Origin of the sequence: Comamonas terrae (assembly GCF_001544075.1) — a bacterium.
Classification (GTDB): domain Bacteria; phylum Pseudomonadota; class Gammaproteobacteria; order Burkholderiales; family Burkholderiaceae_C; genus Comamonas; species Comamonas terrae.
Genome location: NZ_BCNT01000018.1, coordinates 1 through 82,395 on the forward strand (window position 1 = coordinate 1; position 82,395 = coordinate 82,395).

The 82,395-nt window shown below is 63.0% G+C and carries 84 protein-coding genes, 3 tRNA genes, 1 other RNA gene and 1 pseudogene; 49 read left to right on the top strand and 40 right to left on the bottom strand.

Annotated elements, in window-relative coordinates:
- The 10 genes from Cte04_RS21900 to Cte04_RS18665 form a co-directional block, all read left to right on the top strand.
- A partial coding sequence (locus Cte04_RS21900) for a hypothetical protein (RefSeq protein WP_217997592.1) occupies window positions 1–270 on the top strand: 270 nt, incomplete at its 5' end.
- A gap of 3 nt (window positions 271–273) precedes the next feature.
- The gene (locus Cte04_RS18625; RefSeq protein ID WP_066482328.1) at window positions 274–687 is read left to right on the top strand and encodes a hypothetical protein; all 414 of its coding nucleotides are present in this window, start codon (window positions 274–276) and stop codon (window positions 685–687) included.
- A gap of 340 nt (window positions 688–1,027) precedes the next feature.
- Window positions 1,028–2,308: a TolC family protein gene (locus Cte04_RS18630; protein ID WP_066482338.1), complete on the top strand. Its 1,281-nt coding sequence runs from the start codon at window positions 1,028–1,030 to the stop codon at window positions 2,306–2,308.
- Between the two features lie 31 nt (window positions 2,309–2,339).
- On the top strand, window positions 2,340–3,524 hold the full coding sequence (locus Cte04_RS18635; RefSeq protein WP_066482342.1) for an efflux RND transporter periplasmic adaptor subunit: 1,185 nt from the start codon (window positions 2,340–2,342) through the stop codon (window positions 3,522–3,524).
- 4 nt (window positions 3,525–3,528) lie between these two features.
- Window positions 3,529–6,618, top strand: coding sequence for an efflux RND transporter permease subunit (locus Cte04_RS18640; RefSeq protein WP_066482344.1), 3,090 nt, complete (start codon window positions 3,529–3,531; stop codon window positions 6,616–6,618).
- A gap of 14 nt (window positions 6,619–6,632) precedes the next feature.
- Window positions 6,633–6,965, top strand: coding sequence for a P-II family nitrogen regulator (locus tag Cte04_RS18645; protein WP_066482348.1), 333 nt, complete (start codon window positions 6,633–6,635; stop codon window positions 6,963–6,965).
- Between the two features lie 146 nt (window positions 6,966–7,111).
- A tRNA-Ala gene (locus tag Cte04_RS18650) sits at window positions 7,112–7,187 on the top strand.
- Window positions 7,188–7,232: 45 nt separating this feature from the next.
- Window positions 7,233–7,308, top strand: a tRNA-Glu gene (locus Cte04_RS18655).
- Between the two features lie 48 nt (window positions 7,309–7,356).
- A tRNA-Asp gene (locus Cte04_RS18660) sits at window positions 7,357–7,433 on the top strand.
- Window positions 7,434–7,516: 83 nt separating this feature from the next.
- Window positions 7,517–8,134, top strand: coding sequence for a response regulator (locus tag Cte04_RS18665; protein WP_066482355.1), 618 nt, complete (start codon window positions 7,517–7,519; stop codon window positions 8,132–8,134).
- 25 nt (window positions 8,135–8,159) lie between these two features.
- Here the strand turns inward: Cte04_RS18665 and Cte04_RS18670 are convergent, their stop codons facing one another.
- The 5 genes from Cte04_RS18670 to Cte04_RS18690 form a co-directional block, all read right to left on the bottom strand.
- Window positions 8,160–10,496: an ATP-binding response regulator gene (locus Cte04_RS18670; RefSeq protein WP_066482362.1), complete on the bottom strand. Its 2,337-nt coding sequence runs from the start codon at window positions 10,494–10,496 to the stop codon at window positions 8,160–8,162.
- Between the two features lie 131 nt (window positions 10,497–10,627).
- Complete coding sequence (locus tag Cte04_RS18675; protein ID WP_066482371.1) at window positions 10,628–12,289, bottom strand: hypothetical protein; 1,662 nt, start codon at window positions 12,287–12,289, stop codon at window positions 10,628–10,630.
- A 131-nt stretch (window positions 12,290–12,420) separates the two neighbouring features.
- The gene (locus tag Cte04_RS18680; protein WP_066482376.1) at window positions 12,421–13,563 is read right to left on the bottom strand and encodes a GGDEF domain-containing protein; all 1,143 of its coding nucleotides are present in this window, start codon (window positions 13,561–13,563) and stop codon (window positions 12,421–12,423) included.
- A gap of 108 nt (window positions 13,564–13,671) precedes the next feature.
- Entirely contained in the window at window positions 13,672–14,430 is a 759-nt protein-coding gene (locus Cte04_RS18685; RefSeq protein ID WP_066482379.1) for a 3-hydroxyacyl-CoA dehydrogenase, read from the bottom strand.
- A gap of 260 nt (window positions 14,431–14,690) precedes the next feature.
- Window positions 14,691–15,239, bottom strand: coding sequence for a phasin family protein (locus Cte04_RS18690; protein ID WP_066482381.1), 549 nt, complete (start codon window positions 15,237–15,239; stop codon window positions 14,691–14,693).
- A 62-nt stretch (window positions 15,240–15,301) separates the two neighbouring features.
- On the opposite strand from Cte04_RS18690, the gene Cte04_RS21905 reads away from it, so the two are divergent.
- The 8 genes from Cte04_RS21905 to Cte04_RS18730 all read left to right on the top strand — a co-directional run bounded on the left by Cte04_RS21905 (window position 15,302) and on the right by Cte04_RS18730 (window position 23,986).
- On the top strand, window positions 15,302–15,442 hold the full coding sequence (locus Cte04_RS21905) for a hypothetical protein (protein ID WP_217997593.1): 141 nt from the start codon (window positions 15,302–15,304) through the stop codon (window positions 15,440–15,442).
- Window positions 15,443–15,711: 269 nt separating this feature from the next.
- Entirely contained in the window at window positions 15,712–16,185 is a 474-nt protein-coding gene (locus tag Cte04_RS18700) for an acyl-CoA thioesterase (protein ID WP_370671038.1), read from the top strand.
- 204 nt (window positions 16,186–16,389) lie between these two features.
- The gene (gene pncB, locus Cte04_RS18705; RefSeq protein ID WP_066482387.1) at window positions 16,390–17,622 is read left to right on the top strand and encodes a nicotinate phosphoribosyltransferase; all 1,233 of its coding nucleotides are present in this window, start codon (window positions 16,390–16,392) and stop codon (window positions 17,620–17,622) included.
- Between the two features lie 103 nt (window positions 17,623–17,725).
- Window positions 17,726–19,138, top strand: a complete 1,413-nt coding sequence (locus tag Cte04_RS18710; protein WP_066482618.1) for a sodium:proton antiporter — start codon at window positions 17,726–17,728, stop codon at window positions 19,136–19,138.
- Between the two features lie 91 nt (window positions 19,139–19,229).
- Window positions 19,230–20,210: a 2-hydroxyacid dehydrogenase gene (locus Cte04_RS18715; protein WP_066482397.1), complete on the top strand. Its 981-nt coding sequence runs from the start codon at window positions 19,230–19,232 to the stop codon at window positions 20,208–20,210.
- A 201-nt stretch (window positions 20,211–20,411) separates the two neighbouring features.
- A complete protein-coding gene (locus Cte04_RS18720) occupies window positions 20,412–20,819 on the top strand; it encodes a tautomerase family protein (RefSeq protein WP_066482403.1) in 408 nt (135 codons plus the stop codon).
- 522 nt (window positions 20,820–21,341) lie between these two features.
- A complete protein-coding gene (locus tag Cte04_RS18725) occupies window positions 21,342–22,781 on the top strand; it encodes a DNA recombination protein RmuC (RefSeq protein WP_083526756.1) in 1,440 nt (479 codons plus the stop codon).
- On the top strand, window positions 22,778–23,986 hold the full coding sequence (locus Cte04_RS18730) for an MFS transporter (RefSeq protein WP_066482412.1): 1,209 nt from the start codon (window positions 22,778–22,780) through the stop codon (window positions 23,984–23,986). Before Cte04_RS18725 ends, Cte04_RS18730 begins: the two co-directional genes overlap by 4 nt.
- A gap of 113 nt (window positions 23,987–24,099) precedes the next feature.
- Here Cte04_RS18730 and Cte04_RS18735 read toward each other — a convergent pair whose 3' ends face one another.
- The 17 genes from Cte04_RS18735 to gyrA form a co-directional block, all read right to left on the bottom strand.
- Window positions 24,100–24,984, bottom strand: a complete 885-nt coding sequence (locus Cte04_RS18735; RefSeq protein WP_066482416.1) for an LOG family protein — start codon at window positions 24,982–24,984, stop codon at window positions 24,100–24,102.
- Window positions 24,985–25,230: 246 nt separating this feature from the next.
- Window positions 25,231–25,608 carry a fluoride efflux transporter CrcB gene (gene crcB, locus Cte04_RS18740; protein ID WP_066482417.1) on the bottom strand — a complete coding sequence of 126 codons (378 nt, stop codon included), beginning with the start codon at window positions 25,606–25,608 and terminating at the stop codon, window positions 25,231–25,233.
- An 80-nt stretch (window positions 25,609–25,688) separates the two neighbouring features.
- Window positions 25,689–26,138, bottom strand: a complete 450-nt coding sequence (locus tag Cte04_RS18745; RefSeq protein WP_066482422.1) for a monovalent cation/H(+) antiporter subunit G — start codon at window positions 26,136–26,138, stop codon at window positions 25,689–25,691.
- Entirely contained in the window at window positions 26,135–26,413 is a 279-nt protein-coding gene (locus Cte04_RS18750; RefSeq protein ID WP_066482432.1) for a K+/H+ antiporter subunit F, read from the bottom strand. Before Cte04_RS18750 ends, Cte04_RS18745 begins: the two co-directional genes overlap by 4 nt.
- Window positions 26,410–26,901 carry a Na+/H+ antiporter subunit E gene (locus tag Cte04_RS18755; RefSeq protein WP_066482621.1) on the bottom strand — a complete coding sequence of 164 codons (492 nt, stop codon included), beginning with the start codon at window positions 26,899–26,901 and terminating at the stop codon, window positions 26,410–26,412. The genes Cte04_RS18750 and Cte04_RS18755 overlap by 4 nt, the downstream gene beginning before the upstream one ends.
- Window positions 26,902–26,906: 5 nt before the next feature.
- Entirely contained in the window at window positions 26,907–28,745 is a 1,839-nt protein-coding gene (locus tag Cte04_RS18760; RefSeq protein WP_066482438.1) for a monovalent cation/H+ antiporter subunit D, read from the bottom strand.
- Window positions 28,742–29,107, bottom strand: coding sequence for a Na+/H+ antiporter subunit C (locus tag Cte04_RS18765; RefSeq protein ID WP_066482443.1), 366 nt, complete (start codon window positions 29,105–29,107; stop codon window positions 28,742–28,744). Before Cte04_RS18765 ends, Cte04_RS18760 begins: the two co-directional genes overlap by 4 nt.
- On the bottom strand, window positions 29,107–32,085 hold the full coding sequence (locus Cte04_RS18770) for a monovalent cation/H+ antiporter subunit A (RefSeq protein ID WP_066482448.1): 2,979 nt from the start codon (window positions 32,083–32,085) through the stop codon (window positions 29,107–29,109). Before Cte04_RS18770 ends, Cte04_RS18765 begins: the two co-directional genes overlap by 1 nt.
- A gap of 604 nt (window positions 32,086–32,689) precedes the next feature.
- Complete coding sequence (gene lapB / locus Cte04_RS18775) at window positions 32,690–33,847, bottom strand: lipopolysaccharide assembly protein LapB (RefSeq protein WP_066482454.1); 1,158 nt, start codon at window positions 33,845–33,847, stop codon at window positions 32,690–32,692.
- Window positions 33,837–34,199, bottom strand: coding sequence for a LapA family protein (locus Cte04_RS18780; protein ID WP_066482460.1), 363 nt, complete (start codon window positions 34,197–34,199; stop codon window positions 33,837–33,839). Before Cte04_RS18780 ends, lapB begins: the two co-directional genes overlap by 11 nt.
- A 75-nt stretch (window positions 34,200–34,274) precedes the next feature.
- Window positions 34,275–34,598 carry an integration host factor subunit beta gene (locus tag Cte04_RS18785; RefSeq protein WP_066482462.1) on the bottom strand — a complete coding sequence of 108 codons (324 nt, stop codon included), beginning with the start codon at window positions 34,596–34,598 and terminating at the stop codon, window positions 34,275–34,277.
- Between the two features lie 104 nt (window positions 34,599–34,702).
- On the bottom strand, window positions 34,703–36,406 hold the full coding sequence (gene rpsA, locus Cte04_RS18790) for a 30S ribosomal protein S1 (protein ID WP_083526752.1): 1,704 nt from the start codon (window positions 36,404–36,406) through the stop codon (window positions 34,703–34,705).
- A gap of 178 nt (window positions 36,407–36,584) precedes the next feature.
- On the bottom strand, window positions 36,585–38,657 hold the full coding sequence (locus Cte04_RS18795; RefSeq protein ID WP_066482473.1) for a bifunctional 3-phosphoshikimate 1-carboxyvinyltransferase/cytidylate kinase: 2,073 nt from the start codon (window positions 38,655–38,657) through the stop codon (window positions 36,585–36,587).
- Window positions 38,658–38,759: 102 nt separating this feature from the next.
- Window positions 38,760–39,683 carry a prephenate dehydrogenase gene (locus tag Cte04_RS18800; protein WP_066482480.1) on the bottom strand — a complete coding sequence of 308 codons (924 nt, stop codon included), beginning with the start codon at window positions 39,681–39,683 and terminating at the stop codon, window positions 38,760–38,762.
- On the bottom strand, window positions 39,683–40,783 hold the full coding sequence (gene pheA / locus Cte04_RS18805) for a prephenate dehydratase (RefSeq protein WP_066482487.1): 1,101 nt from the start codon (window positions 40,781–40,783) through the stop codon (window positions 39,683–39,685). The genes Cte04_RS18800 and pheA overlap by 1 nt, the downstream gene beginning before the upstream one ends.
- Window positions 40,784–40,902: 119 nt before the next feature.
- Entirely contained in the window at window positions 40,903–42,012 is a 1,110-nt protein-coding gene (serC, locus tag Cte04_RS18810) for a 3-phosphoserine/phosphohydroxythreonine transaminase (RefSeq protein ID WP_066482622.1), read from the bottom strand.
- A 145-nt stretch (window positions 42,013–42,157) separates the two neighbouring features.
- Complete coding sequence (gene gyrA, locus Cte04_RS18815) at window positions 42,158–44,851, bottom strand: DNA gyrase subunit A (protein ID WP_066482494.1); 2,694 nt, start codon at window positions 44,849–44,851, stop codon at window positions 42,158–42,160.
- A gap of 229 nt (window positions 44,852–45,080) precedes the next feature.
- On the opposite strand from gyrA, the gene ompA reads away from it, so the two are divergent.
- The 4 genes from ompA to ssrA all read left to right on the top strand — a co-directional run bounded on the left by ompA (window position 45,081) and on the right by ssrA (window position 47,581).
- The gene (ompA, locus tag Cte04_RS18820) at window positions 45,081–45,722 is read left to right on the top strand and encodes an outer membrane protein OmpA (protein WP_066482498.1); all 642 of its coding nucleotides are present in this window, start codon (window positions 45,081–45,083) and stop codon (window positions 45,720–45,722) included.
- 84 nt (window positions 45,723–45,806) lie between these two features.
- Window positions 45,807–46,523, top strand: a complete 717-nt coding sequence (ubiG, locus tag Cte04_RS18825) for a bifunctional 2-polyprenyl-6-hydroxyphenol methylase/3-demethylubiquinol 3-O-methyltransferase UbiG (RefSeq protein ID WP_066482505.1) — start codon at window positions 45,807–45,809, stop codon at window positions 46,521–46,523.
- A 3-nt stretch (window positions 46,524–46,526) separates the two neighbouring features.
- Window positions 46,527–47,192, top strand: a complete 666-nt coding sequence (locus Cte04_RS18830) for an HAD family hydrolase (RefSeq protein ID WP_066482513.1) — start codon at window positions 46,527–46,529, stop codon at window positions 47,190–47,192.
- Between the two features lie 12 nt (window positions 47,193–47,204).
- Window positions 47,205–47,581, top strand: a transfer-messenger RNA (tmRNA) gene (ssrA, locus tag Cte04_RS18835).
- Between the two features lie 112 nt (window positions 47,582–47,693).
- On the opposite strand, the gene Cte04_RS18840 is transcribed toward ssrA, so the two are convergent.
- The 3 genes from Cte04_RS18840 to Cte04_RS18850 form a co-directional block, all read right to left on the bottom strand.
- Window positions 47,694–48,875 carry a site-specific integrase gene (locus Cte04_RS18840; protein WP_066482519.1) on the bottom strand — a complete coding sequence of 394 codons (1,182 nt, stop codon included), beginning with the start codon at window positions 48,873–48,875 and terminating at the stop codon, window positions 47,694–47,696.
- Window positions 48,836–49,090, bottom strand: a complete 255-nt coding sequence (locus tag Cte04_RS22070; protein WP_066482625.1) for an excisionase — start codon at window positions 49,088–49,090, stop codon at window positions 48,836–48,838. The genes Cte04_RS18840 and Cte04_RS22070 overlap by 40 nt, the downstream gene beginning before the upstream one ends.
- 120 nt (window positions 49,091–49,210) lie before the next feature.
- Complete coding sequence (locus tag Cte04_RS18850) at window positions 49,211–49,957, bottom strand: BRO-N domain-containing protein (protein ID WP_066482524.1); 747 nt, start codon at window positions 49,955–49,957, stop codon at window positions 49,211–49,213.
- Between the two features lie 338 nt (window positions 49,958–50,295).
- On the opposite strand from Cte04_RS18850, the gene Cte04_RS18855 reads away from it, so the two are divergent.
- A complete protein-coding gene (locus tag Cte04_RS18855) occupies window positions 50,296–50,940 on the top strand; it encodes a hypothetical protein (RefSeq protein WP_157082159.1) in 645 nt (214 codons plus the stop codon).
- Between the two features lie 129 nt (window positions 50,941–51,069).
- Window positions 51,070–51,783, top strand: coding sequence for a DUF4145 domain-containing protein (locus tag Cte04_RS22075; protein WP_245633440.1), 714 nt, complete (start codon window positions 51,070–51,072; stop codon window positions 51,781–51,783).
- A gap of 393 nt (window positions 51,784–52,176) precedes the next feature.
- Here the strand turns inward: Cte04_RS22075 and Cte04_RS18865 are convergent, their stop codons facing one another.
- From Cte04_RS18865 to Cte04_RS18895, 8 genes are all read right to left on the bottom strand, one after another.
- Entirely contained in the window at window positions 52,177–52,461 is a 285-nt protein-coding gene (locus Cte04_RS18865; protein ID WP_066482531.1) for a hypothetical protein, read from the bottom strand.
- 78 nt (window positions 52,462–52,539) lie between these two features.
- Window positions 52,540–53,811: a type II toxin-antitoxin system HipA family toxin gene (locus tag Cte04_RS18870; protein ID WP_066482539.1), complete on the bottom strand. Its 1,272-nt coding sequence runs from the start codon at window positions 53,809–53,811 to the stop codon at window positions 52,540–52,542.
- Complete coding sequence (locus Cte04_RS18875; RefSeq protein WP_066482550.1) at window positions 53,808–54,275, bottom strand: helix-turn-helix transcriptional regulator; 468 nt, start codon at window positions 54,273–54,275, stop codon at window positions 53,808–53,810. The genes Cte04_RS18870 and Cte04_RS18875 overlap by 4 nt, the downstream gene beginning before the upstream one ends.
- A gap of 148 nt (window positions 54,276–54,423) precedes the next feature.
- The gene (locus Cte04_RS18880; protein ID WP_066482555.1) at window positions 54,424–54,624 is read right to left on the bottom strand and encodes a hypothetical protein; all 201 of its coding nucleotides are present in this window, start codon (window positions 54,622–54,624) and stop codon (window positions 54,424–54,426) included.
- Window positions 54,621–54,743 (bottom strand): hypothetical protein, encoded by a 123-nt coding sequence (locus Cte04_RS22185; protein WP_281178789.1) that lies wholly within the window; start codon window positions 54,741–54,743, stop codon window positions 54,621–54,623. Before Cte04_RS22185 ends, Cte04_RS18880 begins: the two co-directional genes overlap by 4 nt.
- A complete protein-coding gene (locus tag Cte04_RS18885; protein WP_157082161.1) occupies window positions 54,734–54,880 on the bottom strand; it encodes a hypothetical protein in 147 nt (48 codons plus the stop codon). The genes Cte04_RS22185 and Cte04_RS18885 overlap by 10 nt, the downstream gene beginning before the upstream one ends.
- Before the next feature lie 12 nt (window positions 54,881–54,892).
- Window positions 54,893–55,129: a hypothetical protein gene (locus Cte04_RS18890; RefSeq protein WP_066482559.1), complete on the bottom strand. Its 237-nt coding sequence runs from the start codon at window positions 55,127–55,129 to the stop codon at window positions 54,893–54,895.
- 83 nt (window positions 55,130–55,212) lie between these two features.
- Window positions 55,213–55,449 carry a hypothetical protein gene (locus tag Cte04_RS18895; RefSeq protein WP_157082163.1) on the bottom strand — a complete coding sequence of 79 codons (237 nt, stop codon included), beginning with the start codon at window positions 55,447–55,449 and terminating at the stop codon, window positions 55,213–55,215.
- Here Cte04_RS18895 and Cte04_RS18900 point away from each other — a divergent pair.
- Window positions 55,448–55,639, top strand: a complete 192-nt coding sequence (locus tag Cte04_RS18900) for a hypothetical protein (protein ID WP_157082165.1) — start codon at window positions 55,448–55,450, stop codon at window positions 55,637–55,639. The genes Cte04_RS18895 and Cte04_RS18900 overlap by 2 nt on opposite strands.
- 835 nt (window positions 55,640–56,474) lie before the next feature.
- Here Cte04_RS18900 and Cte04_RS18905 read toward each other — a convergent pair.
- Both Cte04_RS18905 and Cte04_RS18910 read right to left on the bottom strand, forming a co-directional pair.
- The gene (locus tag Cte04_RS18905) at window positions 56,475–57,536 is read right to left on the bottom strand and encodes a hypothetical protein (protein WP_157082167.1); all 1,062 of its coding nucleotides are present in this window, start codon (window positions 57,534–57,536) and stop codon (window positions 56,475–56,477) included.
- 156 nt (window positions 57,537–57,692) lie between these two features.
- Window positions 57,693–58,418, bottom strand: coding sequence for a LexA family transcriptional regulator (locus Cte04_RS18910; protein WP_245633441.1), 726 nt, complete (start codon window positions 58,416–58,418; stop codon window positions 57,693–57,695).
- Between the two features lie 26 nt (window positions 58,419–58,444).
- Between Cte04_RS18910 and Cte04_RS18915 the strand changes: the two genes are divergently transcribed.
- Both Cte04_RS18915 and Cte04_RS18920 read left to right on the top strand, forming a co-directional pair.
- Complete coding sequence (locus Cte04_RS18915; protein ID WP_066482571.1) at window positions 58,445–58,678, top strand: helix-turn-helix domain-containing protein; 234 nt, start codon at window positions 58,445–58,447, stop codon at window positions 58,676–58,678.
- Window positions 58,671–58,952 carry a hypothetical protein gene (locus tag Cte04_RS18920; RefSeq protein ID WP_157082169.1) on the top strand — a complete coding sequence of 94 codons (282 nt, stop codon included), beginning with the start codon at window positions 58,671–58,673 and terminating at the stop codon, window positions 58,950–58,952. The genes Cte04_RS18915 and Cte04_RS18920 overlap by 8 nt, the downstream gene beginning before the upstream one ends.
- Window positions 58,953–58,964: 12 nt before the next feature.
- Here the strand turns inward: Cte04_RS18920 and Cte04_RS18925 are convergent, their stop codons facing one another.
- Window positions 58,965–59,273, bottom strand: coding sequence for a hypothetical protein (locus tag Cte04_RS18925; RefSeq protein WP_066482576.1), 309 nt, complete (start codon window positions 59,271–59,273; stop codon window positions 58,965–58,967).
- A gap of 154 nt (window positions 59,274–59,427) precedes the next feature.
- Between Cte04_RS18925 and Cte04_RS22190 the strand changes: the two genes are divergently transcribed.
- The gene (locus tag Cte04_RS22190) at window positions 59,428–59,562 is read left to right on the top strand and encodes a hypothetical protein (protein ID WP_281178790.1); all 135 of its coding nucleotides are present in this window, start codon (window positions 59,428–59,430) and stop codon (window positions 59,560–59,562) included.
- A 351-nt stretch (window positions 59,563–59,913) separates the two neighbouring features.
- On the opposite strand, the gene Cte04_RS18930 is transcribed toward Cte04_RS22190, so the two are convergent.
- Entirely contained in the window at window positions 59,914–60,240 is a 327-nt protein-coding gene (locus Cte04_RS18930; RefSeq protein ID WP_066482578.1) for a hypothetical protein, read from the bottom strand.
- Between the two features lie 57 nt (window positions 60,241–60,297).
- On the bottom strand, window positions 60,298–60,573 hold the full coding sequence (locus tag Cte04_RS18935; protein ID WP_066482582.1) for a hypothetical protein: 276 nt from the start codon (window positions 60,571–60,573) through the stop codon (window positions 60,298–60,300).
- Window positions 60,574–60,634: 61 nt separating this feature from the next.
- Between Cte04_RS18935 and Cte04_RS18940 the strand changes: the two genes are divergently transcribed.
- The 9 genes from Cte04_RS18940 to Cte04_RS18980 all read left to right on the top strand — a co-directional run bounded on the left by Cte04_RS18940 (window position 60,635) and on the right by Cte04_RS18980 (window position 67,570).
- The gene (locus tag Cte04_RS18940) at window positions 60,635–61,105 is read left to right on the top strand and encodes a phage regulatory CII family protein (RefSeq protein ID WP_087864709.1); all 471 of its coding nucleotides are present in this window, start codon (window positions 60,635–60,637) and stop codon (window positions 61,103–61,105) included.
- A 1-nt stretch (window position 61,106) separates the two neighbouring features.
- A complete protein-coding gene (locus tag Cte04_RS18945) occupies window positions 61,107–61,940 on the top strand; it encodes a hypothetical protein (protein ID WP_066482584.1) in 834 nt (277 codons plus the stop codon).
- Between the two features lie 71 nt (window positions 61,941–62,011).
- The gene (locus Cte04_RS18950; RefSeq protein ID WP_066482586.1) at window positions 62,012–62,353 is read left to right on the top strand and encodes a hypothetical protein; all 342 of its coding nucleotides are present in this window, start codon (window positions 62,012–62,014) and stop codon (window positions 62,351–62,353) included.
- Between the two features lie 13 nt (window positions 62,354–62,366).
- Window positions 62,367–63,155 (top strand): helix-turn-helix domain-containing protein, encoded by a 789-nt coding sequence (locus Cte04_RS18955; protein WP_083526753.1) that lies wholly within the window; start codon window positions 62,367–62,369, stop codon window positions 63,153–63,155.
- A complete protein-coding gene (locus tag Cte04_RS18960; RefSeq protein WP_066482594.1) occupies window positions 63,148–63,696 on the top strand; it encodes a hypothetical protein in 549 nt (182 codons plus the stop codon). Before Cte04_RS18955 ends, Cte04_RS18960 begins: the two co-directional genes overlap by 8 nt.
- Window positions 63,697–63,829: 133 nt before the next feature.
- Window positions 63,830–64,378: a hypothetical protein gene (locus Cte04_RS18965; RefSeq protein ID WP_245633442.1), complete on the top strand. Its 549-nt coding sequence runs from the start codon at window positions 63,830–63,832 to the stop codon at window positions 64,376–64,378.
- Entirely contained in the window at window positions 64,375–66,417 is a 2,043-nt protein-coding gene (locus tag Cte04_RS18970; RefSeq protein WP_066482596.1) for a phage terminase large subunit family protein, read from the top strand. The genes Cte04_RS18965 and Cte04_RS18970 overlap by 4 nt, the downstream gene beginning before the upstream one ends.
- A gap of 51 nt (window positions 66,418–66,468) precedes the next feature.
- On the top strand, window positions 66,469–66,810 hold the full coding sequence (locus Cte04_RS18975; protein WP_245633443.1) for a Mor transcription activator family protein: 342 nt from the start codon (window positions 66,469–66,471) through the stop codon (window positions 66,808–66,810).
- Between the two features lie 208 nt (window positions 66,811–67,018).
- Complete coding sequence (locus tag Cte04_RS18980; RefSeq protein ID WP_157082171.1) at window positions 67,019–67,570, top strand: sce7726 family protein; 552 nt, start codon at window positions 67,019–67,021, stop codon at window positions 67,568–67,570.
- Here the strand turns inward: Cte04_RS18980 and Cte04_RS18985 are convergent.
- On the bottom strand, window positions 67,567–68,673 hold the full coding sequence (locus Cte04_RS18985) for a beta family protein (protein ID WP_083526755.1): 1,107 nt from the start codon (window positions 68,671–68,673) through the stop codon (window positions 67,567–67,569). The genes Cte04_RS18980 and Cte04_RS18985 overlap by 4 nt on opposite strands.
- A gap of 421 nt (window positions 68,674–69,094) precedes the next feature.
- Here Cte04_RS18985 and Cte04_RS18990 point away from each other — a divergent pair, with 421 nt between their 5' ends.
- Entirely contained in the window at window positions 69,095–69,880 is a 786-nt protein-coding gene (locus Cte04_RS18990) for a Rha family transcriptional regulator (RefSeq protein WP_066482598.1), read from the top strand.
- A 127-nt stretch (window positions 69,881–70,007) separates the two neighbouring features.
- Here Cte04_RS18990 and Cte04_RS18995 read toward each other — a convergent pair whose 3' ends face one another.
- A complete protein-coding gene (locus Cte04_RS18995) occupies window positions 70,008–70,946 on the bottom strand; it encodes a hypothetical protein (protein WP_066482601.1) in 939 nt (312 codons plus the stop codon).
- Window positions 70,947–71,077: 131 nt separating this feature from the next.
- On the opposite strand from Cte04_RS18995, the gene Cte04_RS19000 reads away from it, so the two are divergent.
- From Cte04_RS19000 to Cte04_RS19050, 11 genes and pseudogenes are all read left to right on the top strand, one after another.
- Window positions 71,078–71,341 carry a hypothetical protein gene (locus Cte04_RS19000; protein ID WP_245633444.1) on the top strand — a complete coding sequence of 88 codons (264 nt, stop codon included), beginning with the start codon at window positions 71,078–71,080 and terminating at the stop codon, window positions 71,339–71,341.
- 2 nt (window positions 71,342–71,343) lie between these two features.
- Window positions 71,344–72,960 carry a phage portal protein gene (locus Cte04_RS22080; RefSeq protein ID WP_066482603.1) on the top strand — a complete coding sequence of 539 codons (1,617 nt, stop codon included), beginning with the start codon at window positions 71,344–71,346 and terminating at the stop codon, window positions 72,958–72,960.
- Window positions 72,957–74,366 carry a S49 family peptidase gene (locus Cte04_RS19010; RefSeq protein ID WP_245633445.1) on the top strand — a complete coding sequence of 470 codons (1,410 nt, stop codon included), beginning with the start codon at window positions 72,957–72,959 and terminating at the stop codon, window positions 74,364–74,366. The genes Cte04_RS22080 and Cte04_RS19010 overlap by 4 nt, the downstream gene beginning before the upstream one ends.
- Window positions 74,367–74,395: 29 nt before the next feature.
- On the top strand, window positions 74,396–74,782 hold the full coding sequence (locus Cte04_RS19015) for a head decoration protein (protein WP_066482606.1): 387 nt from the start codon (window positions 74,396–74,398) through the stop codon (window positions 74,780–74,782).
- Window positions 74,783–74,809: 27 nt separating this feature from the next.
- Window positions 74,810–75,853 (top strand): major capsid protein, encoded by a 1,044-nt coding sequence (locus Cte04_RS19020; RefSeq protein ID WP_066482608.1) that lies wholly within the window; start codon window positions 74,810–74,812, stop codon window positions 75,851–75,853.
- 2 nt (window positions 75,854–75,855) lie between these two features.
- Window positions 75,856–76,176 carry a hypothetical protein gene (locus tag Cte04_RS19025; RefSeq protein WP_066482609.1) on the top strand — a complete coding sequence of 107 codons (321 nt, stop codon included), beginning with the start codon at window positions 75,856–75,858 and terminating at the stop codon, window positions 76,174–76,176.
- 5 nt (window positions 76,177–76,181) lie between these two features.
- Window positions 76,182–76,595, top strand: a complete 414-nt coding sequence (locus Cte04_RS19030) for a hypothetical protein (protein ID WP_066482611.1) — start codon at window positions 76,182–76,184, stop codon at window positions 76,593–76,595.
- A gap of 36 nt (window positions 76,596–76,631) precedes the next feature.
- Window positions 76,632–77,429, top strand: a complete 798-nt coding sequence (locus Cte04_RS19035) for a phage tail tube protein (protein ID WP_066482613.1) — start codon at window positions 76,632–76,634, stop codon at window positions 77,427–77,429.
- A 31-nt stretch (window positions 77,430–77,460) separates the two neighbouring features.
- On the top strand, window positions 77,461–80,346 hold the full coding sequence (locus tag Cte04_RS19040) for a phage tail tape measure protein (protein WP_157082173.1): 2,886 nt from the start codon (window positions 77,461–77,463) through the stop codon (window positions 80,344–80,346).
- Window positions 80,346–80,729 carry a hypothetical protein gene (locus Cte04_RS19045; RefSeq protein ID WP_245633446.1) on the top strand — a complete coding sequence of 128 codons (384 nt, stop codon included), beginning with the start codon at window positions 80,346–80,348 and terminating at the stop codon, window positions 80,727–80,729. Before Cte04_RS19040 ends, Cte04_RS19045 begins: the two co-directional genes overlap by 1 nt.
- Before the next feature lie 12 nt (window positions 80,730–80,741).
- Window positions 80,742–82,395 (top strand): annotated as a pseudogene (locus Cte04_RS19050) (hypothetical protein); the annotation flags it as partial.

An 82,395-nucleotide genomic window follows, 5' to 3' on the forward strand; every position in this document is an offset into this window, starting at 1 on the left:
CCGCAAAGCCATCCGTTCACGGATGGCTTTTTTGTTTTGGCATGGCACATGCACGTGGGTACTGCTCTTGTCTTTCTAGCAGGAAACCCTTGCCATGCAAGCACTATGCCGATACGCTATCGTTCCGTTTTTCATGGACTGAATGACAAAGGCTGCACCTCACGGGAACTTTTGTCACAGATGGAGACACCATCCAGACTGGGCCGCCCGGGCTTTTGCTTGAGCGCATTCCTGTTTTCCTTTCCGAATCTGTTCCAACAACGCTTCTGATCCATGCGTCCGGCATCGTCCCTGCTGCTGTCGTTGCTGATGTTTGCCGCCATCGTGGGCGTGCAAATGGCTGTCTTGTGGCCGGCGGGCGCGCAGGATGCAGTGGCAATGGCCTATGTGCAGGACATGGAACCGCACGAATACGGCGTGGATGTGTTGCAGGAATTCGAGGAGGATGTGGAGGATGAAACGGTGGAGTTCTCCATCCACCGTCCGCACCGCACCGCCGAAGTGAATACGGTGCAGGATGATCGCAACGAGCTGTTCGGCCCGCCCGAAGCCGTGGCCGTCCTCGTGGCCGATGTCCGGGTGTCGCCACAGGCGCATGTGGCGCACCCCACTTTCCCCTGGCTTGACAGCATGCTGCGGCCACCCAATACGGGCCTGCGCCAGGCAGGCTCGCTCCAGCGCATCTGACGCACCTCTTTTGAAGTGCTCGGCCGGCTGCTGATCGCTCCCGACCTTTCCTGCCTTTGAAGATATTCCGGGCCTGACAAGCCCGGAATGCGCTTGCCATGGGCTGACGCCTTGCGGCAACTGGCGACAGCTTGCGGGTTGCGCCACTTCGTCCTGGCATGCCTGAACCGCTTCCGGCAGGCGGCCCCGGCCGCTGCGCCCGGTCGCCGAATCCACTCTTTCCTCACTTCCTCTGCCTTCAAGAAGGCAGCCGTGTTCTATGTCCAATAGATCGATAGCACCGGCTTTTCTGCCGGCCACAGCCTGTCCGTTCCGCGCGGACCCATCTTCATTGCCGCGCTTGGTCCGGCTTGCCGCACTCGGCATCTGCCTGGCCGGATGTTTCGCGGCCCAGGCCCGCGAAACCGGCGTTGCAGCCGCCCCGGCCAATGCGGTCAGCGCCGAGCCGCAGCAGCCCAGGCTGAGCCTGGAGCAGCTGGTGCAGACCGTGCTCGACAACAATCCCGAGCTGCGTGCGGTGCAGCAATCCGGCGTGACGGCACAGGCCGCGGTGCTCAGTGCCGGCGCCTTGCCCAATCCCAAGCTGGAGTGGAGCCGTGGCGACAACACGGCGCGTCTGGCATCGGCCACGCCCGGCAGCGTGCAAAGCATGGGTATCTCGGTTCCCATAGAGATGCCTTCGGTGCGCAGCGCACGCATCGAGGCGGCGCAGGCGGGCCAGCGTGCGTCGGTGCACCAGATTGCCGCATCGCGCAATGCGCTGGTGGCACAGGTCAAGCTCAAGGCCTATGAGGTGGTGCTGCGCCAGGCCCAGGCCCTGGCTGCTCGCGATGCCGTCCGGTTGCTCGAGCAGGTTCATGAGCGTGTGCGCGTGCGTGTCTCCAGTGGCGAGGCGGCCCGCTACGAGATCATCAAGGCCGATGCGGAGCTGATCAATGCACGCCAGCAGGAGCAGACGGCCCGGCTGATGGCCGAGCAGTCTCTGCTTTCGCTCAACCGCCTGGCCGCAGGCCATCTGCCGGCGCGCTTCGATCTGGCCCTGTCGCTGCAGGATCCGGTGGTGCCCGACCAGCTGCAGAACATCAACTGGCAGGCCCATCCGGAGCTGCTGCAGCTGCAGTCCGAAGTGGACAGGGCCGAAGCCCAGAAGCAGGGCGCCAGGGCCAGCCGATGGCCTGGCGTGGAGCTGCGCTATGCCCAGACCCGCGAGCCGGACATCCGCAACCATACCGTGGGTGTGAGCGTGCAGATCCCTTTGTTCGACCAGCGCCGTGGCCCGATGGAGGAAGCCGCTTCGGAAGCCGAGCGTGCCCGCGTGCGGATGGAAGGACGCCGGGCAGAGCTTGAGCAGCAGATGCAGCAGGCGTGGAAGGTGCTGGAGATGGCGCAGGTGCGTACCAAGGCCCTGAGCGAAGGCGCGGTGCGCGAAGCGGAGTCCGCCCTGCGCGTGGCCGAGGCCGCCTACCGCTTTGGCGAGCGGGGGATTCTCGATGTGCTCGATGCCCAGCGTGTGCTGCGCACCGTGCGCGCCGATCTGCTGGAGGCCCGCTACCAGCTGCAGTCCGCACGCATCGAACTGGATTTCCTGGCTGGCCGCTATGCCGATGCCTCTGCGTTCTGAGCGTCAGTTTTCTCACTTTTCAAACACGTCTATGTCTTCCCATCAAAACTCTCTCGCCATGGCCCTGGCGCTTGCCGGACTGCTGACCCTGAGTGCCTGCGGCAAGAATGAAAAGAGCGCCGCGGCGCCCGTTGCGGCGGCCGAGGCCAAAGCCGAACTGGACCCCATGGAGGTCGTGGTGCCTGCCGCGATGGCCGGCAACTTCAGGACGGCGCCGGTGGTGGCAGCCGATGTGGCGGCCGTGCAGGAAGTCGCAGGCCGCATCGAGGCCAACGAGCGCAAGGTCACCCGCATCGGTGCGGCAGTGACTGGTCGCGTGACCGAAGTGCTGGCCGAAACCGGCGACCGCGTCAGGCACGGCCAGGTATTGGCGCGCGTGGCCAGTCCGGAGCTGACCACCGCCCAGCTGGCCTATATGCGCGCCAGCGCCAATGCCACGCTGGCCGAGCGCTCGGTGGAGCGCGCGCGCCAGCTGATCGCGGCCGACGTGATCGGCTCCGCCGAGCTGCAGCGCCGCGAATCCGAGGTGCAGATAGCGCGTGCCGAGCTGCGCGCCGCAGGCGACCAGCTCAGGCTCATGGGGCTGTCCGGCGATGCGCTCGATCGCCTGCGCGGCCAGGGCCATGTCGCGCCCCATGCGGCCATCACCGCATCGTCCGCCGGCATCGTGATCGAGCGCCAGGTCAGCCAGGGCCAGGTGGCCCAGCCTGGCGATCCCCTGTTCACGGTGGCGGACCTGTCCAATGTCTGGGTCGTGGGCGCCTTGCCCGAGCAGATGGCACGCAGCGTGCAGACGGGCCAAAGCGTGCAGGTCGATGTGCCGGCGCTGGGCCTGACGGCCGAGGAGGGCCCCATCTCCGGCAAGATCATCTATGTGGGCGACACGGTGTCTGCCGACACGCGCACCGTGACCATCCGTACCCAGGTGGACAACAGGGACCTGGCGCTCAAGCCCCAGATGCTGGCCACCATGAAGATCCAGGGGGCCAGCCAGAAAACCCCGGCCGTTCCCGTCGCGGCCGTGGTGCGCGAGAACGACAAGGACCACGTCTATGTGAAAAAGTCCGAGAACCACTATCGCCTCACGCCCGTGGAGCTCGGAGTGGCCAGCAGCGGTCTGCGTCCGGTGCTCAAGGGCTTGGAGGAAGGCGTGCAGATCGTGGTGGAAGGCGCCTTTCACCTGAACAACGAGCGCAAGCGCGCCGAGCTGGAGTAAGCCCATGATTGCTTCCCTGATTCGCGCCGCGCTCACGCAGCGGCTGGTCGTGATCGTAATGTCCCTGGTGCTGTGCGGCTTTGGATTGCGCGCCGCCATGAACTTGTCGGTGGATGCCTTTCCCGACGTGACCAATGTGCAGGTGCAGATCGCCACCGAAGCCCCGGGGCGCTCGCCCGAAGAGATCGAGCGCTTCGTGACCGTGCCGCTGGAGATCGCCATGACGGGCCTGCCGGGTCTGGTCGAGATGCGCTCCCTCAACAAGAGCGGCCTGTCGATCATCACGCTGGTGTTCACCGACGCGACCGATGTCTATTTTGCACGCCAGCTCGTCACCGAGCGGCTGATCGAGGTCACGCCGCGCATGCCGCAGGGCATCGTGCCGGTGCTGGGGCCGGTGTCCACGGGCCTGGGCGAGGTGTACCAGTACACGCTGGAGCATCCCGACGACGGCCGGCGCGAGCTCACCCAGCAGGAGCTGACCGAGCGCCGCACCATCCAGGACTGGGTGGCGCGGCCGCTGCTGCGCTCGATTCCCGGCGTGGCCGAGATCAACTCGCAGGGCGGCTATGTCAAGCAGTACCAGGTGCTGGTGGATCCGAGCCGGCTGCGCCACTATGGGCTGACGGTCCGCCAGGTCGTGCAGGCCGTGGCGGACAACAACGCCAACGCCAGCGGCGGCATCCTGCCCCAGGTGACGGAGCAGTATCTGATCCGCGGCATGGGCATGATCCGCACGCTGGAAGACATCGGCAACATCGTGCTCAAGGAGCAGGGTGGTGTGCCGGTCTATGTGCGCGATGTGGCCACCGTGCAGATCGATGCCGAGGTGCGCCAGGGCGCCATCATCAAGGGCGGCTATACCGAAGGCGTTTCGGGCATCGTGCTGATGATGCGCGGCGGCAATGCCAAGGAAGTGGTGACGCGCGTGAAAGAGCGGGTTGCCGAAATCAATGCCAAGGGCATGCTGCCCGGCGGCCTGCAGATCGTGCCTTACTATGACCGTACCGACCTGGTGGATTCCGCGCTGTGGACGGTGGGCAAGGTGCTGATCGAGGGCATTTTCCTCGTCGTGGTGGTGCTGTTCATCTTTCTGGGCGATGTGCGCTCCAGCCTGATCGTGGTGGCCACGCTGATCATCACGCCGCTGACCACCTTCATCCTCATGAACCGCTACGGCATCTCGGCCAACCTGATGTCGCTCGGCGGCCTGGCCATTGCTATCGGCCTGATGGTGGACGCCACCGTGGTGGTGGTGGAAAACGTATTCCACAAGCTGGGCCAGGCTGGCAGCAGCAGGGGCGAACGTGTGCGCACGGTGCTTTCGGCCACGGCCGAAGTAGCCACGCCCACGATCTTCGGCATTGCCATCATCATTCTGGTATTTCTGCCGCTGATGACGCTGCAGGGCATCGAAGGCAAGATGTTCGGCCCGCTGGCGCTGACGATTGCCATTGCGCTGGCGGTGTCGCTGGCGGTATCGCTGTTCCTGTCGCCTGTGCTGTGCTCGTATTTCCTCAAGGGTGGTGCGGACCATGACACGCGGCTGATTGCATTCCTCAAGCGCCATTACCTCAAGCTTCTCGATGGCGCGACGGCGCGCAGCCGCCTCACGCTGGCCCTGGCAGTGGCCCTGCTGCTCGGTTCGCTGGGCCTGTTCCCGTTCCTGGGCAAGTCCTTCATGCCGACCATGAAGGAGGGCGCGCTGACGCCGCAGATCAACCGCGTGCCCAGCATTTCGCTCGACGAATCGATCCGCATGGAAATGGCGGCCATGAAGGAAGTGGCGCAGGTGCCGGGAGTGCTGTCCGTGGTGTCCAAGCTGGGCCGCGGCGAATCGCCGGCCGACCCCGCGGGCCCCAACGAGTCCGACCCCATCGTGCTGCTGGATCCCACGTCCGATCGCACGCAGGACGAAATCGACGAGGACATCCGCCAGCGCCTGTCCAGGATTCCGGGCGTGCAGATCGTGCTCTCGCAGCCGATCTCCGAGCGTGTGGACGAAATGGTGACAGGGGTGCGCTCGCAGCTGGCCATCAAGATCTTCGGCGACGAGCTGGAAGATCTCAAGGAAGTCTCCGAGCAGGTGGCCCGCATTCTCAAGAGCGTGCCGGGCAGCACCGACATCCGCATCGAGCGCCTCTCGGGCCAGCAGGCGCTGACCGTGGACATCGACCGGAAGGCCATTGCACGCCATGGCCTCAATGTGGCCGATGTGCAAAGCGTGCTGGAATCCGCCATTGGCGGCAAAGATGTGACCACGCTGTATGAAGGCGAGCGCCGCTATGCCGTGGTTGTGCGCTTTCCCGAAGCCTTCCGCGGTTCGCCCCAGGCCATTGGTGCCACCTTGCTGACCACGGCCACCGGCGGACAGGTGCCGCTCAACAATGTGGCCAGGATCGAGCTGGTCGACGGCCCCGCACAGATCAGCCGGGAAGGCGGCAAGCGCCGTGTGGTGGTGGGCGCCAATGTGGAAGGGCGCGACCTCGGAGGCTTCGTGGCGGAGGTGGAGCAGCGTCTGGAAAAGGAAGTGAAGCTGCCCGACGGCTACTACTTCAAGTTCGGCGGCCAGTTCGAGAACATGGAGCGTGCCATGGGTACGCTGCAGGTGATCGTGCCCCTGACCATTGCCGCGATCTTCTTCCTGCTGTTCCTGCTGTTCAATTCGGTCAAGCTGGCCGCGCTGATCATCCTGGTACTGCCCTTCGCATCCATCGGCGGCCTGATCGGCCTGTTCGTCACGGGCGAATATGTGAGCGTGCCGGCATCGGTGGGCTTCATCGCTCTGTGGGGCATTGCCGTGCTCAACGGGGTGGTGCTGGTGACCTGCATACGCAAGCTGCGCGAGGACGGCCTGGACGTGGTCCAGGCCGTGCGCGAAGGCTGCGTGCAGCGTTTCCGTCCCGTCATGATGACGGCGACGGTAGCGCTGCTGGGGCTGGTGCCTTTCCTGTTTGCCACAGGGCCCGGCTCCGAGGTGCAGCGTCCACTGGCCATCGTGGTGATCGGCGGCCTGATTTCCTCCACGCTGCTGACTCTGGTGGTGCTGCCCACGCTGTACCGCTGGTTTGACGAAACGCCCACCGAGGCTTGATATCCGCAAAGGAGATGACGATGAAAGAAATCCGTGCCATCGTGCGCCCCAGCCGCCTGGAGCGCTTGCGCGAATCGCTACGTGCCATTCCCAACTTTCCCGGCGTGACCCTCTTCAAGGCCGAAGGCTTTACTGCGCCTGCAGCCGTGGACAAGCGCACGGTCAAGGAAGAGCTGACCGACTTCTCGGACAAGCTCATGCTCTGCGTCATTGCGGACGACACCATGGTCGAGCCCATACGGCAGGCCATTTTTGCGGCCTGCCGTACCGGGCAGATAGGCGACGGCCTGGTCTGGACCGTGGACATCGCCGAAATGCACCGCATACGCGATGGCGGTGCTTTCTAGGACATGCCCGCCGTCCGGGCGAAGAAGAGTGCCCCGGCCTTTTCTTCGCCTGGCATGCAAAAAATGCAGTGCCTTGGAAAAAGCGCTCCAAAGCCTGTGCTACAATTTTTGTATTGCAGCAAACAAGCAGTGTTTTGGTTGCTCAAGGGGGTATAGCTCAGCTGGGAGAGCGCTTGCATGGCATGCAAGAGGTCATCGGTTCGATCCCGTTTACCTCCACCAAGATTGAAGACGGCGAGTTGCAAAACTCGAATCGTTCTAGGAATTGACCCTATCGTCTAGAGGCCTAGGACATCACCCTTTCACGGTGAGTACCGGGGTTCGAATCCCCGTAGGGTCGCCAAGTCTGAAGCGCTTGAAGCTCGAAGAGAGCTGGCAAAGCTTCCTGCCAGGAGTGGTAGTTCAGTTGGTTAGAATACCGGCCTGTCACGCCGGGGGTCGCGGGTTCGAGTCCCGTCCACTCCGCCAAAATCCATGAAAACCCGTTGAATTTTTCAACGGGTTTTCTTTTATCTTGTGCAGGCGCAGACATCAACAAGAAAGCTGGCCCGATGCGTGTTCTGCTGGTTGACGACCATATCGTGTTGCGCGATGCCCTGGTACTGCTGCTGACACAGCGCTTTGCGCATGCTCAGTTTCGCTGTGCCAGCACGCTCGCGCAGGCGTGCGATGTCCTGGCTGCCTATGCCCCTGACCTTTTGTTGATTGATCTGTCCCTGCCCGATTCCCAGGGGCTTGAGGCCTTGCTCCTGCTGCGCGACATGGTGCCGCAGGCTCGCGCCGTCGTGGTATCCGCAGATGATCGGGCCGAGACGATTTATGCTGCGCTGGATGCAGGGGCGGCAGGCTTTCTGCACAAGGCGACGGATAGCGTGGAGTTTGTCGAGGCGCTGCAAAGCGTCATGGAAGGCCATGTGGCGCTGCCATCCTCGTTTGTGGCGCGGCCTGCTGCAGTTTCGGCGTCCGATGCGCTGGGCCTGTCCCCGCGTCAATGGGAGGTCCTGAAGCTGGTGCTGCAGGGCAAGCCCAACAAGCTGATCTGCCGGGACCTGGATCTTTCTGCATCCACCGTCAAGACCCATCTGTCAGAGATCTATTTGCGGCTTGGTGTACGCTCCCGCTCGCAAGCTATCGTCGAAGTGGTTCGGCGAGGCATCAGGAGCGTCTGAAACTGGGTCTGCACTTCGGCGGGTGTCATAGCAAGGGGCGTAGTTCCTTGCTGAGCGCCAGCAGCAGTTCCTCGCTGCTGAAGGGCTTGTGGAGGACCGCGACGCCTGAATGTTCCTGACGCGCCAATTGATCGGGGGAGGTATTTCCCGTCACTAGCAAGGTGGCCATCGGCATGGGTGTGCTCGAGAGCAACTCTATGATCAGATCCAGTCCATTTCCGTCGGGCAGCAGGGCATCGCTGATGAAAAGGTCCGGCCAGTCTTGTGTGGCCAGCATGTGCGCCTGAAGATCGGCGGCGCAGGAAAAGCATTGCAGCCGCATGCCCCATTGCACTAGTTGCAGGGCGAGTGCTTCGCGTACCGTATCGTTGTCTTCGACCAGCCAAGCTGCGCGGCCGCGCAGAATGGCCGCGTCTACCCAGGGCTCCATGCCTTGTGCAAGGGGCATGCCTGTGGCATCGGTCAGGGCAAGGGTGAGGCGGAAACAGCTGCCACGCCCCGGATGGGAGCTCAGTTCCAGCGCATGCCCGAGCTGCATGGCAGCATGGCGGACAATGGCCAGGCCAAGCCCCAGCCCTTCGGAGGCGATGCGGCTGGGGTTATGCAACTGGACGAAGGGCTCGAAGATGGCTTCCTGGGCATCGGCCGCGATGCCGGATCCGGTGTCCCAGACACATAGCTGCACCTGTCCCTGCGATTTGCGGTTGCGCACCGCCACCAGAACGCCTCCCCTTTCCGTGTAGCGGATGGCGTTGTTCACCAGGTTGCGCAGAATCTGCTCAAGCAGCACCGGGTCCGACAGGACGGTGTGTGGCGTAGGGCGCATGCGCAGGTGCAGTCCCTTGCTTTGTGCATGCGACGACTCGTGGGCTTGCACGGCTTCGAAAATATCTTGCAGCTTGACCGGGCTGGACTTGGGGGGCGCCCGTCCCGTACTATCCAGCCGCGAGAAATCGAGTAGATGCCTGAGCAAATCTTCCATGGCCGACACGGCTCGACCCAGGCGGGCGAACAGGTCCTGTACTGCGGCGCTTGATGCGGTTTTCGCCATTTCCTGGCGCAGCAGGCCAAGCAGAAGGCTGACGCTGACCAGCGGCTGTCGCAGATCGTGGCTGGCATTGGCGATGAAGCGTGTCTTGGCTGCATTGGCGGCATCCAGATCGCGGGTGCGCAGGGCAACCCGCGTCTCCAGCGTACGGTTGAGCTGATCCACCTGCGCCATGGCATCGAATAGGCGCACCAGCAGCAGGCCGGAATAGCTAAAGAGCGCCAGTGGCAGCACGCGGGTCAGAGTTATGGAGTGCGTGATGGGGAGCCAGCCCAGCAGCTGGTAGGCAAAGTCATGAAGGGCTGCCACAAAAATGGCCAGCAGGCATGCGCAAAGCGCCCAGTGCATGAAATCCCGGGCAGAGCGAGCGGCGGCCACCACGAGCTGTATCGACCGCAGATTCATGGCGGCAAGCACCCCATATACGAGTACGCGCGTAGTCGGCAACCATGGAGCAGGCAGGCAGGCCGCCAGCAAGGGAATGCCGCACATCAGGCTCCAGAAAAACCGGGGCCGGAGCAGCGGGCGGCCGAAGCGCAGACTATGGGCATAGGCCTGGAGAAGAATTCCCATCCAGATGATGGCCGTGAAGAGAAATTTCTCTATCCACTCGTTGGGCCAGGCCAACAGGTTGCCGTAGAAGACATAGTTGCGCACGCTGCTGATCAGCTCCAGCGCTCCGAACAAGCCTATGGCCTGCTCGCGTGGCTGCCGCCAGGCCACAATGAGCAGCAGCACGGCAAGCACGGCGGCCGCCAGGTTCAAGTGCTGCGTGAGTTCGTGGTACCACCACAAGGCTTGGTTGTACGAGCGCTCCAACAGATGGGCGGGTCCGGCTTGCACGGTCGACAAGCCGCCGAGATGGCTGTAGTGCAGAACCATGCGCAGCTCGTTGTCGCCGGCCTGGAGCAGATGGGGAGGCAGTCGGATCAACCCTGGCGCCGGTACCATGCGGTTCTCCGGCGGATGTCTGTCGATCAGGGTTCCGTTCAGGTGAATCTCATGTGTCGGCGAGATGCGCTCCAGCTCCAGCACCCAGGGAACATCGGGAGCGGCGTCAAGCGGCAGGATCAGGCGGTATTCACCGCGGCCGCTGGCAGGTATGCCACGCAAGGCCCAGGTGTCGGGCAGTTGGGTCGGGATCCAGGGGGCGGTGTCGTCGCCGCGGAAGTCGGCTTGGTCGAACACCCGTATGGACTCCTGTTCGGCATGGGCTGCACCTGGCAGCCCGAACAGCCAGGTGGCGCAAAGCCATAGCGCGACGCTGGCGCAGACATGCAGACACCGGTGCATGGCGAAGGCGAGCGCGCGCATGTTGATGGGAGTGTGAAGGGGTTTTCGGGCCCGCCCCATTCTATCCGCCAAGCCGGGTCAGCTTCCGTACTAAAACAAAGGCGACGGGCCTGGCAGCCGCATCGCCTTTGGCTGGAGCACGCAATAGAAGTTTATGGCTTGACGACGGATACCGAGAGGAAGCGAGCGTTGATATTGGTATCCGCGCGGGTTGCCAGCGTCATGCCGCCGAAGGGAAGCTGAACCACTCCGCTGCACGAACCTGCGCCTTGGCCGCCCGCTCCCGTGCAGGCATTGCGGGCGCGATAGCGCATGCCATCGAAGGGGATGTTGTAGGTGATCGTATCGGTATGGCTGTCCGATGCGAAGCTGCGGGTGACCGTACCGGTTGTGTCATCAACGGCCGTAACCGTGTTGGTGTCATCCGGCTGCATGGTGAGTCCGCCAGCGTTCAGCTGGAACTGCCAGTATGACGACGAGTTGCCCACGGGTGGCAGGGCCAGCTTTCCCTTTGAAACCAGTGCGGCAATGGATGGGTTGTTGGTGTCGGAGCCTTGTGCCAGCAGCAGCGTCTTGCCGGATGCGTTGCGGAAGGCAAATACCCGGTCCTGGGATATGCCCTTTTCCATGTAGTCGAAGCCACCGGCAGGATTGGCGACCAAGGTGCCTTTCGATTGCGTGTCCGGTGCGCAGGCCTCGGCGCCGGACGGGCAATTGTGCGACAAGCCGTTCGCGCCATCGGCTGAGAACTCGGTATCGCCGTAATCGCCGATCTGCGTGTCGAACGTCTTTGAATATCCCACCCGGTCGTAGCTGCCGGCCAATGCCGCGACGGAAAGGACTTGCTCCGGAAAGGCAATCATCGCTTTTCCTGTCATGCCGGAGCCCGACAGCATGGTCATCACGCCAGAGCGCGACACGAGGATGCGCGTGCCGGCTACGTTGTTGATGGTGGCGGTGTAGTTGCAGGCGGAGCCTGCCAGTGCCTGGCCGTCGATCTTCATGGTGGCGACATCCACGGCCAGCGTACCGGTGCCGCTGCCCAGCAGATCCACATAGCGTAGCGTGCCGGTTTTGAGTCCCGGACAATCTGCTGCAGCGGCGGGGGCCAGCACGGTGTTCACGATTGTGGACAGGTTGGTGCCCCCAAGGGCCGCAGCCGCCGTGAGGTCAGAGAGTTTGATTTCCGCACTGGCCAGTTTGGCTCCCAGCTTGTCGAGCACGCCATCGTAGTTGGCGGCAGTGCCGTTCGCGCCGCTGCCGGCCTGCAGAGGGCCGCCCACGATATCGCTGACCGTGGATATGTCGATGAAGGCAGCCAGAGCTTGCGCCAGCGCTTTTTGCGCGGTGACAACGGCCGATGGATCAACGGCCTTGGGGCTCACGCCGAAGGCGTCAAAAAAGGATTTCGGATCGGTGCCGGCGAACTGGGCGACCAGCAACTCGCTCAAGGGCGTGATATTGGCTGTGGCACTGGCTGTTTGGCCAGAGCCGGCCAGCATTGAATGCAGTGTGGTTTTGCCATCGGCACTGGTGGCGCTCAGCACGCAAGGCAGTGTGCCGTTGGTGATGCTGGCGGTGTAGGTGCCATCCGTGCCAGAGGTCGCAGTTGCATTGCCGGCAGCACACAGCACATTGATGGCCGCTGAGGCCATTGCTGCACCGGTGGCTGCCGTGCCGCTGATCTTCAGTGTGGTGGACTTGTCTTGCGACTGAGAACCGCTGCTGCCGTCTCCGCCGCCGCAGGCTACAAGGGCTGTCGGGAGCACGACGGTGGCGATCACGCGTGCAATGGCTGTCATCTGTGGCTTCATGTTTTCTCCCTGCTCAAAGGTTGCTTTGGGGCGGATTATTGGAATGAGCGCCTGGGAGGGACTATCGGCCATGTGGCCGATGGAATAGGCTCTCTACATATGCTTACACGCTGTAAGAACGGGCCAGCTTCTTACAGCGCGACGGTTTGGTTGCGGCCTGACGCCTTGGCCTGGTAAAGGCCTGTGTCGGCGCGTTTGAGCAGTGCGCTGAAATCCACATCTGCATCGGTCACGGTGGCCACGCCGATGCTTGCCGTATAGGCGGGTATATCGGCTAAAGCCTGCCGCTCCAGGGCCTGGCGGATACGCTCTGCCGCGGTCCAGGCGGCCGCGCTGCCGGTCTCGCGAAGCACCACGACGAACTCCTCGCCGCCGTAGCGTCCCAGCACGTCGCCGTTGCGCAAGCGGGATGCGATCAGGGCGGTGCAGTCCTGCAGCACCCTGTCGCCGATGGGATGACCCCACTGGTCGTTGATGTCCTTGAAGCGGTCTATGTCCAGCAGCAGCACGGAAAACGGCCGCGCGTAACGCTTCCAGCGCGACCATTCCTTTTCTCCGGCCTGGAACAGGGTGCGCCGGGTGAGCGCGCCGGTCAGGCTGTCGTGGGAAGCCTGATGCTCGAATTCATACCGGACGCGCTCGCTGACCATCAGCAGTGCACCTATGCTCAGCAGCAAGGCCGACAGGTGGAAGCCGGCCGCATAGATCTGCTGCATGGGTGCGCGCATCAGCCGGGTCGAGCCGGGTTCGTCAAACCAGAAGGTGGTGCTGGCCCTGAGTACCATCACCATGCACAGCAGCACCAGAACAATCACCATGAGACGGCAAGAAAATCCCTTGCCATGGCGATGGAGCAGCCGTGCATGCGCGAAGGCGCAGATCGCCATGCCGCCGGCAAACAGCAAGGTGCGGGCGCGGAAGTCCGGCTGAATCTGCCAGAAATAGCTCATGGCCACCAGCAGGGCCACGCCTGCCGTGGCCCAGGAATGCCATGAGCATGGTCGCTGCCAGAAGCGCTGGCTGCCGACATAGAACAGGCCCATGCCGCTCATCAGCAGGGCATTGCCCGCCAGCATGACCAGAAAAGGCGGCAGCAGGCCTTCAAGGCCGAAGAAGATGCTCGAGGCCGTGCACAGCAGCGGTGCCAGGCACCAGGGCAGCACGCCCGGCATGGCCATCGGCAGACTGCGGCGCACGCCCCACAGGACCATGGCCATGACGGCACAGGTCAGGCCCGCCACAGAACTGATGGAGAGCGGATCGATATGCGGCATTTGCGCTAGTTTGAAACAAGTCAATACAAATTGTTGTCAAACATTTTCAAGCGCAAAAAAGCCTGCGCAATAGGGCAGGCCTTGGGGTTGGGCTTGAAGCAGGTCGCGTCAGCGCGGCGCGAGGCGGATGGCTCCGTCCAGGCGGATCACTTCGCCGTTGAGCATGTCGTTTTCCAGGATGTGCTTGACCAGCTTGGCATAGTCTGCGGGCGTTCCCAGGCGGCTGGGGAAGGGCACGCCCGCGGCCAGCGCGTCCTGCACCTCCTGCGGCATGCCGAACAGCATGGGTGTACCGAAGATGCCCGGTGCTATCGTCATGTTGCGGATGCCGCTGCGCGCCAGGTCGCGGGCAATCGGCAAGGTCATGCCCACGATGCCGCCCTTGGAGGCTGCATAGGCGGCCTGTCCGATCTGGCCGTCATAGGCCGCCACGCTGGCGGTGGAAATCAGCACGCCGCGCTCGCCGGTGGCTTCGGGCTCGTTGCGGTTCATGGCCTCTGCAGCGAGGCGGATCATGTTGAAGCTGCCGATCAGGTTGACCGTGATGGTCTTGGTATAGAGCGCAAGACTGTGTGCACCGTTCTTGCCCACGGTTTTTTCCGCAGGGGCAATGCCCGCGCAATTGACCAGGCCCGCCAGCTTGCCCAGGCTGGTGGCCTTGGAAACGACTGCTTGTCCATCGGCTTCGCTGCTCACGTCGCATCGCACGAAGGCGCCGCCGATGTCGCGGGCCACGGCCTCGCCCTTGTCTGCCTGCATGTCGGCGATCACGACCTTGCCGCCATGGGCCGCCAGCATGCGGGCGGTACCTTCGCCCAGGCCGGAAGCGCCCCCGGTCACGATGAATACGCGGTCTTGGATCTGCATGGATGTCTCCTAGGGTTCTGGGAACGCATTACGTTAACGTAAACGTCAATTATGCATGCCGGATGGCGAAAAGCGCAGGGTCCGGGAAGGCAAAAAAAAAGCCCGATCACGGGGATCGGGCTTAAAGGATCCGTGAAACGGGGGTTTCAGGAGGATCCAAGGAGACAACTGGTGAGGCCGCCATCTAGCGATATCGGCCTGGCATGGGGCGATTATAAGGGTAAACCCGAATTTTTGCATCCCATGCCGATAAGCCTGTCTTAGCGCTTGGCGTTGCCGGTGGTCTTGACGGCTTCCGTGGCGGTGTTGGTCACGGTGTTGAAGTTGGTCTCGGCCAGGTCGGACGCCTGCTTCACGGCCTTTTGCACCGATTCGAAGGCGCTGTTGGCGGCGGAGACGGCATTCTTCATGATGGCCACTGCGGATTCGGAACCGGCGGGGGCGTTCTTGGCCGTGCTTTCGAGCAGGGCGTTGAAGTTCTTGCGGGCTTCGGTCACCTGGGTTTCGAAGGCCTTGCCGAATTCGGTCGTCGTTGTGCTGGCGATGTCGTACAGATGACGGCTGTAGGAAGCGGTCTTCTCGGCCAGGGGCTGGAACAGGCTGGCTTGCAGGGCCAGCAGCTCCTGCGCATCCTTCACGCTCAGGACGGCCTGGGTGTGCTGGGCAGCTTCGTTCAGGGCAGCGCGCGAAGCGGTCACGTTCAGTTCAACCAGCTTTTCCACGCCTTCGAAGGCTTTGGTGGTCAGGCCGAACAGGGTTTCGACGTTGGCTTTGTGTGCGCTCAGGATTTGGTCAGGGGTCAGGCTCATTTCATTCTCCAAATTTGCAGATCGGACAAGGGGATCGGGACGGAGGCAACAACTGCGCTGACATGGCCGCCAGTCTTTTGGACTGGTATGTTGCAGTGCAGCATGAGCGTATTGTAGAGAGGCTTGATGCTGCAATGCAAGCAATAAATTGCTGCACTGCAGCAAAAAGTTTGGAAAATTGTTGGTTTTTGATAGATGTTTGATTTCGCAAGGTTTTTTATGTCTTGTAGACGACATAAAAATGCAGGGCGCCGCTCAAATTGCCTTTTTACGGGCAATAAGGTCGAGGCTGTATTGCCGAGTTTCGAATCTACCGAAGCCATTAACGAATATCCCGCTCATTCATGGGGAAACGGAAATGCCGCTTCGGCCGATAAATCCCTCTCGGAAAAACAAAAGGTCTGTCGATGCGGTACGGCAAACTGTCTCCTTGGTGCTGGTTGGCAGGCGGCGCATGCGCACAATGGCGGCCATGACCGACCACAGCCCTGCACCGCAACCTGCGAGAACCGAGCGCGCCGTGCCCCAGCCGCGCCAGGCCTATGCCGTATTCCGTGACATCAGCACGCGCTGGTCGGACAACGATGTCTATGGGCATGTGAACAATGTCGTCTACTACAGCTGGTTCGACACGGCCGTGAATGCGTATCTGATCGAGCAGGGCGTGCTGGATATCCACGGCGGCCAGACCATAGGGCTGGTGATAGAGACGCAGTGCAATTACTTTGCCTCGCTGGCCTTTCCGCAAATGGTGGAAGCCGGCATCCGCGTGGCCCATATCGGCAGCTCCAGCGTGCGCTACGAGGTCGGGCTGTTCGCCAAGGGCGAGGCCAGTTCGGCGGCGGCCGGGCATTTCGTGCATGTCTATGTGGACAGCCAGACGCGGCGGCCGGTTTCCATTCCAGCCGCCTTGCGCGCCGCACTGGAGCCATTGCGCAAGGCTTGAGCGCGCCGTGGGCCCTGGGCCTTCGGTTTTGATAGCTGCCTGCGCTTGCCTGGCGGGCGTTACAACCGGTTTTCAATGAAACTCGCCGGACGAGCGGCCACTGCGGCCGAAAACCAGGGCGCCTGCGGGAATCGCCTACACTCGATGTTCTGACTCACGTCTGCCAGTCTTTTTGCTGCCGGGCTCTCCAGTCCGCCGCCGTCCATGATCATCACCAGCCTGCTCGACACCGACCTGTACAAATTCACGATGATGCAGGTGGTGCTGCACCAGTTCCCGGGTGCGCAGGTCGAATACCGCTTCAAGTGCCGCAATCCGGGCGTGCAGCTGGCGCCCTATGTGAACGAGATCCGCGAGGAGATCCGTTCGCTGTGCCAGCTGCGCTTCCAGGATGCCGAACTGGCGTACCTGGGGTCGCTGCGCTTCATCAAGAGCGATTTCGTGGACTTTCTGGGGCTGTTCCAGCTCAACGAGAAATACATCACGGTGACGCCTCTGGCCAACGGCGAGATCGACATCACGATCAAGGGCCCATGGCTGCACACCATCCTGTTCGAGATTCCGGTGCTGGCCATCGTCAACGAGGTGTACTTCCGCAACACCCAGCTGGTGCCGGCCTTTCCCGAAGGGCGCCGGCGCCTGGACCATAAGATCGCGCTGCTGCAGCAGGAGGGGCTGGAAACGCTCAAGATCGCCGACTACGGCACGCGCCGGCGCTTTTCCAAGGCCTGGCACGAGGAAGTGCTGCGCGTGCTGTGCGCACGCCTGGGCACGGAAGGGGGCCTGCGCCCCGGCGTCGGGCGCAGGCCGGGCCAGCTTGCCGGCACCAGCAATGTGCTGTATGCGATGAAGCTGGGCATCACGCCGCTGGGCACGCTGGCGCACGAATACCTGCAGGCCTGCCAGTCGCTGGGGCCGCGTCTGCGCGACAGCCAGATCTTCGGCTTCGAGTCCTGGGCACGCGAATACCGCGGCGACCTGGGCATTGCGCTGTCCGACGTCTATGGCATGACGGCCTTTCTGCGCGACTTCGACCTCTACTTCTGCAAGCTCTTCGACGGCGCGCGCCACGACAGCGGCGATCCCTTCGAGTGGGGCGAGCGCCTGATCGCGCACTACAAGGCCAACAAGATCGATCCGCTGACCAAGGTGCTGATCTTCAGCGACGGCCTGACGGTGCCGCGCACCATCGAACTGTTCGAGCGCTTCAATGGCCGCTGCAAGCTGGCCTTCGGCATAGGCACCAATCTGACCAACGACCTGGGCGATGCACCCGACCATGTGCCCCTGCAGATTGTGATCAAGATGACCCGCTGCAACGGCCAGCCCGTGGCCAAGCTGTCGGACACGCCGGGCAAGAGCATGTGCGACGACGAGAAATACCTGGCCTATCTGCGCCAGGTGTTCGAGATCGCCCCGCCCGGGGCCAAGGGCTGAGCGCAGGCAGGGCAGGCATTCCGATACAACGACAAGGGAACAGGGGAGACAGGCTTTGAACACAGGCCTCGGACGCTTATCCAGGAAGAATGGCCGGCAAGCCATTGCGGCGGCTTGCCTGCTGCTGGGCGCAGGCGCGGCGCAGGCGGGCGAAATCGACGGTGCCGCGCTGTCGGTGGCCTGGGGCGTGCCGTTCGTCGGCATGCTGCTGTCGATTGCCCTGATGCCTCTGCTGCTGCCCAGGTTCTGGCACCACCACTTCGGCAAGGTCACGGCGGGGTGGGCGCTGGCATTTCTGCTGCCGTTCACGCTGGCGTTCGGCGCCGGTGCCGCCGCGCACCATTTCGTGCATGCGCTGCTGGCCGAGTACCTGCCTTTCGTGATCCTGCTCACCGCGCTGTACACCGTGGCCGGCGGCATCTACATCCGCGGCAATCTCGTGGGTTCGCCGGGTCTGAACACCGCCATCCTGGCCATGGGCGCCGTGCTGGCCAGCTTCATGGGCACCACGGGCGCTTCCATGCTGCTGATCCGGCCGCTGCTGCGCGCCAACGACAACCGGCGCCATCAGGCCCACGTGGTGGTGTTCTTCATCTTCATCGTCTCCAATGCGGGCGGGGCGCTGACACCGCTGGGCGATCCGCCGCTGTTCCTGGGCTTTCTGAAGGGCGTGGACTTCTTCTGGACCGTGCGCCATGTCTGGGGACCGATGCTGTTTCTCACGCTGGCGCTGCTGGCCGTGTTCTATGCCATCGACAGGCGGCTGATGAGAGAAAGGGGCGAGACCGACTTGCCCGATCCCACGCCCAGCCTGGATGCCTCGGGGGCTCCCAGCCGCCTGGGCTTTGAAGGCGGCGTGAACTTCGCGCTGCTGCTGGCCGTGGTGGCCCTGGTGCTGTTCAGCGGCGTCTGGCGCACGCCTGCGGGCCTGGAGGTCGCCGGCATCCGTGTGGGCCTGCCCGGCCTGGTGCGCGATGCGGGTCTGATCGCCGTGGCGCTGCTGTCGCTCTGGCTCACGCCGCGGCGCGTGCACGCTGCCAACGAATTCGGCTGGGGGCCCATGCAGGAAGTGGCCAAGCTGTTCGCCGGCATCTTCCTGACCATTATTCCCGTGATCGCCATGCTCAAGGCCGGTGTCGACGGTCCGTTCGGCGCCATCGTGCGCGCCGTCACGCGCGCCGACGGTACGCCCGATCCGGCCATGTACTTCTGGGCCACCGGCGCGCTGTCGTCCTTTCTCGACAATGCGCCCACCTATCTGGTGTTCTTCAATACCGCGGGCGGCGACCCGGCCCATCTGATGACCGACATGGCACTGACGCTGACGGCGATTTCAGCCGGTGCCGTCTTCATGGGCGCCAACACCTATATCGGCAATGCGCCCAACCTCATGGTCAAGGCCATCGCGGAAGACCGCGGCGTGAAGATGCCGGGCTTTTTCGGCTACATGGCCTGGTCTTTCTGCGTGCTGCTGCCGCTGCTGGTGCTGATCACGCTGTTCTGGTTCTGGAAATGAGCAGTCGCCGGGCCGGCGTGCGCCTTTCCCTTGCAGGCAAGGGCGGCATGGTCGGCGCGGACGGCGTGCCACACATCAAGGAGAAAACGACATGAATTGCAAGCCCCGCATCCTGATTGCCCGCGCCATTTCGCCCGAGGTGGTGCAGCGCCTGGAGCAGCATTTCGAAGTGGAGTCCAACCAGGACGACGTGATCTGGAGCCCGCAGGAGCTGGTGCAGAAGCTGCAAGGCAAGGACGGTGTGCTGACCACGGGCTCGCAGACCATCGATGCGGCGCTGCTGGCTGCCTGCCCGCAGCTCAAGATCGTGGCCAACATGGCCGTGGGCTACAACAACTTCGACGTGCCCGCGATGACGGCGGCCGGCGTGCAGGGCACGAACGCGCCCGATGTGCTGACCGAGACCACGGCCGACTTCGGCTTCGCGCTGCTCATGGCCACGGCGCGCCGCCTGACCGAAAGCGAGCACTATCTGCGCGCCGGCAAGTGGACTTCCTGGCGCTACGACCTGTTCGCGGGAGCGGAGGTGCACGGCAGCACGCTGGGCATCATCGGCATGGGCCGCATCGGCCAGGGCATTGCCAGGCGCGGTGCCCACGGCTTCGGCATGAAGGTGATCTATCACAACCGCTCGCGCCTGGCTCCCGAGCTGGAGGCCGAATGCAAGGCCCGCTACGTGAGCAAGGCCGAACTGCTTGCCAGCGCCGACCATGTGGTGCTGGTGCTGCCCTTCACCCAGGAAAACCACCACACCATCGGCGCGGCGGAGCTGGCGCAGATGAAGCCCACGGCCACGCTGATCAACATTGCGCGCGGCGGCATCGTGGACGATGCGGCCCTGGCCAGGGCGCTGCGCGACAAGCGCATTGCCGCCGCCGGCCTGGACGTGTTCGAGGGCGAGCCGGCCGTGCATCCGGACCTGCTGACCGTGCCCAATGTGGTTCTCACGCCGCATATTGCCAGTGCCACCATGGGCACGCGCCTGGCCATGGCCGATCTGGCGGCCAGCAACCTGATCGCCTTTTTCGAGGGGCGCGAGGTGTTGACGCCGGTCAACAAGCCGGCCCGGTGAACGGGGGGCAGTGAAGCGGCAGGTATCCGGGCGGCAGGCGGGGTGGATTAGTAGGGCCCATGTCACATCAGTTTCAAGGCGATTTGGGGTGGCTGGCAGGTGCCGGAACCGGTGCCTGGCTTTGATAATCCGCTGCCTCCTATCGCAGGACCTGTTGCAAGGCCAGCGGTATGGCCTTTCTTCACTATCCCGGGTCACCCCATGCCATTCATCCGCACCAGCGTCCACAAGGACACCCCCGCCGCCCAGCGCCAGGCCATCGTCAACGGCATCCACCAGGCCCTGATCGACGGCATCGGCATGCCTGCCGACGAGCTGTTCAACATGGTCAGCGACTATGACGAGCAGCAGTTCTTCTTCAGCCGCACTTTCAACGGCTACCAGCGTTCGGACCGCGTGGTCGTGGTGGAGATCACCATGCGCCGCGGCCGCAGCGACGCGATGAAGCGCGCCCTCTATGCCAATATCGCCGCCAACCTGGAGAAGGATGCCGGCGTGGCGCCGAACGATGTTTTCATCTTCACGCACGAAAACGACTACTCCGACTGGTCGGTGGGCGGCGGCAAGTTCGCCATGGCCATTGCCCAGCAGGTCGGCCCCGACGCCTGACCGGTGCCCGGATGCCCGCGGGGCATCCGGGCGCTGCCGAATTTCTGCCGTATCCCGCCAGATCCACCTATCTGGCGAACAGCGCCTTCTCCATTGCTGGGGGATGGCGTGGCACGGCTGCGCTTCCGAGCGCCCGCTATCTGATAGATTTCGTTGACGAGCAAGCGCTTGCTCGACACTGCCGGACGCGAAATGGCATGCCCATGCCTTGTGATCCTGCAGAAAATGCTTCCAGTGCTTGAGGGTCAAGCGCCGGAAGCTATTGAAATAATAGCTTTGCAGTGTTCCTGCAGGCAATGAAAGAAGCGGTTGCATACGGTGACTTCGTGGTGGGTATGGTTGCTCGTGGCGGTAGGCTTGGGCCTGCAGCTGGTCTTGCTCTGGTGGCTGGCGGCGCTCAGGCGCGCCGCGCAGGCCGCAACCGGACCCGAAGCCCTGCGGCTGCAGGCCCAGGTGCTGCAGGGGTTGCAGGCCGTGGATCTGCGCCTGCAGCAGCTGGAACGCGGCAGCCAGGCCACGCAGATGGCCGTGGCCAAGAGCGATGGCGCGCTGGACCGCGTGACCCAGCACCTGCAGACGCATCTGGTCCAGGCCCAGCAGGATGCCCAGGCGGCGCGGCGCGAGCAGGGCATGGCGCTGGCGGGTTTTCGCGAAGAGGTCACGCAGCTGGCCGCGCGCCTGTCGGCCGACAGCCTGCAGGCGCGCAACAGCCTCGCGCAAAGCAGCGCCGAGCAGAACAGCCACGTCCAGCAGCGCTTCGAGGCCCTGGCCGAGACCACGCGCGGCATTCTGGACTCGCTCAAGGGCGACATCCAGCAGCAGCTCACGCACATGAGCACCCAGATGGGAGCGGCGCTCAAGGACCAGCTCACCGGCAATGGCGAGCAGCTGCGCCATCAGTTCGCCGTGCTGCAGGACGCGGTGGGCATGCAGCTGGCAGGGCTGGCGCAGGGCCAGCAGACCACGGCCGAGCAGCTGCGCGGCACGCTCAACGAGCGCCTGGCGGCCATCCAGAACGACAACGCCGCCAAGCTGGACGAGATGCGCCGCACCGTGGACGAGAAGCTGCATGCGACGCTGGAGCAGCGGCTGGGCGAATCGTTCAAGCTGGTCAGCGACCGGCTGGAGCAGGTGCACAAGGGGCTGGGCGAAATGCAGAGCCTGGCCGGCAGCGTGGGCGACCTCAAGCGCGTGATGACCAATGTGAAGTCGCGCGGCACCTGGGGCGAGCTGCAGCTGGGTGCCATCATCGACAACGTGCTCACGCCCGAGCAGTACGCGAAGAACGTGAAGACCGTGCCGGGCAGCGACGAGCTGGTGGAGTTCGCCATCCGCCTGCCCGGGCGCCAGGACGAGCAGCCGGTGTGGCTGCCCATCGACGCCAAGTACCCGGTCGAGCACTACCAGCGACTGCAGGATGCGCTCGACAGCGCGGACCGCATGGCCATCGCCGCGGCCGGCAATGCGTTCGAGAGCTCCATCCGCGCCGAGGCGAAGAAGATCTCCGGCAAATACATCGCGCCGCCGCATACCACGGACTTTGCCGTGATGTATCTGCCCACCGAGGGCCTGTTCGCCGAGGTGCTGCGCCGTCCGGGCCTGGTGGAGACGCTGCAGAACGAGAACCGCATCGTGGTGACGGGGCCGGCCAACCTGGCGGCCATGCTCAGCAGCCTGCAGATGGGCTTCAAGACGCTGGCGATCGAAAAGCGCTCGTCCGAAGTCTGGGGCGTGCTGGGCCAGGTCAAGACCGAGTTCGCCAAGTTCGGCGAGGTGGTGGAGGCCACGCGCAAGTCCATCGATGCGGCCGCGCGCAAGTTCGACCAGGTGGGCGTGCGCACGCGCGCCATCCAGCGCCATCTGCGCAACGTTCAGGCGCTGCCCGAGCCGGGCAGCGCCGAGGCCGCAGCCGGTCTGCCGCTGTTTCCCGCCGTGCCGGACGCGGGGGATGACGAGGAATGAATGCCACGCTGCTGCGCCTGATCCTCGCGCAAATCTCCATCCATGCCTGCATGACGGGCATGCGCATGGCCACGCCGCTGCTGGCGCTGAAAGAAGGCTTCAGCGCTGCGGCAGTGGGCATGCTGCTGGCGCTGTTCGCGCTCACGCAGGTCTTCCTGTCCCTGCCTGCGGGCCGCTATGCGGACCGCAACGGCCTCAGGAAGCCGCTGCTGCTCAGCGTGACGGCGGCCTGCCTGGGCGCGGGGCTGTCCGTGATGTTCCCGACCTATCCGGTGCTGTGCGCGGGGGCCCTGCTCACGGGCGGCGCGGCAGGCACGGCCCTCATCGCGCTGCAGCGCCATGTGGGGCGCTCGGCCCATTCCAAGGAAGAGCTGCGCAAGGTCTTCAGCTGGCTGGCCATAGGCCCGGCCGTTTCCAACTTCCTGGGACCGTTCTTTGCCGGCCTGCTGATCGACTATGCGGGCGGCGAGGAAGCCAGCCTCACGGGTTTCCGCTGCGCTTTTCTGCTGCTGGCCCTGCTGCCTTTGGCCGCCTGGTGGTGGGTGCGCACGGTGGCCGAGCTGCCGCCGCCCGAGGCCCCTGCCAGCGGCAAGCAGGCCACGGCCTGGGACCTGTTGCAGAACCAGGGCTTCCGGCGCCTGCTGCTGCTGAACTGGGCGCTGTCCTCATGCTGGGACGTGCATACCTTCGTGGTGCCCATCCTGGGCCATGAACGCGGCCTGCCGGCCTCGGTGATCGGCACCATCCTCGGCGCCTTCGCGATTGCGGCAGCCCTGATCCGCCTGCTGATGCCCCTCCTCACGCGGCACATGAGCGAATGGGCGGTGGTCATGGGCGCCATGGTGGCGGCCTGCGCGCTGTTCATCGCCTACCCGTTCATGCCCGGTGCATGGAGCATGGGCGCCTGCTCGGTGCTGCTGGGGCTGGTGCTGGGATCGGTGCAGCCCATGGTGATGAGCATGATCCACCAGATCACGCCGCCCGCGCGCCACGGCGAGGCACTGGGCCTGCGCATGATGGCCATCAACGGCTCCAGCGTGGTCATGCCCGTGCTGTTCGGCTCCATCGGCGCGGTGGTCGGCGTGTCTGCGCTGTTCTGGGCCGTGGGCACCATGGTGGGTGTCTCGTCGCGCCTGCCCTGGCTCATAGGCCATGAGGACATGCCCAGCGAGGCGGAATGGCTGGAGCACGAAGCCGGGCATTGAAGCTCCGGAACCGGCGCGGCCCGGTACGGCACACGTAACAAGAACCTGTGCCGGCCGGGCTCCCGCGCCCTGAGAAGCATGCCCCGGGAAGCCCCGTAGCGCGGCTCGGGAGGTCAGCGAACCACGGGGTCCCAGCCGCGGTTGTAGTACTGCTGGATCAGTGCCCAGGCCTCGGCCGGCTCGTCGGTATAGCGGAACAGGTTTAGGTCCTGGGCCGAGATCGTGCCTTCCTCGATCAGCAGGTCCAGGTTGAGCAGGCGTTTCCAGAATTCGCGGCCGAACAGGATGACGGGCACGGGCTTGGACTTGCGCGTCTGCACCAGGGTCAGCACTTCGAACAGCTCGTCCATGGTGCCGAAGCCGCCAGGGAAGGCCACCAGTGCCTTGGCGCGCATCATGAAATGCATCTTGCGCAGCGCGAAGTAGTGGAACTTGAAGCTCAGGTCCGACGTGATGTAGGGGTTGCCGTGCTGCTCGTGCGGCAGGCCGATGTTCAGGCCGATATTGGGTGCGCCTGCATCGTGCGCACCGCGGTTGGCCGCTTCCATGATGCCGGGGCCGCCGCCCGTGCAGATGTAAAAGCGTTCGGTGGGCGCCTGCTTCATGCCCTCGGTGGCCACGATGCGCGCAAAGCTGCGAGCAGCCTCGTAGCGCTGGGCATTGCGCACGGCGCGCTCGGCCAGGGCCATGCGCTGGCTGTCGCCGCTGGCGCGGGCTTCGGCCAGCTGCTGCTGGGCCTGCTCGGCATCGACAAAGCGTGCGCTGCCGTAGACCACGATGGTGTGCTCGATGCCGCGTTCGATCTGGGCCAGGTCGGGCTTGAGCAGCTCCAGCTGCATGCGAATGCCGCGGGTCTCGCGGCGGAACATGAACTCGGGATCGGCGAATGCCAGGCGATTGGAATGAGGTTCCAGGGGCTGGCCGTTGTGGGCCTGGTCGTGCAACTGCGCCCAGGCATTGGCCAGATCGGTATCAGACAGGGGAGAAGAGATTTGCATGGACCCTCGGTACGAAAAACTGGGTGGCATGGAGCTGCGCCTGCAGCTCCGGATTGAAGTTTGGTAGCACGGGCCGCCCGTCCACCCATGGCTTCAATCTCATATGTATTTGCATTGCATATGATGCTTGCACTATACGCTCACAAACTCATAGCTCGCGGGACCAGGGGGCGTCGGAACCCACAAATTCCCGGGATGGTTGCCGTCAGGCGATATTACTGCTATGTGAGCGCATGCTTTGGTTGCTTATCTTGCACCCCAATGGTTCCAGCTCTGCATGCCGGCAAAGGTCATGGCCAGCGAGCCGAAAAGGTGCAGGCCGGACCAGCCCAGTGCCGTGGCCAGCCGCTGCTGCTGCAAAAGAGCAATGACTTCCGCGGAAAAGCTGGAAAAGGTGGTCAGCGCGCCCAGAAAGCCGGTGATGACGGCCAGCTTCCAGGCGGGATCGAGCTCGGGCATCGCCTGGAACAGGGCCACGAACAGGCCGATCAGGTAGCCGCCGATCAGGTTGGCGGCCAGGGTGCCCCAGGGCATGCTGGCGCCCGAGCTGAGCCACAGGCCCAGGCCCCAGCGCGACAGGGCGCCCACGCAGGCGCCTATGCAGATGGCAAGAATATTGAGCATGGCCGCAATCTAGCGCATGGCGGCAAAGCCTGCCGGCGGCTTGCGGCAAAGACTGGCGGTGCCCCATGCCATGCCGGGATTCAGTTGCGCAGCTGCGCGGGCTCGGTGGCCGTTTCTTCGGAAGCCGTTTCGCCGCTTCGGGCCTCGTCTTCCTCCAGCGGTTCGTTGCGCACCAGATTGCTCAGCGTGGGCGGCACCGGGTCGCCGGTGCGGCGCGAGCGGAACAGGGCGGCACGCATCAGGAAGATGGTGGTGATGGGCACGGTCACGGCCACGAACACGGCGATGAGGAAGGCATGCATGGCAAAGCCCTGGCCGCTGACCGAGAAGTAGATCCAGGTTGCATGCATGATCAGCCAGCAGCCCATGGTGGCGACGATGGAGGGCGAGTGCACGCGCTCGAAATAGCTCTTGAGGCGCAGCAGGCCCAGCGAGCCCAGCAGCGCAATCAGGGCGCCGCCCAGCACCAGCGCGGCCACCAGGATCTGCGCCCACAGCGGCAGCTCGTTGGCAATGCTCTCGGTACTCATTCGATCACCTCGCCGCGCAGCAGGAACTTGGCCATGGCCGTGGAACCCACGCAGCCGAACAGGGCGATCAGCAGCGCGGCCTCGAAGTAGTTGGTGCTGTCGTAGGTGATGCCCATGACCAGCATGATGAGCATGCCGTTGAGGTACATGCAGTCCAGCGCCAGCACGCGGTCCTGCGCATGGGGGCCCTTGAGCAGGCGCATCACGGCGCAGCCCATGGCCGCGATCAGCATGAGCAAGGCCAGACCCAGCACCCAGTAAAACCAAGGTCTCATTCGAAAATCTCCATCAGCGGGCGCTCGTAGCATTGCTTGATATGGTCGACCACCTGCTGGACGTCGGCGACTTCCAGCGCATGGATCAGCAGCATGGAGCGGTCGCGCGAAATCTCGGCCCAGGCCGTGCCCGGGGTGATGCAGACGATCATGGCCAGCACGGCCAGACCGTTGGGGTCGCGCAGGTCCAGCGGAATATGCACGAAGCTGGCCGGATGGCGGCGCAGCCGCGGCAGGATCAGAAAGCGCATCACGTTGTAGTTGGACACCGAGGTGTCCCACACCACGCGCAAGGCCAGCTTCAATGCCGTGAGCGGATGGCGCACGCGCACCGGCAGAGGGCGCAGGCCGCGCAGCAGCACCGGAATCAGAAGGCCCAGCACCAGGCCCAGTGCAATATGGCCGGCGCTGACCGTGCGGTTGAGCAGCAGCCACAGCAGCAGAAGTGCGATGGACAGCAGCGGGGCGGGAAACAGCCGTTGCAACATGGTTTTCATGGGCGCTCCTGCGGCTGGGCCGGGGTCTCGATCTCTGCGGCGCCGCGGCCGGGGCTGGCGGCACCGGCGATATCCGCCGAAGGCGAAGAGATGCCGGCCACGGGCGGTGCATCCTCGGCCTGCGCGGCCGCGCGGGCCGCAGCCTCGGGGCCTGCGGCCTCCTGGGCCTTTTTCTGTGCGGGCGCCGGCACGGGGCGGGTGCCCATGACGGCACGCACATACACATCGGGCGAATGCAGGGCATTGGCCGCGCGCTGGGTGAAATGCATGATGTCGTCGGCCTGCACGGTCATGGTCACGCAGCACAGCAGCAGCGCGGCAATGGGCAGGCCTTCGGCCACCTTGAGCGAGGGCGCGCTCTGCTCGGGGTTGGCCCAGAAGTGGCGTATGCCGGCGCGCGTGAGCGCCACGAGGGCCAGCAGCCCGGTGACGATGAGCAGGGCCACCATGGCCCAGCCGGTCCAGCCGGCCTGCATGCCGCTGGAGGTGCCCAGGCCCAGGGGGTTGAGCAGGGCGCTGAGCATGGCGAACTTGCCCACGAAGCCCGACAGCGGTGGCAGGCCCGAGATCAGCAGCGTGCAGCCCATGAAGCTCAGGCCCACGAAGACTGCGGCGGCCGGAAAGGCGCGGCCGATCAGAACTTCCTCCTCTTCGTCGAGATTGAAGCCTTCGGTGGGCAGAAGCTCGGCATTGAGGAAGGGCGCCTCCTCGTCCTCGTAGGGCTCGCCCGAGCCCTCGTCGACCCGCCATCGGTCCACCACATCGGCAATCAGGAACAGGGCGCTGATCGCCATGGTGGAACTGGGCAGGTAATACAGCAGGCCGGCCGTGAGCAGGTTCTGGCCGAAGCCCGTGGCGGCCAGCAGGGTGCCCGAGGACACGATGGCCGCAAAGCCCGCCATGTGTGTCAGCCGTTGCGAGCCGAGCATGCCGATGGCGCCGTAGGCCATGGCCACCATGCCGCCCAGGATCAGCCAGCTGCTGCCGAACAGGGCCGATAGGCCTGCTTCGGTGCTGAACATCAGCGTCCACAGCCGCAGAATCACATAGACCCCTACCTTGGTCATGAGCGCGAACAGGGCGCCCACGGGCGCAGTGGCGGCGCTGTAGCCGGGCACCAGCCAGAAGTTGAGCGGCCAGGCCGCGGCCTTGATCAGAAAGGCCGTGCCCAGAATGCCGGCCGCCGCATGCAGCAGGCCGCGGTCCGCCTCATGCACCTGGGGGATGGCGCGCGCCAGATCGGCCATGTTGAGCGTGCCGGTGATGCCGTAGAGCATGGATACGCCGATGAGAAACAGCGAGGAGGCTGCCAGGTTGATGGCGATGTAGTGCATGCCGGCCTGGATGCGCGTGCGCCCCGAACCATGCAGCAGCAGGCCGTAGGAGGCGGCCAGCATGATCTCGAAGAAGACGAACAGGTTGAACAGGTCGGCCGTGAGGAAGGCCCCGCTCAGCCCCATGAGCTGCAGCTGGAACAGCGAATGGAAGTGCACGCCCGCACGGTGCCAGCGCGCGGCCGAGAACACCAGCGCGGCCAGCGCCACGATGTAGGTGACCACCAGCATGAGCGCCGTCAGGCGGTCCAGCGCGAGCGCAATGCCGAAGGGCGCGGGCCAGTTGCCCGGTATGTAGACCGCCATGCTGGCCGGCGAGCTGGTCCAGCGCATCAAATATGCGCAGATGCCCAGGCCCAGCAGCGTGGACAGCAGGTTCATGGCCAGCTTCAGGCGCTGGCGCTCCTCGCGCAGGAACAGCATCAGCGCCGCCGTCAGCATGGGCAGCAGAATGGGCGTGAGCATCAGGTGCGGCATCAGGTCCGCGATCCATTGGGTCATAGCATTTCCTGCTCGGTGCGCGAATGCACGCCATCCACATGGTCCGTGCCCGAGGAGCCGCGAGATGCCAGCAGCACCACGAGGAACAGCGCCGTCATGGCAAAGCCGATCACGATGGCCGTGAGCACCAGCGCCTGGGGCATGGGATCGGCATAGTGGGCCAGGTCCTGGGGGACGCCGTTGACGAGCACGGGCGCCTTGTTGATGGCCAGCCCCTGGCGGCCCATGCTGAAGATGAAGAGGTTGACGGCGTAGGACAGCAGGGCCAGGCCCATGATGACCTGGTAGGTACGCGGGCGCAGCAGAAGCCATACCCCCGAGCCCGTAAGCACGCCTATGGCCAAGGCCAGAATGATTTCCATCACATACCTCCTCGTGCCAGAGCCTGGGCGGTGGCAGCCTGGACCGCTGCCTCCGCTTCCCTGGCCTGTTGTTCTTGCTCTTCCAGCAGCCGTGCGTGGAATCGGTGGCCGCGCACCGACTGGTGGGCGATGGCCGTCAGTATCAGCATGGTCGAGCCCACCACCAGCGCGAACACGCCGATGTCGAAGAAGGTGGCGCTGGCGACATGCACATGGCCGACCAGGGGCAGGGCCAGGTCGAAGCTGTGGCTGGTCAGGAAGGGGTAGCCCACGGCCACCGAGGCCAGACCGGTGCCCAGCGCGCACAGCAGGCCCGTGGCGATCCAGCGGCGCGGGTACAGCGGCAAGTGGGCTTCCACCCATTGCGTGCCGGAGATGATGTACTGCATGAGCAGGGCCACGGAAAACACCAGGCCCGCCACGAAGCCGCCGCCGGGCTGGTTGTGGCCGCGCATGAAGATATAGGCCGCCACCAGCGTGGAAAACGGCAGCAGCAGGCGCACCAGCACGGCGGGCACCATCAGGTAGCCCACGGCCGTGTCGCTGGCATTGCGCGGGTTGAGCAGGTCGGTCTGCAGGTCGCCAGGCACATAGCGCTGCTGCTCGGGAATGTCCATGGTCTCGCGCGCCGGACGAAAGCGCCTCAGCAGCGCATAGATGACGATGGAGACGATGCCCAGCACCACGATCTCGCCGAAGGTATCGAAGCCGCGGAAATCCACCAGCATGACATTGACCACATTGGTGCCGCCGCCGCCGGTCAGCGCGTGTTCGAGGAAGAAGGTGGACGAGCTCTCGTAGAACGGGCGGCTCATCATGGCAAAGGCCAGCCAGGCCATGCCGCCACCCGCGATCATGGACAGCACCAGATCGCGCAGGCGGCGCGCGCGCGCGCGGGCGTCCGCGTTGTCCACCATGTTGCGCAGCGCCTTGTCGCGCTTGGGCAGCCAGCGCAGGCCCAGCAGCATGAGCACCGTGGTCACGACTTCCACCACCAGCTGGGTCAGCGCCAGGTCGGGCGCGGAAAACCACAGAAAGGTCAGGCAGGTGCACAGGCCCGTGCCGCCCAGCATGATCAGGGCCGTCATCCGGTGGTACTTGGCCTTCCAGGCCGTACCCAGGGCGCACAGGCTGCCGATGGCCCACAGCAGGACAAAGGGCAGCGACACCGGCAGGGTGCCGCGGTTGCCCAGCTCCATGCCCTGCAGCCACAGCGGCAGGGCCGTGGCCGTGATGGCAATGCAGACCAGCCACAGCATCTGCCACTGCAGGCGTCGCGTGGACAGCGCGCGGCGGCCGGCGCGCCCGGCCTGCGTGATGCGGGCCAGCAGATTCTCGAAGGCCCGGCGTCCGCTCAGCGCGCTCAGCAGCGGCGTGGCCTCGAAGCGGCCGGCCTCGCGCTGCCAGCGCAGCATGGTGTAGAGCAGGATGCCGCCCACCAGGGCCACCAGGCTCATGATCAGCGGCATGTTCCAGCCGTGCCAGATGGCCAGGCTGTAGGCCGGCAGATCGCCGCCCACCACGGGTGCGGCGGCCGTGGCCAGGAACTGTCCCACGGCCCATGCCGGGAAGATGCCCACCAGCAGGCAGGCCAGCACCAGCAGCTCGATGGGTACGCGCATCCAGTGCGGCGGCTCGTGCGGGGCATGGGGCAGGTCGGTGGCTCGGGGTCCGAAGAAGACATCCACCGTGTAGCGCAACGAATAGGCCACGCTGAACATGCCGGCGACCGTGGCGGCCACTGGCAGAACGGTCTTGACCCAGGGGGCTGCATCCAGGAACACGGTTTCGGCGAAGAACATTTCCTTGGACAGGAAGCCATTGAGCAGGGGCACGCCCGCCATGGCCGCGCTGGCCACGCAGGCCAGCGTGGCGGTGATGGGCATCATGTGCCGCAAGCCCGACAGGCGCCGGATGTCGCGTGTGCCGCTTTCATGGTCCACAATGCCGGCCGCCATGAACAGCGAGGCCTTGAAGGTCGCATGGTTCATGATGTGGAACACGGCGGCCACCGCGGCCAGCTTGCTGTTGAGGCCCAGCAGCAGCGTGATCAGCCCCAGGTGCGAAATCGTGGAATAGGCCAGCAATCCCTTGAGATCGTGCTGGAACATGGCGCAATAGCCGCCGATCAGCAAGGTGGCGGTGCCGGCACCGCCCACCAGCCAGAACCAGGCATCGGTATCGCCCAGTACCGGCCACAGCCGCGCCAGCAGGAAGACGCCGGCCTTGACCATGGTGGCCGAATGCAGATAGCTAGACACCGGAGTGGGTGCCGCCATGGCATTGGGCAGCCAGAAGTGAAAGGGGAATTGCGCGCTTTTGGTGAAGGCTCCGAGCAGGATCAAGACCAAAGCCGGCAGGTAGAGATGGTTGTTGCGCACCTGCTGGCCTGCGGCCAGGATGTTGTCCAGGTCGTAGCTGCCCACGATATGGCCCAGCACCAGCATGCCGGCCAGCATGGCCAGCCCGCCCGTGCCGGTCACTGTCAGCGCCATGCGCGCGCCGCGGCGCGCGTCCTTGCGGTGGTACCAGTAGCCGATCAGCAGAAAGGAGAAAAGACTGGTCAGCTCCCAGAAGAACACCAGCTGGATGATGTTGCCCGACAGCACCACGCCTGCCATGGCGCCCATGAAAGCCAGCAGGAAGGAGAAAAAGCGCGGCACCGGGTCGGCCGGCGACATGTAGTAGCGCGCATAGAGCACGACCAGGGAGCCGATGCCGAACACCAGCATGGCGAACATCCAGGCAAAGCCGTCCATGCGGACCACCAGGTTGAGCCCCAGCGAAGGCAGCCACTCGATTTCCTGCCGCAGCACCGAACCATCCGCCATTTCGGGAAACAGCAGCGCGACCTGGAGGGTGCAGGCCAGCGCGACAATGCCGGCCAATGTGGATTCGGCGTTGCGCGCATTCGCGGGCAACAGGGCAGCCACAAGGCTGCCGGCAAAGGGCAGGAGGATGAGGGTGATCAGGGGCATGGGCGAATTATTTTAGGGGGAAGCCATTTCTTTCTCGCTATGAAAACCTGAGCATGTGGCGGGCTATATATCGCTGGTTGGCTGCAATTGATGCCGCTGTATGCCTGCCTGGCCAGACGTTCGCCGCAGTTGGCGCCGGCTACTTTTGCGGCGAACCGGACAGGCATACCTTGTGCCAGGAAGGCCTCTTGCGTGGGCCGCAGGCCTGCCGAGAAGGCGGGTCGGCCGTGGCGAAGCGATGCGTCCGGCATGTGCGGGGCCTTCAGTCGATGCAGTCCTGGCAGGCGCAGCGCCAAGCCATGTTTTTCATCCTAGGGGCAGCCACCCGTGCCGCCAAGCATCTTTTGGTGCTGCTGCGGGATCCCGTTGTACCGAAATAACGGGTCGGTAGGCTTTTCTACGCGGGAGCAAGGGGCTGTACGAAGGCCCTGGTGCCCGGTTGCGATATGAAAAAAGTAGCTGATTGCGCTTTCCCTGTATAGGTTTAAAGTTTTTTTTCCCTTCAAAACCAGCGTGGGAAAGCGCAAGCAGCTATAAAAAAAGAGCCGCCAGGGCAGCTCTTTTGTACAGCAGGGTGTGGAGGCCCACGGCGGGGCGCCGTGGGCTACAGCTCTTCGACACGCCGGGCCGGATAGCTGTCCCAGCTCTGGCAGCCCGGGCAGTGCCAGAAATGCTGGCGTGCCTCGAAGCCGCAGGCCGCGCAGCGGTAGCGCGTGAGCGGCTTGGCGGCATGGTCCAATGCCTTCTGCACGGCTGGGTGGTATTGCTCCTCGGCCAGGGTCTCGCCCTGCAGCCACTGGGCAGCGGCCACCAGCGAGGGCTCGTGGTCCAGATGCTGCACCAGCCGGGCGCGGCCGGGTGCATCGGGCACCCCGATGTGCTGGTCCAGGGCAACCAGGGCTTGAAGCAGGTCCAGCGAAGGCGCCTGGCGGTACTGGGTCTCCAGCAGCCCCTGCACGCGCGCCTGCTGGCCGGTGGCCTGCGCCACATCCACCAGCAAAGTGGCCGCCAGCGGCAGCGAGGCAGGGGCCTGGCGCGCCAGGTTTTCCAGGGTGTCCAGCGCCTGTGCAGGCTGCGCGCAGCGCTGCTGCAGCTGTGCCAGCTCCAGCAGCGGTCGCGGGGCCTGGGGCGCGGTGGCGAGGGCTTGCTCCAGCAGCTTGCGTGCGGCATCGAACTGGCCCTGGGCCATTCGGGTCTGTGCATCCTCGCAGAGGTAGTGGGCCAGGCGGGTGCTGAAATCCCCCTGTCCGGCCTGCTGCATCTTGCCGGCAATGGCGGCGGCCTGCCCCCAGTCGCGCGAGCGTTCGTAGATGGCCAGCAGGGCCAGGCGTGCCTCGGCTTCGAAGGCCGTGCCTTCCAGGCGGCGCAGGGCATCCTCGGCGCGGTCCAGCAGGCCGGCCTTCAGAAAATCATGGGCCAGTGCATGCTGGGCGCGATCGCGGTCGCTGCGCGAGAGGTCGCCGCGCGACAGCAGGTGCTCATGCACGCGCACGGCACGGTTGTATTCGCCGCGGCGGCGGAACAGGTTGCCCAGGGCAAAGTGCAGCTCCGAGGTGTCAGGGTCGTTCTGCACGGCCTCGATGAAGGCATCGATGGCCTTGTCCTGCTGCTCGTTGAGCAGAAAGTTCAGCCCCTTGAAGTAGGCCTTGGGTGCCTGCCGGTTGTCGGCACGCACCTGGCGCAGGTCCCAGCGCGAGGCCAGCCAGCCCAGCACGAAAGCCACGGGCAGGCCCAGCAGAATCCAGGTCAGATTAAATTCCATGCACGTCGCTCGGTACGATGACGGGAGAAGAAGGCGAAACGCCGACGTTGCCGGCAGTTGCGTCCTTGGTGTTGGGGGTGGTAGCCTCGGCTTGCGCGGGCTGCGCCTGCTGGGCCCTGGCCGCTGCCTGGGCATCGCGCGCCGCGGTGCGGTGCTTCCACCAGCGCGGCACCATGCCCAGCACGCCCACGATCAGGCCCAGCACAAAAGCGGCCAGCACCACCAGCACCAGGGGCGCCGTCCAGGTGGTGCCAAAGAAAAAGTGCACGGTTGCGTCCTGCTGGTTGTTCAGCGCGAAGGCAAACAGTGTGAAAAAAATGGCTGCCTTGAGCAGCCACAACAGGTATTTCATGCTTCCCCTTGTGTGTCGGGAAGGATTTTAGGCCAGTCCGCACGCAGGGCGCGCGCGATGCCTGCGCAGGAGCGCTCAGGACGGGTCTGCGGCGGAATCTGCCGCGGTATCGGTGCTTTTCTGGTTGTCCACGGCTTCGCGCAAGGCCTTGCCGGGCTTGAAATGGGGAACACGCTTGGAAGGGACCTGCACGGCCTCGCCGCTGCGCGGGTTGCGGCCGATGCGCGGCGGGCGGTGGTTGATGGCGAAGCTGCCGAAACCGCGGATTTCAATGCGGTGTCCGCGTACCAGGGCATCGCTGACGGCGTCCAGAATGGTTTTGACGGCCTGCTCGGCATCGCGCTGGTTGAGTTGGCCAAACCGGGCGGCAAGTTCTTCGACGAGATCGGATCGGGTCATCGGACGACGAGGTGAAAGGGGGAAACAACAGCGGGCGCACAAGGCGCCCGCTGTCTTCGACGCGTAGCGGTCGGCAGGCAGGCCTGCCGACCGGCTGACGTGGATTACTTGTCGGAGTTGTCCAGCTTGGCGCGCAGCAGGGCGCCCAGGCTGGTCGTGCCGGCGTTTTCCTTGGAGGACTGGGCCGACAGGGAAGCCATGGCTTCCTGCTGCTCGGCGTGGTCCTTTTGCTTGATGGACAGCTGAATGTTGCGGGTCTTGCGATCCACGTTGGTCACCACGGCGGTCACTTCGTCGCCTTCCTTCAGCACCGAGCGGGCGTCTTCCACGCGGTCAGCGGAGATTTCCGAAGCACGCAGGTAGCCGACGATGTCGTCGCCCAGGTCGATTTCAGCGCCACGGGCGTCCACGGTCTTGACCTTGCCGGTCACGATCTGGCCCTTGTCGTTCACGGTCACGAAGGTCGTGAAGGGGTCGCTGTCCAGCTGCTTGATGCCCAGGGAGATGCGCTCGCGCTCGACGTCCACGGCCAGCACGATGGCTTCGACTTCCTGGCCCTTCTTGTAGTTGCGGACAGCGGCTTCGCCAGCTTCGTTCCACGACAGGTCGGACAGGTGCACCAGGCCGTCGATGCCGGCAGCCAGGCCCACGAACACGCCGAAGTCGGTGATCGACTTGATCGGGCCCTTCACGCGGTCGCCGCGCTTGGTGTTCTGGGCGAATTCCTGCCAGGGGTTGGCCTTGCACTGCTTCATGCCCAGGGAGATGCGACGCTTGTCTTCGTCGATTTCCAGAACCATGACTTCCACTTCGTCGCCCAGGGACACGAGCTTGGTGGGAGCAATGTTCTTGTTGGTCCAGTCCATTTCGGAAACGTGCACCAGGCCTTCGATGCCGGGCTCCAGTTCCACGAAAGCACCGTAGTCGGCGATGTTGGTGACCTTGCCGAACAGGCGCGTGCCCGAGGGGTAGCGGCGAGCCACGCCCATCCAGGGATCGTCGCCCATCTGCTTCAGGCCCAGCGAAACGCGGTTCTTCTCGGTGTCGAACTTGAGGATCTTGGCCGTGATTTCCTGGCCAGCCTGCACCACCTCGGAGGGGTGACGCACGCGGCGCCATGCCATGTCGGTGATGTGCAGCAGGCCGTCGATGCCGCCCAGGTCCACGAACGCACCGTACTCGGTGATGTTCTTGACCACGCCGTTGACGATGGCGCCTTCCTTCAGCGTTTCCATCAGCTTGGCGCGCTCTTCGCCCATCGAGGCTTCGACCACGGCGCGGCGGCTCAGCACCACGTTGTTGCGCTTGCGGTCCAGCTTGATGACCTTGAACTCCATCGTCTTGTTTTCGTAGGGAGTCAGGTCCTTGATCGGACGGGTGTCGATCAGCGAGCCGGGCAGGAAGGCGCGGATGCCGTTGACCAGAACGGTCAGGCCGCCCTTGACCTTGCCGGAGGTGGTGCCGGTCACGAATTCGCCGGATTCCAGCGCCTTCTCGAGCGACAGCCAGGAAGCCAGACGCTTGGCGGTGTCGCGCGACAGGATGGTGTCGCCGTAGCCGTTTTCGATGGAGCCGATGGCCACGGACACGAAGTCACCCACTTGGACTTCGATTTCGCCCTGGTCGTTCTTGAATTCGTCGATCGGCACGTAGGCTTCCGACTTCAGGCCTGCGTTCACCACAACAAAGTTGTGCTCGACGCGCACCACTTCGGCGGTGATGACCTCGCCGGGACGCATTTCGGTGCGTTGCAGCGATTCTTCAAACAGGGCGGCAAAAGATTCAGACATGTAGTTCCTTGCCCGCATACAGGTTTCCGTCGGCACCATTGCCAAGCGTTTTTATGACTGGATGCGGAGGTTTGTGGGTTCACACCCACGGGGTTAAAAGGTGAAAAAACCTGCTGCCGGGCCGCCGCTGTCTCTGACGAGCGACGCTCCTGGCACCAAGGGCCGGCAAGCCAGTTGCAGGGCCGTGCCTGAAAAATCAAGCGCGGCCGAACGGCTGGCGTTCCTGCCACCACGACAGCACCTGGGCGACCACTTGTTCAATGGTCAATTCGGAGCTGTCGAGCAGCAGGGCATCTTCGGCGGGCTTGAGCGGCGCGGTCGCCCGCTGCATGTCGCGGGCATCGCGTGCCTCAAGGTCTGCCAAAAGGGTGGATATGTTAGCTGAAATTCCTTTGGAAATCAACTGTTTATATCGGCGCTCGGCGCGGCACTGGGCCGAGGCCGACAAATAGACCTTCAGCGGCGCATGGGGAAAGATCACCGTGCCCATGTCGCGGCCGTCGGCCACCAGGCCCGGCAGGGTCTGGAATGCCAGCTGCAGGTCGACCAGCGCGCTGCGCACGGCGGGCAGGGCCGAGACGCGCGAGGCGTTCATGCCGGCCTGCTCGCTGCGGATGGCCAGGCTGATGTCCTCGTCGCCCAGCCACACGCGCTGCTGGGCATCGAAGCGCACGGGCATGTCCAGCGCCATCTCGGCAATGGTTTCCTCGTTGGATTCGTCCAGCGCCAGGCCGGCGCGCGATGCGGCCAGGCCCGTGATGCGGTAGAGCGCGCCCGAGTCCAGCAGCTGGTAGCCCAGCGCCCTGGCGACTTCGGCGGCAATCGTGCCCTTGCCCGAGGCCGTGGGGCCGTCGATGCAGATCACGGGAATGCGCTCGCGCTCGGTCTGGCAGACCGAGAACAAGGCCTCGAAATAGTCGGGGAAGGTCTTGGCCACGCACTTGGGGTCTTCGATGCGCACGGGCAGCTTGGCCGGATTGAACGCCGCCAGCGAGAAGCACATGGCCACGCGGTGGTCGTCATAGGTGTGGATGCTGGCAGCCTTCCAGTCGGCCCTGGATGCCGGGGGCGTGATGCGGATGTAGTCAGGGCCTTCCTCCACCGTGGCGCCGAGCTTGCGCAGCTCGATGGCCATGGCGGCGATGCGGTCGGTTTCCTTCACGCGCCAGCTGGCGATATTGCGCAGCGTGGTGGTGCCGTCGGCATACAGCGCCATCACGGCCAGCGTCATGGCGGCATCGGGGATGTGGTTGCAGTCCAGGTCGATGGCCTTGAGCGGCCAGCCCTGGCCCGGCTCTCCGCGCGCGACCTGCAGCCAGTTGGGGCCGCTTTCCACCTGGGCGCCCATGGCCCGGGCGGCTTCGACAAAGCGGATGTCGCCCTGGATGGAGTCCCGGCCCACGCCCAGGATGCGGATGCTCTTGCGCCCGGTGGCGTTGTCGGCATCCGCTGTGTCGGCCATGCCGGTGGCAATGGCTCCCAGCGCGATGAAGTAGCTGGCCGAGGATGCATCGGCTTCGACATGGATCTCGCCGGGCGAGCGGTAGCGGCTGCCGGCCGGGATCACGAAGCGCTGCCAGTTCTCGTTCTTCACGGCAATGCCGAAGCGCGCCAGCAGCTCCAGCGTGATGTGGATATAGGGCCTGGAGATCAGCTCGCCCACGACCTCGATGACGATGTCGCGCGAGCCGGCCTGCAGCGGCAGGGCCATGAGCAGCGAGGTGAGGAACTGGCTGGAGACGTCGCCGCGCACCTGGATGGGGGCCTGGCCGAACCGGCTGAAATCGGGCCGGCCGATCTTGAGCGGCGGGAAGCCCTCGTTGCCCAGGTAGGCGATGCGGCAGCCCAGCTGGCGCAGCGCATCGACCAGATCGCCGATGGGGCGCTCGTACATGCGCGGCACGCCCGTCATCTCGAAGCTGCCGCCCAGCACGGCCAGCGCCGCGGTCAGGGGGCGCATGGCCGTGCCGGCATTGCCGAGGAACAGCGTGGCCGCGGCGTCCGCGGGGAGCTGGCCGCCGATGCCCGTGACTTCGATGGCCTGGCCTGGAACGACGGCATCGGGGGCGATGCGGCAGCCCAGCTGCCGGAGCGCGGCCAGCATGACGCGGGTGTCGTCCGAATCCAGCAGATCGTGGATGACGGTCGTGCCCTGGCTCAGCGCGGCCAGCAGCAGCACACGGTTGGAGATGCTCTTGGAGCCGGGCAGGCTCACGGTGCCGTGGGCGGTGTCCAGGGCGGGCAGGTCGAGGAATTCGGTGGTGAACATGGCAATTCCACAAGGCGGAAACAAAAGGCCGGACAGGGCGAGGGCGGTTGTTCGAACATTAGCCGCCCGCGCTTGCCTGCACTGCCCCGAAGGCGAAAACGCTCAGGCCTGGTGCCTGCGGGCGCCCATGCGCCACTGCGAGCGCGCGGCGCTGGCCAGCGTCAGGCGGTCCTGCAGGCCCTGGCCGTCGCCGGCCCGGATCATGGCTTCCAGCTGCTCCAGCGCCTGGCGGAAATGCCGGGACTGGGCCAGCACCTGCTCGTGGTTGGCCAGCAGCACGTCGCGCCACAGCTGGGGGTCGCCGGCACCGATGCGCGTGAAATCGCGAAAGCCCGGGCCGGCCAGGCTCAGCACTTCGTCGGCATCGGGCTGGCCCAGCACGCTTTGCATCATCGCGAAAGCCAGCAGATGGGGCAGGTGGCTGACAGTGGCGAGGGCGCTGTCGTGCGCCTCGGGCGACATGGCCTTGACCTCGCAGCCCAGCGCCTGCCACAGCGCCCGGGCCTTGGCCAGGTGCGCGGTCAGCGTGCGCTCGGTGGGTGTCAGAACCACCTGCGCGCCGCGGTACAGATTGGCATCGGCATGCTCCACGCCGGCCACTTCCTTGCCGGCGATGGGATGGGCGGGCACAAAGCTGCCGAGCTGGTCGCGCAGCGCCGTGCGTGCGGCCTGGATCACGTCGGCCTTGGTCGAGCCCACGTCCATGATCATCATGTTCGGCGTGACCAGGTGCTTGATGGACTTGAGCGTGGCTTCGGTGGCGGCCACGGGCACGGCCAGCAGCACCAGGTCGGCACCGGCGGCGGCCAGCAGGGCCGAGGGCGCTTCCACGTCGATCACGCCCATCTGGCGCGCGCGCTCGGTGGTGGAGGGCGACTTGCTGTAGCCCACCACGCGCTTGACCAGGCCGGCTTTCTTGAGCGCCAGCGCGAACGAGCCGCCCATGAGGCCGCAGCCGATCAGGCCCAGCTGCTCGAACGGCTGCAGGGGCGGCTGCGATCCCGGCTGTAGTTCCTGGACCGGCATCACTTGGCCACCGGATAGGTGCCCAGCACCTTGTAGAAGGCGCACAGGCCGCGCAGCTCGTCCAGCGCGGCGGCCACGTTGGCCTGGGCCGGGTGGCCTTCGATGTCGATGTAGAAGTAGTACTCCCACTGGCCGGTGCGCGCCGGGCGGGACTCGAAGCGCGTCATCGAGACGCCGTGCTTCTTGAGCGGCACCAGCAGATCGTGCACGGCACCTGCGATATTGGGTACCGACACCACCAGGCTGGTGCAGTCGTGGCCGCTGGGCGCGGCGGTGGCCAGCGTGTGCGGCAGGCAGATGACGGCAAAGCGCGTGCGGTTGTAGGCGTCGTCCTGGATGGCGTGGGCCGTGATGTGCAGGCCGAACTGCTGGGCCGCGCGCTCGCCGGCGATGCCCGCCCAGGTCGGATGGAGCGCGGCCAGGCGCGCGCCTTCGGCATTGCTTTCCACGGGGCGGCGCTCGGCATGCGGCAGGTGCTTGGACAACCAGCCCTGGCACTGGGCCAGCGCCTGCGGATGGGCGGCCACCACCTCGATGCCTTCCATGGAGTTGGTGGTGCGCATGAGGTTGTGGCGGATCAGCATGCTGACCTCGCCCACCACATGGCAGGGCGTGTGCAGGAACATGTCCAGCGAGCGCGTGACCACGCCCTCGTTGGAATTCTCCACGCCCACCACGCCGTACTGGGCGCTGCCCGCGGCCGTGGCGTGGAAGACTTCCTCGAAGCTGTTGCAGTACATCAGGTCGGCCGCACCGCCGAAGTACTGGATGGCCGCCTCTTCGCAGAAGGTGCCGGCCGGGCCGAGCACGGCCACGCGCTGGGGTGATTCCAGCGCTAGGCACGCCGACATGATCTCGCGCCAGATGGCCGCCACATGCGCGCCCTTGAGCGGGCCGGGGTTGCTGGACTTGATCTTCTCGATGACCTGGGCCACGCGGTCCGGGCGGAAGAAGGCCGAGCCTTCCTTTTTCTTGAGTTCACCCACCTGCTCGGCCACGCGGGCGCGCTGGTTGACCAGCTCCAGCAACTGGCGGTCCAGCGTGTCGATCTGTGTGCGTAGCGCCAGCAACTCCGGGCTGGCTTGGGGTTCTGTACTCATGGATACCTCAAAAATCGTAGCTGCTGGCGCCTGTCTGAAAATGACTTCAGGCAAGAATCATGGTGAAGTGCCTGCGAATAAGGCGCTGGCAGCTCACTTTTTCATATGTTGCCGTGGCTTCAGGCCTTGCGCTGCTCGAAGTCCTGCATGTAGGCGATCAGGGCCTGCACGCCTGCTATGGGCATGGCGTTGTAGATGCTGGCGCGCATGCCGCCCACGGACTTGTGGCCCTTGAGCTGCAGCAGGCCGGCTTGCTTGGCACCGGCCAGGAAGGCCTCGTTGCGCGATTCGTCGCGCAGGAAGAAGGGGATGTTCATGCGCGAGCGGCAGTTGGCCGCCACCTTGTTCACATAGAACGAGGACTGGTCCACATAGTCGTAGAACAGCTTGGCCTTGGCGATGTTGCGCGCCTCCATGGCGGCCACGCCGCTCAGGTCGCCTTCGCGCTGGCGCTTGAGCCACTGGAAGGTCAGGCCGGCCATGTAGATGCCCCAGGTCGGCGGCGTGTTGAACATGGAATCGTTGTCGGCCACGATCTGGTAGTCGAAGGCGCTGGGGCAGGCGGGCAGGGCATGGCCCAGCAGATCCTCGCGCACGATGACGATGGTCAGGCCGGCCGGGCCGATGTTCTTTTGCGCACCGCCGAAGGCCAGGCCCACGCGGCTCCAGTCGATGGAGCGCGAGGCCACGTGCGAGGAGAAATCGACGACCAGCGGCGCATCCGAACCCAGGGCCTTGAGGTCGGGCAGCTCCTGGAACTCCACGCCGTGGATGGTCTCGTTGCTGCAGATGTGCACATAGCTGGCGCCGCGGCTCAGCTGCCAGCTGTCGGGAGCCGGGATGGTGGTGTAGCCGCTGTCCTTGGCCGTGGCGGCGATATGCGATTCGCTCGCGTACTTGGCCGCTTCCTTGGCCGACTTCTGGCTCCAGCTGCCGGTGACCACGAAATCCACCACGCCGGCGCGCGACAGGTTCAGCGGCACGATGGCGTTCTCGGCAATGCCGCCGCCCTGCATGAAGAGGATCTTGAAATGGGCCGGCACGCCCAGCAGCTCGCGCAGGTCGGCCTCGGCGTTTTCGTAGATCGAAATGAATTCCTTGCCGCGGTGGCTCATCTCCATCACGCCCATGCCGGAGCCGTGCCAGTCCAGCATTTCGGCGGCTGCTTGCTGCAGCACTTCTTCAGGGATGGCGGCGGGGCCGGCGGAGAAGTTGTATGGGCGGTTCATGGGGTTCACGATCAAGTCAGGCGCTGGCGCAGGCAGGACAAGCGCCAGCAGCTATCAAAATTTCAGCCATCCGGGCGGTCTGCCGGCAAGCGTGGCAGAACGCCCGGATGGCTTGAAGCTGCACGCAGCTTCGGGGGCGCAGCGCTTACGCGTTGTCGCCGGGCTCCTGTGCAGCGCTGCTGTCGTCAGCCGCGTCGCCAGGGGCATCGGTGGCGGAGGCTTCCCCCCCGGCCGGATCGGCTTCATCGGCCTCGTTCGCATCGTTTTCCACGATGCGCTGCAATCCGCTGAGCTTGGCGCCTTCGTCCAGGCTGATCAGCGTCACGCCCTGGGTGGCGCGGCCCAGTTCGCGGATTTCCGCGACCCGGGTGCGCACCAGCACACCGGTATCGGTGATCAGCATGATCTCGTCATCGGCATGCACCAGCGTGGCGGCGACGACCTTGCCGTTGCGCTCGCTCTGCTGGATTGCAATCATGCCCTTGGTGCCGCGGCCGTGGCGCGTGTATTCCACGATGGAGGTGCGCTTGCCATAGCCGTTTTCGGTGGCCGTCAGCACGGATTGCGATTCGTCCTCGGCCACCAGCATGGCGATCACGCTCTGGCCGTCCTCGATGTTCATGCCGCGCACGCCGCGGGCATTGCGGCCCATGGGGCGCACGTCGTTCTCGTCGAAGCGCACGGCCTTGCCGCCGTCGGAAAACAGCATCACGTCATGCTTGCCGTCGGTCAGCGCCGCGCCGATCAGGTAGTCGCCTTCGTCCAGGCCCACGGCGATGATGCCGGCCTTGCGCGGGTTGCTGAATTCGTCCAGCGCCGTCTTCTTCACCGTGCCCATGCTGGTGGCCATGAACACATAGTGGTCGGCCGGGAAGCTGCGGTACTCGCCCGTCAGCGGCAGCACCACGTTGATCTTCTCGCCGTCCTGCAGCGGGAACATGTTGACGATGGGGCGGCCGCGCGAACCGCGCGAGCCGGCCGGCACTTCCCAGACCTTGAGCCAGTACAGGCGGCCGCGGTTGGAAAAGCACAGCAGGTAGTCGTGCGTGTTGGCGATGAAGAGCTGGTCGATCCAGTCGTCTTCCTTGGTGGCCGTGGCCTGCTTGCCGCGGCCGCCGCGCTTTTGCGCGCGGTATTCGCTCAAGGGCTGGCTCTTGATATAGCCGGTGTGCGAGAGCGTGACCACCATGTCGGTGGGCGTGATCAGGTCCTCGGTGGACAGGTCCTGGGCGCTGTACTCGATGGTGGAGCGGCGCTCGCCCTTCTTGTTCTGGCCGAACTCGGCCTTGAGCGCGTTCAGTTCCTCGCCGATGATGGTGGAGACGCGCTCGGGCTTGGCCAGGATGTCCAGCAGGTCCTCGATGAGGGCCATGATCTCCTTGTACTCGGCGACGATCTTGTCCTGCTCCAGGCCGGTCAGGCGCTGCAGGCGCATCTGCAGGATTTCCTGGGCCTGGGTTTCCGACAGGCGGTACAGGCCGTCCTGTTGCATGCCGAACTCGACCTCCAGCCCCTCGGGGCGGTAGTCGTCGGCATTGACCGTGCCGCCGTCGGCACGCGTGCGGGTGAGCATCTCGCGCACCAGCTTGCTGTCCCAGCTGCGGTTCATCAGCTCGGCCTTGGCCACGGGCGGCGTGGGCGCGTTGCGGATGATGGCGATGAAGTCGTCGATGTTGGCCAGCGCCACGGCCAGGCCTTCCAGCACATGGCCGCGGTCGCGTGCCTTGCGCAGCTCGAATACCGTGCGGCGCGTGACCACTTCGCGGCGGTGCTGCAGAAAGACCTGGATCAGCTCCTTCAGGTTGCACAGCTTGGGCTGGCCGTTGACCAGCGCCACCATGTTCATGCCGAAGGTGTCCTGCAGCTGCGTGAGCTTGTAGAGGTTGTTGAGCACCACCTCGGGCACTTCGCCGCGCTTGAGCTCGATCACCAGGCGCATGCCCGACTTGTCGGACTCGTCCTGGATGTGGCTGATGCCTTCGATCTTCTTTTCGTGCACCAGCTCGGCCATGCGCTCCTGCAGCGTCTTCTTGTTGACCTGGTAGGGCAGCTCGTCGACGATGATGGCCTGGCGCTGGCCGCGGTCGATGTCCTCGAAATGGCACTTGGCGCGCATCACCACGCGCCCACGCCCCGTGCGGTAGCCTTCCTTGACGCCGTTGATGCCGTAGATGATGCCGGCGGTCGGGAAGTCCGGCGCCGGGATGATTTCCATCAGGTCGTCGATCGATGCATCGCCGTTTTGCAGCAGGTGCAGGCAGGCGTCCACCACCTCGTTGAGGTTGTGCGGCGGGATGTTCGTGGCCATGCCCACGGCAATGCCGGAAGAGCCGTTGACCAGCAGGTTCGGCAGGCGCGTGGGCAGCACCAGCGGTTCCTGCTCGGAGCCGTCGTAGTTGGGCCCGAAATCCACGGTCTCCTTGTCGATGTCGGCCAGCATTTCGTGGGCGATCTTGGAGAGGCGGATTTCGGTGTAACGCATGGCAGCCGCGCTGTCGCCGTCCACCGAGCCGAAGTTGCCCTGGCCGTCCACGAGCATGTGGCGCAGCGAGAAGTCCTGCGCCATGCGCACGATGGTGTCGTACACGGCGCTGTCGCCGTGCGGATGGTATTTACCGATCACGTCGCCGACGATACGGGCCGACTTTTTATAAGGGCGGTTCCAATCGTTGTTGAGCTCGTGCATGGCATACAGCACGCGACGGTGCACGGGCTTGAGGCCATCGCGCGCGTCGGGAAGCGCCCGGCCCACGATCACGCTCATCGCGTAATCGAGATAACTGCGACGCATCTCCTCTTCTAGGCTGATGGGCAGAGTTTCTTTAGCAAACTGGGTCATGTCTGGCGGTACTTTGACGGCGGGAAAACAACCATTTTAGGTCGAATGGCCTGTGGCAGCAGAGCAACATAACTTGGGAATTACGCAGCTGTCCTACTCGTTGGGGCCCGGTTGACAACACGTCGGCATGTTACGTATGGCACAATCATTTCAACGTTTTTGGTGATGGTCACTGATGACGTCCACAAATTCGCAGCCCTGCTGCGGCTTTTTCCCCAAGAGGAGAACCATGAAGAAACTGAACAAAGTGGCGATGTTGTTTGCCTCTGCTGCCCTCGTGACGGCCGCTGGCGCACAAGTGAAGGCTGCTGACGGTGGCAAGACCATCGACAACTGGCAAAACGGCACCAGCGAACTGGTGTGGAAGAACGGCACGAACGAACTGTGCTGGCGTGATGCCAACTGGACTCCCGCAACGGCCGCTGCCGATTGCGATGGCGCCCTGAAGGCTGCAGCTCCCGCTCCTGCTGCTGTTACTCCTACTCCCGCTCCCGCTCCTCAGCCTGCCGTGGCCTCCAAGGTCACCTACTCGGCTGACGCTTTCTTCGACTTCGACAAGTCGGTTCTGAAGCCCGAAGGCAAGGCCAAGCTGGACGATCTGGCCGGCAAGGTCAAGGACATCAACCTGGAAGTGGTCATCGCCGTGGGTCACACCGACTCCGTCGGTTCCGTTGCGTACAACCAGAAGCTGTCGGTGCGCCGCGCTGAAGCTGTGAAGGCTTACCTGGTGTCCAAGGGCATCGAAAAGAGCCGCGTGTACACCGAAGGCAAGGGCAAGAGCCAGCCCATCGCAGACAACAAGACTGCTGCTGGCCGCGCCAAGAACCGTCGCGTGGAAATCGAAGTGGTGGGCACCCGCGCTGCTCAGTAATCCTTCGATTACAACACCGAAAGCCCCGGCAACGGGGCTTTTTTTATGCCTGAACAAGAGTCGTAATCGCCGACAATTGCAGCCATGAGCAACACCATCAATGCAGATCCTTCGGAACTGGAAAAATTCTCGAGCCTCGCTCACCACTGGTGGGATCCTGAGAGTGAGTTCAAGCCGTTGCACCAGATCAATCCATTGCGACTGGACTGGATCGACGGCCAGGTTTCTTTGCATGGCAAGCGGGTACTGGACGTGGGTTGTGGCGGCGGCATCCTGTCCGACTCCATGGCGCGCAAAGGCGCAGAAGTCATGGGCATCGATCTGGCGACCAAGGCTCTGCGCGTGGCCCAGTTGCATGCGCTGGAAACCGGCACGCCCAATATCCAGTACCACGAGGTCAGCGTGGAACAACTGGCTGAAGAACAGCCAGCTTCCTTCGATGTGGTGACCTGCATGGAAATGCTTGAGCATGTGCCGGATCCTGCATCCATCGTGCAAGCCTGCGCCAAGCTGGTGAAACCCGGCGGCTGGGTGTTTTTCTCCACCATCAACCGCAATGCCAAAGCTTTCGGCCTGGCGATCGTTGCGGCCGAATACGTGCTCAAGATGATTCCCAAGGGCACGCATGAATATGCCAAACTGATCCGCCCCAGCGAACTGGCCCGCTTTGCGCGCAATGCCGGCCTGGTGGTGGAAGGCAGCAAGGGCATGGAGCACAATCCCGTCTCCGGACGCTACTGGCTCAGTGCCGATACTTCGGTCAATTACATGCTGGCGACTCGCCGTCCGCAGGAGCAATAAACCATGTGGACAGATGTGAAAGCAGTGCTGTTCGACCTGGACGGCACACTCATCGACAGCGCGCCGGACCTGGGAGCCGCAGCAGACAAGATGCGCGTGGATCGTGGCCTGCCTTCATTGCCGTTGGCGGCATACCGGCCCATGGCAGGCGCGGGCGCGCGCGGCATGCTCGGGATCGGTTTCGGCATGACGCCGGAGTCGCCGGATTTTCCGGCGATGCGCGAGGAATTCTTCCGCAACTACGAACAGTGCATGACGGCGCGCACCTATGCCTTCGACGGCGTGGCTTCCCTGATCGCTTCGCTGGAATCGGCTTCGCTGGCCTGGGGCGTGGTCACCAACAAATCGAAGCGCTTTACCGAGCCACTCACGCGGCAGATGGCGCTGTTTGCCAATGCGCGTGCCATCGTGAGCGGCGACACCACGCCCTACTCCAAACCCCACCCCGAACCCTTGTTCGAAGCCGCGCGGCGTATCGGGTTGGAGCCTGTGCATTGCATCTACGTTGGCGACGACGAGCGCGACATCATGGCCGGCAAGGCTGCGGGCATGAAAACCGTGGCAGCCTGCTATGGTTACCTGGGTTCTGCGGCCGATACATCGAACTGGGGAGCCGATGCCCACATCAATTCTCCACTTGAGCTCTTGAAATTGCTCGGAAGAGGCTAAAATACAGGGCATGGGGCTGTCCTGGTTTCGACGTGGGTTCGGGACCGGTGTGGTGCATGTCGAGCTTGAGTGACGCTCGTAAATCTCCATTCAAAAAACTAACTGCAAACGACGAACGTTTCGCACTCGCCGCTTAATCCGGTGAGCCTTGCAACAGCACGCTGATGGGCTGGGCAAGGGGGTAGAAATACCTCCCGGCTGCAAGGGAATTCACATCAGCTGGCTGAGTACCGGGCTTCTTGGTACTTGGCGAGATCCAAGGAAGCTGGTTGCTCGGACAGCGTGCGCCTGCGCGGTCTGAGTGACGAGACTCAAAACAGAACGCTAAACATGTAGATCTGCCCGGCGAAGGCTTGCGGACGCGGGTTCAATTCCCGCCAGCTCCACCATCCAAGACACCGCCACACTCTGGAATCCCCAGGGTGTGGCGGTTTTTTCATGCCTGAAAGGGTGGCACGGTGTCTTGAAAATCGCACCGATTTCGCACGCGAATCGCACCGGTCAGTCTTCCTTCACGATCTGCAATTCCGCCCGGGGCCTCTGGTAATCCTCCCGGATGAATTTCCCGTAGGTGCGAAACACCATCTCCACATCCTCGTGCCCCAGCTGCTGGGCCACATACCAGGGGTTGGCGCCGGCCGTCAGCAGGGTGGATGCGTAGGTGTGTCGCAGCTGGTAGGGGTTGCGGTAGGGGATGCCGGCACGCTCCATCAGCGGCAGCCACAGCGTTTTGCGCACCTGGGCATCGTTGTCCCACGGCTTCAGGGTGCGCGGATTCAGCCAGATCCGGGGGCCGCGGCTCTGGCTGATGTCTTGCTGGGCGCGCAGCGCTTGCAGAGCCTCGTCGTTGAGATCGATGTCCCGAATGCCGGCTAGCGTCTTGGGCGACTTGATCACCCCGACCACCTGGTTCTGCACCACGCGGGCGATGCGCCTTTCCTGATCCACATGTGCCCATTCCTGGGCCTGCAGTTCGCCGGGGCGCAGCCCGGTGTTCAGCCAGTATTGGATGGTGGGCCGTTCGTCGCTGCGGCAGGCCTGCAGCAGCGCCGTGCGCTCGGTCTGGGTGAAGGGCTGAATCACATAGTCGCTGGCCTTGCTGGTCTGGCGGATCAGCTTGGCCAGGGCGATGCGGTCGAACGGGTTCAGCTCGATCAGCTCGTCGTTCAGCGCATCCTCGAACACGCTGCGCAGCGGAATCAGCGTGTTGCGTATGGCCTTGCTCGTGCACTCCATGGCGGAGATCCACTCGCGCAGCAGGGCGGGGGTGACATCGCGCACCTCCACCCCGTGCCAGCGGCGCATGCGCGTGCCGTTGATGGCCTTGGCATAGCCCCGGTACGTGGCCGGGGACAGTTTGCCGTTGCCCACCTGCCGCTCGTAAATGTCGAGCTGCCGGTACAGCAGCTTCTCCATTTTTGTCGAGCCTTTTCGGGATGCCGCGGCGCGCGGGCTGTCCGGGAAATAGTCGGCATAGACAAAGCTGCCGGCCTTGATCTTCATGCGGATCTCGTCCCGCAACACCGTGGCGCGCAGCAGGCTGGACTTGTTGACGGGCGCGGCGGGCAGCAGCTCGCGGCACTCCCTGCCCTCCCAGGTGAAGGCGATCTGGATGCGATCGCCCGAGGCGAACTTGCGGATTTTTACGCCGGGCGGCGTTTGGAAAGCTGGTCGTTGATCCATTGGTCTGCGGCTTTGAGGTTGACGTAAAGGCGACGGGAGATCACGGCCACTTGCAGGCCTTCCTTCCAGACGCCGCTTTTCTTGCGCTGCTTCACGGCCTCGCGGGTCACGCCGGTCATCTCCTCGTATTTGGAGGCCAGCACCCACTGGGTCGGGTAGCCAGCGACATCTTCGGCGGCCGCTGCGGAGGCGACTTTTGGGGCGGGTTCTTTCATGGGCTGTGCTCCTTCGATGAAAAACAAAAAGCCCGCGCGGCATGGGCCGTGCGGGCTGGGGATGTGAATGAAATCGGTCTCCAGCGCTTATGCAGAAAGCGCTGGCAGCTATGAAAACTGCTATCTCAGTTGCAGCTGGCTTTGTTGGCCGGGCAGGCCCTGGGCGCCGCCGTGGTGCTGCAGGGCCTGCAGCTCGGCCCGCGTGGCCATGCGCTGGGTGCAGGCTGCCGCCAGCCGGGCCAGAGTGGTATCGCTCACGATCAGGTCGGTACGCACGGCCTGGGTCAGCTGGGCCAACGTCATCACCATGGCACCGGCCTCGATGGGCTGCACATAGGGTGTCATCGCTCCGCCCGCGCCGCGGGTGAAGGACAGCAGCATGCGCGTGGAGTGGGGCGCTTCGCCCTCCAGCATCACGGCATCAAACACCGCCTGATAGACCTGCAGCGTGGCTGCATGGGCCAGTTGGTGGGCATGCTCGACAAGGTGAACATCGCGTTGCAGGGTGTTGTCGTCGGCCTGCTGTTCAAGCAAGTCCAGCACCCACGCCCGAAACTCCTTGGCTACCGTCGTGCGGGCAAACATGGCCAGGAGGTGCGCGCCGCGCAGGCTGAAGATACGCGCTTCCTTTTCGCTGTTCCCATTGCCGAAACCCTTGACGGTCAAATTGACCGTCAAGGTCATCTTCTCTGTGAACTCGTCGGAGCGCCGTGCATAGATGCGGTTGATCGCGCTCTCATCGGCGTACCCAAGAGCCTGGGCAATCTCGTTGGCCTTGAGCCAAGGCTGCCCTTGGTGGTCAACGATACCGAAGGTGGTGGAGTGAAAAGACAGCGCAGCAGCGCGTGCATTGAGGGTGTCAGCCATTACGGCCTCCTTGCGGTCATTCTTGCAACAACCACCGCCGCTTGCTTCCAACCAAATGGCGGTGACTCGAAGGGGTTGGAAGACCGGGACCGCTTGCGCAAACCGGCGAGCCTCGCGGCTCCCCCTCCGAGCCACCATAAAACTGGGGCCACAGACGACAAAGCCGCACGACTGCGGTTCAGGTGCGGCTTTGTCGCCGCAAACGGTATTCAGGCTTCCAACCCTGATCACGCTTTACTGGCGTGACGTTGGAGAGTGTAGCGTAGCTGGCCTCCAATGTGTCAACAACTCGTTACGAGTCGTGTAATCTCTTGCCAAGTTCTTTTTCGGGGTGTCAGATGGTTGCAACAGATTTCGATTGGATCAAATTTGGTTTGGCTGTATTGGGCAGTTCAGTTATCTCAGCACTTATTAATACCGGATGGAATGTCTATTCAAAGAGGCAAGATAAAAAGGAAAAAGATAATAAAGATCTAGAAGAGCGTGAGCACGAGTTACTGATGGCATTGGCGTGGGTTGATAATTTGTCAATCTCTTTTTATGAAAGCATGTTGAGCATCAATGAATATATTAACGATATGCATAATATGCCAAATGGCTATGATCCAAAACACGCGCCAAATATTGAAGAGCCAAAAGAAGTTAACTTAAAGCTATTGCCCATTGGTTTTAGAACGGAAATTCTCCTTATAGGACAGAACTTCAAATATAGCTCTGACTTTATTTATGCAGCTTTCGAGTACTGGGCTGAGGTTGAGGAATGTTATGTCTTTGAACTTCAGCGGATAGCATTTTACGGGGTTCAGATTTCAAAATTCTCTGATAGATTTAGAGGCGCTATATATAAGAAGTCAGAGAAATTAAATGATGCGCATGAATATTTTTTCAGCGAAAAAGAAAAATATCTTAAGCGCTGCTTAAAGTTCCAGAATGTTACTTTCTTGCCGGAGATTGAAAGAGAGGCTAAGGGTAATAAAGGTTAAGGGAACTAATCATTAGATTTGGAGTTTATTATATTTAATGATTTCTCTAGTAATAATCTTGTGCAAAGTGTACAGACAAAAGCATCTCTGTCTGGGGACGTACGGTACAAGTCCACCAGTTGCTGCAATTTGAATCCGCCATCAGAATTCAGCACAGTCGAAATGGCGTTGTCATCAATCACGATAGAAGAGAGGGTGTTCATGTCGGTTTTGGTAATACAGTGCCCGCATTGCGGGGCGGAAAAAATGACCTTCAAAGTGATGAAGTCGGTCGGACATCTGATTCCAGGACAGTCCTCCGTGATGGCGCTTTGTTCGGGCTGTGATGGACCTGTGCTGGCAACCCTTTTTGCTCCGCCGCACATGGGGGACAGGCTGGTTGAAATGCCCGGAAATCTTTTGCAGGAACGTGATTTCAGAGCCATTGGTATATGGCCTAAACCGCAAGAGCCTGAAGTACCTCAGGGCGTTCCGGATAAGGTTGCTCGTAGCTTTATAGAAGCCGCGAAATCACGGCGTGCACAGCTATGGAATGCAGCCTGTGGTAGTTATCGCCGTTGCATGGAACTGGCGTTAAAGGAGTTCGCTCCTGATGTCGAAGCATGGAAGCTGGAAAAGCGTATCGACAAGCTGGCGGCTGAGCATCGAATTACCCCAGCTCTTCAGACATGGGCCCATGAGTTGCGTCTGGATGGAAACGAGGCATTGCATGGCGATGATGACGCGACGGAGGATATGGCAGAGCAAATGCATCATCTGACTTATTTCCTGCTCACCTATTTGTACACTTTGCCAAATCAGATTGAAGAGGTTCGAGTGCGACGTGAAGCTGCATCAGAATAAATTTAATGAGCCATGCAAAGTATCCTGAATAATTTAACAGATGTATCTTGGTGGTTTACAAGCATATTTCCTCCTTTGCTGATAATTATTTTGGCAAAATTTTGGAAGTATTTTTTTAAAACTTCTAAGAGGCTATTTCGCACTACGCGTGCACGGTACTTGAAGAAGGTGAAAGAAAAAAGGCGTGATGACTTGCTGATTCAGAGAGAAATGTTTTCTGCTCAGGCCGCCTTCAATGTCTTTGTGATGTTTGTTTCGGCGGGATTTGTGATACTGGTTCTGAATCCATATTCAGGAATTAGTGGTAAGAGCTTGGCTTTTGTCATTATTGTTACTGCACCGATATTGATATCGGAATTCTTTTGGCTTAGCAAAGATAGCCGTGTGCAGGACTTAATTGTTCGACGCAAACGCTGGATGAAAGGGAAAAGGCAAACGAGACAAAGCACTCATGCATAAGCATGGTTTTTCCCCGGCAGTGTTTATGCCCGTCAGCCTGGCCAGCAAGGCTGTACCTTTGGCATGCCAGTCGGCATGCAGCACCATCTCGGTGGGCAGGTTGCGCAGGGCCAGCAGGTCGCGCTGTTGATCGGCGTTGAGGTTGCGTAGGTCTCTGGAAAGCAGTGCCTGCTCGCCGGCCAGCCGCACCAGTGCGTCACGGTCTGAGGTGTCGGTCATCAAGACTCCTTGGTGATGAAAAAAAGCCCGCCGGGTTTGGAACCTTGCGGGCTTTTGTTTGGGTGAGAGGAATGCCTTTTACAAAAAGGCCTGCCTCTGCGATCTGAGCGCATCGCGGTCGATGCTGGCGGCGAGCAGCTCCATGTCGGACGGGCTGACGCCCAGGGCGGTGAAGTGCGCGGCCCAGCGATCGACGGTGGCGGCCACTTGCCGTATCAGATCGATGGCGCGGGGCATTTTGATGCCGTATTCGTTGATCTGGGTGAGCGCGTTTTCCAGGCTGGATTCGGAGCCTGCGGTGCCCACGACGAGCGCCTGATAGCCCAGGTTTTGCAGGCTGGGCACCACGTCGTAGGCGGGCGTGAGGTCGTAGTAGCCGTCTGCCAGATTGAGGCTGATGCTGTGGTTGCGCTCGTGGTCGTCGGTGTTGTCCATGAGGATGTTGAAGACCATGCGTTTGAACAGTTCCTCGCGCATGGCGGCCTGCCGGTCCGGGTGGCCCAGCCGCAGCAGGATGGTGGCCAGATTGCCGTAGCTTTGTTCCAGGCCGGCAGCGCGCAGGGCGGTGTGGGCGGACTGGCAGTGCACGCGGTAGGGGCCCAGGCGGTCGAACCGCTCGATGGTGAGGGCGTGCCGTGCCTTGCCGTAGCGTGGCGGCAGTGGCAGCACGGCGGTGTCGGCCACGTACATGCCGGCCTGGGCAGCCAGCGTCATGGTGGCGTGCTCGATGAGCGGGGTGTCCACGGGGTCGTCCAGTTCGCTGAACTTGATGACGCAGGGGGCGTTGTCCGTCTGCAGCAATGCCTTGGGCCGCGCGCCGCCGAGGGTGACGCCGGGTTGGATGAGGCGTTGTATCTCTGCGGTGATCGGGGCCTGGGTCTGCACGTCTTCCACCGCAGCGGCGAGCTGTGCCAGATCCTTCAGTTGGGGATAGGGCCCCAGGTAGCGGGGGATGTATTGCTCTGCCGAGGTGGACACGCCCAGCGCGCCAAAACGGTCGTCGCCCGCGAAGAGCAGCATTTCCAGAATGGACAGGCGGGCAGGCCGGTCGATGTGGCGGATGATGCGCTCGCCCCAGCGGTCTGGGCGCGCGTCGTCGATCGCGCCGGGGGCGGTGTTCTTCTCGCCGGTGCTGAAAATTTGCCCCTGGACGATGGGCATGTCTTCGCTGAGCGCAAAGTTCCACCAGTCCGGCGTGTAGGTAAAAGTGGCGCAGTCCGCCACCAGCTGCGAGAGGCTGACCTCGCCCACCAGCGTGGGCGCCGCAGGGTTGACCATGGCCCACACATAGAGCTGATCTTGCGGCACATAGGTGCGTGGCGAGACGGCGGGGATGGCGGGGCGGGTCATTTTTTATCGGGCTTCGAGCCAGCCAGAAGGGCGGCAAGGCCGGCCGCTACGGGCGAGGTGCTGGATCGGGCGGATATCGAAGCCTGCGGCTTTCCCAATGCAACCGGTGCAAGGGGCGCTGGCCGGGCTACATGAGCCGGCCTGGCAGCACGCTTGCGCTTGATTCGCACTTTGGCCACTTCCTTCTCCAGCGCCGCATGGTCGTTCTGCGGCGCGATCAGATCGGCCAGCCCGCCGGCCTGATTGATCAGCCACATGCACATCACGTACGAGGCCATGGCGACGGACGGGTCGCCGCGCTCGATGCGGGCCATGGTGGGCTGCGAGATGCCCAGCTTCCTGGCCCACTGCGCCTGCGACTCGCCACGCCGTTTGCGGGCGATGACGATGTTCTGCGCAAGCTGCTCGATCTGCTGGAGCACGGCTTGCGGGTAGTCTGCGGGCGGTGTGTTCTGGCGTGGCATGCATAGATATTAGTGTTTTGACAGAAACATGTAAATCTATGAATCATTTTTGTCTCTGAAGCATTTGTTCGTGTGCGACAACAGCCGGCTCCACTGTTGCCCGCATTCATGTTTGATGCATAGATGTTGTTAAAAGTCTATTTTTGATTCATCTATGTATAAATTCATGCTTTCTGGCCATGAATTTGTGAGCGCGCTGCGCCCGCTCCAGCTGCGTTTGAAAGTAGTTTGATGCCGATAGCTTTGCCGGGCTGGCGGTAGCCGCTTTGCTTTCCATAGCGCGCAGCAGGCGGCTGCGCTGGCGGTCGCGGTGCTGCAGCTCGTGCAGCACGGTGTCGTGGGGCGTCATGGAATCAGGGGCGCGGCGGCCTCGAGGTGGATCCAGGCCAGGGCGATGCAGAAGCCCGCAATCAGCAACCACGCGGCGACGGCTGCTGCGGTGACAAGGCGGTATTTCGTCATCGGCATGCCCCGCGCTGGCAGATGCAGCTGATGGCCTTGCCCAGGTGGCCCAGCTCGGCAAAGCCGTGGTCGAAGGCCTCGGCCATGGAGCGCGCGCGGTGCAGGATGGACACGGCGCCGCAGGTGAGAACAAAGGTATGCATGGCGCGGCCTCGTCAGAACAGGGGCAGGGTGAGGTGGCCGGCCGTGCCGGCACGCACGCGGCGCACGGGCATCAAAGCCGGACGCTGGCGGGGCGGGCGAGGCGCCGGGGCCTGCAGCGCCGCCTGGGCGGCCAGCTGTTCGCGCGCCCTGGCAAAAGTGGCGGCCACGTCGGTGCTGACGGCATTGCTGTACTGGAACGCCTTGCTGGTGCAGGGCACGCTGGGCATGGTGATGCGGGCTGCTTGCATGGGAGGTCTCCGGTGAATGGCAAAAAGAAAAAGCCCACGCAGCGCTGGCTGGTGGGCTCGGGGTGTGTGTGCGGTGCTGCGCGTCAGGTGCCGGCAGCCGTGCCGGTGGCGGCCGGCTCTCGGGCCTGCTCCGTGCGGAAATCTGCCGGTAGCGGAAAGGTCGGGCTGGTCTGGATGAGTTCCAGCAGCCGCTGCTTGAAGGCTTTCTCGTCGTCGATGCCCGAGGCCTTGTAGTGCAAGGCTGCGGCCCGCCTCGACAATGGGGCGCGGCCGTAGATTTCGGCTGCCCAGTGCAATGCAAGAAAAATGGAGTCGTTCATGTCAGTACCTTTGAAAAATGTGTCAGCCGAAACGATTGAGATGGCCTTGGAAAAAGTGTTTGCGGAAATGCACGGCAAACCTGTCAGCGTGAAAATTGCAGAGCTGAAGTTCGACCCTAAGCAGGGCCGTACCGATGTGGCTGTGTCGGTGTGGGATGACACGACAGACGACCTATTTACAGGCTTCTAGATTCAGCCTGCTCCATAGAAGAAAGAGCCGATGCCTTTGCAGGCGTGCCAGAGGAAGTGAAGTGGAGGGAGGAGATGCCTCCGGCTCGGCGAAAACCGTTCAAACCGCAGCGCCCTGGTGCAAGGCGCTCTGGTCTGGCCCCGATGCGCTCGGGGCGGGCGGTGCCGGGATTCCAACCGGCGTTGCCGTTCTTGCTCTTGGCCGCATTCGCCTCACCCTTTTGACCGTGTACGCCCTTTGGCGGCTGGATACGGCGGGGATGCCGCGCAGAGCAGCGGCCATGCCCGCTGATGCGATGAAGCCCGGGGACGCTCCGCGTGGGTGGAGCGAACGACATAGGCATACGACTTTTGAAAGACCGGGCCTGACCCGGCCGATGCCGTGCGCCCATCGCGTCTGCAACCTGCTGTACCCCTGAAGCCAGTTCGCGTTGGCGTTGGTGGCATTGGCCCTGTGTTGGGGTGGTGGTTGCTGCGATGGATGAATTTAACCATAGTTAAATTATTTGTGTCAACCATGGTTAAATTTCTTTGTGAAGTTTTCTTCAATTCAAGAAGAGGGTGCAAAAAAGCCCGCTGTTGCGGGCTTGGGCTAAGGACTTGTTTCGACCTGCAGCAATCTGTGCCGCAACTTCGTAACCAAAGTCGCCCAGAATGCTCTCGAATTTTTGGAATTCAGCGCCACCGCTCCCTATGCTAGCCACTCATCGGGTCAAAGGAAATTAACGTTTTCAACTGTGTGGCGCTGATATGTAAAGCGAGTAGATTTCGCCCGGATCATCGAAGGGATAGAGCAGTCTCTTAAAAGTATTAATTCAATATTAAAGACTGATAATTTAAAACTGGTCACTTATATTTATAAGATCAATCACCAAAGCCTCAAGCATTGGATTCAACCAGTCCAATTCTTTTTGCTCTGCATGATCGAGCAGGAATGAAAATCCATGATCAGCTCTTTCAGCATGAGCTATTTTATTTCGGACGTAATACATGTACTTTATGCACAACGTCACAACCACATCACTGTTATTGATGGATGGAGCGGCTAGCTCTGTTTTAATGTGTGAGTCGACAGCGGTATAGTGTTTTTCTGCTTTAAGAAATTTTTCCCTAACGGTCAGAGTGTCCCGATAAATTGTCAGTATTCTGCTATCTTTAGTCCGTAAGATTGACTCTTTCAACGATTTTGTTCTTTTTGCCGTCGGGTAATTATTTTGCAGCATTAAGATCCACCGGACCTTTGTGCGAATCATTGCAGATGTTAAGCCGGATATTGAAGCGATGGCTAAAGGGTATGATGCTGGGTTTTGTCGAATATCATTTGCCAAGAAAATATGGCAGTCAGTGTCAGTGGTCTTTCCGCTGTAGGCTCTGTAAAGCGAGTTAAAGGCTCTCCATAGTCGATCAAAGCGATCGAAAACATTCCTTGCGTCATTTGCCTTAATCAAATGGGTAGTTGCATAAAGAACTGATCGCGCCACCGGGGTTTCTTCAAGTAATAAAATAGCCTTGAGTGGATCGATTTTGCTTACTGCTGAAAGATTGGCGCTTGCGTGGGTCGTCTGGGCAATATCCGCTGAAGGAACAGTCAATTCAGAAATAAATTTATCGTTTGATCCAAAACGACGAAGTATGAGATTCTTGATTTTTGCAGGCTTGCACGTTAATAAAAAATAAAGTGCAAGACCTTTTACAATAATTTTGTGAAAGGTGCTATTGTGGGATTTTAAAGGATCAGGTCCAATAGACGATCTAACGCAATTTATCAGTATCTTCTTATTTGTGATGAAGATTTTATCTGCATGGTTTCCAGAAGATCTTGTCTTTACAAATCCTGAATAGAGAACTGCGGTGGCTCCAGATACTGAAAGATTAATCTCTATTTCTAGGACAGACAATTTCTTCTCCAAAATCAATATAACGGTTCATCATTGTGCGATAAGTCGCATTTACTTTTAGACTAAGTGCGTAGATCACGACCTGACATGTTGGGAACTACAGTCTATGGCCGGAATCAGAAATTTAGTTGGAAAAGGCGCAGCCGCTTGGTTGAGTTACAGCTTCTGTCCATTCCATGCCCACACAACTCTGCCCAACACGCGAACCTGATGATCGCCATTCAGCTCGTCGACGGTCTTGATGTTGGGATTGTCCGAGCTGACCTCCAGTGAGCCGCTCATACGCATGCGTACGCGCTTGATAAAGGTCTGGCCATGCACGTCCAGCACATAGACGCCTTCATGGCTGGCAGGGTCGCGCGAGCCTACATCGACCAGCAGCACATCGCCGTCGCTGAAGGTGGGCGACATGCTTTCGCCTTGGGCGTGGATGAACTTCAGCTCCCGGATATTGCCGGGCTTGATGTACTGGTTGATCCAGTGTGCGGAGAGGGCCAGGTCGCCCACCACATAGTCCGCATCGAGCGTGTCATTGCCTTTGCCCATGCTGCCGCTGTTGGCCAGCAGGGGGATGCGCACCAAATCTTCGTTTTCCTCTGAAAAAACAATGCTGTTGGCGTTGCGAGCCATGTCACCCATGCCCGTTGCCAGCCAGTCCGACGCCACATTCAGACGTGCGGCGGCCTTGGCATTGTTTTCGGCGGTGAATGCCTTGCTCTCGCCTTCAAGGACTTTGCGCGCAGCCTGATAGGAGACGCCAACAGACCTCGCAAGCTCTGTGATGTCTACACCGGCAGCTTTCATTGCCTTCTCCAGGCGTTCTTTGTAATCAACCATGGTTGAAATCATGGCGGAATCAATACTAACTATGGTTGCTTTCATGTTTTAACTAAGGTTAAACTTGAGGCATGATGATCCGTAAAACAGAGGCCATAGAAATGCTGGGTGGCTCCACCAGAGAAGTGGCGGCCGCTTTGGGTGTGTCTTACCAAGCCGTCGACAAGTGGCCTGAGGTTCTCAGCGACAAGGTTGCAGACCGCGTTCTTGCTGCATGGACTCGTCGGAATGTCGAGGGCTTGCCGCCGCCGTTCGCAAAGTCAGTCGCTCTGCCGCAAGCCGGCCAGGAGACTGCTCATGGCTAAGCGCATCTCTCGCCGGCGTCGCAAGCTCGCTGCGCCCAGAGGCTTCGAAGTTTTGCCATCGGATGGGCGTCGTTTCATGGTTTTGCGGCTGCGATCCGGGCGCAAGGTGGTGCAGCGGACTTTCACCAGCAGCGAGGTGGACTTTTTGATCTGGATGCTGGCCTGGGTGAGCTGGAACTCTGACGAGGCCAAGACACCCGGGCAGGCGCTGCTGCTGGCGTATGAGCGCGGCAGAGGCATTTCGCCCCCTGTTGTGCCGGATGCAGAGAGGTAGACGGCCATGTCGCTAGTCCATACCGGCTTGAAGCGCGCTGACCTGGTTGCGAATTGCGTTGAGCAGGCTGTAGCGCATCTCGCGCATGAGGCCATCGGCGCCGCCTTGCTGGCTCTGGTGCCTGCGGGCGCTGAAGTAAATGGCGGCGCGACTGCGCAGTTTGTTGGCCTGATCGGTGATGTAGCTGTCGTGCCCGCCCAACTGACCTGCCAAAAACCTGATGCGATCCAGTTTCTGCGTATCTGGCGCGGGCATAGCGTTGGCCAGCAGTTCCTCGATTTCGTCGCAGATGGTGAGGGCCTCTTTCAATGACTGATTCATGTGCTGATCCTTTTTCGACCCGTCTGGTCAAGGTGATTTGGGCTGTGCTTTCCAGTCTTCTCATATCGGCGCTTGGCCGCTCAACAAACGAAGGTAGGTGTCTGTGAACTCTGGTGAACGTCTTTTATGGATCATTTTCTCGTTGAGCATGTTCATGTCGACTGTTCTGGTGAAGGCTGGTGCGCTGCATCGCTTCTGGCCTGATCACTTCGCGCCGCCGGAAATCTGCATGAAGCAGGCGCAACCACGGCAAGTGCCCGAAGTGGTGGAGCGGGAATCTCATGACTAAGCGCATCTCTCGCCGGCGTCGCAAATTTGCTGCACGTCACACTCGCCCAGTTGCGGTCCACCGCTATCACCACATGTGGGTTCGGCAATGGCGAGCGCAGCGCAGAGAGCTGGCCTTTTGCCTTGAGACAAGCGATTTTGTTGACCAGGTGCGTGATGGCTTCATGCGTCTGACGCTTCGAGTGGGCAAACGCAAGCTGACCTATGCGTTTAGCCGCGCAGAGGTGGGCGAACTGCTTCGGATGATGGCTGGGCGCTTGCCAGAAGCCGGTCAGCCATGGCCTGAGAGGTTGGCCGCTGCGTTGAGGTGGGCCCCACCGGGCTATGAATGGTGGGAAGGGGCGTGAGGATGTCACTCCCGTCTTCCTTCTGCATGCATGTGGTTGACATGTTCCCGGATGCGCTGCGGCATGGAGTAGGCCGCCGTTTGCTTATCTTGCTGGTTACTGGTGGAAGGGCTTTTGGTCAACAGGTTTCCGCTGAAGTAGTTGCGCGCGGCGCGTTCCAGTTTGTCCGTGTATTGGGCGATCTCCCCTGCCGGGCAAAGACTCCGAAGTTCGAAGCACATCTGGCGCACTTGCAAGAGAGCGCTAGCGTTTTTGCCTGGGTAGTTGTTGGTGATGACATGCGTGAGGTCATCACACAGTTGGTGGATGCGTTGCAGAGGGGGGCTCTTCATGGTTGAGGCTTTCGCTCTGGGAGTGGCTCGTACCTTTAATGATGCCAGCACACGCCATCACGTCAGCACCCGCACCGCCACACGCTGGAGCTCTTCGATCACGGGCAGGGGCACGCTGCCGGTGCGCAGCATTTCGTGGATGCACTGGTTGTTCCAACGGGCGACTTTGCGGGTGGTGAAGCTGTCGCGGCCTTCGACGTCGAGGACGAAGACGATTTGCTGCAGCAGCAGCTCCATGGCGTGGGCCCACTCGGGTGTGGGGACGACGGGGGTCTGCCTGGCTGTCTGTACAGCGGCCGTCAGCGATGCGCCTGAGAAGTGAGGTGTGGTCATGAGAAGCAGTGTCTCTTTCCCTCCCCACGCAAACAATGGCGAAGCAGACCGCCCAAACGACATGCGGATGCCGGCCGATGTGACGGATGCGGCATACCTGATCGCACACAACCACCCCGGCGGCGTGCGCGTGCTGGCCGAGCGCATGGGCGTGAGCGCCAATACGCTGCAGAACAAGCTGAACCCGAACAACACGACGCATCACCTGACGCTGCGCGAGTCTGTGGCGCTGCAGGTGATGTCAGGCAACCCGGCAATTCTGCATGCCATGGCGGCGGCCCTGGGCTACACCTGCGTGCCCGCGCTGCCGGACCAGGCCGCGGGCGACCCGGTGGAGGCGTTTGTGGCCTTGCAGCAGGAGGTGGGCGAGTTCACGTCCGCAGCGGCAGACGCCTTTCGCGGCGGCAAGGCCATGGTGAGCCGAAACGAGATCAAGCGGCTGCAGTACCGCTACAACGAGCTGATATCGGCCTTGAACCAGTTGCTGGCCACGGCGGCAGCGCGCGTGCCGGCGCCGGTGGAGGAGGGCTGATATGCATATCCAGCTGAGCGCACGGGTGCTGAACCAGGCGGAGCTGCTGCGGCAGATTCACGGCCTGACGGGCGCACAGGCCGCCAAGGCCTATGCCAAGGCGTTGAACGATACGGGCTTCGAGATCCGCCGTGCGATGCAGGACGAGATGCGCGCGGTGTTCGACCGGCCTACGGATTACATCCTGCGTAGCCCGTTTGTGCGCATGGCCACGGCCGCCAGGCTGAGCGTGACGATCGAGCCGACCTATATGGGCGGCAAGGGGATCGATCCGCAAAAGATTCTGGATGCCCAGGCCTGGGGCGGCCGCCGGCGTGACAAGCGCAGCGAGGTGGCACTGAAGCGTGCGGGCATCCTGCCTGCCGGATATCAGACGGCGATACCCGATGAGGCCAGAGGCGGCCCTTACCCCGGCAGCGATGACGGCAAGGGCAACCTGCGCGGGTCGTTTCTGGTGCAGCTGATCAGCTACTTCCAGGCGTTTGGAGAGCAAGGCTACAAGGCCAACATGAGCGCCAAGGGCTATCTGCGCGTGCACCGCGGCACGAAGAAGCTGGCGGGCCGCCGCTATTTCGTGGCCTATGGCAAGACACGTGGCGGGCCTCGCATCACCCAGAAGGGCGAGCAGGACGAGCGCACGGCGCACCTGGCCCCTGGCATCTGGGCGGCCAGCGGCACGGGCGGCGCCGATGTGCGCCCGGTGCTGATGTTTGTACGGCCGGGCCGGGGTTACCAGCCGCGCTTTGACATGGACAAGGTGGCCAAGCGTGCTGACGCCACAGCCTATCTGGAGCGCCGTATCCGCTACCGCTTGCGCGAGGCCGCAGGCGTATGACTTCCATGAACCCGGCAACGAATTTGAGCGCAGGCGTGCAGCCGCCTGTGCAGATATCAGGAGGTTTGACCATGCAGCCATCCCAACCCGTAGTGACTGGGCGCGACACCAGCGCCGAGGCGTTTGCCGCTCTGGGCAACGAAACGCGCCGCCGTTTGCACGAGCGCCTTTACGAGTCGCTGCGCCATGCCCACCAGCACGGCGTGCGCGACATGAGCCGGCGCGAGCTGCGCGATTACCACAACACCCAGACGGGCGAGTGGCTGGAGCTGTGCAGCGTGGCCAGCACCGTCAATGCCTTGCTGGCTGCCGGACGGCTGGAGGAGGGCACCGCGCGCCGCTGCAGCCTGTCGCCGCGCCAGCGTGACGTGATGCCTGTGCGCTGCAAGGCGCGACAAACGGCCTTGGCCTGATCGGGAGAGAAGTATGAGCACCATCATCATGTCGGCCTGCTGGCCGCTGCAGGGCATGTCTGCTGCGCAAAAGGCGGTTCTGATATCGCTGGCAGACCAGTCCAACGACGACGGCGTGTGCTGGCCCGGCATCGGCACCATTGCCCGGCGTACCTGCCTGTCGGAGCGGGCCGTGCAAGAGGCGCTGTCGTGGCTGCAGAAGGTCGGTCTGGTCTTTCGGGAATATCGCCTGAATGCCAGCACCAGCTACACCATCACGCCGGGCAGTTTCGACCCGACCAAGGCGCCTGTCGGTCGCAGCCGGAGCAAGGCAGGTGGTGCAGATGGCGCACCCCCCGCAGATAGCGCACCCCCCGCATCAGGCGCACCAGGGGGTGAACCAGGCGCACCTGTACCCCCGCACCAGGCGCACCCCAGGGGTGAACCAGGCGCACCCAAATCATCATTGAACCGTCATAGGAACCATCAAAGAACCAGCACACCTGCGCTCGAGCGCGCAGGACCTGTTGCCCAACCGGATGACGTGACCGACCAGACCTGGGCCGACTGGCTGCAGCTGCGCAAGGTCAAACGGGCACCGGTGACGGAGACCGTGCTGAAGGGCGCCAAGGCAGAGGCGGCAAAGGCCGGCATGACGCTGGAGGCCTTTCTGCAGCTGTGGTGCATACGCGGCTCGCAAGGGCTGCAGGCCGCATGGCTCAGGCCTGCTGCAGCGCCGGCGGGTGGTCGTGCGCCGGCGTTCAATGCGAACAAGCACGCAGCTGCGGCCGCAACGATCTTCGACGGGGTTTGGGATGCATGACGTGGCGACGTTGACGGCTGAAGCGATCCAGCAAGCGCAGGCACGCGCCGCGGATCCGGCAGATGGGCCGCAGGTCAGCACGGTGGTGCGCAAGCTTTTCGTTCTGCTGCAGGGCAGCTACGGCAGCCTGTTCCTCGGCAAGTTCGCCACGGGCCTGAAGGACGGGCAGGGTCACGACAAGGGCATCCGTGCGGCCATGAACGTCTGGCAGGCGCGCCTGGGTCGCTTTCCTGCCGATGTGCTGGAGGCCGCGGCCGCCCGCCTGGCAGCAGAGCACCCCGACTTCCCGCCCAACCTGCCGCAGTTCGAGCTGATGTGCGATGCCGCCATGCCGCGTCAGACCTATGCCCAGCAGCAGGGCCTGCCTGCCTTGCCCGCGCCAGTGGCCGCGCCGCCTGTGAAGGTCAACCTGAAGGAGCGCAATGACGGCAAGGATTGGGCACGCCGCATCGTGGCCCGCATGGAGGGTGGCGACACCAGCATCTCGTACTACGCCGGCAAGTCGGCCCGCGTGGCCCTGGGCCTGGAGGTGAAGGTTTGATGTGCTGCGCAAAAAATAGGCAGATCGAGGATCGCGGGTCCTTCCGCCGAGCCTCTGAAGCGGGTAATTCGAGCCGCGTTGTCGGACTGTTTTGTGAGTTTTCTAAGGGGGTTAAGTGAAGGTTCTGCCTTATTTGAATGCTATCGTTTCGCAAGCAGAGTTTGCGCAGATGGTGGGTGTCAGCGAAGCCAGCATCAGCAAGCGCGTGAGCGAGGGCGTGTTGACCCGTGGTGAAAACGTCCACGCCTGGCTGGTGGGCTACTGCGAGCACCTGCGCGACCAGGCCGCGGGCCGGATCGGCGAGACCCTGGGCCTCGACCTGGTGCAAGAACGCGCCGGCCTGGCCAAGGCCCAGCGCGAGGCGCAGGAGCTGAAGAACGCCGTCGCCCGTGGCGAGTACGCGCCCATCGGCATCCTGGCCGACGTGCTCGGGCTGGCCAGCTCGGCCATCGTCGATCGCATGGACCAGTTTGAGGGCCAGGTGCGCAAGGCCTGCCCGGACCTGCCGCAAGAGGTGCTGCTGATCGTGCTGCGCATCATGGCCGACGCGCGCAACGAATGGATCCGCTCCACCTCCCAGCTGGTCAACAAAGAGGTCGAAGCCATGGCGCAGCTCGATGCAGACGAGACCGCCGCATTGGATATCAGAGCAGGCAGCGCAGAGGAGGGCGACGCCGCATGAGTGCACCCCTCAGCCCCGAGGCCTTGGCCGCCATCCAGGCCGCCAATGCGCTGGGCCTGTCCAGCCTGCGGGCCGATGCGCCGCAAACCCTCAGCGAATGGGCGGCAGAGCACTTTCTGCTGGCGGGCGAATCCAGCCACCAGAAGGGCGGCTGGGTCGGCTGGCCCTTCCAGCTCGGCATTCTCGACTTCATGAGCGACGACCGCATCGAAGAGCTGGCCGTCAAAAAGAGCAAGCGCGTGGGCTATACCAAGATGATCACCGCCTTCGTCGCCTACAACATCGCCCACCGCCGCCGCAAACAGGCGCTGTGGCAGCCTACCGACGACGACCGCGACAGCTACGTCAAGAGCGAGATCGAGCCAGTGCTCGACGGCGTGGCCGCCGTGCAGGCTGCGCGCCGCCAGGGCAAGGGGGTGGAGGACACCATCAAATACAAGCCCTTTCGCGACAGCGTGCTGCACCTGCTGGGCGGCAAGGCCGCGCGGGCCTACCGCCGCATCACCGTGGCCGTCTCCATCCTCGACGAATGGAGCGCCTTCGACCAGAGCATCGAGAAATCCGGCGACCCCGGTAGCCTGGCCAAAGGCCGACTGGAGGGCGCGCCATACCCGAAGTTTGTCGGCGGCAGCACGCCCCGCGTCAAAGGCATGTGCCATGTGGAGCGCGCCTGCGAAGAATCCGACGCCTACGTCCAGTACCACATCGAATGCCCGCGCTGCGGCGCGGAGCACCCGCTCGTCTGGGGCAGCAAAGAGCTGCCCTACGGCTTCAAATGGGTCAAAGGCCAGCCCGCCAGCGTGCGCCACGTCTGCCCGCATTGCCTGGAGAGCATCACCCAGGCCGACTACCTGCCCGGCGGCTGGCCGCTCACCGGCACCTGGGTCTGCAAAAAGACCGGCCGCCGCTACGGCGCAGACCGCATCTGGCGCGATGCTGCAGGCCAGCCCTGCCGCCCGCCGCGCACCCTGGGCGTGCATGTCTGGGCCGCCTACAGCCCCCAGCGCACCTGGGTCAGCATCGTCGATGAATTTGAAAAGGCGCATCGCGCACTGCAGGCCGGCGACGTGGCGCCCATGACCGGCTTCACCAACGAAACCCTGGGCGAAACCTGGGAGCTCAAGGGCGACAGCAGCGACGAACACGCCCTGCAGGCCCGGGCCGAAGACTACCCCCTGGGCCGCGTGCCCGCCGGCGCGCTGCTGCTTACCGCCGGGGTCGACGTGCAGCGCGACCGCTGGGAGATCGCCATCTGGGCCTGGGGCCGTGGGCTGGAAAGCTGGGCCATTGCCCACCAGGTCATCCAGGGCAACCCGGCCAGCGAGGCCGACTGGGAGCCCGTCACCCAATACCTGCAGCAGCGCTACGTGCAGGCCTGGCACGGCGGCAGTCTGGGCCTCAGTGCCATCAGCATCGACTCGTCCGACCAGACCCAGGCCGTCTACAACTGGGTGCGCAGCGCGCAAGGGCAGCTTGCCGGCCTGCGCGCCATCAAGGGCGACAACAACGACAACCGCAACATCGTCGGCCCCAGCAGCCTGCAAGAAGTCAACTACCGCGGCCGCAAGATATCGCACGGCATCAAGCTCTGGCTGGTAGGCGTGGACAGCGCCAAAGACCTGCTGCTGGGCCAGCTCGCCATCGACAAACCCGGCCCCGGCTACGTACACACCAGCAAGGAACTGCCGCGCGAATGGTACGAACAGCTCACCGCAGAGCAGCGCGTGCTGGTCAAGGTCAACGGCAAGGACGTGTATCGCTGGGTCAAGCGCAGGCCTCGGAATGAATGCCTCGATTGTCGAAATTATTCTCTGCACGCCGCCATGTGCCTTGGTATCCACAAATGGCCAGAGGCCCGCTGGCTGCAGCTGGAGCAAACCGTACAGCCCCCGCAAGACCTCTTCAACACCGCCCAGGCCCAGGCCGCCCAGCAGCCGCCGCAGGGCGAAGAACCCGCGCCGCCACGCGCGCCAGCGCGGTCCAGCCCGTCGCGCCAGCTGGCGGACGAAGAGCTTTTCAGCCCCATCAGCCTTTATTGATAAAAACCAATGCAAACGCAGGCACCACAAGCGCAACCAGCTATCAAAACAATGAACAACAAAGACGCAACCACCACCCCTTCGGTATCCAGCCACAACAAGCTGGACCCCATTGCCGTGCTGCGCGAAGAACTGGCCGCCGCCGCGCTATGCCATGGCGTGGAGCGGGTGGAGGATTTGACGGAAGAACTGGTGCGTCGCTATGTGCAGCGGCTGGGTGGGGTGCAGGTGTATGTGCCGACAGAGCGGTTTCTGGACCGGGAACGAGTGGCAGAAGAGATACGAGCCAGTTTTGATGGCTGCAATGCGCGAGAGCTTGCAACCAGGTACGGGCTCAGTGTGCGTTGGGTGAGGCAAATTTTGGAGGGGGTATCACGTAACGGTGCTAGATGATCGAGGGCGCGAAGGTTGCTCTGGTGTGGCAAAAGAGATACGCGTAGGCTTTGATGGGAGAAATGCCCGACAGCTAGCACCCAGTTTTGGGGTTAGCTTACGGCAAGTGCAAACAGTTCTTTCAAGCGCCAATGAAGACAGGTGGTCTTCAAAAAATACGGTCTTCAGATAGCAACCCGAAGGTTGCCCAACTTATAATTGGCAGGTTATGCAAAGTCCTGAAGAAATTCGTCAACAGCTCAAATCCTGGGTAGTTAGCGCAAAACAACATGCGCCCTCGGATGTTTTTGTTGATGAAATGTGTATTGTTGATAAAACTTGCCGTGCTGACTTAGTGCATGCTAATGGTAAATTAACTGGTTTCGAGGTTAAATCTGAGGCTGATTCATTAAGTCGTTGGTCTCATCAAATGGACGCATATCTACGAATTTTTGACGAGGTCTGGCTATGTTGCCATCGAAAACATGCCGTGCGTGCACTGGAAGAGTCGGTTAAATCTGTAGGAATAATAATCGTTGATGAATATAATTCCATGGCTGTTTTAAGGCCTGCGGCACAAAATAATAAAATAAATTCGTATGATTTAACAGGCCTTCTTTGGCGAAAAGAGTTGGATGTTATTTGTGAAAATAATGATATAAAAATATCAAGAAAAGAGTTGATAAAAGAAGTTAGGCACCGAGTCGCTGAAACGGTGCCTATTGAAGAACTAAAAAGTAATGTGATTAAGGCGATTAAGGAAAGATATTCTGCTCCTTAAAATTCGTCTTCATCATCGTCTACTTGACCGCCGCCTTGTGTGCCTGCCGGGGCGGCTTTTATTTTGCTAAAGTTATCAAGAATTGCGCAAATGTGCTGGTTTACTTTGTAACCATTCCAGCTACCGTTACTTCCATATTTTTCACCTTGTATTGCGGGTAGTTTTGCTATTCTAGATATTTCCTTAGTCGCCCAGCAGAAATTGTCTCCGTGATAACCGGGGAGATTGATAATGTCGTTGGCTAGTTCAACATATTTTGGAAATTCTTTGTCTTTTCCTTTGCGACCTTGCCACCAATCATAAGTCTCTAAATAGTTTGCAAAAGGAATAACTGGCATACCAGGAATGTAGTCTACAGCGGAGTCCGGATTTGTGGCTGCGTAATCTCCGTAAATAAGGCTATCCTGATTATCTTTTCTCTCTGCTTTGATAAATGGGAGCTGCCAGATTAGGTCGTTGCAAGGCTTGGACCTGGTCGTTCCTGATGCCGGTTTATCTTCTGGGAAGGATGTGCTAAGTAGGATTGCTTTTCGCACACCATAAATTTTTATTAGTTCATTTACAATCGCTGATGCATTTGATGGTGCGACCGTTAAGTTTATTTGTTTTCCATAGTCAATAATAACGTCAAATTTCTTAGGATTCTGTACTGAATTTAATATATTCCTGACGATATTGATGTCGTGATCACCATCATTTGCAGCATCAAATCGTATTGCTATGCACTCATAAGATTTCTCGAGATTTAAAGCAAATTGCACTATTTCTCTTGTTGGGTCCGTTTTGCTCCAACCCACGGTAGGTATCAATGAATTATTTATCGCTTTACAGCTTTGATAAAAATCGAATTTGTTTTTATAAGAACTAGATGGATCGTTGACTTGGCTTGATAGCAAGAACGAATCATCTTTGTCAATTTTATATCTGGATGTATCTAAATAAAAGCTGGTTGGTCCCCACGTTTGAAGAAAATTGTCGATGTACCTTCTGTCATTGCCACGCATCATCAAAATAGGGGCGAATCTATCCCTTCTGGAATTTTCTAAATTAACAAGAGCTTTAATATCATTCTGACCAACCTTCAGTGCTGCTGCGTACTCCATTGGATCCTCTTGTAAATTAACCAAAATTGGTTAATTACATTTTGTATCTTTTTGTTATTTTATTTCCATTACCCAGCGATTAGGTGCGAAATTCCCTTGACAAGGATTTTCGGATGCATAGACGAATTGCAGCTGTAGTTTGTTTTGAAGTAGAATTCGTGCATCACGCCCGTAAGCGTGATCTGGGCTTGGCGGCCCGGAACTACACAGGCGCAGCAGCCGCGCCATCCTTCATGGTCTGCGGCTTTTTGCTTTTATGAGCATGCCTGCGCGCGCATGGCTCCGCTTTACGGTGGGCCGTGTGGGGACACCCGCGAGGGTGTGCCGGTCCTGTGTCCGGTCCGCCAACCCTGCACGGTCCATCACCTTTGCTTGGCGGCTGAGGCGATGGGTTCAAACACTTGTCGCACAGGAGCCCGTCATGGCTGACATCACCATTGGTTCGTCCGTAACTGCCGCATCTGCTCGCCCCGAGCTTTCGATTCACGACGGCATCGTCACCACCACCAGCAACCAAATCGCTGCGCACTTCGGAAAGCAGCACAAGGCTGTACTGCGAGCCATCCGAAATTTGAGTGGTGTGGTGGAGGCTGATTTCTATCAGCGCAACTTTGTGCCGATACAAATCAGCACCGACCTTGGCATGGGTCGTACCCGTAAAGACCCCGCTTATCGCATCACACGCGATGGCTTTGTGTTCTTGGTGATGGGGTTCATCGGCAAGGAAGCTGCAGCGTGGAAAGTTGCCTACCTTGCTGCCTTCAACCGCATGGAGGCCGAGCTGCAAAAGCCCGCGCAAGACCCGCAGCGCATTCAGCTTGCCCAGCGTCTGGCGACCCAGGCGGCAGCGCAGGTCACGCAGGCCGTGTTCGACGCCGTGATGGCCGCAGACAACACCGACTGGCGCCACGCCCGCTACCTGCTCAACCTGGGCTACGACCGGGAAGGCCAGCCCAGCGTGCCCCATGCCCAGCCCATTGGCGACGACCAGATGATCGTCTCCTTCAACGCGCTGCCCGAGCGCATTGCCAGCGGCGAGATCCTGTCGGCCACAGACGCCCAGCTCGCCACCCTGGCCACGGCCTGTACCCAGCGCCTCACCCAACGGGCCCAGCACCGCGAAAAGCGGGCAGCCAAGCCCAGCCTTCCAACCGCACAACCCGCGCCCAGCCTGCCACCTGGCACGCTGATGATGACCTTCAAGTAATCGGTTTTGATAGCTGCTAGCGCTTGATGGATAAGCGCTAGAGGTCGATTTGGCTTGAACTCTTTGATGCAATGAAAAGCCCCTGCTGGCGTTGGCTGGCAGGGGCTTTTTTCCTTGGCGCGCAGGTCTATTTCGGTGGCCTATGTTTGCTGGCCTGCCAAGCCGTGTATGCCGTGTGAATGGCCAGTGCTGCGTACACGAGGCCGCTGAAGGCTTTCCCATCGATAGGGGATCCAGTTTGTTGCGCAGTGTGCTGTGTGGGGGCTTGGGGCGTTGGCTCTTGCATAAGTGGAGTCTGCGGGGCCATGGTTTGGCATCGAATCAGGTCGCGGATCAGGTAGTTGAGGATGACGTAGTCACTCCGAAGTACAGGAATCACGGCGGAAATGATCAACGGCATGATGCTGAAGAGTTGCCACAGGCCAACGTATGTGGCAACGATAGCGAACACTGTCACCGCGATTAGCATGGATATAGCGGTGAGCAATTGAAGTTTGCTGGGATCGTTGAGTAGCCCTGTGAGGCTAAAGCTGTCACTTTTGCTGATCCAGTTGATGAACCAAGTCAGCGCAGATGCCACCAAGGTCAGCAGCACTGCAAGTGCTTTGGGGTTGAAAACTCTTTCCAACCACTCCACCAAGCTCTGGTCTATGACAGAGCGATAAGTTGCTTCCAGCTTGCGTAGCTTGGCGATCTCTTCAACCACTTCCGCAAATTGCCAAGATGGCCTATTGAAAAGCTGCTCAAGCCTTATGCGTTTTGCGATGTTGAGGCGCTCTATCGGTTTGAGATCACTTTCCTCAGAAGTAGTCCTGACAGTGTGTTTAAAGCGATAGATGCCTATATGCCAACAAGTGCCGAGAAAGAGAATTTCTGAAATAAAGAGCAGCCAATATGGCTTTTCGCTAGGCGGTAGCTCACCAATAAAGGTTTGATAGGCAAAGTAAACAAAACAGCTAAAGGACAGCAGGCAAAGATACCAGTGCGAAGTCTTCAGCCCAGGAAAGGTTGATCTGTGCTCAAACTCCTTGAAGTAAGTGGCTGCTAGCTTGTAGTACTCGTCCATCTTCCCCTCTCGATGCTTTTGTGTTCGAGTATCTTAACTTTGCTATCAATTTGATTGTTAATGTCATTGCTGCATAAGCCCGCAACAGGGCGGAAGTAATTTTGTGAAACTTTCACATGGATTGTTCCGCCTTGCCCGCCGACCATCGGCGCATGGGTCTCTACAGCCACCTCACCACCGAACAGCTCACCGCCCGGCGAGACAGTTACCTGGCCGCCATCGATGCGCGCCTGACCGGCCCCACGCAGGCCAGCCACAGCACCGACGGCGTGGGCGCGCGCTCCGTGCAGTTCAATGCCGACACGACGCAGCTGCGCCGCGCCATTGACGACATCAACGCCGAACTGGCCCAGCGCAACGGCCAGGCCGTGCGCAAGCCCATCTACCTGGTGTGAGCATGGGCCGCAAGAACCAACCAGGCCGCCAAAGCCGCAGCCGCACGTCGTTTGCGGCGTCGCTGGGCGCAGCGCCATTGAAGGGCGGGGCGGCCATGTCGGCCTACCAGGGTGCATCGCATACCGACCTGGCCCTGAGCGACTGGCAGCCCATGGCGGGCAGCGCCGATGCCGACCTGCTGCCCGAGCTGGGCACGCTGACCAGCCGCGCCCGCGACCTGGCCCGCAATGACGGGCTGATGGCCGGCGGCCTGCAGACCCACCGCGACAACGTGGTGGGCGCGGTGCTGCGTCTGTCGGCGGTGCCCGACTACCGGCTGCTGGGCTGGACGCCTGAGCAGGCCCGCGAGTGGGGCAACAAGGTAGAGGCGCACTTTCGCAGCTGGGCCGACACGACCGATTGCGACGCGGCCCGCACGCTGGATTTGCTGGGCCTGACGGTGCTGGCCCTGGGCGGCGAGATGGTGAACGGCGATGCCGTGGCCATTCCCAAATGGCTGCCCCGGCCCGACAGCCCCTGGGCCACGCGCCTGAGCGTGATCGAGGCCGACCGGCTGGAGACGCCGCCGTACCTGGAGGGCATGGCCCGCATTCGCCGTGGTGTGGAGCTGGACGGCGAGGGTGCGCCCGTGGCTTACCACTTTCGCGCTGCGCACCCTGGCGATGCGCTGTACCTGCGCGGCGACGAGGCGCAGGACCTGAACCGCTGGGAGCGCGTGCCCGCCTTTACCCCCTGGGGCCGCCGCCGCGTGGTGCACCTGCATGCCAAGGAGCGCACGGGCCAGAGCCGGGGCAAGCCCATCGTCAGCGCCGTGATGCGCGAGTTCCACATGGCGGGCAAGTACGCCCAGAACGAGTTGCAGGCCAGCCTGGCCAACTCGCTGGTGGCGGCGTTTCTGGAGTCGGATCTGAGCCAGGAGGCCGCCTCGGCCCTGTTCGGCGATCAGGCACGCGATGTGTGGAAGGAGTCCGTCATGCAGTCTCGCAGCATTGGCAGGCTGCAGGCCGGGGCGGTGATTCCGCTGCCCGTGGGCGCGCGGCTGCAGTCGTTTGCGCCGGGCCGGCCCAATGTGGCGTTCGAGGCTTTCATGCTGGCGGTGGAGCGGCGCATTGCCGCAGGCATGAACCTGCCGTACGAGCTGTTTGCCAAAGACTTCAGCCGCGTGAACTACAGCAGCGCCCGCGCCGCGCTGCTGGAGGCATGGCGCTATTTTCACGGCCGCCGCCGCTGGCTGACCACCACCTGGCTCAAGCCCATTTACGAGCTGTGGCTGGAAGAGGCGGTGAACGCGGGCGTGATCGACGCGCCCGGTTTTTACGCCAACCGCTATGCCTATACCCGCTGCCGCTTTGTGTTCGGCGGCAAGGGCTGGGTGGACCCGGTCAAGGAAGTGCAGGCCGCCAAGCTGCGGCTGGAGATCGGTGTCTCCACCCTGGAGCAGGAATGCGCAGAGCAGGGTCTGGACTGGGAAGAGGTGCTGCATCAGCAGCAGCTGGAGGCGCAGCGCCGTGCCGAGCTGGGCATTGCCGCGCCTGCAGCCACCACCTGGATCGCCAGTACCGCAGACAACGGCAGCGACAAGGAAGAGGGCGCACCCGCCCGAAAGGACGCGCCATGAACCGCCAGATGAGCAGACCCTATCCGCATCTGGCCGACCGCCTGTTCAACACCCCGTTGCTGCTGCACCCGCAAAAGCTGGACGCCATCATCGCCGGCCTGGGCCAGCGCCTGCTGGGCATGGAGTGCCTGCAGATCGACGCCGCCCAGGTGTCGCCGCGCGCGGCGCTGCCCGCCGAGATGTTCACCACCCGCAAGGGCGAGCGCACCGAGCGCGGCTACCGCGTGAACGAGGGCGTGGCCGTCATCAGCGCCATGGGCGGCCTGGTGCACCGCACCCGGCTGGAGGCCGACAGCAGCCTGCTGATTGGCTACAACGACCTGGCCGCCGACATGGAAGACGCCCTGGCCCAGCCCGAGGTGCATGCCATTGCCCTGGTGCTGGACAGTCCGGGCGGCGAGGTGTCGGGCGCCTTCGAGCTGGCAGACCGCATCTATGCCGCACGCGGGCGCAAGCCCGTTGTGGCCGTGGCCGACGGCATGGCGGCCAGCGCTGCCTACCTGGCTGCCAGCGCGGCAGACGAGGTGGTGCTGACCACCACGTCCTACGTGGGCTCCATCGGCGTGGTGATGCGCCATGTGGACTACAGCCGCGCCCTGGCCAACGAGGGCATCAACGTCAGCCACATCTTTGCCGGCGAGCACAAGGTGGACGGCAACCCCTACCAGCCCCTGCCTCCATCGGTGCGCGAGCACCTGCAGGCCGACATCGAGGGCCTGTATCAGATGTTTGTGCAGGCGGTGGCCAAACACCGCGGCATGGAGGAGCAGGCCGTGCGCGACACGCGCGCCGCCGTGTACCGGGGCGTGGCCGGCGTGGCTGCACGCCTGGCCGACCGCATCGGCACCGCCGATGCCGTGATTACCGAACTGTCCGCGCGCCGTGCGCGGATCCATCCCGCTGCTGGGCAGAGAGCCCACGGCAACGCTGTCCCGAAAGGAGTACTCATGAGCAGCACCGCAACCGAAGCGGACAACCAGCCCGCAGCTTCTGCAACCCCGGCCGCGCCATCCACCGCGCCGTCCGCAACGGCACCTGCCGTAGCTGCCGCGCCTGCGCAGGCGTCCGTGGAAGCCGCGCGCGCCGAAGGCGCCCAGGCCGAGCGTGCCCGCGTCACTGCCATCCTGGGCCATGCCAATGCAGCAGCCAATCCGGCCCTGGCGCAAAGCTGCATCTCGGGCGGCCTGACGGCCGAGCAGGCCCGCGGCGTGCTCGATGCCGCACCGGCAGCCGCCGCTGCAGCGCCTGCAGCCTCCGCCGTTGCCACCAACCAGTTTGCCCAGGCCATGGCCGCGCTGGGCAACCCCAATGTTTCGGGCGCCGAGGCGGCCGGCCCCGGCGGCTCCGCGCAGGCGGCCACCCAGGCTGCAGCCGGTTGGGGCAAGGCCTTTGGCACCGCACCGTAACGCAACCCCCACCCATAGGAGCACACACCATGCAAGTGCAAGAACTCGGCCCCGGCACGGCCTGCTATCTGGTCAGCGAGGCCAACGGCACCCGCTCGCGCGAAGTGGTCACTATCGCGCAGGGGCAAAACCTGCTGCCTGGCGCTGTGCTGGGCAAGGTGACCGCCACCGGCAAATACGTAGCCGTAGACCCCGCCAATGGCAGCGGCGAAGGCGGCACGCCCGACGGCAGTCAAACCGCCGTGGCCGTGCTGTTTGCTGCCGTGGACACCACCACCGCTGAAAAGCCCGGCGTGATTACCGCCCGCGACGCCGAAGTGGCCGCCCATGCGCTGGCCTGGCCCGCAGGCACGACCGAACCCCAGAAAACCGCCGCCCTGGCCCAGCTGGCCGCCATGGGCATTGTTGCGCGCTGAAGCCGCGCGAGAAAAAGGACTACCGATATGGCCGATCTCAATATCTTTGCGCACGAGGCATTCAGCATGACCTCGATGTCCACTGCCATCCAGGCCGCGCCCTATGCGCCGCAGCTGCTGGGGCAACTGGGCATTTTCACCACCGAGCGCTCGCGCACCACCACCGTGGCGATCGAGGAAAAGGGCGGCGTGCTGTCCCTCATCAAGACCAGCCCGCGCGGCGCGCCCATTGAAGAAGGCAAGGGCGAAGGCCGCCGCATGCGCCACTTCGACACCCTGCGCATTGCGCGCGGCAAGACGCTGTATGCATCGTCGGTGCAGAACATTCGCGCCTTCGGCTCCGTCAGCGAGCTGCAGGCCGTGCAAAACGAGCTGGCCGACATCATGAACGGCAAGACCGGCCTGCGCGCCGCCGTGGAGCTGACGCACGAGCACATGCGCCTGGGCGCGGTGCAGGGCAAGGTGCTGGATGCCGACGGCTCCGTCCTGGTGAACTGGTATGAAGAGTTCGGCATCGATCAGCCTGCCGAGATCAACTTCGACCTGGGCAACGCCACGGCCGAAGGCGGCGAGATCCGCAAACAGTGCAACGCCGTCATCCGCGCCATGATGCGCGCCAGCCATGGCGCCTGGCTGCCCGGCCAGACCTATGCCGTGGGCCTGTGCGGCGACAACTTCTTCGACGACCTCACCGGCAACGCCGAAACACGCAGCACCTACCTCAACCAGCAGGAGGCGCGCGACCTGCGCAACGATGTGGGGCAGGTCTTCGGCTCGTTCCGCTACGGCAACATTCTGTTCATCAACTACCGGGGCACGGACGACAACAGCACCGTGGCCGTGCACCCGGACAAGTGCCAGTTCTTCCCCGTGGGTGCGCCGGATGCGTTTCGCGTCGGCTTCTCGCCGGCCGAGTCCTTCCCGTTCGTCAACACGCCCGGCCAGGATGTGTACGCCATGGTGGTGACGGACAAGGACCGCCAGGAATGGGTGCGCCCCGAGGTGCGCAGCTACCCGCTGTTCATGTGCACCCGCCCCGGCATGCTGCAGCGTGCCAGGCGCAAGGCCTGAGCATGCTGGCAAGTACTGCACCTTTTGCGCAGGTGGATGCGCTCATCAACCAGGGCGTGAGCCAGCTGCTGGCCAACGCCACGGCCAGCTGGCAGGGCGGCAAGCCCTTTGGCGTGGTGTTCAACCGCACGCCGCTGGAAGGCTTTCTGGCCGATGCGGCCACCGCCGAGCGCCACACCGTCGCCATGCCCGCCGCGCAGGCCCCCGGCATCGCCGAGGGCAGCACCGGTCTGGTGGTGGGCGGCCAGCCCTGCCAGGTCAGCGGCCCCGTGGTCCAGGACGACAGCGGCTGGGCCGTGTTTCCCATCGTCTTTCTGAACTGACCGCCATGCTGCTGCTGGAACAAATCATCAAGTCGCGTCTGGCCGGGCGCAGCGCACTGGCCTCCTGGCAAGTGCGCGGCGCGTCGCAGCTGTGCGACCGCGCGCAGGTCCCGGCCGTCGAGGTGCGCATGTCCGGCGCGGGCCTGGGCGATGTTTCGCGCGAGGCCGCCCAGCTGGAGCCGCGCTGGTCCTGCGTGCTGGTGAATCGGCGCAGCGACACGGCCGCCGCCGAGCTGGATGCCGCCATGGAAGAAGTGGTGGGCTGCCTGCATGGCTGGCGGCCTGCGGTGCCCGGCGGGCGTGCCTGGTCCGAGCTGCGCGCCGCCGGCGTGCGCGAGGCCGAGTTCGTGGACGCCGGCCTGGTCGGCTACGCGGTGGAGTTCACCACCGTGTCCGTTTTCGAATCGCTGGACGCCTGAGGCCAGCACCCAACCCCACTATCCGAGGAGAGCACCATGGCTGCCTTGCCCCGCGTCAAGAAGGAATACCAGATTCCGCGTGGACGCCTTGTCTTTTACCCGTTCGACGCCACAGGCAAGCGCCTGGGCGGTCGTCAGTTCGGCAACTGCCCCTCGTTCTCGCTGAGCGTGGAGGGTGAGAAAGCGCCGCACTACAGCTCCCAGGGCGGCTTGCGCGAGAAGGACGAAGAGATCCTGATCGAAGTCACGCGCAAGGCATCGCTGACCACCGACAACATCAGCGGCAACAACCTGCGCCTGTTCCTGTCCGGCACGGCCGAGACGCACACGCAGGCCACCGCCACGGTGACCGATGAAAAACTCACGGTGGAGCCGGGCTGCATCTACCAGCTGGGCGTGACGGCCGCGGCTCCCACGGGCGCCCGAAAGATCGGCGCCGTGGAGCTCAAGAGCAAGGACGGTACCACCACCTTCGATGTGAATGCCGACTTCATCGTGGACGCCGATCTGGGCCTGCTGCAGATCGTGGAAGGCGGTGCGATTGATGCGGCCACCGAGGTGCAGGTGGCCTACACCGCCGCCGCGACGAGCTGGGAGCGCATCAAGTCCGGCAGCGGCGCGGATCTCAAGGGCGCGCTGCAGCTGATTGCCGACAATGCCCACGGCGACAACCGCGACTGGTTCTTCCCCAACGTGTCGCTGTCGCCCACGGGCGAGCTGCCCCTGATCCAGGACGGCACGGACTACAGCCAGATCGGCTTCGATGTGGAAGTGCTCAAGCCCGACAACGGCGAAGCCGTCTATGTGGACGGCCGCGCGGCGCTGATTCCCTGAACCGCAGCAACCGCTTTCAGGACAGGTGGCCATGGCATTCAAACCCATCCAGATCGTCATCAACGCCAAGGACGATGCGTCCGCGGTGCTGGACCGCATCGGGCGCAATGTGAAACTGCTGGGGGCCAGCATTGCGGGTTACTTCGGCATCAAGGCGCTGGCCGGTGCGGTGCAGAGCGCGGCGGACTTCGAGGCGGCCATGAGCCGCGTCAAGGCCGCCACCGAAGGTTCGGCCTCGGAAATGGCCGAGCTGACCAAGGCCGCGCAGGCCGCAGGCAGCAACACCAGGTACACCTCGGTGCAGGCTGCCGGCGCGCTGGAGAACCTGGCCAAGGCGGGCCTGAGCGCGGGCGACGCCATCAAGGCGCTGCCCGCCGTGCTGGATCTGGCGCAAGCCGGCGATATCGAGCTGGGCACGGCCAGCGAGTATGTGACCAAGGCCGTCATGGGCATGGGCCTGGCATTCGATGACGCCGGCCGCGTGGCCGATGTGCTGGCCAAGGGCGCCAACGCCACCAACACCAGCGTGGAAGGGCTGGCCCAGGCACTGAGTTATGCCGCGCCGGTTGCCAACACCCTGGGCGTGAGTCTGGAGAGCACGGTGGCCATCATCGGCAAGTTTGCCGATGCGGGCATTGACGCCAGCCGCGCGGGCACGGCGCTGAACTCCATCCTGAGCCAGTTCGCCAATCCGCTCTCCGGCTTCCGCAAGGAGCTAGGCGCCGCAGGCATCGTCACCACCGATTTCGAAGAAGCGTTGCACCAGCTGGCCGCCAAGGGCAAGGACGGCGAGCGCGCCATCAATGCCGTGGGCCTGGAGGCCGGGCCCGCGCTGCGCGCCTTGCTCAACCAGGGCATGGGTGCGCTGGACGAGCTGACCGGCAAGCTGCAGGACGCCGGCGGCAGCGCCGCGGCCACGGCAAAAACCATGGCCGACAACCTCAACGGCTCCCTCAAGGGCCTGGGCAGCATGTGGGAGACCGTGACCCAGGCGCTGGGCAAGCCGGTGCTGCCCGTGGTGCGCAAAGGCGTGGACGAGCTGACCGCCGCATTGCGCAAGGCGGTCGACGGAGGCCTGGTGGAGCGCTTCGGCCAGACCCTGGCCGCGGCCTTCGACAATGGGCTGAAGTTCTTCCGCGCCTTTGCGGCCAACGTCAACTTCGACGCCGTCATCCTGCGGCTGCAGGTGTTCGCCAGCGAGGCGGGCGAGACGCTGCAGCGCATCGGCCAATACGCCACCAATGCGGGCAACACGGTGCAGCTGGCCTGGGGCGTGATGACGGCGGGCGTCAACGGCGTGCTGACCGCCATCTACGGCCTGGGCGCGGCTTTCGCACAGATCGCCTCGAAGGTGATGGAAGGCGTGGCCATGCTGCGCAGCGGTCTGGCCTCGGTGACGTTCGGCAGCTTGAGCGAGAGCTTTCGTCTGGCCGCAGCGGATGCCAGGGAAACGGCCGGCGCCTTTGCGGCATCGGCCGATGCGCTGGCAGCCAAGGCTTCCGAATCCCTGCAAGGCATGGCCGAAGGCGCGCAGACCGCGCGCAACGCCTGGGACGGGCTGACTGGCTCCGTGGCCGCAGCGGGCACTGCCGCAGCTGCTGCGGTTGCCGACATCGAGGCCGTGGCCGCGGGCATCGAAGCCACGGGCAAGGCCGCCGGCAAGGCGGCCAGGGAAACCGCGGCCAAGGCCGAGGCCGATCGCGTTGCGGCCGAATCGGTCAGGCGCCTCAAGGCCGAATACCAGCAGCTCGTCGCCAGTGGCAACCTGGATGCCGCCGGCCGCAAGCTGCAGGAGATCGACAAGATACAGCGCTCGCTCTCGGGCTCGGCCCGGGATGCCGCGCAAGCCACCGCATTGATCGACCAGGCCTATGCGGATCTGGGCCTTGTCGGCAACACCGAACTCAAGCGCCTGGCCGACCAGTCCCGGGCCGCATTCGAGCGCCTGGAAAAAGACGGCACCCAGCCGCCGCTGCGCATTGCCGAAGCCTGGAAGGCCATGGCCGACAAGGTGATTGCGGCCAACGGCGGCATCGCGCCCGAGTGGCTCAAGACCCAGGCGGCGGTCAAGGGGTATGTCGTTCAGCTGGACGAGGCCGGCAAGGCGGTGACCAACACCGATCGTGCCACCCGCAAGGCCACCAGCTCCATGGCGGCCGGGTTCGACGATGTGAGCAAAGCCGTGCGCGGCGCGGGCAGCGAGATCGACCGCTTCAACCAGCGGCATGGCGACGGCCGACCCGGAGGGGCCGATGGCATGCCGGATTTCGCGGAGCCCCGGCGCGAGCGCGGCTACACGCCGGAAGAGCTGGAGGCCCTGAAAAACGGCCTGACCCCGGAGGACATTCGTGTCGGTGGCTCTCTGGCCGTGCGCAATGCCAATGTCCGGGGCTCGCAGGGTGTCATGCACGGGAACACCGGCCCGCTGAGCCTGGTGCCGCAATTCCAGACGCGCGAAGAGCTGGAGGCCTGGTGGCAGCAATGGAGAGACCAGTATGCGAAGGACAACCCCTTCATGGTCAAAAGCAGCGGTGCGCTGGGCAATTACCAGTACGACCTCACGCAGTTTGCCGTGCAGGAAGCGGCCAAGGCCATCGACCTGCAGCAGGCGGCCGCCCGTGCGCGGGACGGCAGCCGGCAGGCTCCCGCGCCTCGCGGGCAGCGGTCGCAGGCTGCCGTGCCCAGGGGCGTGCCGGCCGCACCGGCTCCGTCGGCCCGTCCGGCAGCGCCTGCGCCGGAGCCGGTCCCGGCCCCGGCTGTACAAGCCACGGCACAGCCAGTGATCACCCACCGACACGAGATCAACATCGGCGGGCGCCAGTTCGCCATCGGCACGGACGCCGAAGGCAGCCATCAGGTGCAGCAGCTGCTGCAGGCGCTCGAGCGCGACGCCGCCATGGCGGGAGGCGTGCACTGATGCCCGGCCATTTTCTGAACGGCATCGAGCTGCCGCGCGGCATGTTGTGGGTGGACGAGTTCAACTGGTCCGCCGTCGAAAAAACCGTGGAGCGCAGCATCACTGGGGCGCAGGTCATCGACGTGTTTACCAAGGTGGCCGGCCGTCCCATCACTTTGCAGGCCGTGGAAGACCAGGGCTGGATTCGCCGCGCCACCTTGCTGGCCGTGCAGGCACTGGCGGATGGCCCGGCAGGCGAGTACCTGCTGAAGCTGGCCGACGGCCGCGAGTTCACGGTGCAGTTTGCGCCCACCGACCCGATATCGGCGCAGCCCGTCTCCCGCCCCGAGCTGCCCGGCGGCACCCACCCCTATGTCGCCACGTTGCGGCTGTTCACTGTGTAAAGCGAGAGACCCATGCCTATCAAGCAAGGCGATATCCAGCTGATGGCCAGCCGCGTCATGGACGACGTGCCCGAGGGCGGCGCCGGCCCCTCGGCCGTCGTCATCGAGGACGGCAAGAGCAACGCCCTCATGCCCGACATCAGCGAATCCGACCGCGCCCGGGGCCGTGTGAACATGCGCCAGACCCATGTGGCCGTGCGAACGGCCGACACGGACACCTACATGGGCAGCAACGTGATCGTGGCCGAGCCGCCGGCCGACCCCAATGTGTCCGTCACGCTGTTCACCACGGGCGGCATATACGACACGCGCTCCCTGGCGCAGTCCCGGCTGGAGGCGTACCTCAACAAGGGCGCGGAATGGGCCGGCTACCTGTACGAGAACCACATCAAGGGCCAGCGTGTCATGCAGATCTTCCAGCGGCCCGGCACCGAGCTGCCGGCCGTGGGCAAGACGCTGGTCCTGGTGGGCAACGAGGGTTTGCCCAACGAGCAGGAGCAGTACGTGCGCGCCATCCGCGTCACCGGCGTGGAGCGCACCTTTACGTATGACGTGGACAAGGACTACAAGGCCCTGATCGTCACGGTGGAGCTGTCGGATGCGCTGCGCTACGACTTCACCGGCTCGCCCGCCAGCCGGCTCTTCACGCGCCTTGCCAACAGCACCCACCTGCGCGATACGGTGGTGGCCGACGCCGGCAGCTATGTGGGCGTGACGCCGCTGCAGCGCGCCGCTGCCCTGGGCGACTTCACCATCCTGGCCAAGACCATCTTCACCCAGCTCGTGCCCTCGGCGCAGAGCGAAACGCCCATTCCCGCAACGATCCCCTACGCGGCGGCCGGCTTCCCGGTCTCGGCGGCCGGCGATGTGAGCTTTGTCACGCAGCAGGACTGGAGCACGGCCACCAGCCTGGTACTGCCCGGCGGCATCAAGCCCGGCTCGCTGCGCATTACCGTGGGCGGCGTCACGTTTGCGGACGCGGGCGGCCTGCTCATGTCCGGCACGCAGCAGATCGGCACGGTGGACTATGCCAACGGTGTCGTGACCTCGAGCGCCGGCAGCTACGGCGGCAGCAAGACCATCGCCTACCGCCCCGCGGCCTATATGCAGCGCATCCCGCAGTCCAGCGAGATCCGCATCACCCCCGAGACCCGCAGCCAGTCCTATGTGGGCTTCATCACGCCCGTGGCCGCGCCCGGCACGCTGTCCTTCAGCTATCGCGCCCAGGGCCGCTGGTATGTGCTCTCCGACGCCGGCGATGGCGCGCTGCGCGGCACCGACTCCAGCTTTGGCGCCGGCACGTACAACCCGGACACGGGCGCCTACGTCATCACGCTGGGCGCGCTGCCCGATGTGGGCAGCTCCATCGTCATCCAGTGGGGCGTGCCCACGCAGGAGACCGTGCATCCCGTCACGGATCTGCAGATCTCCCAGACCATTGCGCTGCAGCTGCCGGCCGGCCAGGCCCTGTACCCGGGGTCTTTCGACATCAAGTGGATGGACGGCGCCACGCAGCGCACGGCCACGGCCGATAGCGCCTGGCAGCTGCAGGGCGACGCCACGGGCGAGGTGCGCGTGGGCCGGTCCCAGGTGCTGTTTGCGCCCAAGCTGCTGCCGGCCATCGGCACCGTGCTGGACGTGACGGTCGATACCGCCCCGGCCAACG

Excerpts from the sequence above, each read along its gene's own strand:
- Cte04_RS18625 (WP_066482328.1), top strand. The coding sequence starts at position 274 with ATGCGTCCGGCATCGTCCCTGCTGCTGTCGTTGCTGATGTTTGCCGCC.
- Cte04_RS18635 (WP_066482342.1), top strand. The coding sequence starts at position 2,340 with ATGTCTTCCCATCAAAACTCTCTCGCCATGGCCCTGGCGCTTGCCGGA.
- Cte04_RS18640 (WP_066482344.1), top strand. The coding sequence starts at position 3,529 with ATGATTGCTTCCCTGATTCGCGCCGCGCTCACGCAGCGGCTGGTCGTG.
- Cte04_RS18645 (WP_066482348.1), top strand. The coding sequence starts at position 6,633 with ATGACGATGAAAGAAATCCGTGCCATCGTGCGCCCCAGCCGCCTGGAG.
- Cte04_RS18665 (WP_066482355.1), top strand. The coding sequence starts at position 7,517 with ATGCGTGTTCTGCTGGTTGACGACCATATCGTGTTGCGCGATGCCCTG.
- Cte04_RS18670 (WP_066482362.1), bottom strand. The coding sequence starts at position 10,496 with ATGCGCGCGCTCGCCTTCGCCATGCACCGGTGTCTGCATGTCTGCGCC.
- Cte04_RS18675 (WP_066482371.1), bottom strand. The coding sequence starts at position 12,289 with ATGAAGCCACAGATGACAGCCATTGCACGCGTGATCGCCACCGTCGTG.
- Cte04_RS18680 (WP_066482376.1), bottom strand. The coding sequence starts at position 13,563 with ATGCCGCATATCGATCCGCTCTCCATCAGTTCTGTGGCGGGCCTGACC.
- Cte04_RS18685 (WP_066482379.1), bottom strand. The coding sequence starts at position 14,430 with ATGCAGATCCAAGACCGCGTATTCATCGTGACCGGGGGCGCTTCCGGC.
- Cte04_RS18690 (WP_066482381.1), bottom strand. The coding sequence starts at position 15,239 with ATGAGCCTGACCCCTGACCAAATCCTGAGCGCACACAAAGCCAACGTC.
- Cte04_RS21905 (WP_217997593.1), top strand. The coding sequence starts at position 15,302 with ATGGCCGCCAGTCTTTTGGACTGGTATGTTGCAGTGCAGCATGAGCGT.
- Cte04_RS18700 (WP_370671038.1), top strand. The coding sequence starts at position 15,712 with ATGACCGACCACAGCCCTGCACCGCAACCTGCGAGAACCGAGCGCGCC.
- pncB (WP_066482387.1), top strand. The coding sequence starts at position 16,390 with ATGATCATCACCAGCCTGCTCGACACCGACCTGTACAAATTCACGATG.
- Cte04_RS18715 (WP_066482397.1), top strand. The coding sequence starts at position 19,230 with ATGAATTGCAAGCCCCGCATCCTGATTGCCCGCGCCATTTCGCCCGAG.
- Cte04_RS18720 (WP_066482403.1), top strand. The coding sequence starts at position 20,412 with ATGCCATTCATCCGCACCAGCGTCCACAAGGACACCCCCGCCGCCCAG.
- Cte04_RS18725 (WP_083526756.1), top strand. The coding sequence starts at position 21,342 with ATGGCCGTGGCCAAGAGCGATGGCGCGCTGGACCGCGTGACCCAGCAC.
- Cte04_RS18730 (WP_066482412.1), top strand. The coding sequence starts at position 22,778 with ATGAATGCCACGCTGCTGCGCCTGATCCTCGCGCAAATCTCCATCCAT.
- Cte04_RS18735 (WP_066482416.1), bottom strand. The coding sequence starts at position 24,984 with ATGCAAATCTCTTCTCCCCTGTCTGATACCGATCTGGCCAATGCCTGG.
- crcB (WP_066482417.1), bottom strand. The coding sequence starts at position 25,608 with ATGCTCAATATTCTTGCCATCTGCATAGGCGCCTGCGTGGGCGCCCTG.
- Cte04_RS18745 (WP_066482422.1), bottom strand. The coding sequence starts at position 26,138 with ATGAGTACCGAGAGCATTGCCAACGAGCTGCCGCTGTGGGCGCAGATC.
- Cte04_RS18750 (WP_066482432.1), bottom strand. The coding sequence starts at position 26,413 with ATGAGACCTTGGTTTTACTGGGTGCTGGGTCTGGCCTTGCTCATGCTG.
- Cte04_RS18755 (WP_066482621.1), bottom strand. The coding sequence starts at position 26,901 with ATGTTGCAACGGCTGTTTCCCGCCCCGCTGCTGTCCATCGCACTTCTG.
- Cte04_RS18760 (WP_066482438.1), bottom strand. The coding sequence starts at position 28,745 with ATGACCCAATGGATCGCGGACCTGATGCCGCACCTGATGCTCACGCCC.
- Cte04_RS18765 (WP_066482443.1), bottom strand. The coding sequence starts at position 29,107 with ATGGAAATCATTCTGGCCTTGGCCATAGGCGTGCTTACGGGCTCGGGG.
- Cte04_RS18770 (WP_066482448.1), bottom strand. The coding sequence starts at position 32,085 with ATGCCCCTGATCACCCTCATCCTCCTGCCCTTTGCCGGCAGCCTTGTG.
- lapB (WP_066482454.1), bottom strand. The coding sequence starts at position 33,847 with ATGGAATTTAATCTGACCTGGATTCTGCTGGGCCTGCCCGTGGCTTTC.
- Cte04_RS18780 (WP_066482460.1), bottom strand. The coding sequence starts at position 34,199 with ATGAAATACCTGTTGTGGCTGCTCAAGGCAGCCATTTTTTTCACACTG.
- Cte04_RS18785 (WP_066482462.1), bottom strand. The coding sequence starts at position 34,598 with ATGACCCGATCCGATCTCGTCGAAGAACTTGCCGCCCGGTTTGGCCAA.
- rpsA (WP_083526752.1), bottom strand. The coding sequence starts at position 36,406 with ATGCGGGCAAGGAACTACATGTCTGAATCTTTTGCCGCCCTGTTTGAA.
- Cte04_RS18795 (WP_066482473.1), bottom strand. The coding sequence starts at position 38,657 with ATGTTCACCACCGAATTCCTCGACCTGCCCGCCCTGGACACCGCCCAC.
- Cte04_RS18800 (WP_066482480.1), bottom strand. The coding sequence starts at position 39,683 with ATGCCGGTCCAGGAACTACAGCCGGGATCGCAGCCGCCCCTGCAGCCG.
- pheA (WP_066482487.1), bottom strand. The coding sequence starts at position 40,783 with ATGAGTACAGAACCCCAAGCCAGCCCGGAGTTGCTGGCGCTACGCACA.
- serC (WP_066482622.1), bottom strand. The coding sequence starts at position 42,012 with ATGAACCGCCCATACAACTTCTCCGCCGGCCCCGCCGCCATCCCTGAA.
- gyrA (WP_066482494.1), bottom strand. The coding sequence starts at position 44,851 with ATGACCCAGTTTGCTAAAGAAACTCTGCCCATCAGCCTAGAAGAGGAG.
- ompA (WP_066482498.1), top strand. The coding sequence starts at position 45,081 with ATGAAGAAACTGAACAAAGTGGCGATGTTGTTTGCCTCTGCTGCCCTC.
- ubiG (WP_066482505.1), top strand. The coding sequence starts at position 45,807 with ATGAGCAACACCATCAATGCAGATCCTTCGGAACTGGAAAAATTCTCG.
- Cte04_RS18830 (WP_066482513.1), top strand. The coding sequence starts at position 46,527 with ATGTGGACAGATGTGAAAGCAGTGCTGTTCGACCTGGACGGCACACTC.
- Cte04_RS18840 (WP_066482519.1), bottom strand. The coding sequence starts at position 48,875 with ATGGATCAACGACCAGCTTTCCAAACGCCGCCCGGCGTAAAAATCCGC.
- Cte04_RS22070 (WP_066482625.1), bottom strand. The coding sequence starts at position 49,090 with ATGAAAGAACCCGCCCCAAAAGTCGCCTCCGCAGCGGCCGCCGAAGAT.
- Cte04_RS18850 (WP_066482524.1), bottom strand. The coding sequence starts at position 49,957 with ATGGCTGACACCCTCAATGCACGCGCTGCTGCGCTGTCTTTTCACTCC.
- Cte04_RS18855 (WP_157082159.1), top strand. The coding sequence starts at position 50,296 with ATGGTTGCAACAGATTTCGATTGGATCAAATTTGGTTTGGCTGTATTG.
- Cte04_RS18865 (WP_066482531.1), bottom strand. The coding sequence starts at position 52,461 with ATGACCGACACCTCAGACCGTGACGCACTGGTGCGGCTGGCCGGCGAG.
- Cte04_RS18870 (WP_066482539.1), bottom strand. The coding sequence starts at position 53,811 with ATGACCCGCCCCGCCATCCCCGCCGTCTCGCCACGCACCTATGTGCCG.
- Cte04_RS18875 (WP_066482550.1), bottom strand. The coding sequence starts at position 54,275 with ATGCCACGCCAGAACACACCGCCCGCAGACTACCCGCAAGCCGTGCTC.
- Cte04_RS18880 (WP_066482555.1), bottom strand. The coding sequence starts at position 54,624 with ATGACGCCCCACGACACCGTGCTGCACGAGCTGCAGCACCGCGACCGC.
- Cte04_RS22185 (WP_281178789.1), bottom strand. The coding sequence starts at position 54,743 with ATGCCGATGACGAAATACCGCCTTGTCACCGCAGCAGCCGTCGCCGCG.
- Cte04_RS18885 (WP_157082161.1), bottom strand. The coding sequence starts at position 54,880 with ATGCATACCTTTGTTCTCACCTGCGGCGCCGTGTCCATCCTGCACCGC.
- Cte04_RS18890 (WP_066482559.1), bottom strand. The coding sequence starts at position 55,129 with ATGCAAGCAGCCCGCATCACCATGCCCAGCGTGCCCTGCACCAGCAAG.
- Cte04_RS18900 (WP_157082165.1), top strand. The coding sequence starts at position 55,448 with ATGTCAGTACCTTTGAAAAATGTGTCAGCCGAAACGATTGAGATGGCC.
- Cte04_RS18895 (WP_157082163.1), bottom strand. The coding sequence starts at position 55,449 with ATGAACGACTCCATTTTTCTTGCATTGCACTGGGCAGCCGAAATCTAC.
- Cte04_RS18910 (WP_245633441.1), bottom strand. The coding sequence starts at position 58,418 with ATGAAAGCAACCATAGTTAGTATTGATTCCGCCATGATTTCAACCATG.
- Cte04_RS18915 (WP_066482571.1), top strand. The coding sequence starts at position 58,445 with ATGATGATCCGTAAAACAGAGGCCATAGAAATGCTGGGTGGCTCCACC.
- Cte04_RS18920 (WP_157082169.1), top strand. The coding sequence starts at position 58,671 with ATGGCTAAGCGCATCTCTCGCCGGCGTCGCAAGCTCGCTGCGCCCAGA.
- Cte04_RS18925 (WP_066482576.1), bottom strand. The coding sequence starts at position 59,273 with ATGAATCAGTCATTGAAAGAGGCCCTCACCATCTGCGACGAAATCGAG.
- Cte04_RS22190 (WP_281178790.1), top strand. The coding sequence starts at position 59,428 with ATGTCGACTGTTCTGGTGAAGGCTGGTGCGCTGCATCGCTTCTGGCCT.
- Cte04_RS18930 (WP_066482578.1), bottom strand. The coding sequence starts at position 60,240 with ATGAAGAGCCCCCCTCTGCAACGCATCCACCAACTGTGTGATGACCTC.
- Cte04_RS18935 (WP_066482582.1), bottom strand. The coding sequence starts at position 60,573 with ATGACCACACCTCACTTCTCAGGCGCATCGCTGACGGCCGCTGTACAG.
- Cte04_RS18940 (WP_087864709.1), top strand. The coding sequence starts at position 60,635 with ATGCGGATGCCGGCCGATGTGACGGATGCGGCATACCTGATCGCACAC.
- Cte04_RS18945 (WP_066482584.1), top strand. The coding sequence starts at position 61,107 with ATGCATATCCAGCTGAGCGCACGGGTGCTGAACCAGGCGGAGCTGCTG.
- Cte04_RS18950 (WP_066482586.1), top strand. The coding sequence starts at position 62,012 with ATGCAGCCATCCCAACCCGTAGTGACTGGGCGCGACACCAGCGCCGAG.
- Cte04_RS18955 (WP_083526753.1), top strand. The coding sequence starts at position 62,367 with ATGAGCACCATCATCATGTCGGCCTGCTGGCCGCTGCAGGGCATGTCT.
- Cte04_RS18960 (WP_066482594.1), top strand. The coding sequence starts at position 63,148 with ATGCATGACGTGGCGACGTTGACGGCTGAAGCGATCCAGCAAGCGCAG.
- Cte04_RS18970 (WP_066482596.1), top strand. The coding sequence starts at position 64,375 with ATGAGTGCACCCCTCAGCCCCGAGGCCTTGGCCGCCATCCAGGCCGCC.
- Cte04_RS18975 (WP_245633443.1), top strand. The coding sequence starts at position 66,469 with ATGAACAACAAAGACGCAACCACCACCCCTTCGGTATCCAGCCACAAC.
- Cte04_RS18980 (WP_157082171.1), top strand. The coding sequence starts at position 67,019 with ATGCAAAGTCCTGAAGAAATTCGTCAACAGCTCAAATCCTGGGTAGTT.
- Cte04_RS18985 (WP_083526755.1), bottom strand. The coding sequence starts at position 68,673 with ATGGAGTACGCAGCAGCACTGAAGGTTGGTCAGAATGATATTAAAGCT.
- Cte04_RS18990 (WP_066482598.1), top strand. The coding sequence starts at position 69,095 with ATGGCTGACATCACCATTGGTTCGTCCGTAACTGCCGCATCTGCTCGC.
- Cte04_RS18995 (WP_066482601.1), bottom strand. The coding sequence starts at position 70,946 with ATGGACGAGTACTACAAGCTAGCAGCCACTTACTTCAAGGAGTTTGAG.
- Cte04_RS22080 (WP_066482603.1), top strand. The coding sequence starts at position 71,344 with ATGGGCCGCAAGAACCAACCAGGCCGCCAAAGCCGCAGCCGCACGTCG.
- Cte04_RS19010 (WP_245633445.1), top strand. The coding sequence starts at position 72,957 with ATGAACCGCCAGATGAGCAGACCCTATCCGCATCTGGCCGACCGCCTG.
- Cte04_RS19015 (WP_066482606.1), top strand. The coding sequence starts at position 74,396 with ATGCAAGTGCAAGAACTCGGCCCCGGCACGGCCTGCTATCTGGTCAGC.
- Cte04_RS19020 (WP_066482608.1), top strand. The coding sequence starts at position 74,810 with ATGGCCGATCTCAATATCTTTGCGCACGAGGCATTCAGCATGACCTCG.
- Cte04_RS19025 (WP_066482609.1), top strand. The coding sequence starts at position 75,856 with ATGCTGGCAAGTACTGCACCTTTTGCGCAGGTGGATGCGCTCATCAAC.
- Cte04_RS19030 (WP_066482611.1), top strand. The coding sequence starts at position 76,182 with ATGCTGCTGCTGGAACAAATCATCAAGTCGCGTCTGGCCGGGCGCAGC.
- Cte04_RS19035 (WP_066482613.1), top strand. The coding sequence starts at position 76,632 with ATGGCTGCCTTGCCCCGCGTCAAGAAGGAATACCAGATTCCGCGTGGA.
- Cte04_RS19040 (WP_157082173.1), top strand. The coding sequence starts at position 77,461 with ATGGCATTCAAACCCATCCAGATCGTCATCAACGCCAAGGACGATGCG.
- Cte04_RS19045 (WP_245633446.1), top strand. The coding sequence starts at position 80,346 with ATGCCCGGCCATTTTCTGAACGGCATCGAGCTGCCGCGCGGCATGTTG.